This is a genomic window from Pseudoalteromonas sp. (genome assembly GCF_036960685.1).
Classification (GTDB): Bacteria; Pseudomonadota; Gammaproteobacteria; order Enterobacterales; family Alteromonadaceae; genus Pseudoalteromonas.
This window is the reverse complement of the sequence record NZ_JBALXK010000022.1, coordinates 1-84,482: the sequence shown is the minus strand read 5'-3', so window position 1 is coordinate 84,482 and position 84,482 is coordinate 1. Positions and strand designations below refer to the sequence as shown.

General features: G+C 41.0%; 67 protein-coding genes. 30 read left to right on the top strand and 37 right to left on the bottom strand.

From position 1 onward, the window contains the following. Positions 1 to 159, top strand: a 159-nt coding sequence (locus tag V7783_RS16705) for a M3 family metallopeptidase (protein ID WP_335679687.1), incomplete at its 5' end; no start/stop codon positions are given. 71 nt (positions 160 to 230) lie between these two features. Here the strand turns inward: V7783_RS16705 and V7783_RS16700 are convergent. Beyond that, the gene (locus tag V7783_RS16700) at positions 231 to 4,238 is read right to left on the bottom strand and encodes a rhombosortase-dependent M36 family metallopeptidase (RefSeq protein WP_335679684.1); all 4,008 of its coding nucleotides are present in this window, start codon (positions 4,236 to 4,238) and stop codon (positions 231 to 233) included. A gap of 123 nt (positions 4,239 to 4,361) precedes the next feature. Between V7783_RS16700 and V7783_RS16695 the strand changes: the two genes are divergently transcribed. Continuing rightward, a complete protein-coding gene (locus tag V7783_RS16695) occupies positions 4,362 to 4,862 on the top strand; it encodes a hypothetical protein (protein WP_335679683.1) in 501 nt (166 codons plus the stop codon). Here V7783_RS16695 and V7783_RS16690 read toward each other — a convergent pair whose 3' ends face one another. After that, positions 4,863 to 5,576, bottom strand: coding sequence for a M15 family metallopeptidase (locus tag V7783_RS16690; RefSeq protein WP_335679682.1), 714 nt, complete (start codon positions 5,574 to 5,576; stop codon positions 4,863 to 4,865). It abuts the gene before it with no gap. A 124-nt stretch (positions 5,577 to 5,700) separates the two neighbouring features. Further along, positions 5,701 to 7,203, bottom strand: coding sequence for a sensor domain-containing diguanylate cyclase (locus V7783_RS16685; RefSeq protein ID WP_335679681.1), 1,503 nt, complete (start codon positions 7,201 to 7,203; stop codon positions 5,701 to 5,703). Between the two features lie 339 nt (positions 7,204 to 7,542). Between V7783_RS16685 and V7783_RS16680 the strand changes: the two genes are divergently transcribed. Next, a complete protein-coding gene (locus tag V7783_RS16680) occupies positions 7,543 to 8,733 on the top strand; it encodes an acyltransferase family protein (RefSeq protein WP_335679680.1) in 1,191 nt (396 codons plus the stop codon). Next, positions 8,733 to 9,239: an NlpC/P60 family protein gene (locus V7783_RS16675; RefSeq protein WP_335679679.1), complete on the top strand. Its 507-nt coding sequence runs from the start codon at positions 8,733 to 8,735 to the stop codon at positions 9,237 to 9,239. Before V7783_RS16680 ends, V7783_RS16675 begins: the two co-directional genes overlap by 1 nt. Before the next feature lie 201 nt (positions 9,240 to 9,440). Here V7783_RS16675 and V7783_RS16670 read toward each other — a convergent pair whose 3' ends face one another. The 3 genes from V7783_RS16670 to V7783_RS16660 form a co-directional block, all read right to left on the bottom strand. Beyond that, entirely contained in the window at positions 9,441 to 11,324 is a 1,884-nt protein-coding gene (locus V7783_RS16670) for a C39 family peptidase (RefSeq protein ID WP_335679678.1), read from the bottom strand. Positions 11,325 to 11,600: 276 nt separating this feature from the next. Continuing rightward, complete coding sequence (locus V7783_RS16665) at positions 11,601 to 12,815, bottom strand: MFS transporter (protein WP_335679677.1); 1,215 nt, start codon at positions 12,813 to 12,815, stop codon at positions 11,601 to 11,603. Positions 12,816 to 12,895: 80 nt separating this feature from the next. Further along, positions 12,896 to 15,340, bottom strand: coding sequence for a TonB-dependent receptor (locus tag V7783_RS16660; RefSeq protein ID WP_335679676.1), 2,445 nt, complete (start codon positions 15,338 to 15,340; stop codon positions 12,896 to 12,898). Positions 15,341 to 15,502: 162 nt separating this feature from the next. On the opposite strand from V7783_RS16660, the gene V7783_RS16655 reads away from it, so the two are divergent. Next, positions 15,503 to 16,408 (top strand): LysR family transcriptional regulator, encoded by a 906-nt coding sequence (locus V7783_RS16655; protein WP_335679675.1) that lies wholly within the window; start codon positions 15,503 to 15,505, stop codon positions 16,406 to 16,408. Here the strand turns inward: V7783_RS16655 and V7783_RS16650 are convergent. Both V7783_RS16650 and V7783_RS16645 read right to left on the bottom strand, forming a co-directional pair. Continuing rightward, positions 16,403 to 17,191: a hypothetical protein gene (locus tag V7783_RS16650; RefSeq protein WP_335679674.1), complete on the bottom strand. Its 789-nt coding sequence runs from the start codon at positions 17,189 to 17,191 to the stop codon at positions 16,403 to 16,405. The two genes, V7783_RS16655 and V7783_RS16650, sit on opposite strands and share 6 nt — an antisense overlap. 24 nt (positions 17,192 to 17,215) lie before the next feature. Next, positions 17,216 to 20,077, bottom strand: coding sequence for an FAD-binding and (Fe-S)-binding domain-containing protein (locus tag V7783_RS16645; protein WP_335679673.1), 2,862 nt, complete (start codon positions 20,075 to 20,077; stop codon positions 17,216 to 17,218). A 366-nt stretch (positions 20,078 to 20,443) separates the two neighbouring features. On the opposite strand from V7783_RS16645, the gene V7783_RS16640 reads away from it, so the two are divergent. Genes V7783_RS16640 through V7783_RS16620 form a run of 5 tightly spaced genes read left to right on the top strand, consistent with a single transcriptional unit; the run spans position 20,444 to position 25,532 of the window. After that, complete coding sequence (locus V7783_RS16640; RefSeq protein ID WP_335679686.1) at positions 20,444 to 22,267, top strand: glycoside hydrolase family 3 protein; 1,824 nt, start codon at positions 20,444 to 20,446, stop codon at positions 22,265 to 22,267. A gap of 15 nt (positions 22,268 to 22,282) precedes the next feature. Continuing rightward, positions 22,283 to 23,080, top strand: a complete 798-nt coding sequence (locus tag V7783_RS16635; RefSeq protein ID WP_335679672.1) for a putative hydro-lyase — start codon at positions 22,283 to 22,285, stop codon at positions 23,078 to 23,080. Between the two features lie 12 nt (positions 23,081 to 23,092). Continuing rightward, positions 23,093 to 23,824, top strand: coding sequence for a 5-oxoprolinase subunit PxpA (locus V7783_RS16630; RefSeq protein ID WP_335679671.1), 732 nt, complete (start codon positions 23,093 to 23,095; stop codon positions 23,822 to 23,824). After that, positions 23,809 to 24,678: a glutamate cyclase domain-containing protein gene (locus tag V7783_RS16625; RefSeq protein ID WP_335679670.1), complete on the top strand. Its 870-nt coding sequence runs from the start codon at positions 23,809 to 23,811 to the stop codon at positions 24,676 to 24,678. The genes V7783_RS16630 and V7783_RS16625 overlap by 16 nt, the downstream gene beginning before the upstream one ends. After that, the gene (locus V7783_RS16620) at positions 24,675 to 25,532 is read left to right on the top strand and encodes an aminotransferase class IV (RefSeq protein WP_335679669.1); all 858 of its coding nucleotides are present in this window, start codon (positions 24,675 to 24,677) and stop codon (positions 25,530 to 25,532) included. Before V7783_RS16625 ends, V7783_RS16620 begins: the two co-directional genes overlap by 4 nt. A gap of 258 nt (positions 25,533 to 25,790) precedes the next feature. Here V7783_RS16620 and V7783_RS16615 read toward each other — a convergent pair whose 3' ends face one another. The 4 genes from V7783_RS16615 to V7783_RS16600 form a co-directional block, all read right to left on the bottom strand. Then, complete coding sequence (locus V7783_RS16615; RefSeq protein WP_335679668.1) at positions 25,791 to 26,363, bottom strand: NAD(P)H-dependent oxidoreductase; 573 nt, start codon at positions 26,361 to 26,363, stop codon at positions 25,791 to 25,793. 62 nt (positions 26,364 to 26,425) lie between these two features. Beyond that, a complete protein-coding gene (locus V7783_RS16610; protein ID WP_335679667.1) occupies positions 26,426 to 26,785 on the bottom strand; it encodes a MerR family DNA-binding transcriptional regulator in 360 nt (119 codons plus the stop codon). A gap of 3 nt (positions 26,786 to 26,788) precedes the next feature. Beyond that, the gene (locus tag V7783_RS16605; RefSeq protein WP_335679666.1) at positions 26,789 to 27,550 is read right to left on the bottom strand and encodes a polysaccharide deacetylase family protein; all 762 of its coding nucleotides are present in this window, start codon (positions 27,548 to 27,550) and stop codon (positions 26,789 to 26,791) included. A 23-nt stretch (positions 27,551 to 27,573) separates the two neighbouring features. Then, positions 27,574 to 27,954, bottom strand: a complete 381-nt coding sequence (locus V7783_RS16600) for a VOC family protein (protein ID WP_335679665.1) — start codon at positions 27,952 to 27,954, stop codon at positions 27,574 to 27,576. A 137-nt stretch (positions 27,955 to 28,091) separates the two neighbouring features. On the opposite strand from V7783_RS16600, the gene V7783_RS16595 reads away from it, so the two are divergent. Beyond that, positions 28,092 to 30,116 (top strand): S9 family peptidase, encoded by a 2,025-nt coding sequence (locus V7783_RS16595; RefSeq protein ID WP_335679664.1) that lies wholly within the window; start codon positions 28,092 to 28,094, stop codon positions 30,114 to 30,116. Between the two features lie 653 nt (positions 30,117 to 30,769). Here V7783_RS16595 and V7783_RS16590 read toward each other — a convergent pair. Then, positions 30,770 to 32,371, bottom strand: coding sequence for an isocitrate lyase (locus tag V7783_RS16590; protein WP_335679663.1), 1,602 nt, complete (start codon positions 32,369 to 32,371; stop codon positions 30,770 to 30,772). A gap of 259 nt (positions 32,372 to 32,630) precedes the next feature. On the opposite strand from V7783_RS16590, the gene V7783_RS16585 reads away from it, so the two are divergent. Continuing rightward, positions 32,631 to 34,808, top strand: coding sequence for a malate synthase G (locus tag V7783_RS16585; RefSeq protein ID WP_335679662.1), 2,178 nt, complete (start codon positions 32,631 to 32,633; stop codon positions 34,806 to 34,808). Positions 34,809 to 35,052: 244 nt separating this feature from the next. On the opposite strand, the gene V7783_RS16580 is transcribed toward V7783_RS16585, so the two are convergent. The 4 genes from V7783_RS16580 to V7783_RS16565 form a co-directional block, all read right to left on the bottom strand. Next, on the bottom strand, positions 35,053 to 35,778 hold the full coding sequence (locus tag V7783_RS16580) for a YebC/PmpR family DNA-binding transcriptional regulator (protein ID WP_335679661.1): 726 nt from the start codon (positions 35,776 to 35,778) through the stop codon (positions 35,053 to 35,055). Positions 35,779 to 35,956: 178 nt separating this feature from the next. Continuing rightward, positions 35,957 to 36,595, bottom strand: a complete 639-nt coding sequence (locus tag V7783_RS16575) for an HAD family hydrolase (protein WP_335679660.1) — start codon at positions 36,593 to 36,595, stop codon at positions 35,957 to 35,959. Between the two features lie 176 nt (positions 36,596 to 36,771). Further along, the gene (locus V7783_RS16570; protein ID WP_335679659.1) at positions 36,772 to 37,281 is read right to left on the bottom strand and encodes a DUF6702 family protein; all 510 of its coding nucleotides are present in this window, start codon (positions 37,279 to 37,281) and stop codon (positions 36,772 to 36,774) included. Then, positions 37,281 to 39,722, bottom strand: a complete 2,442-nt coding sequence (locus V7783_RS16565; RefSeq protein WP_335679658.1) for a M1 family metallopeptidase — start codon at positions 39,720 to 39,722, stop codon at positions 37,281 to 37,283. The genes V7783_RS16570 and V7783_RS16565 overlap by 1 nt, the downstream gene beginning before the upstream one ends. A gap of 237 nt (positions 39,723 to 39,959) precedes the next feature. Between V7783_RS16565 and V7783_RS16560 the strand changes: the two genes are divergently transcribed. From V7783_RS16560 to V7783_RS16540, 5 genes are all read left to right on the top strand, one after another. Further along, positions 39,960 to 40,214, top strand: coding sequence for a hypothetical protein (locus V7783_RS16560; protein ID WP_335679657.1), 255 nt, complete (start codon positions 39,960 to 39,962; stop codon positions 40,212 to 40,214). A gap of 128 nt (positions 40,215 to 40,342) precedes the next feature. After that, entirely contained in the window at positions 40,343 to 40,582 is a 240-nt protein-coding gene (locus tag V7783_RS16555) for a hypothetical protein (protein WP_335679656.1), read from the top strand. Between the two features lie 75 nt (positions 40,583 to 40,657). Beyond that, on the top strand, positions 40,658 to 41,899 hold the full coding sequence (locus V7783_RS16550; protein ID WP_335679655.1) for an exonuclease SbcCD subunit D: 1,242 nt from the start codon (positions 40,658 to 40,660) through the stop codon (positions 41,897 to 41,899). Next, on the top strand, positions 41,896 to 45,546 hold the full coding sequence (locus V7783_RS16545; protein ID WP_335679654.1) for an AAA family ATPase: 3,651 nt from the start codon (positions 41,896 to 41,898) through the stop codon (positions 45,544 to 45,546). Before V7783_RS16550 ends, V7783_RS16545 begins: the two co-directional genes overlap by 4 nt. Positions 45,547 to 45,557: 11 nt before the next feature. Then, complete coding sequence (locus tag V7783_RS16540) at positions 45,558 to 46,223, top strand: class I SAM-dependent methyltransferase (protein WP_335679653.1); 666 nt, start codon at positions 45,558 to 45,560, stop codon at positions 46,221 to 46,223. A gap of 52 nt (positions 46,224 to 46,275) precedes the next feature. Here the strand turns inward: V7783_RS16540 and V7783_RS16535 are convergent, their stop codons facing one another. Beyond that, positions 46,276 to 46,962 carry a DUF3313 family protein gene (locus V7783_RS16535; protein ID WP_335679652.1) on the bottom strand — a complete coding sequence of 229 codons (687 nt, stop codon included), beginning with the start codon at positions 46,960 to 46,962 and terminating at the stop codon, positions 46,276 to 46,278. Positions 46,963 to 47,184: 222 nt separating this feature from the next. Here V7783_RS16535 and V7783_RS16530 point away from each other — a divergent pair, with 222 nt between their 5' ends. Continuing rightward, entirely contained in the window at positions 47,185 to 47,709 is a 525-nt protein-coding gene (locus tag V7783_RS16530) for a hypothetical protein (RefSeq protein WP_335679651.1), read from the top strand. Between the two features lie 61 nt (positions 47,710 to 47,770). On the opposite strand, the gene V7783_RS16525 is transcribed toward V7783_RS16530, so the two are convergent. Then, a complete protein-coding gene (locus V7783_RS16525; protein WP_335679650.1) occupies positions 47,771 to 49,078 on the bottom strand; it encodes a hypothetical protein in 1,308 nt (435 codons plus the stop codon). A gap of 165 nt (positions 49,079 to 49,243) precedes the next feature. Beyond that, positions 49,244 to 50,707, bottom strand: coding sequence for a dGTPase (gene dgt / locus V7783_RS16520; protein WP_335679649.1), 1,464 nt, complete (start codon positions 50,705 to 50,707; stop codon positions 49,244 to 49,246). Positions 50,708 to 50,869: 162 nt separating this feature from the next. On the opposite strand from dgt, the gene V7783_RS16515 reads away from it, so the two are divergent. After that, the gene (locus V7783_RS16515; RefSeq protein WP_335679648.1) at positions 50,870 to 52,069 is read left to right on the top strand and encodes an alkaline phosphatase family protein; all 1,200 of its coding nucleotides are present in this window, start codon (positions 50,870 to 50,872) and stop codon (positions 52,067 to 52,069) included. A gap of 113 nt (positions 52,070 to 52,182) precedes the next feature. Here V7783_RS16515 and V7783_RS16510 read toward each other — a convergent pair whose 3' ends face one another. Together V7783_RS16510 and V7783_RS16505 are read right to left on the bottom strand one after the other, a co-directional pair. Then, complete coding sequence (locus V7783_RS16510) at positions 52,183 to 52,926, bottom strand: zinc-dependent metalloprotease family protein (RefSeq protein WP_442961388.1); 744 nt, start codon at positions 52,924 to 52,926, stop codon at positions 52,183 to 52,185. Between the two features lie 72 nt (positions 52,927 to 52,998). Further along, on the bottom strand, positions 52,999 to 53,697 hold the full coding sequence (locus tag V7783_RS16505) for a hypothetical protein (protein WP_335679647.1): 699 nt from the start codon (positions 53,695 to 53,697) through the stop codon (positions 52,999 to 53,001). 459 nt (positions 53,698 to 54,156) lie between these two features. Here V7783_RS16505 and V7783_RS16500 point away from each other — a divergent pair, with 459 nt between their 5' ends. Together V7783_RS16500 and V7783_RS16495 are read left to right on the top strand one after the other, a co-directional pair. Continuing rightward, positions 54,157 to 55,125: an ATP-grasp domain-containing protein gene (locus V7783_RS16500; RefSeq protein ID WP_335679646.1), complete on the top strand. Its 969-nt coding sequence runs from the start codon at positions 54,157 to 54,159 to the stop codon at positions 55,123 to 55,125. Positions 55,126 to 55,251: 126 nt separating this feature from the next. After that, positions 55,252 to 56,409: a benzoate/H(+) symporter BenE family transporter gene (locus tag V7783_RS16495; RefSeq protein ID WP_335679645.1), complete on the top strand. Its 1,158-nt coding sequence runs from the start codon at positions 55,252 to 55,254 to the stop codon at positions 56,407 to 56,409. Positions 56,410 to 56,471: 62 nt separating this feature from the next. Here V7783_RS16495 and V7783_RS16490 read toward each other — a convergent pair whose 3' ends face one another. The 6 genes from V7783_RS16490 to V7783_RS16465 all read right to left on the bottom strand — a co-directional run bounded on the left by V7783_RS16490 (position 56,472) and on the right by V7783_RS16465 (position 61,427). Then, positions 56,472 to 57,509, bottom strand: coding sequence for a DUF2955 domain-containing protein (locus tag V7783_RS16490; protein ID WP_335679644.1), 1,038 nt, complete (start codon positions 57,507 to 57,509; stop codon positions 56,472 to 56,474). Positions 57,510 to 57,518: 9 nt separating this feature from the next. After that, positions 57,519 to 58,580 carry an HlyD family secretion protein gene (locus V7783_RS16485; protein WP_335679643.1) on the bottom strand — a complete coding sequence of 354 codons (1,062 nt, stop codon included), beginning with the start codon at positions 58,578 to 58,580 and terminating at the stop codon, positions 57,519 to 57,521. Positions 58,581 to 58,583: 3 nt separating this feature from the next. Then, positions 58,584 to 59,060 (bottom strand): MarR family transcriptional regulator, encoded by a 477-nt coding sequence (locus tag V7783_RS16480; RefSeq protein WP_192540162.1) that lies wholly within the window; start codon positions 59,058 to 59,060, stop codon positions 58,584 to 58,586. A gap of 187 nt (positions 59,061 to 59,247) precedes the next feature. Further along, positions 59,248 to 60,132 carry a spermidine synthase gene (locus V7783_RS16475; protein WP_335679642.1) on the bottom strand — a complete coding sequence of 295 codons (885 nt, stop codon included), beginning with the start codon at positions 60,130 to 60,132 and terminating at the stop codon, positions 59,248 to 59,250. Continuing rightward, the gene (locus V7783_RS16470) at positions 60,125 to 60,745 is read right to left on the bottom strand and encodes a fused MFS/spermidine synthase (RefSeq protein WP_335679641.1); all 621 of its coding nucleotides are present in this window, start codon (positions 60,743 to 60,745) and stop codon (positions 60,125 to 60,127) included. Before V7783_RS16470 ends, V7783_RS16475 begins: the two co-directional genes overlap by 8 nt. Positions 60,746 to 60,926: 181 nt before the next feature. Beyond that, on the bottom strand, positions 60,927 to 61,427 hold the full coding sequence (locus V7783_RS16465; protein WP_335679640.1) for a lactoylglutathione lyase family protein: 501 nt from the start codon (positions 61,425 to 61,427) through the stop codon (positions 60,927 to 60,929). A 105-nt stretch (positions 61,428 to 61,532) separates the two neighbouring features. Here V7783_RS16465 and V7783_RS16460 point away from each other — a divergent pair, with 105 nt between their 5' ends. The 4 genes from V7783_RS16460 (at position 61,533) to V7783_RS16445 (ending at position 63,883) form a co-directional block, all read left to right on the top strand. Then, a complete protein-coding gene (locus V7783_RS16460; protein ID WP_335679639.1) occupies positions 61,533 to 62,405 on the top strand; it encodes a LysR family transcriptional regulator in 873 nt (290 codons plus the stop codon). Between the two features lie 86 nt (positions 62,406 to 62,491). Further along, a complete protein-coding gene (locus tag V7783_RS16455) occupies positions 62,492 to 62,944 on the top strand; it encodes a GyrI-like domain-containing protein (RefSeq protein ID WP_335679638.1) in 453 nt (150 codons plus the stop codon). A gap of 334 nt (positions 62,945 to 63,278) precedes the next feature. Continuing rightward, positions 63,279 to 63,488: a cold-shock protein gene (locus tag V7783_RS16450; RefSeq protein ID WP_149980327.1), complete on the top strand. Its 210-nt coding sequence runs from the start codon at positions 63,279 to 63,281 to the stop codon at positions 63,486 to 63,488. A gap of 185 nt (positions 63,489 to 63,673) precedes the next feature. Continuing rightward, positions 63,674 to 63,883 carry a cold-shock protein gene (locus V7783_RS16445; RefSeq protein ID WP_016706518.1) on the top strand — a complete coding sequence of 70 codons (210 nt, stop codon included), beginning with the start codon at positions 63,674 to 63,676 and terminating at the stop codon, positions 63,881 to 63,883. 80 nt (positions 63,884 to 63,963) lie between these two features. Here V7783_RS16445 and V7783_RS16440 read toward each other — a convergent pair whose 3' ends face one another. The 3 genes from V7783_RS16440 to V7783_RS16430 form a co-directional block, all read right to left on the bottom strand. Further along, the gene (locus V7783_RS16440; RefSeq protein WP_335679637.1) at positions 63,964 to 64,785 is read right to left on the bottom strand and encodes an alpha/beta hydrolase; all 822 of its coding nucleotides are present in this window, start codon (positions 64,783 to 64,785) and stop codon (positions 63,964 to 63,966) included. Positions 64,786 to 64,821: 36 nt separating this feature from the next. Further along, entirely contained in the window at positions 64,822 to 65,463 is a 642-nt protein-coding gene (locus V7783_RS16435; RefSeq protein WP_182830957.1) for a glutathione S-transferase family protein, read from the bottom strand. Between the two features lie 279 nt (positions 65,464 to 65,742). Next, positions 65,743 to 66,363: a MarC family protein gene (locus V7783_RS16430; protein ID WP_182830958.1), complete on the bottom strand. Its 621-nt coding sequence runs from the start codon at positions 66,361 to 66,363 to the stop codon at positions 65,743 to 65,745. A 412-nt stretch (positions 66,364 to 66,775) separates the two neighbouring features. Here V7783_RS16430 and katG point away from each other — a divergent pair, with 412 nt between their 5' ends. Further along, positions 66,776 to 68,953 (top strand): catalase/peroxidase HPI, encoded by a 2,178-nt coding sequence (gene katG, locus V7783_RS16425; protein WP_335679636.1) that lies wholly within the window; start codon positions 66,776 to 66,778, stop codon positions 68,951 to 68,953. Between the two features lie 95 nt (positions 68,954 to 69,048). Here the strand turns inward: katG and V7783_RS16420 are convergent, their stop codons facing one another. The 5 genes from V7783_RS16420 to V7783_RS16400 all read right to left on the bottom strand — a co-directional run bounded on the left by V7783_RS16420 (position 69,049) and on the right by V7783_RS16400 (position 77,664). Continuing rightward, entirely contained in the window at positions 69,049 to 69,822 is a 774-nt protein-coding gene (locus V7783_RS16420) for a LytR/AlgR family response regulator transcription factor (protein ID WP_335679635.1), read from the bottom strand. After that, complete coding sequence (locus V7783_RS16415; RefSeq protein WP_335679634.1) at positions 69,819 to 70,802, bottom strand: sensor histidine kinase; 984 nt, start codon at positions 70,800 to 70,802, stop codon at positions 69,819 to 69,821. Before V7783_RS16415 ends, V7783_RS16420 begins: the two co-directional genes overlap by 4 nt. A gap of 76 nt (positions 70,803 to 70,878) precedes the next feature. Next, a complete protein-coding gene (locus V7783_RS16410) occupies positions 70,879 to 72,744 on the bottom strand; it encodes a CIA30 family protein (protein ID WP_335679633.1) in 1,866 nt (621 codons plus the stop codon). Positions 72,745 to 72,990: 246 nt separating this feature from the next. Further along, on the bottom strand, positions 72,991 to 74,820 hold the full coding sequence (locus V7783_RS16405) for a metallophosphoesterase family protein (protein ID WP_335679632.1): 1,830 nt from the start codon (positions 74,818 to 74,820) through the stop codon (positions 72,991 to 72,993). Positions 74,821 to 74,895: 75 nt separating this feature from the next. Continuing rightward, positions 74,896 to 77,664: a TonB-dependent receptor gene (locus V7783_RS16400; RefSeq protein WP_335679631.1), complete on the bottom strand. Its 2,769-nt coding sequence runs from the start codon at positions 77,662 to 77,664 to the stop codon at positions 74,896 to 74,898. Between the two features lie 219 nt (positions 77,665 to 77,883). Between V7783_RS16400 and V7783_RS16395 the strand changes: the two genes are divergently transcribed. The 4 genes from V7783_RS16395 to V7783_RS16380 all read left to right on the top strand — a co-directional run bounded on the left by V7783_RS16395 (position 77,884) and on the right by V7783_RS16380 (position 83,704). Further along, positions 77,884 to 78,423, top strand: coding sequence for an RNA polymerase sigma factor (locus tag V7783_RS16395; RefSeq protein WP_335679630.1), 540 nt, complete (start codon positions 77,884 to 77,886; stop codon positions 78,421 to 78,423). Positions 78,424 to 78,483: 60 nt separating this feature from the next. Next, the gene (locus V7783_RS16390) at positions 78,484 to 79,359 is read left to right on the top strand and encodes a FecR family protein (protein ID WP_335679629.1); all 876 of its coding nucleotides are present in this window, start codon (positions 78,484 to 78,486) and stop codon (positions 79,357 to 79,359) included. A gap of 101 nt (positions 79,360 to 79,460) precedes the next feature. Then, positions 79,461 to 82,316 (top strand): TonB-dependent receptor, encoded by a 2,856-nt coding sequence (locus V7783_RS16385; RefSeq protein WP_335679628.1) that lies wholly within the window; start codon positions 79,461 to 79,463, stop codon positions 82,314 to 82,316. A gap of 203 nt (positions 82,317 to 82,519) precedes the next feature. Further along, positions 82,520 to 83,704, top strand: coding sequence for a sialidase family protein (locus tag V7783_RS16380; RefSeq protein ID WP_335679627.1), 1,185 nt, complete (start codon positions 82,520 to 82,522; stop codon positions 83,702 to 83,704). Here V7783_RS16380 and V7783_RS16375 read toward each other — a convergent pair. Beyond that, a complete protein-coding gene (locus V7783_RS16375) occupies positions 83,697 to 84,365 on the bottom strand; it encodes an FMN-dependent NADH-azoreductase (RefSeq protein WP_335679626.1) in 669 nt (222 codons plus the stop codon). The genes V7783_RS16380 and V7783_RS16375 overlap by 8 nt on opposite strands. Positions 84,366 to 84,482: the final 117 nt, after the last annotated feature.

Below are 84,482 nucleotides of genomic sequence, written 5' to 3'. Positions count from 1 at the left end.
GGTGGTTTAACCCGTGAAATGGGTGACAAATACCGTAAAGAGATTTTAGAAGTCGGTAACTCACGTGATCTAATGGAATCGTTTAAAGCGTTCCGCGGTCAAGAGCCTGACACCTCTGCGTTATTAAAACGCCGTGGTTTAAAAGCTACAGTTCAGTAGTAATCTAAATTAATAAAAAAGCCCTTGTAGCGAACTACAAGGGCTTTTTTTATCACTGTAAACTGTTTAGATTAACGCTTACGGCGACGACCTAGTAATGCAAATGGAGTTAGCAATAACATCAAGAAGCCGAAACTACCACTACTTGATTTAGACTGCGGCTGTTCAACTACAGGTTCAGCCTCGTTGCTCACAGCAACAGTTACTTGCTCAGTAACTGATGCTTGACCATCACTTACCGTAACTTCAAATACAACATCTTCGTCACTTGTTATTGTGCCAGGAGTAAAGCTCATAACAGCAGTATCTGTATTAGAGATAGTTGCTGATGTACCACTCACTTGTGTCCAAGAATAAGTAAGTTCATCTTCATTTCTATCAGTAGCAACTGCAGTTAAAGTACTCGTAGCGGATTCAGTAACACTCGTTTCACCAGTAATTGTTACAATAGGTGCTGCGTTATCACACGCAACTGAGTCTCCAGCAATTAGAGAAGAGAAAATAGGTGTTGTTACATTACTAAATGTAAGGTTGTCTATCCACCACCCAAACTCACTTACAGCGCCATCAGATGAAAGACGGAAACGTAACTTAGCTCTGTTACCATTTAATTCACTACCAAAATTAATTGTTTCGTAGTTGCCGTACACACCATTCTCGTCGATGTTATTACCAGTAAACGTATCTCGCTCTTGAATGGCTTGTGAGTCGTTCTCAATTAACGGGCCATCATAACCGCGATTAAATGTACCACCCATTTCAGTAACATCAACCCAGTTACCACCGTTAACACTAATTTCAACAACACCACCATCCCATTCATTTTCAATTAGATAAAAATGCCAGAATGACACTTCAAAGTTACCAGAGAAACCAATATCGAATGCTTTTGTTTCTAAAGCTACGTCTGATTCAAAATCATTGTTTTGTATGAACATAGTTTGCTCACCAAGACCAAAACCAAAGCTATTGAAGAAGGCAACATTATCATCAGCCGCCATACTCTGTGTGCCTTTGGCTAAATCACCGCCAGTCATTACATTTTCTTTTAGGTCAAACAGTGACGTAGTAGCAACTTCCATGTTATCCATGGTTTGAGCGCTAACAGGCTGCTTCTCTTCAAAGCCCATGTTGACCGTATAAGTAAATGTTTCGCTTTGCGCTTCAACAACTTCATCATCTGCTGATAGCTCAGGAAATGAAACTTCTATCTCTAGGCTCTCGGCTGTACCTGACTCATTTAATGTGAATTCAATTGGCGAGCTCGTTGCGGTCGCAAATGGCATTGTATCGGCAAATGTGACTAAGCCGTCATTTTCAAATGTTACATCATGATCGCTGACTACAGTCAATTGAGCTTGTGTACCCGTAAGCATTTTACTACCAGTGTTTGTAATACTCACAGTCAATGTAGCTGTTTCACCCTTATCGACGATACCGTCATTTGAACAAAAACCGAGCTCTACACCGTTGTAACTTGCATCTACAGCAACATCTTTTAGGTTAAAGCTCGCTAGTTCCATCTTGTCCGACTCTACAACTCCCGTTAAATCTTCACTAAAGCGATCTGGTGCAACCGCACCTAAGCCCATACCACGTTTCGCAAATGCGGCTAAAATTAGCTCATAGTCTTTGCTATCTACAGCGTATGCTGCTGCTAAAATAGCATCACGCGCTTCTGTATATAAAGGTGCAATTGGTGTGAGTTTATAACCTGCTACAAGGTAATTAGCCATCCGGTTTTGCGCATCTTCAAAACCATGCTCATTGATTAATGCAACATAACTTTCCCAAAGCATCGTTGCCCAAATTTCACCTGCAGCATGAGGAGATTCTACGCTTGTTGGAGAAATGCCCACATCCTCACCGGCATTTTGAGTAATATGGCGGAATGATAGCGGGTTAACCTCTTTATTTGTAGAGTAAGGAACACGACGAATACCATAGTAGAAGTCTTCTACAAAGGTACCGCTACCATATGCTTTTTGGAACTTGTCATTACCTGCAATGTTTATGTCGTCCGCTTTGGCAATAAACATAAGTGAATGGAAATCACCCCAGCCTTCACCCATAGCACGGCCTTGGAAGTTAATTAGGCCTGCAGAGTTACCCACTAAACGGTTGCTAATATAATGACCCCACTCGTGAGCAATAATACCGTTATCAAGTGTGCCATCTTTTAATTTCGCATTATTGAACATATTAACTGTAACAGTGTTACCTGCATCGATAGAGTCATACATCATATGTCCATCAACGAAGTTCAGACCCATGTTAGGAATTAACACGGCATCATCTTCTCCCCCCATAGGAGCGGGCTCGGCTGAGTCTGGATCATTATTTACGACAATAGCACCAATTGCACCCGCTTCTTGTGCATGCAAAACTTTTGCAGTGAAATTACACGAGCCACGATCAACTAAAGCAATTTTTCCAGCTAACTCTGCGCCATTCGTTGCAGGCTCACAACCATCGAAAACGCTCCCTGAATCAATATCATTACTATCAACTAGCCTTACAACTTCAGCTGCAATATCTGAAAACTGGGCTTGACCAAAGCCAGATACTTTCGAAGAATTAAGAAGGCCAATACCTTCATCAGAAGTAACTACTACGCCAAAATCAATACCAACCTTTGCATCTTTACTATTGTATAAATACATTTGCATACGCGGACTTGCGCCATCAGCTGGAGTTGACATATTTGCGTTATTTAAACCGCTATTATCTTGCGCCTGTGCCTCAATTGGATCACCTTCAACACCACCACGCTCATAGTTAGAAAGCTGAGCTACATTCGAAGTTTCATCAAAACCGTGGTCGTAAAAGAAGTCATGCAGAAAGTTGTTCATGTAGAATAAGTTAACAATTGCAGCTTTACGGTTGTCGTAGCTATTAGCTACTTGATCAACTTGATATGGGTAATCAAATGTAAAATCAGAGGTTGTTTCAGCAGTGAAGTCACCTTCAGTGAAGCCCTGTGGAGCGATGACATCTGCGTATGCAAATACGTTATTACCAGATGTAGTGGTAGCTTCATCAGCAAGCCATGGGTCCATTGTGCTTAACTTACTGTAATAAGAAAGACTAACCAAAGGAGCATCAAGAATTTCAGTTTCATCTATTTGATCTGGCCCATCGGCAGGGATCACATCCCCATGAGGTCCTTCCCACGGGTAACCATCAGCATCAGCCCAGACACGATAGTTAAAATCAGCCGCATGTGCTTTTAAGTCTTTTTTGAAATAGACTTTGCTGTTTTGAGCACCAATAACATAGCTGAAATAGTCACTTTCTAAACTGTTTTTATTAGCGACTTCAACCTCAACATAATAAGCTGATTCAAGCTTACCATTTACTTCAAAAAATACTTTTTTGGCACGAGGTTGACCTAGTACTATTTTATCACCGCTTTGATTCGTTACATTATATTTAACGTAATCGCCTTGTTCCGCTGATTTTGTAAGAGATACATTGATATCTGCAAGCTCTTTAATCGCTTGCTTAATGCTTTGCTCAGCTCCAACAAAACCAGCTAATGGTGCTAATGAGCGACTAGCATTTGAGCTGGTATTAGCGAAGTAACCAGATCCTGCAACTAAGTTATGCTCCTTATCCATGATAAGGTTATATTCGCGGTTAAATACTTCCACACCATGTACTTGTTGTTTATATTTAGCAGTTATAGAACCAAGTTTTTGTTCTGACAAGTCGGTCAATACCGCATTTGAAATACCTCTTTTAGCAGTACTAACGCCTGTTAATGCATTTAGATAATAATCTGCTGCATAAGCATTGCGTTGCTCTGGTAAAACAACTGACATATTAGGTTTTGCTTGACTTACAGCTTGCCAAAGAAAAGTAGCCTTGCCAAGCTGAGCATCAAAAATTGAACTATGTCCGGAGACTGTTCTTCGTTCTGCTAATGCTCGTTGCTGTGTCACTTGAGGATTAAACTGTACTTGAGAGCCGACACTTGGCGCATTATAAAATCGAGCTTGTTCACTCGCTTGAATTTGAGTCGAAGCCAAAATAGCAGTGACTATTGTAGCAACAGCTGTTACCTTAAATTGAGACATTATTGATTCCCTGTTGTTATATTTTTAATTTCGGTTAACAATCATAACCAAAGTTAAAGTACCGTATAGCATTAACAAAAAATACATAACAATGTAAACGAAAGTAAAGAAAAGCGAGTGAGAATGAATAATAAATATAAATTACAAATAGTTATAATTTCAATTGCGTTAATGGGGGGATGCAAAAAAAACGAACAGCCCTTAACTACTGGTGATGAAACAATCAACTCGAGCGCAACAAACAAACAGCAGCAGGCGCTTAATTCTTCAATAAAACAAAATGATTCAATTGAAAAGCAATTAATAAGCAAATCTATCAATAATAATGGAGATAAAATTAGCTATAAGGCAGATAAATTAGTTAAAGGTACTGTGGTTTATAATCATGCAACCAATGAGAAAGGAGTTGTGACAGGGACAGTTTATATCACTTTGAAAGACGATAAGATGCCATTGAAACTTAAAAATACGTACGATTTAAAAAGAGTTACAAAGCATACTTATCGTTTTATAGTCGATAAAAGTATCGACTTAGAATTAACAACGAGTGATTTAAAACAATTTACATCAATTGAAAGTGTTGAAATCGCTGTTAACTATTCACCTATAGAAGAGCAGTTTTAATCATTTAACCACAAAATCAAAGTAGGTATCCGGGTAGGCTTGTGGTTTGTAGGTAAAATGCCACCATTCCATAGAGTAAGGCGAAAACCCTGCCGCTAGCATGATATTTTTAAGTTTATATCTATTTGCTTGTTGTTCTTCGGTTACTCGCGGATCGTCGGTATTTGAAATAGTATCGAACATGTCAAATAACGAGCCCATATTTAGCGCTTGTCCTTGTGAATCGGTTAATGTTAAGTCAATCGTTGAGCCTCGGCTGTGGCCCGATTTGGCCGCGATATAATCACCTAATAACTGATCTTTTCCTAAATTAGGGTAGTACGCTGCTTTGGTTTTAGTATCGTTTTCGTCATTTACCCAGCGCACAAAGTGATCAACCGCACGTTGCGGACGATAGCAGTCATAGATTTTAAAATTATAACCAGCCTGCTGCGCTTGTTTGTGTGCCTGCTGCAAACCTTTTGCAGCGGTTTTATGGAGTAAACATTTAGCTGCTTCATAACCATCAACGGGGGCACCAACAAAGTTATTGTCTGTGTAGTAACGAATATCAAAAAATGCGGTCGGCATTAACGTTGCAACATCAACAAACTCACTATGATGACTTTGAGCTGATTCGGGGTATTCACCGTAAGATTCACTGGCAATTGCCGCATAACTAACAGTACAAGCACCCAGCAGTGAGATTAATTTAACATTGATATTTAACAACATAGTCGTGACTTTAAATATTAAAACAGGCTATCAATATTACATAATTTGAAATAGCTGCCAATAATTTATTCTAAAAGCTTTCTGTTACTTTGCAGTTTCTACGGCTAGATAAACTGAGGATCAACTATGCAGCGATTGCGACCCGTTTTTTCGCTTCATACAAAGCTTGATCAGCGTGTTTGAGTACTTCTTCAACGGTTAGTAACTGCTGTGGCCAGCCTGAAATACCTATTGATACGTTGATACAACCTACCGGCTCTATGAATGTCTCTGACACGCGCATACGCAAGCGCTCAGCCAAAACAAAGGATGTGCTTGCATTCGAGTTAGGTAAAATAACGATAAACTCTTCACCACCGATACGGGCAACAAAATCATTCTCACGGGTGACATCTACAATAATTGTAGCCAGTGACTGTAAAACGATATCCCCGATATCATGACCAAACTCATCATTAACTCGCTTAAAGAAATCAATATCGATAGCAAGTACACTAAATGGTGTGTGATGTAAGGTTAGTTTATCTATCATCAGCTCTAAGCTTCGGCGATTATGTAAGCCTGTAAGTGGATCGGTTTGTGCTTCATGCTTTAATAAACCAATCTGATTATGTAGTAAGCCGACCCCTTTTAACATCGCCAAACGTAGTTCCGAGCTTTCAAAATACCAAGAGCGAACTTGTTTTAATTGCTGTGATGTTGATGGTTTATCTAATGTTTTTGCTGTTTCTGCTAACTGCCTTAATGGCTTTGAAATTAACCGAGCTAACACCCAAATAAATACAAAGGTTGCCAACCCTACCGGCAGAGTTCGATATAAAACATTCATCATCAAGCCGTCTAACGGTGCAAATGCTGCCGTTAATGGTCGTTGTGTAACAATCCCCCAAGACGCAATTTTTAACGGCGCATAGCCTGCCAGCATGACAATATTTTGGCTGTTCTTTACCTGCCTAGTGCCACTTTCCCCTCTTAACACAGCTTCTATTACTGAGTTATTGAAAACCTGCTCGCCGATCCGAGAAACATCAGGGTGATAAAGCAAGCGTCTATTTTTATCAACAACATAGATATATGAACCGTCTTCGTGAAAATGTACTTGTAGCAAGTCATGCAAAATTCCGCTTTGCTTGAGATATAAACTGCCACCGATATAGCCGAGATATTCTTTGTTAGAGTTAAATACAGGGTGTGAAATAAAAATAATAAGATTACCCGCGGCAGACATATAAGGGTCACTGATCATCGGCTTTTTATATGCTAGCGCTTGCTTGGCACCATCACTGGCGAGCATCTGCCCTTGGAGTTTTAAACTCGATGGTGAAATCCCTAATACCACACCGTGTTTATCAACAACCACTGTTGAATTAAAGCTATCGGTCTGTAACAACAACCGTTGCGTTTCTTGGTTCAGGATATTTTCGTCAGTAAATTGTGTTGCCAGAATTTTCGCTGAGAAAGCTAACTGCTGTTGAGCTGCGAGTAAAAATCGATCCGTGGCAGAAACAAGCTTTGCGGCATAGGCTTTATGATTTTTAAAGGTTTGCTGTTGCAGTTGCTGTTTTTGTACTTGGTAGCTGGAATAAAAGCCATTTAGAAAAGTGATCACGGTCACGGAAATAGCCAAAAACAAAATTAGCTTTTTCAAATCAAGAAAGATGTTAAGGCGGCTTCGCAAAATAATTATTCTCTTTATTTTCCCTGCACTCCTTTGCCGATTTTATAATCAATTAATACTAACAGTTGACTTTTAACTGCTCTAGCGCAATTAACAATTTCTTTGATTTAGCGCAAGGTAATCGTTGATTTATGCTAGCCATTGCTTCTACAAACCAATTACAACCAAGCAATATACGGTCTCTGAATTTGCTAACGACTAACAACGGAGCAAAGCGGTTAAATAGCAGCTTGCCTTTGAGGAATATTTTATTACAATAAATCAAACTTAAATAAAATAAAAATAATTATGTTACCTACCCATTGCCAAAAAATATTACAGCAATTACCAAATCATCGACTACTCGCTCTAGACGTTCTGCGCGGGCTCACTATCACTGCGATGATCTTGGTTAATAACCCCGGTAGTTGGTCATATATGTACTGGCCACTTAAACATGCGCAGTGGCATGGTCTTACACCGACCGATTTAATTTTTCCATTTTTTATTTTTATTGTCGGAATGTCGATCACACTTTCTGTTAATGCTATGCAGGCTAAAGGCATTAGTAAACAACAAATAGTTAAATCGGGGCTGGTTCGTACTGTAAAGCTGATTGCATTAGGTTGGTTTTTAGCGCTGTTTTATTACAACTTCCGCGATCCTAACTTTAGTTGGCTTGAACAACGCTTATTTAGCATTAGGGTGATGGGTGTGTTACAGCGAATTGGCGTTGTCTATATCATTGCGTTAGCCTGTTATTTATATTTAAAGCCAAAACACATTGTATTTTCTTTGCTTGGCTTATTAGTAGGTTATGCCGCATTAATGCAATATGTACCTTATAAATTGCCATCCGGCGAATTTGCCAGTGGATTATGGTTATATGGTAATAACCTAAGCGCATGGCTTGATAACTTAATACTTGGCGCACGGCATGTTTATTATGGCAATGCTGATCCTTTGCCGTTTGACCCTGAAGGTCTACTTTCAACTTTGCCAGCCATAGCAACAGCGTTATCTGGCATATTATGTAGCTGTTATTTAAATACTGAAAAAAATTTGTACAACCAAGTTAAAGTGCTGACATGTGTTGCCATTGTAAGCATTGTTTGCGGGTACTTACTTTCATATATAACGCCAATAAATAAAGCCCTGTGGACACCCAGTTATGTAATGATAAGCTCGGGACTGGCATTACTAAGTTATGCGCTGTGTAGCTATATTCTTGATATTCGTCGGTCTCGTTTATGGAGTGCACCATTTTTAGTATTTGGCGCCAATGCGATTTTATTTTTTATGTTCGCTGGGGTTGTCGGCCGTATTTTAATTATGATCCCTGTTGACGAAACAAACTTAAAAAACGTTATTTTTAGCAAATCCCTGCAACCACTGTTAGGGAACTACGCGGGTTCATTTGCTTTTTCTGTATTGTTTTTATTACTCTCTTATGCAGTGATGTATGCTTGCTATAAACGCCGTATTTTTTGGAAAGTCTAATGAAAAAAATTTTTGCAATGATGCTATTAACAGCATCTAACTACAGCTATGCAACTAACATAATTATTGATATAGCGCTCACCTGGCAGGATAAAGGCTACCGTGTTGGTAAAGCCGAGCAATGTATGAATTGGACCCGCGAAGTCCTCGTTAGCGCCTGTGGTGAGCACTTTAAATCCTTACAAACCAAAGCTCCCTGGGATGCTCACTTATTGGGGGAAGAAGACGAGCTTGCCGTGATCCATGCTGATTCACTAGCAGGCGATGAGTTAGGTAAAAAGATTACGCAATTAAGTGATGTGCAACAAGGAGATTTGCTGTTTTTTAAAAATACCTATGGTGACTGGGCTGAGGGTGTTATTACTCATGTAGGTATTGCCCTTGATAACACCCGCTATATCCACCGAATGACCTCAAATAAAGGAATTGTCAGAGTCGAAGCCATTCCAGATAAAGAATTTGCTAATGCTCTAAGGCTAGATAAAAAACTTTGTAAACCTAATTAACTAAACGAAGCTTTTGGTCATTTAAGGTTTTTTACTTTAATCGTTTGCTGAATCAATTTGTCTGCTAAAGGTGTAATGCGAGCCTCCTTGTAGTTTTCATTATGGCGATATCAATAGCAGACTAAAAATCTTACCTTCCATCGCTTAAAAAAGGAAATACGTGGGAAAAACACTCCCACGTATTTTAGCTATAAGAGTTTATTACTCAAAAATATGTACCCATAAATCATCACCCGTGCCATTATCATTTATCGCATATTCAAATGCTGCTTTAGGATAACGCTGGCCTTTACCAGATACATTGCTGTTATAACTCCCCCACTTTTGTAGGTTCCACTGTCCAAATGGGTCATTTACTGTGTAATGCGTGCCATCGAATCCTGTAACAACCATTATGTGCCCAGGGTTAGTAAACCAACCATGTACAATCGCCACTTTACCTGAGTTTACCGCATTACGAAGTTCAGTAATGGTGCCATTCGTTTTACTGTCTGCTCGCTTACTGCTGCCAGCACGACGTGCCATCTCATTGTATCCCCACTCTAAAGCTGGCACTGTTTGCAATACCCCGCCTAACTCTTCGTAAAGGTAATCAGGAGTACGGCCATTAACAGTAGGATCAGTAAAGCCTGCCATATCGGTTACCATCGCTAAAGATGTCACTGAACATGTGCCGTATGGGTCATAGTAGTTATTAAGCTGTTTATAGTAGGGCACAGCTGCCTGCGGTGGCGTCGGTGTATCATCGTTTGGTTTATCGGCCATCCATGGAAATAAAGTATTATTACCGCTGCTGCCTTGAACGTTTGAATCATACACCGTGCGTTGCCAGTTAACTTGTTGCCAATCATTCCATACTGCTTGCGGCACAGAGCCACCTGGTACACGCCAAACTGACGCATTCGGCCCTGCGGCATTAATAAAGTTATTGATTTGGCTTGCAGTGATCACATCATATTCTGTCGATACTATATGCCAAATAGGTTTATTAGCACCTAAAGTACGATACTCATTATTACCTGCTTCAATCCAACGTTTAGGATCAGCCATATACGATGCGCCCCACACTTCTACATACGTTTGTGGCATGTGAAAATCAACGTATTGATCGATAATTCCGACACTCATACCTTGTGCAATTGGATTACTCCATGTCGTAGCGCCCAATTTAAAATTGCTATCAGCAAAGCCTGCATTAATAGCGTCGCTGCGAGCGGTCGTGAATGCTTGAAACATGCTGTGTAGCTCGCTAGTTTTATTATTAAACTCAACTTCCACATCGCTTACAAATCCGACATAACCATACTGCGCCGCGTAAAAAAGCGCATCAGCTTGGGCTGTATAGCTTCCTGGATAATTATACGACCATGCCCACGGCTCAATACCCCGAGATTTATAAGTATTAGTAGTCACTGTAGAGCAAGCATCGGCAAACAAACTACAACTTTGAGTATCGTCAGCTATTTTGATGTAAACACGTTTAACGCCCATGGCAGCAAGCTCATCAGCTAACTGTGCATGAGTTTTATTTAATCCCGACTCGTCAATATACCAAAGCCAGACGCCCAAACGATTTTCAACGGCTTGAGAGCCACTGTTATCTTCCGCTAATTTATTTTTAACGCTGAGATAAAACCCTGCACTCCAGCGATTTTTATAGCAGGCTAAGCCACCATTGAGTTCAGTACAAGCTGCAACTTCTTCGTTACTAAAATTGCCGTATACATTATTAAGTTCACCACTTAGCTCTTCAAAACAATGTCCGCCATATGAACTGGAACGCACAGAACCAATCGGACAGTCAGCACTTCCGCGAATATTGCTGGCAAATGATTGTGACCAACGTAAAACGTCGATGGAATTGCCTTCAACAGAATATTGATAAGTATTACTACAGGCACTGCCACCACCAAATTGCTGGCATTTATCGACCATAGCCTTAGTAAATGGGCCAAACACGTCATTATTAATACGACAAAAATCTAAATTTTCGTCGTAGCTTGCGCCATCGGGACATAGAGCGAGCGCATTACCAGCCATCAATAGCGAGGCACCGATTGTCAGCTTTGTTAGTTTATTGTTCATTAATATTCCTATTGGTTCGTGAAGTTTAAATCAATCCATGTTTACTACTTTCCGAACTCTATAATGAAACATTAATTTAACATTTTCATGTTAATAACCATCGTTCAAACCTATATTGGAAATATAAAAATGCGGTTATGGGGGAACATAACCGCATTACTGTAAAACGCTTTAGCAACATTAAAGCTTTTTAAATATACCGAACTTAGAATTTGTAAGTAAATGACTACCTATCGCTTATACCGATAGGTAGTCATTCAATATTTGCAGTGTAAATTATTTAAAAGGTGACTTAATAAAATGATTTTTTAACGTGTGGCTTAACAATAAACCGCTCGTAACTAATAATACGCAACTTATGTTAATCAGTAGTTCATAGCCACTTAAATTGATTATTGTTGCAGCTAATAACGGTCCAACAATCAACCCAATTTTGAATGCACTGATACTCCAAGCGCTGTAATACTTTGTATTATCAATCAAACTCAGCAACGTCATCATTAAAGGGACTATTAAGCTCCATAAAATTTGATAGACTATGGTCGTGATTGCAAATAAATACAAAGTCCATGGGCTGGCTTTTATATAATTTAACACCAATAAACAAATAACTTGTAAGAGTATGATTAGCCAAACGGTCAACCGTTGGCCCAGCAATTTATAGATTTTCAAGCTCCACAACGACCCTATTATACTCAGCGTGAAACCTAAAGATAATATGCTACCAATTTGAAGAGGGGTTAACCCTAGCGATATACCTATTGGTTCAATATAAGCCCAAACACTGCCTTGAACTACATAATATAACGCGATAGCCAAAACGACTTTTAGAAGTATCAGGCTATTTTTATAGTTACTTTTAAATGTGCCATTTTGTTTATGATTAAGGTCATCATTTCCACTAAACCCATCACAAAAAAAGCAAATTATTAGTGTCAATAATATAAAAAAATTAAAAAAGATATAAATACTAGCCAAACCTAGATACTGGCTTATACCTGCAATACAGCTAAAACCAATAGTACCGTAAGCTATTTGACAACTAATGAGAGAAGAGAAAAGCTTTACTGCATTTTGTTGCTTCGCAATTGCTACCACAGCAATAGCGTATATGATCCCCGTTTCTAAGCCAGCTAAAAAACGTATAAAAAGCAGACTGTATGTAGGGAAATTCACACTAACAAACAACATATTTATGCTATTAGTAATAAAAAGTAGCATCAACATCATAAATACTACTTTGTGGAAATTAATCAATCTAAGCCAAAGAAAACTGCTCGCACTGGTTATTAAAACCCCCAGCATTTCTAAACTTGTCATCATGCTAATTTGCGAAGGATTAAGTTGGCTATAATTCGTATAAGCACCAATCACGCTCGGCATTAGTAAGCTGCTACCAGCTCCAACAACAGCCGCAAAAAGTAACGGCAGGTAATTTAATAGCTCAGAATTTATATAAAAGTGAGGTGGGTTATGTCGATTAGTAATCATCTGCTTGTGCGTACACAATGTGGCTGCCCCTACATTGTGTACTAATCATTTGTAATTATTATAATAATTACTTTACCTCATTAATAATAACTATACGAGAAATTTAAACCAATTGTACGGGGGCGTTGGTTAATACTACGATAACCCCAAGGGCCTGCAACACGTTGATATGATGTTTGCGTAAGATCATTAGCAATATTATCAACCCATAAGGTTGCATTCCAATTATCAACCCCATAGGTTACTGATGCATCAAAAGTAGTGTAGGCTTCAAAAATGAACGGATCTTCACCACGTGTTTGACGACCACTTAACACTTCATCAGTATAACGAGCACGTAAATTAGCACCTAAATAACCGTTACCCAGTTCAGTACTATAATCTAAACTTGCATTATGACGCCATTTCGGAGCGCCGCCTAACTTATCACCTTCAAGCCAAGTGCTACACTCTTGGCCTGGCATATCGTCAGCACCTTCGTATAAACACACTGTTTTAGTTTCTGTAAACTCGGCTTCAGATGTTGCGCTGCTTAATTTAAACGAAAGCTCGTCAGTAATTGAGTAGCGTAGCTGCATTTCAAAACCTTTAGATTCTGAATCAGGTCCATTTGTAGTACCATTTAGCGGAAATATTCCACCTAAAGTTTGGTCGTAGTATGTTTGTGTATTTTGCCATTCAATTTGAAAAATATTCGCTTGCAGATAAAGGTCTTTATCTAGCATATAACCTTTATAACCAAGCTCATAGTTAGTGGTTGTGTCTGGCTCAAAACGCTGAGTTGATTCTTTAACAGATAAATCACCTTCATCACGAAAACCATTCGTCCCACCGCGACGATATCCTTCGGATGCAGTAAAGTAGACTAAGTTATCATCATTAATGTCATACGATGTATTAAATTTAAAGATACTCTCGCCATTACCTTCATCTGTTGATACATCTTCAGTTATACCAATTGCACCGGTGTAATCGCTGATATTTTTATACGCTTTATCTTCCCAGTTAAATACACGCGCACCAATCGTTACATCCCATGCATCGGTAATTTCGTAACTAAGCTCACCGAATAACGCAAGTTCCATGTAGCTTGATGAAATATCTTCAAAATAACCGATATCACCTTCTTTACGATCTGGGTATAAATCATTAGCATCAAATCCACCCCATGCATCGAACATCGCATTATCTAGGCCTCTAAAATGCTCCCAAAACTTTAAACTGCTGTCTGTGTCAGTGTAATAAACACCCACAATCCATGATAACGGACCGCTGCTATTTGAAGTTAACCGTGTTTCGTGGCTAATACCTTCATTGCTATTATCAAATGTCATATAAGCAGATTCACGAGTTTGGTCTGCCCCTAAACCATCAATCCAACCATAATAAATATAACCTTCACCGATATAATCGCCCTGACCTACACGCTCATCGGTATAATACGATGTACTGCTTGATAGCTCTGCAAAACCTAACGACCAATCCAAATCAATGGATGACATGCTAAAACCGCGATCTGAGTACTCCTCGTGAACTGATTGCACCGTATACTCATCAACTTGTAATGGTGCAGTAGCCGGTGTGTAAGTACAGTCTTCGCTACTAAGGCCTTGTGCTGCACATGCTTCATCAACATCCCAAAGGCTTGCCCCCCGTGTACCGTGAGCGAGTTGGTCCTGCTCGATATGTGAAAAATTAACTTTAAAATTGTCGCTGGGTTGCCAAAGCAATTGGATCCGAGCTGAATCTGTGCGCTCCCAGTCATCATCTTTATAAAGTTCTTGCGCGCGATCAGGGCTGCCAAAACGGGTTTCATCATCTTCGAGCCATACCGCGTTCATTTTACGATCGGTAAAGCCACGGTCATCTAAGCGTGCAACATTGACGCGCATAGCAACAGTGTCACTTACTGGTACATTTACTGTCACGTCAGTATCGTTACTTATGCTACCTTCTTTAACCTGATAAATGCTGGTATTAAAATCAAATTGAAACTCACCTAACTGCGGCTTATTAGTAATATAACGAACCGTACCGCCTAAGCTACCACCTCCATATAAAGTACCTTGCGGGCCAAGTAGCGTCTCTACGCGAGCAACGTCTTTAATACGGTAGGCAATATTAGGAAGAGGTGTGCTATCAAGATAATAAGCAAGTGTTGAAGTTGTAAAGCGCTCTAAGTTATTGGCGTTTACGTTTGCCACGTTAAGACCACGTACGGTTACTGAATCAGAAAAGCGAGAACTGTTACCCGGTGAACTGATCACAGTGCTGTCTTTAATCAATGATTTTATATCTGCAATATTTTTCCGACGTAGCTCTTCTTCACCCATTGCTGTAATATTCATGGCTGTTTTGGTCGCGATTGTGTTGCGACCCGATGATGTTACTTCAATTACTTCTAGTTTTTGCTTGTTGTTTTTAAGTGCCTCAGCTGTAGTATCTTCATCAGCTGCTGTTGCAAGATTACTTAATAAGCTTGCACCAATGATTAACGCTAAGCGATTTAGTTTAAACTTTGTCATTTGTCACCCCAGTATTTTATTGTTTTAATTTATATTTTAATTTATTTTATTTTTTTTAAAAATGTGAGATAAATTATTCCCACGCATTCTGTGTTGGCATCAGCATCTAAGATCACGTATGTTACGTAAAGTTAGAAACTATAGGTTGAGGCGATAGGAAAAGTGCAATTATCCATAGAGCAGTTAGAAGCGTTTATTTGCGCAGTAGAAGAAGGCAGCTTTTCAGCAGCCGCCAGACGATTAGGCAAAGCACAATCTTCAATAAGTGGGTTAATCAGCAATTTTGAAATTGATACCGGTTTTAGTGTGTTTGATCGAACAAGTCGTTCACCAAAGTTAACTAAACAAGGCTTAGCAATTTATAATGACATTCGTACTGTCATAAATAGTCATAAAAACCTATCAATACGTATTGCGCATATTGCTGATGATATTGAAACAGAGCTCACTCTAGCTTATGACGAATTAGCATTGCCTAAAACTACAATTTTAAAAGTACTTGAACAATTTTCGAATACATTTACTACAACTTCGCTATTATTGATTGCGGCTCCTCACAAAGGTGCATTCAAGTTAATAGACAGTGGCCAAGCCGATATTGCAGTAGCACTGAGTCAAGACGATTACCCCGAACAAGTTGCTTTTAGAGGTATTGGTCATGCGCACTACTATACTGTTGTTGCGCCAAGTCATCCGTTATCGCAGTTAGATACCGTATCAACGAATGATTTAGCACTTTATCGTCATATTCGTATTACCGATCATGGCACTGGCTTTCGCCATTTTGATAGCGAGCTATCAACTCAATGCTGGTATGTGAATGACGCTTCAATGCTCATTGAAATGGTGGAAAGTGGTTTTGGTTGGGCGCAATTACCTGCAAGTGCGATTAAATCGGCGCTACGAGATGGAGATTTAATAAAACTTAACACTCAACATCAAACGGTTACCTTTCCGCATTGTATTGATATGTTATGGCAACATCAAAGCAGCTCAGGGCCTGCATTGCAGTGGTTACTAAACGCACTTACACAAGCAGGCCAGTCAACAACTAAGCAACCTTTATAATCCGCGTCTAAAATCAGCAACTGATTTTGCCAAAATAGCTAACGAAGGCTCTAAAGCTTGTGCTGTGTTTACTGCAGTGCCATACAAGCGAATGGCTTGCTCTTGTGGCGCAAGCTCCAATAAAATGCCACCGCCAGTAGAGTGCCCTGTAATGTTTAAGGTTAAATTACCTTGATAACGGGGTTCAAACTCATAGCCTGGACGAATTCGAAACCCAGCTTTTTTTAAACTGCTAAATAGTGGGTAATCATTCAGTAAAAAATAACTGAGCTTAAACGTTTCATCACTAATAGCTCGTTCATCAAGGATAATTTGCACTCCTCCAATGTAAAGCTCCTTACCTTTATACTCTTCAGCCATAATAATATCGGCGTCAAAATGCAAAGAAATAAGGGTATCACCTTCACTTACCGCTTGTTTTAACAGTTTGTCGTAATTTTCGTAAGCTAAATTAAACTGCTCTTTTGTAGTTATTCGGCCGCTATCAATTAACTCTTCAACTTTTAAAAGTGTATAACTTAGCCCTTGTGCCTGTAATTGCTTAGCAAACACATCAGCTGCGGGGTCGATAAAGTCACGCTCACGCCCTTGCGCACCGCCACTGCTTAAATTGAGATCCTCAGGAAGTGTATGATCGGTTAAAATAACCACATCTGCTTGTTTTACTTGCTCACTTGATTGAGCAAAGCTGGGAAGTGGTTTTACAGTTTGCACATCATTTGTGTTACTGCAGGCACTCAATATCAGCATACTGGCGAGTATGCTTAAGTGTGTTTTCATCATAATTTTTCCTTGCTGATTTTATTATTATTTTTGTGTGCTATTTTGGTCTAACAAATACAACACTGATTGATAATTAACGCCGCTGTGTTGGGTTAAGCCTATTTCACAGCTACGACTATTAGAAACCCCTGTACTGCAATTTTTAGGGACTTGGCTGCGCAAGGTTTTTAATGCGTTGCTATTTAGCTCTGGTAAGTTAAAACCTTTATCACCGGCAAAACCACAACATTCAATATCCGCGGGAATAATCACTTCACTGCAACATGCTTTTGCCACAGCAACCAATTGCTGCTCGCTGCCACGGCGTTTGCTGCTACAAGTAACATGCAGCATTACCGGTTCTGATTGTGCAGTGAGTGTTAACCTAGGCAGTAAATATTGATACGCAAACTCTGCGCTTTCAAGAACCGTTAAGCCGCGCTGTTGTGCTGCGGCTGTGGTGGTTAACGCGCATGGGCTGGCGTCAAAAATGATCGGATAACGGCCATGCTCAGATAGCTGCTGTGCGATATCAAGTAGTTGTTCGGCCTTGCTAGTTGCTTGTTTTGGCAAACCTTTACTCGCAAATGGCATCCCACAACATAGTTCACTGACTTGCTCTGGCAGTAACAATTCAATCCCCGCTTTGCTCGTTAAACTATGCATTACTTGCATGATTGAACGTTTATCCGCTGCACTTTCATCAGCGGCAAAAACGCGACTGGCACAGCTTGGTAAGTACACCACTTTATCCAGTTGCGGCAACGACTGCTGTTTACGATTAATTGGCTGCTCCCCTCGCGGCCACGCGGAATAATAAAGCGGTGTGCCAAATAACTTGTTAGCGGGTTTACTTAAACTGCGTAGCATTGGTGCGCCAATAATATTACGAATAACAGCTAGACTAGTTAAGCCAAATCGTGCGGAACTTGCCAGTGCCGCAAAATGTTTTACCGCAAAATTGCCAGCATAGGGGGCGGTTTTATTATTAGCTAATTGCTTTTGCCTTAGTGACTTTATAAATTCGCCAGTATTGATCCCAACCGGACATTTCATGCCACATAACCCAGTTGCGGCGCAGCTATCGATGCCTAGGTATTGAAAGTCATTTTCAATACTTTTTAATTGCCGATTAAGCTGCTGTTTAACGCTCAGCTCTTCGGTTGTAGCTAATGTATTAACTAACTCAGTGCGACGTCGCCATAAAGTGATGCGTTGACGCGGCGTTAGTGTCAGCCCTTTTGATGGGCAAACTGTTTCGCAAAAACCACACTCTATACATTTGTCGATGATGTCGTCGCTGCTGGGCATGGATTTAAGATTTTGAATATGGCAATTTTCATCGGCGTTGATGATCACCCCTGGGTTTAAAATATGGTCTTTATCAAATAGTTGTTTAATACGCTGCATTACCGCAAAACCATCAGCCCCCCACTCTGTTGCAACAAACGGTGCCATATTGCGCCCAGTACCATGCTCGGCTTTCAATGAACCATTTAGTTCAATGGCAACTAACTGTGACACATCTTGCATAAATTGCTCATAACGCACTACTTGCGCAGGGGTGTCAAAGGCTTGAGTAAACACAAAATGTAAATTACCCGCTAAGGCATGACCAAAAATAATCGCTTCATCGTAGCCGTATTTATCAAATAATTGATGCAGTGCCTGCACACCTTGCGCTAATACGTCCAGTTCAAACGCCACGTCTTCGATGATCACTGTAGTGCCATTTTTACGTACTGCGCCCACCGCTGGGAATGTGCCTTTACGAATATTCCACAATAGCGCGTTGCGTTTTACATCCGTTGAAAACGCTATTGTCGCTAATTGGTGGGTGCTAAAGTTTGCGACTAATTGCTCAACTTGCTGTTGTAACTCAGTCAGTTTTTCGCCATTTTCAGCACGCACTTCAATAAGTAGCGCTGCACTTTCAGCTGGGTAGCTGTGCACATCTTTAGGCATAACGTCATGCTCAGCCACCGACACTAGCGAGCGTTTATCGAGTAACTCAACCGCCGCCACATCTAAGTTTGCCAATTGCTTTACTAATTCACAAACTTGGCTTATATCGTCAAAAATAATAAACGCGGTGCTTTTATGGGCATGCTCAACCACCGTATGATAGGTAATGTCGGCAATGAATCCGAGTGTGCCTTCTGAGCCAATTATTAAATGTTTAATAATTTCAATTGGGTCTGTGTAATCAAGCAACGCATTTAAACCATATCCAGTGGTATTTTTTAAACGATATTTATGCGCAATGCGCTGCGCCAGCTCTAGATTACTAGTGACCTCCTGGGCAAGCTCAGTAAGTTTTTGAATAAACTGCGGATGAGAGTGTAAAAATTCAGCACGGCTTTGTTCACAACGGGTATCAAGTACTGCGCCGTCAGCGAAGATTAAGGTCATGTCTTTTACAGTGTGATAACTGTTTTGTGCAACACCACAACACATGCCGGACGAGTTATTTGCGGCCATACCGGCAATTTTACAACTGTTGATTGAGGCCGGATCGGGGCCAATTTTACGACCAAAAGGCGCAAGTAACTGATTAACGCGAGCACCAATAATGGCAGGCTCTAAGCGAATGGCATGGCCTTGGTTTTCAATTTCATAGCCTGACCACGAGTCGGCAAGTAACACTAACACCGAATCAGTGATTGCTTGCCCTGAAAGACTGGTGCCAGCAGCGCGAAAAGTGATCGCTACTTTATACGTTGCAGCAGCTGTGATGACCTGTTGCGCTTGTTGCTGATCAGCAACCAATACTATTAACTGAGGCACTAAACGATAAAAGCTGGCATCGGTGCCAAACGCATAGCGCCTAGCGTAATCTTCAATAAACGCTGAGGCAGGCAGTTTATCACTCAATTGTTGTTGAAAAAGTGTCAGTGCTGTTGCCATTATTGTGCCCCTTGGTGATGTCGTTAACTTGATTGGCGACCCACCAATCTTTATGGAATATATTATTACTTGAAACAGAGATGAATTACTATCAATAAAAGCCTCTGTAATATTAATTTTTTTCATCTAAATAACTATTAAGACTTAATATTTATGTAATCTTAAGGCAAGCGTGTGATTCATCGGTGGTTTTTGCAGTTCAGAAATAAAACCGTTAATGTGATAGAAATATGTTGTATTTTAGTCCAAAATGGCATTAATATCAGGAATAAAATATTCACAAATAAAATAAGCAATTCAGCTTTGGAGCCTACTGTGTTAAATAAGTTTGCCATATCATCAATTCTCTTTGGACTAGGGTGTTTAATACCAATGAAATCGACCTTTGCAGCGACAAATTTAACCCTTGAGCAACAGCTTGGTCAAAAGCTAATGCTCGATTTTCGTTACTATTGTGAGCAAGACAGCGAGAACACCCCACAGCAAAAATGCCGTAACGCAGTGACCAAGCTGCCCGATGACTTAGCCAAAGTGATCACCAAGCATAATATTGGTGGCGTTATTTTATTTGCAGAGAATATTGATAGCATTTCCCAAATCGTTAAATTAAATAATGCCATGCAACAAGCTGCAGCAAAGTCGAGCTTAGGTGCACCATTGTTTATCTCAATTGACCAAGAGGGCGGTCGTGTAGCCCGTATTCCTCGTGATGTAGCGACCTCATTTACTGGCAATATGTCAATTGGCGCGAGTTATAAAGTACACGGCACTAAGTTTGCGACTGAGTCGGCGCAAGTCATTGCCGAGGAATTAAAGGCAGTGGGTGTTAATGTTAACTATGCCCCCACTGTTGATGTCAATATGAATCCTGATAACCCGGTGATCAATGTACGGTCATACGGCGAAGATCCAACATTGGTGAGTATTTTAGGCGGCGCACAAGTTGCTGGTTTTGAAGGCAATGGTGTTATTACTTCGTTAAAGCATTTTCCGGGTCACGGCGATACTAATGTTGATAGTCACACCGGTTTACCTAAAGTAATGCATGACAAAGAAACCATCTGGGAAAAAGATTTACCGCCATTTCAATCGATCATTAAAAATCAAAACCCAGGTATGATCATGACTGCGCATATTCAATACCCTGCGCTGGATAGCAGTACGTTTGTTAGTAAAGATGGCAAAACCATGATCAAACCCGCCACCATGTCGCATAAAATCATCACCGAATTATTGCGCGATGAAATGGGCTATCAAGGTGTGGTGATCACCGATGCACTCGATATGGCTGGTATCAGCCACTTTTTTGAACCTATCGAGGCAGTTGTAAATACTTTTGCTGCGGGTGTTGATATTGCATTAATGCCGATTGAAATTCGTAGCCCTAAAGATTTAGCGGTGCTTGATCAACTTATTACTCGCTTAGTCAGCGAAGTAAAAAAAGGCAATTTAAACGCCGACGAAGTCGCTACCTCGGCGCAGCGCATCATTAATTTAAAAAGTAAGTTTAAATTAACAACTGAGCTTAACGAATCCTTAGCTATGCAAAAAGCACAGCTGATTTTAGGTGATGAAAGTCATCGTAAAGTAGAAGCAGAGTTAGCACTTGCTGCCATTACTGAAGTTAAAAATGACAAAAACACTTTACCAATTAAACTCAGCGCCAATACTAAAGTACATATCATTATGCCTGATACCCGAAAGTGTATCGCGTTACAGCAGGCAATGCAGGAGCATACACAGCAACAAGTTTCATTTAGCTGCACCAGCTTGCAAGGCTTTGAACCTATTGCAACGCTAAAAGCGCTTAACGAAGCGGATGTCATCATCGCGGGTAATGCTTCACCAAATCAAAGTGCGGTTGAAGTTGGCGGTATGGATGATCTCTCAGACAACCCAAACTTCGCAATTGCTAAGGCAGATCAAGGCCCGGCACTTGAAAAACTGCTTCAGCAAGCACAGTTGGCTGATAAGAAAACAGTTTTTGTGAGCCTACGGGCACCGTATGATATTGCCACGTTTGGCCAATATGCAGATGCAATTTTAGCAACTTATGCGTATAACATAGATGTAGATAATGATGTTAAAGTAGCAGGACCGGCTTTTACAGCCCTTGCAAAAGTACTAGTTGGTGAAAAACCAGCACAAGGTACTTTACCTGTCACAGTAAATGGCATTAATAACAACTAAGTTCAAGAGGATACTATGCAACATAACGCATCACTTACAACGCCTTACGCTATTAGAAATATGATTCGTAATGAAGATTACACCGGTCATACTTCAGGATTTGTGCCTGGTTTTGTACAAGCTAATTTAGTGATTTTACCCCAGAAGTATGCGTTGGATTTTTTACAATTTTGCCAAGTAAATAAAAAGTCATGCCCGATTGTTGCAACCAGCCGCTTAGCAGGTGCTACGAGTATTCCTAATGTCGCTCATGATTTAGATATTCGTACAGATTTACCACGCTATCGTATTTTTAAAAACGGCCAATTGATTGAAGAAGTCACCAATATCAAAGAGCAATGGCGCGATGATTTAGTGACCTTTTTAATCGGTTGCTCATTTTCATTTGAAGAGCCACTAAAAGCAGCTGGAATAGAAATACGTAATATTACAGAAAACAAAAATGTGCCTATGTACATGACTAATATTCCTTGTGAAAGTGCCGGTATATTCCACTCAAATATGGTCGTGAGTATGCGACCAATGAAGCCGGCAGACGCTATTCGCGCAATCCAGATTTGCAGTCGCTTTCCTGATGTGCACGGTGCACCGGTGCATTTTGGTGATCCGGCTGCAATCGGTATTAAAGATATTTACCGCCCTAACTTTGGTGAATCTGTCACCATTAAAGAAGGTGAAGTACCCGTGTTCTGGGCATGTGGCGTCACCCCGCAAATAGCGATAGCGAATGCCGCACCTGATTTTTGCATCACCCATAGCCCTGGGCATATGTTGATCACCGATATTCAAAACGCCCATATTTCGGCTTTTTAAACGGAAACAATAATGAAGCTCAATTGTGATTTAGGTGAAAGCTTTGGCGCGTGGCAAATGGGCCTCGATAGTGAGGTAATGCCACATATCGATATGGCTAATATCGCCTGTGGTTTTCATGGTGGTGATAGCGATGTGATGGCCAACACCTTAGCACTTGCCAAACAACATAAAGTACTGATTGGTGCTCACCCAAGCTACCCTGATAAGCAAGGTTTTGGGCGTCGCTCGATGGCCTTAACAGCACAAGAGCTAACCAACTGCTTACATTATCAAATAGCCGCAATTGAAGGCATGGCAAAAGTGCAAGGTCTCAACTTAAGCTATGTAAAACCTCATGGTGCGTTATACAACGATATGATGGCTAATGAAACAATTTTACATACCGTCATGCAGGCTGTTGCTAGTTATTCCGCAGATTTGCAAATGATGATTTTAGCTACAGCACAAGCTGATCAACATAAACAACTTGCTCAGCAATATCAACTAACGCTCATTTTAGAAGCATTCGCAGATCGCCAATACACAGATGAAGGCCTGTTAGTTTCGCGCAGTCTAAGTGGCAGTGTGCATGATAAGAGCGCATTGCTGGCGCAAGTTAAACAGTTACTTGCTACAGGCTGTGTAACGACCCGCTCAGGTAAACAATTACCACTGCATGCAGATAGTATATGCGTTCACGGCGACAACGCTGCGGGCATTGCCCTTATTGAAGAGATCAAAGCACTATGCCACACCCGTTAAGTGATGTGCAATTAAGCACCACGATTGAAACCATGATGGTGGAGCAAAACCTTCGCGGCATGCAAAGTCTTTATGCTCATCAACAGACGGGCACTTACCTACGCGCTGCAAAGTCGTTATTTGATGCAAAAAACACAGTGCTCATTGGCACCGGTTTTGCGGTAAAACAAACCTTTGAAACTGATGGCCCAGTCGGTGCGATTGCTTTATACAATGCATTGCAAGCACTTGGTAAACAACCCATATTAGTATGTGGCAACCCCCTTTACAGTGCCCTTAAAAATGACTTTAATTGCTTTGAGTTGCCACTTAATAACTTTGCTGATGCGCTATCATTTAGCCAAGCAGCGTTGGCAGAGCTAAAACCGGATTGTGTATTATCAATCGAGCGCCCAGGGCTTTGCAATGGCAATAAATATTACAATATGCGTGGCATCGATATATCTGCTGATTGTGGCTGTTTTGATTTTTTTATTACACAAGCCCCCTGCCCTACCGTTGCAATTGGCGATGGCGGCAACGAAATTGGTATGGGCAACTTATCGCAATATATGACTGAGATGAGCATTATGCCAAGCCTCACTTGTTGTGATGAGTTGTTATTGGCTGATGTATCAAACTGGGCGGCCTACGGCATCATTACTTTTTTAAGCCGCTGGTGTGGCCAAGACTTGCTGGAGAATATCGATACCCTCGCAATCTTGCAATATTTGAGTGAACGCGGCAGCGTTGATGGCGTTACCCACAAAAACGAATTAACCGAAGATGGCCTACATGCAATGCATGGCCAACAACTTATCGCAAGACTACGTCAGCTTAGCGGTGTTGCCAATCAGAATGAGGATTTACAATGAGCACGGTGTATTTAAACGGCGATTATATGCGTGCTGAGCACGCAAAGATATCCCCCATGGATCGCGGTTTTTTATTTGGTGATGGTATTTACGAAGTGATCCCTGCCTACAATGGCAAAATGCTTGGCTTTGCCGCACATATAGAGCGCATGAATAACGGTTTAAATGAGCTGGAAATTAGCTTAGGTTATACAGCTGAGCAATGGCGTGAAATCTGTCAGCAATTGTGTGAGAAAAACCAAGGTGATAACTTAGGTATTTATTTACATGTTAGTCGCGGCGCTGACAGCAAACGTGCTCATGCTTATCCTAATGGCATAACACCCACTGTATTTGCGTACGCGTTCGAAATCCCTCCACAACCAGTTTGTGACATCGACAATGCTAAAACCTATACTGTGTCTGTAGAGCAAGACAAGCGCTGGCAGCGTTGCCACATCAAATCAACGGCTTTGCTTGGTAACGTTATGCACTACCAACATGGTGCCGCAGCAGGCAATAGTGAAACCATTTTATATAACCGTTTGGATGAACTCACCGAAGCAAGCTCAAGCAATGTATTTATCGTTAAAGATGGCGTTATTAGCACCCCTCCTTTAGATACCCAAATATTGCCCGGGGTCACTCGTTGGCTCATTTTAACTATTTTGCACAGCCACAGTGACTTTAAAGTGCAAGAACGCGTTATTACTAAGCAAGAGTTGTTTGCCGCAGACGAAGTGTGGATCACCAGCGCCACCAAAGAAGTGGGGCCCGTTGTAAAACTCAATGGGCAACCAGTTGCTGATGGCAAGCCTGGGAAAATATGGCAACAAGTACAGAGCTTATTTACTAAACACAAGTTTGATTATTAATAGCCCTAAGCGGTAAGCGGTAAGCGGTAAGCGGTAAGCGGTAAGCGGTAAGCGGTAAGCGGTAATTATAAAAGCCGTGTTTGTTAAGTAAACACGGCTTTTTAAATCCAATTAAATTTATACTTGCTTAGGCTGATACGAGCAAACTTCTATTACCTCATCACTTCTAGCCCCCCATCACTTCTAGTAAATCATCACTGCTTCACTAATAAACCGGTTATACAGTTAAACAGCATTTTTTGATGACATTCTATACTCTTACTTCCCCGTCATTTTGGCCATTTGCTTTAACCACTTATCTCGCTGCTCTGGCGTCGAACTGATGATTGGCCCAAGATATGTGGTTGAGATAACTTCAATGCCGCAAAAACCTAAAATAGTGTGCTTTAACTGCTTAGTGACTGGGGCACCTTGAACGAAACGATAATACCAAGCTGGCGTATCCAGCGTTAAAATAACCTCAGCTGTACGCCCTTTTAGCAGCTTATCGGGAATAGTTTTATTTGGTTGATACTGAAAGGCAAATCCAGGTAAAAACGTACGATCAATCACGCCTTTGAATTTTGCAGGCAAGCCGCCCCACCAGACGGGAATAAACAACACAATATGTGCAGCCCATTGCAACTGCGTTTGAAAATCAACTAAGTCAGCTTCTAGCGGTTGCACATTGTCATAGCCATTACTTAAATCGGGGTCAAACGTCATCGCACTAAGAGAAAGTGTACGTATTTCACACTCGCTGTTGCAGCTTTGACTATAGTTTTTGGCTAAAGCGTCGCAGAAGCTAGCTGGTTTGGGGTTTGCATCTATCACTAAAATACGTTTTTTCATACTAACTACTCCTTTAAAAGCAGTAGCATACACCCTGCCCTAAAGGGTAGAGTCAAGTACCGTTAACCTGATACTTGGTTATCCAAACACATTTTTATATCGCGGTGATAAAAATCTAGTAGCTCTTTTTGTTGTTCAAGTGCAGTAATATCTATCAATATTTGCTGCTTCTTGTCCTCGAGTAAAGCCATTACCGCAGGCCAATCCAAATCATGGCGAGTAATTTTAAGCTGTTTAAGTTGAGTTAAGCTTAACCCTAATAACTGTGCCCGTTTAATTAGGGTGACAAATTCTACATCAGCGTTTTCATAAATACGGTAACTTCCTTGTCGCTTAATGTCACTTAATAAACCAATCGCTTCATAATGCCGAATGGTTTTTACGGATACATCACAACGGGTCGCTATTTCGCCAATATACACCGCTCACTCCTTTGCCTGTTGCTGCATAATATTGATATATGAATCAACGTAATATTTTTCTTTATTTGCAGCTAAGAAAGCTAATAACTGCGCGTGAGCCGTGACTGAAATACTCAAATGATCACCACCTACACCATGAAAAAGAAGATTGATCAGCTGCGTTTTTGCGGGAACGTTTTTCACATACTCAATCAATTGCTGCCCAGTCACATCTGATGGCGCCCAAAGGACAGAACGCTCACTCTGATCAAGTCCTTTTATTGCCACAAAATGCGCTTTAAGCGGCTCTATAAAATCGTTACCAGCGGCTTGAGTATCAAAGCAAGGCGGCGTGAAAGTACGCTGCGTTTTGCCATCAAGTGCTTGTAAAAATACATTCGCAGTGAGTACTTCGCGTATCGCGCGTGCAGCGGTGTAATTATCAAGGTTTTGCTCCTCGTTAACCCACTCTCGGTTTGCTTTAGATGCGCTGCAGGGATGAAATAAACTGTGGTTACCAAGCTCATGCCCCTGACTTGCAAGTGCTTGCCAATCAGCCATACGTGATTGCACGTTCGCTGAGTTTGGCACTATATAAAACGAGGCTTTAAAGTTGTATTCATTTAGTGCGGGTACTGCGTTATCGAGTTGACTAACTAACGCATCATCATAAGACAGGCTCACCGCTATTTTATTATTGTCTGGCCATGTTGGTGCTATTTGAGCGTTAGCCGCTGGGTAACTAAGCCCTGCACACAACGCCAATAAAACAGTTATTTTAGTCATGTTTTTACCGTTAAATTGCACGATTACGCAGCCTGAATGAAACAAAATATATTCAGTTTATTACCGTCTAAATCACGGAAGTAACCAGCATAAAAGCCCGGCATTTCTCGCGGTCCAGGTGCGCCTTCATCGGTTGCGCCAAGTTCCATTGCCTTTGCATGAAAAGCATCTACTTGTGCAGGAGTCTCAGCCGCAATCGCGATCATAGTGCCATTACCCACTGTTGCAGCCTGACCGTCATACGGTTTAGTAACTGAAAAACCAGGCTGCTTAGGGTCAACACTCCAAGCGACAAACTTGTCAGTCTCTAGAAACCGTTGCGCATTAAGTAAAGAGAATAGTTCATCATAAAACGCCACGGCATCTGGCAGATTATTGGTACCTAACATTGTATAGCCAATCATAATTATTCCTTTTAATTGTGTTTAATTTAAATTATGCGTTCTAAGCTATTTTGTCCACTTCTTATCGCATTAAGGTGTATTTTTAATCACCGTTACTTTATAACAGTTATATCATTAACTAATAATAAGGAATAACAATGAAGTTGATTGCCCCTTTTGCACTATTAACGACCATCAGTTTTGCAAGCTTTGCCAGTCCATCACAGCAAACTCTACAACTTGAAAATGTTTTCGACCTTGAATATGCCAATCAAATTGAAATGACTAATGATGGGAAAACGGTGTACTTTGTGCGTAATCGCATGGATATTAAAAGCGACCGTAAAGTAAGTAATATTTGGTCTGTAGATAGTAATTCCAAACAGCTACAGCCACTTACATCAGGTGTGCATATGGACTATGCGCCAGTGCTTTCTCCGGATGAAACACGCTTAGCGTTTATTTCAACACGCGATGGCAGTAGCCAAATTTATGTTAAGTGGTTAAAAACAGGCGCGGTCGCAAAAATTAGTAACTTAACCCAAAGCCCATCTAGTTTGCAGTGGACACCTAATGGTCGCCAATTGCTGTTTAGCCAATTTGTGCCAAGCAAAGCTGCCTCTCCTGTAAGCCTGCCTGGTAAACCCGACGGTGCCAGTTGGGCTGAGCCTGCTAAGTTTATTGATGATGTATATTATCGTGCTGATGGCGGTGGCTATACAAAACCAGGCTTTCGTCACTTATTCAGTATCGACGCCAATAGTGGTAATGCTCGCCAGTTAACCTCTGGTGACTTTGATCATAGCGGACCAATCAGCTTTGCTGATGATGGAAATACCCTCTATTTTTCGGCAAATCGACATGCTGAATTTAAGCTCAAACCAACGAACTCCGAGATTTATCAGCTGACCTTAAAAGACCTACAGATCAGTGCGGTCACCGACCGCATCGGGCCTGATAACCAACCTCAAGTATCACCGAATGGCCGCTACCTCGCCTACACAGGTTATGATGATAAACTAACCAATTATGAAAATAGCCAATTATATATTCGTGATTTAAAATCGGGGGAAACCACCAGTTTAACCGCCGATTTTGACCGCAGTGTTGGTCAAATAAAGTGGGCCGATAACTCCAATGGCCTATTTTTTAGTTACGCCAGTGAAGGACAAACCGTACTTGCTTATCAACCGCGCAGTGGCAAGCGTAAAGTCATTACCGAAAAAATTGGTAGTGTGTCTTTTGGCCGCCCATACTCAGGTGGCGATTTTGATATCAGCGATGATGGTGATGTCGCAATTACCCTAGCCGACACCCAGCGCCCTGCCGATATCGCCATAGTTAAAAATGGCAAAACACTACGCCTAACCAAACTAAATGATGATGCTTTAGGTAACAAGCAGCTAGCGAAAGTAGAAGAGTTCTGGATTAAATCAAGCCATGACGATTTACCAATCCAAGGCTGGGTTGCTTACCCACCGGGCTTTGACAGCAGCAAAAAATACCCACTTATTTTAGAAATTCATGGCGGCCCTGTAGCCAACTATGGCCCGCATTTTAGTGCTGAAGTACAATTATTTGCAGCCAAAGGTAATGTGGTTTTATACATGAACCCGCGTGGCAGCGACTCCTACGGCAAACAGTTTGCACAAACGATTCATCACAATTATCCAAGTAACGATTTTGATGATTTAATGACCGGAGTTGACGCCTTAATTGCCAAAGGCTTTATTGATAAGTCTAAACTATTTGTTACTGGCGGCTCAGGCGGTGGTGTGCTCACTGCGTGGATTGTGGGTCATACTGACCGCTTTGCAGCAGCCGTGGTAGCAAAACCGGTGATCAATTGGATCAGCTTTGTACTAACTGCAGACTTCTACCCATTCTTTGCCGACTACTGGTTCCCGGGTAAACCATGGGATCATATTGAGCATTATATGAAACGCTCTCCAATAAGCTATGTCGGTAATGTTAAAACACCAACCATGCTATTAACCGGTGAAGCTGATTACCGTACGCCAATTTCAGAGACAGAGCAATTTTACCAAGCACTGAAACTGCAAGGGGTTGATACTGCGATGGTACGCATTCCAGATGCCTCCCATGGTATTACGCAGCGCCCATCAAACTTGATGGCTAAAGTAGCCTATATCCAATGGTGGTTTGACAAACATAGTAAATAGAAGTGAGTTAGCGAGCTGAGAAAGTACAGTTAGCGAGTTTAGAAAGTTAGAGCAGTTAGCCTAATTTTCCCTTGCTAACTTTACTCTCGCTAACTTTACTCTCGCTAACTTTTTGTAAACCCCCTTTACACTAATAATGTGAGTAACTCCTTACATACTTAAAAAAAGTATCGGACTTTGTCTAGCAATTGAGTTAGTAAAATTTCGGTTTATGACATTTTTAGGTCGCTGAGTTGGTAAAAAATCGGTTTGAGTCACTGTTTATGGCGTTTGAGTTGGTAAAAAAGTGGTTTATTCTCGCTTAGAGTTGGTAAAAAATCGGTTTATATTTTTAGTTTAAAGACCAATTCCAGGTATTTTGACCTGAAATTGCCCTTACCAATAGCCAAAAAAAGCATTTAAGCGTACTTTTTATTAAAAAATAGCGAGTAAAAGCTAGGCTGATTAAATACTGATCCAAACATTTAGGTAAAACTGAGCAGCTAGTTAAACTCTGATCCAAATCGGAAGTCTGAAATTATCAGCTAGTTAAATAGTGATCTGAGTTAGCGCAATTTTGTTCAAGGCGGGACTGAATGTAACTGTTGTTTATAAACTAAAAAAGGGCCTTGCGGCCCTTGTAACACTGTTGAGTTGGAATGTTGTTTTACTTTTTAAAACTGATTCATAGTATTCGCTTCACCGCCCGCTTTAAGCGCATTATCACCAGAGAAATACTCTTTATGTGTATCGCCCATGTTAGATCCCGCTAAGTCTTGGTGCTTTACAGACGCTTGCTCACGACGAATTTCTTGACGTTGTACATCACGTACATAAGCCAACATTCCTAAGTCGCCAAAATAGCCCTCTGACAAGATATCCGTGCTTAACGCAGCCGTATGATATGTTGGTAAAGTAATTAAGTGATGGAAAATACCCGCTTCTCTTGCGCCATCACGTTGGAAGTTTTGTACTAATACATCGGCAGCTTGAGCCAGCTCAGTATTATCCATTTCAGGTGCCATCAGTGCTTTATTATCATCAATGCTTGGGTAAGCTGATAAGTCTTTTCCTTCATCAAGCCACTGTTGATAAACCTGCTCACGGAATTTCAGCGTCCAGTTAAATGACGGTGAATTGTTGTACACCAACTTAGCATCAGGTACTTGTTCTTTAACGCGATTTACCAGCTCTGCAATTTGTTTTACATGTGGTTTCTCAGTTTCAATCCATAGTAAATCAGCGCCTGACTGTAAGCTGGTAATGCAATCAAGTACCACGCGGTCTTTTTCTGTACCTTCACGGAACTGATAAAGGCCGTTATCAAGACGAGTTGGTTTACACAATTGGCCGTTCAGCTTCATTGCGGTGTCGCCTTCGTTTAAATCCTCTACACCATTAATTGGGGTCGTTTCTAAAAACGCATTGTATTGGCTGGCCAAGTCGCCTGGCGTTTGTGATACCGGCACTTTTTGGGTCAAACTTGCCCCCAATGAATCCGTACGCGCTACGATAATACCGTTATCAATACCAAGCTCTAAGAATGCATAACGTACCGCGTTTATTTTTGCTAAAAAGTCTTCATGCGGCACCGTTACTTTACCTGCTTGGTGACCACATTGCTTTGCATCAGATACTTGGTTTTCAATCTGGATTGCGCAAGCACCTGCTTCAATCATCTTTTTAGCCAGTAGATAAGTTGCTTCTTCATTACCAAAACCAGCATCAATATCTGCAATAATTGGCACTACATGGCTTTCAAAGTTATTGATCTTATCAAGCACTGCTTGCACATCACCGCCATTGGCTTTTGCTGCATCAAGATCTTTAAATAAATGGTCTAATTCGCGGGCATCGGCTTGTTTTAAGAAAGTATAAATTTCTTCTATGAGTGCCGGCACTGAAGTTTTCTCATGCATACTTTGATCAGGTAGTGGGCCAAATTCAGAACGAAGTGCCGCAACCATCCAACCACTTAAGTATACGTAGCTGCGCTTAGTTGTTTTTTGATGACGCTTAATTGCCATCATCATTTGTTGCGCAGTAAAACCATGCCAGCAACCTAAAGATTGTGTGTATTGACTGGTATCAGCATCGTATGCCGCCATATCTTCACGCATAATATCTGCGGTAAATTGTGCGATATCAAGCCCAGTACGAAAGCGATTTTGCAAACGCATACGACTCGCGTACTCAGGGTTAATAGCCTGCCATTGTTTACCTTGTGCTTGACAAAGTGTTGCTAGCGAATCTGTTTCACGTTGATAAGTAGTCATAATAAAAATCCTTTGAACGGGTTAATACAAAATTAATATTTCTGATTGTGAGAGAGGCTAATGAGGGTTAGCTCGTTAGCGCTTAAAACAACATTAGGCCGATTTTTAAGATTTAGTAAATTTATAGTTGTTATGCCGGCTATATATTTTGTGAATGGACAAAAGCACACTGTTCACGCATTTTTGAGTTATGGTTACAGCACGACAATCAACAATCGTCATTTAATTAGCACCGCGACCGTTTAAAAGGATACCGATTATGACCACCTCTCACAGCCAGTTTGGGTTAACTGTAAATAGCCAATTAGCCGATTTTGTTAACCAACAACTACTACCTGGCACCGGCATTAGTGAACCGCATTTTTGGCAAGGGTTTGCTGATATTATTGATGATTTAAGCCCTATTAACCGCCAGCTGCTTATTAAGCGTGAAGACCTACAACACCAGATTGATAGCTATCATGTTGCCCACAAACACTGGGATGCAGAGCACTATCAACAGTTTTTAACTGATATCGGTTATTTGGTTGCTGAGCCAGAAAGCTTTTGTATTGAAACTGATAATGTGGAGCCTGAAATAGCACGCACGGCAGGCCCGCAGCTCGTTGTGCCAGTTAGCAATGCACGATTCGCGCTTAATGCTGCAAACGCTCGCTGGGGTTCGTTATACGACGCCTTATACGGCACTGATGTGTTAAGCGAAGAAGACGGCGCCGAAAAAGGCAGTGCCTATAACCCGGTGCGCGGTTTTAAAGTCATGGCTTATGCAAGGCAGTTTTTAGATAAAGCCATCCCCCTTGAAAATGGCTCACATATCGAAAGCACTAATTACTCAGTAGTGAATGGACAGCTTTTTATCACTTTACGAGATAGCTCGCAAACAGGGTTAAAGCAACCAGCACAACTTGTTGGTTTTCAAGGCGAAGCACAAAATCCAACGGCTATTTTGCTGATCAGCCACGGCCTGCACATTGAGCTACAAATTGACCATAACCACCCTATTGGGAGCGCCGATAAAGCAGGTTTAAAAGATGTGGTGCTTGAAGCTGCATTAACAACCATTATGGACTGTGAGGATTCTGTTGCCGCCGTTGATGGCGAAGATAAAGTACAAGTTTACCAAAATTGGCTTGGTTTAATGAAAGGCACGCTAGTTGAGTCATTCACTAAAGAAGGCAAAACTATTGAGCGTAGCTTAGCGGCCGACCGCAACTACAGTGGCGTTAATGGTCAGCCGCTTACTCTAAAAGGCCGCAGCATGATGTTCATTCGTAATGTTGGCCACTTGATGACTAACCCTGCAATACAAGATAGCCAAGGCCGCGATGTATTTGAAGGCATTATGGATGCAGTGATCACAGTTACAGCAGCGCTGCATGACTTAAAGGGTAACAGTCCTGTTAAAAACTCCAGCGCAGCCAGTATCAATATTGTTAAACCAAAAATGCATGGCCCAGAAGAAGTGGCCTTTACTAATACTTTATTTAGTCGTGTGGAGCAGTTACTACAACTTCCTGCAAACACCGTAAAAATGGGTATTATGGATGAAGAACGCCGTACCTCTGTCAATCTAAAGGCCTGTATAGCAGCAGCTAAAGAGCGTGTTGTATTTATTAATACCGGCTTTTTGGACCGCACGGGGGATGAAATTCATACTTCAATGCAAGCCGGTGTTGTACTGCCAAAGGCCGCGATTAAACAACAACCTTGGATAGCAGCATACGAAGACCGTAATGTTGATATCGGCTTGCAAACAGGCTTAAGTGGACGCGCGCAAATCGGTAAAGGTATGTGGCCCATGCCTGATAAAATGGCATTAATGATGGAGCAAAAAATTGCCCATCCGCAATCTGGCGCAAATACCGCATGGGTGCCCTCCCCTACGGCTGCGACCTTACATGCTATGCACTATCATGATGTTGATGTATTTAGCTGCCAAAAAGCGATTGCTGCACGTCAACAAGCCAGTTTAACTCAGCTACTCACGCCTCCTTTACTGGCAGATCCTAATAGCTTAACAAAAGAGGATATTCAAGCTGAGCTAGATAACAACGCACAAGGTATTTTAGGCTACGTTGTACGCTGGATTGACCAAGGCGTAGGCTGCTCTAAAGTACCTGATATTAATCATATTGGCTTAATGGAAGACAGAGCTACTTTGCGTATTTCCAGCCAACATATGGCTAACTGGTTGCATCACGGAGTGTGCACGCAAGCACAAATAGAAAACACTATGGCAAAAATGGCTAAAGTGGTCGATGGTCAAAATGAGGGCGATGCAAACTATATTGCGATGGCGGAATCTGAGCAAAGTTTAGCGCAAAGTATTGCCTATCAAGCCGCTCTAGCCCTTGTATTAGAAGGGGTGAAGCAGCCCAGTGGTTATACTGAACCATTATTGCATGCGTTTCGTATAAAGTTTAAAGCGCAACAATAGCTCCCCTTCGAGTTTGTTAGTGTCATATTGCCAGCCCTCGGGCTGGCTTTTTTTGGCAACCAAAACACGATTGGTATAACTACAATGAATGGCTAACATTCAGCACTTATCAACAGCCAACAAAAAAGCGCATTAACAGTAATGCGCTTTAGTAAAATGACAATGATGGCTTAAGATAATCACTTTAACTTAAGCCCTATTTCGCGCTAAAGCACGACCTACAGCTTATCAAGCTAACTTTACTCTAATTAACCACGGTTGCATTGTGATACACATTTTGTACATCATCACAATCTTCAAGCATCGTCATAAACTTTTCAAAATTCGCGATATCATCTGCATCGGTGATTTCCACATGGACTTGGGGTACAAAAGTAATTTCATCAACTTCAAAGTTAATATCTGAAAATGCATCTTCAAGGGCTGTTTTTGCTTTGTAATATTCAGTATGAGGAGCAAATACAGACACTTTACCATCTTCAACCTCAACGTCTGTCACATCCACATCAGCCATCATCAAGGCTTCTAGCACTACTTCATCGTCATCACCCGAAAAACCAAGTACAGCTAAGTGGTCAAACATATGGGCGACACAGCCTGGAGTACCTATTTTAGAGTCTGTTTTCGTAAACGGTAAGCGAACATCTTTAATAGTACGATTTGGGTTGTCTGTTAAACAATCCACTATCACCATACAATTACCTGGGCCATAACCTTCATAGCGTGCTGTTGAATAGTCTTCCCCTGCACCACCGGCTGCTTTTTCTATCGCTTTTTCGATTACATGCGCTGGAACTTGATCTCGCTTAGCACGTTCGATTAAACGTTTTAGAGATTGGTTTACTTCTGGATCAGGTTCACCATTTTTTGCAGCGACGTAAATTTCTTTGCCGTATTTAGAATTAACTTTGGTTTTCGCGTTGGCAGTTTTTGCCATGGCGTTTTTACGGACTTCAAATGCTCTGCCCATCTTATGCCTCTATTGGAAACTCGATATTGACGCTATTTTAACAATTCGCGCAGTTTTCAGCTAGTGATTAAATGACAGCAAAATTACAATTTTGTTCTTTAATTTTTTATGGCTTAATCTTGGTCTGGTATTAATAAAAGTAAAAGCACATGCTATTTAACATAATAATTAAAATGCACTAAATTGTAGGATGTGAAGCTAATGATTGTTGCTGTTTTTTACTTAGCTGGTTTATTAACTCAGGTAATTCAGAAAAGTGCTTTAAAATGTAATCAGCTTGATTAGCATATGCAGGTGTCTCGTCTGGTGCATATAAGCAAGCGCGCATATTCGCATTATGTGCCGCTTGTATGTCATAAAGGTAATCCCCAACATAAAGTACATACTGCTGCTCCATTTCCCATAATGTTGCAATTGCATTGAGGGCACTAGGATCTGGTTTTGCAGGTGCATCACTGCGAGTTAGTACTGTTTGAATTGGCAATGGATTATTTTTTAATTTAAGAGCTGCAGCGCGGTCATAATTACGCGTAACAATTGCCATTGGTATAGCTTGCTCTTTTAACCGTGCAATTGCCTGCGCTACGCCAGGTAACAGGGTTGCGTGTTGAGCATCCATTAGCTCGTGCTGGTGAACAATATTCATTGCTTCTTCACGCATATAAGGCGAAGGAAGTTGGGCTATAAAACTAAGTAAATCGAGCTCTGCTGGGCAACTAATTTGCGCCTTTATCAAGGTAAAATCTAATTCCGATGACATAAGCGTGCCATCTAAATCAAAAATGACCCCGGCGACCATGCTCTGATGCATATTCATATCATTCCTTGTTTATGATACCAATCGACTTAAATACTTAACACGATTGGTATGATTTCAAATTCATCCCAGTAACTTCCTATAAGATAGTTTAAGTAATTGGCTATGAAAAGAAATTTAAATAAAAAAAGCGCACAAAACTACTGTGCTCATCGGTTGGGAAGTTACTATTTAAGTTAATTACTGGTTGTTGCGACTGGCTCAAAGCGGGCTTCTAGCCAAGTATCGTCTTGAGTGAAATGCAAGGTTTTTACTTTGCCTTTACCTTCCACATTAACCATATTGACTTGTGCAGGCCATAAATCACGCAGTGCACCATGACTCATGCGAATGCCTTTAATATCTGTAGGGATAGGGGCTTCTTGGTATACCCAAAAGAACTTTCCATCTATTTGAGCGCCCACTTCCTGCAATTTTAATGGCTTACCTTCCAAAGTTTGCAGAGCAACATGTGATTCGATGTACTGCGCAAAGCGTTGTTGATCTTCTTTATTGCTTATAATATCGGCATTGCCAGGAAATAAATGCTCCACAGCATGCTCGGTATCATGTAAATAAAAACGATGCATCAACTCAATGTTGTTGGTACGTTTATTAAATAAAACCGTGGTTACGGACGCTTTTAGTTGATGCGCCATTGCAGGCGCAGCAACGAGTAAAGCAAGGGTGATGAGAAAAAAGCGCATTATTCTTGTTCCTTAGCGTCATCATTTTCTTCATCATTTTTTAATTCAGTTTTAATATCATGCATGATATCGCGGCTGACTTTCGCTTTACTCTTATCACGTTTATACACTTCAATACGTGATGGAATAATACGACGAGGGTAGTTATTGTTTTCAACATCTACATCAGCCGTTTCCCAGCGCGGATCAACAGAAACTGACACAAGCGGCTTATTGTTATCAGTGATAATTAGCTTCTGTACATGCTTATGATTACGGCGCCAAATTTCAGCCGGAATATACTGTTCTTCTTTACTGCCGTCTTCAAAAGTAAGCTCAAGTAGAATTGGCATTACTAAACCACCCAAGTTTGAAAACTCAAGTACATAGTAATTTTTATCTTCTTCAACTGCACGATCCAGTACTTTACGCTCCCACGGCTCTAAACCTTTTAAGAACTTGTTATACGAGTTACGCTCTTTATTCGTTACAGTAAAGCGGTCATTGCCGTCATAGAAATCGGTCACGTCTGGGTTTTCTTCAACCCATAACTTCTTACCTTCGGCTTTGTTACGCTCTACAAATAACGGCATTGGCTTAGCTGCTTCAATATCACGTAAGCGGTTAAAATCAATATCTGGGTTTTTGGTATCTAAACGCAATTGATAGACTTTATCTAATGAGATATCAACATGGTCTGTGGTGTAAAACCAACCACGCCAGAACCAATCTAAATCAACCCCTGACGCTTCTTCCATGGTACGGAAAAAGTCAGCTGGGGTAGGGCGCTTATATTTCCAGCGCAATGCATATTCTTTAAAGGCAAAGTCAAATAACTCTCGTCCTAAAATAACTTCACGGAGAATATTAAGTGCTGCCGCAGGTTTAGTATAGGCATTAGGCCCTAAGCGCAATACACTGTCAGACTGCGTCATAACTGGCACTTGGTTTTCAGATTTCATATACGCGACGATATCACGTGGCTCTACGCCCCATGGAATGGTTGGATCCCACTCACGTCCGGCTACGCCATCTAAAAAGCTATTTAAACCTTCATCCATCCAGGTCCATTGGCGCTCATCTGAATTTACAACCATAGGGAAATAGATGTGACCAACTTCGTGGATCACCACGCCAATCAAAAAGCGTTTTTCAGCTTGCGAGTAAGTGCGAGTGCCGTCGTCTTGTAGTTTGGTACGCGGGCCGTTAAACGTGATCATTGGATATTCCATACCACCGACCGGGCCATTCACAGACTGAGCTACAGGATAAGGGTAATCAAACGAGAAACGTGAGTAGACTTCCATGGTATGAACAATGGCTTCAGTCGAGTATTTTTTCCATAAATCACCGCCTTCTTTCGGGAAGAATGACATCGCCATGACGAAAGGCTGATCATCACCACCTTGTTGATAGCCTTTTGCATCCCACATAAATTTACGTGATGACGCCCATGCAAAGTCACGCACGTTTTCAGCTTTAAAGTGCCATGTTTTAGTTTTATCTGTGCCTTCTTTTTCGTTCTCTAAGGCTTCTTCCTCTGTAACAACAAATACAGGGCGTTTTGCTTTTTCAGCTTCTTCTAAACGATTACGTTGAGTGCGGGTTAACACGCTGCTGGCATTATCAAGCTTCCCCGTTGCTGATACGATATGATCCGCAGGCACAGTGATCTCAACATCATAATCGCCAAATTCAAGGGTAAATTCACCACTGCCTAAAAACGCTTTGTTAGTCCAAGCTTCATAGTCCGTATATGCAGCTAAACGCGGGAACCACTGCGCAAGTAAAAAGATGTCATTACCATCTTCTTCAAAATGCTCATAACCTGAACGAGCGCCAACGGCATCTTCTTCAACAATGTTGAAAGCAAAGTCCATGCTGAACTCCACATCTTTACCCGGTTTTAGAGGCTCGTTTAAATCAATACGCATTAACGTATCAACCACAGTTACTTTTAGCTCTTTACCGCTATCATCTTTAACATTAGCGACCGTAAAACCTAACTCATTATCGCTCATAAATTGCTGACGACGAAGTTGCCCTAAGCTTAACTTTGCCGGTTTGTCGTCTGGACGACCTTGTAATTTATCAGCGTTAAAGGTTGCAGTACGTTCTGCGATTGAATCACTTTTAAAGATATTTTGGTCGAGTTGCAACCATAAATACTTCAACGTATGTGGTGAGTTATTTTTATATTCAATCGTTTGGCTTGCCGTTAAACGACGTGCTTTTTCATCTAACTTAACGTCAATATCATAATTAACTTGTTGCTGCCAATATTTCTCACCGGGTTCACCGGCTGCACTGCGGTATACATTCGGCGTAGGGAGCGCTTCATCAAGTTGACGAAACTTATCCACATAGCTGCCTTTTGTTTGCTCAACTGAAGAAGCCAAAACAGAACTTGAGAGCGCAAGTGGTAAAAACAAAGCACCTAAAGTTATTACTGCTTTTTTCATAATTAACCCTGTTAAATTTCCGTTAGCTTACTTTGTCAAAATGGTCACAATTATTCAATAAAATAGCGACAAACCACCGCTTTTATAGGGTAGAAAATGAGATATACGAAAACCGTCATAAATCTTAAAAATAAAAGTAATGTAAAGGGGGTTTACAGCAGCCATTGCATAAAGTTCAGGCGCAATTCATGCGCATGTTTTACAGTTAAGTTAATGGATGTTTACTAAAGGTTGCTGATGAAATTTTACATTGTAAAAAAAGATGATCGGGTAGCCGCTATTCCAGCTCAAACTAAACAGCTGAATGAATACAAAAATAGAGGCTTTCAGTTTGTTGAAGTAATAGCCGCATACGATAAAAATGATGCCCTTAAGCGCTTTCCAAAACAAAATAAAAAATACAAAAACTGGCGTGTTTTATGCAGCATATTGATGGTTATTACCGTAACTTTGAGCCTAATTTCGGCTATTTTTAGTTTAATTACTAAATAGTGAATTCTTTAGTTGACCTTTGTAGTCATTTGTATTTAAAATCGCCCACTTTTTTAATTTGAGGGGTTTAAAAGCATGGCTTTGCCTTTCAAATATGTTTCAACAATCAAGTAAAATGCGGTGGGCATATGGATTTTTATATCCTAAAAAAACAACAAGAATTGATTGCAATTCCAGCAGATGAACAAAGTTGTAAACAGTATCTAGATTCAGGCTACTTTTATATCGATAAGGTGGCTGCCTGTAACGAATCTAATGCGTTAAAAGTGTTACAAGCAAAACAGACCAAAGCATTAAAAGTCCCTTTAGTGATGGCTTTATTGGCATTACCGATTGTAATTTTTGCTTGGTATAACCTCAGCGCTTAAAGATTGAGACTATGCCCTTGCATCTTAATTTAGCTTGGGTATATTGACGCTCTTAACTGATTTTAAGAGCGTGACATGAAAGTCTTACATACCTCCGATTGGCACCTTGGCCAACAATTTTATGAGCATCACCGTACAGATGAACACCAGCAGTTTTTTAGCTGGCTGATTGACACGCTCGTCAATGAAGAAATCGATTTACTGTTAGTTGCAGGTGATATTTATCACACAGCGACTCCGCCTGCGAGCAGTGAAAATCAACTTTATCAATTCATCAAAAATGTAAAAAAACGCTGCCCAGTATTACAGATAGTGATTATTGCTGGTAACCATGACTCCGCAAATCGCATCATGACCGCAAAACCTTTGCTGGCACAGTTTGATACGCACGTAGTAGGGCGCTTTGATGTAAATAATCCTGATGATGTTGTGATCCGTATAAATACAGACCGTATAAGCGCTCATATCGTCGCTATGCCCTTTTTACGCGCTAGTGACGTTACAACCTTAAGTAATACTGAAAACGGGCAGGATTACGCTCAGGGCATTGCTAAGGCCTATCAACTCAGTAGCGATTGTGCACTCAAAGATAAACCTGCCGCTACGCCGTTGCTCATCATGGGCCACTTACATGCAAAAGGTGGCGATATTTCCAGTGATTCAGAGCGCAATTTAATAATTGGTAGTGAAGAATCAGTCACCGCACAAATCTTTAGTGATCAGGCAAATTACGTGGCGCTTGGACATTTACATAAAGCGCAGAAGGTCGCCAAGTCTGACACTATTCGTTATAGCGGCACACCGATGCCTATGTCGTTCTCTGAGCGTAATTATAAACACCAAGTATCCGTTGTTAAGTTCACAACCAAAAACAAGCAACTCGAAGTGATTGTAAACCCCCTTTACATTCCACGTGCAGCTGAGGTCATTCTGCTTCCTGAAGGCGAGTGTGTTCCCGTTGAACAATTATGCGAGCAAATAGCTGCATTGGATCTCAGCAGTTACAGTCAAGCCCCTTATTTAAGGGTCAAGCTCAGTGCCTCAGATACCGATACCACTTTTAGAGAACAAATAGAAAAAGCGCTAGAAAATAAAGCAGTCAATTTTTGTGGTATTGAACGTGTACGGCAAGTAAATAAGCAGCAACAAAGCGCTGTGTTTGAAGATTTAAGCCAAGTTGAGATGCTCAACCCACAAACCTTATTAGAGCAAGCATTCGCAAATAATAAAGATATGGTTGGGCAAAGCGTACCAGCTGAATTAAAAACGCTTTTAAACGAAGTGATCAGTGAACTGGCGGAGCAAGAGCAACTATGAAAATAACCGCGGTTCGGATCCATAATTTAGCCTCAATTGTTGATGCTGAAATAGACTTTACCAAAGCGCCCTTAAAAGATGCCGGGTTGTTCGCTATTACCGGCGATACAGGAGCAGGAAAAAGTACTTTTTTAGATGCAATTTGCTTAGCCCTTTATACTAAAACAGCCAGACTAAAAGGCGATAAAGGTAACTTAATAGATTTTAATGGCGACAGCATTAAGCTTAATGACCCTCGTAATTTACTACGCAGAGGTACATCAACAGGCTATGCCGAGGTGGACTTTGTAGGTCAAGATAAATGCCAATATAGAGCAAGATACACAATACAACGAGCTCATAAAAAGGTAACTGGAAAATTAAAAACCGCCGAACATAGCCTATTTAGCTTACCTGACGAAGCGCTTATTGCCGATAAAAGTAACACCATCAAGCACATTGAAAGTAAAATAGGGCTTAGCTTTGAGCAGTTCTCTCGTGCGGTTTTATTAGCACAACATGAGTTTGCTGCATTTTTAAAAGCCACCGGCGATGAACGCGCACACCTTCTAGAGTGTTTAACTGGCACAGATAAATTTAGCCTCATAGGCAAGCGAATTTTTGAGCGCCATAAAGAGCAAAAAGATAACTTAGAGTTATTAAAAGCAAGCCTGGCAAGTTATACCTTACTCACAGATGAAGAGTTAACGGCTAAAAAGGCACAACTAGCAGAATTAGAGCTACAACTAAAACAAGCAAAGCAACGAGTACTCAACGCAGAGCAGGGCGTTAATTGGTATCAACAAGCCAACAAATTAGCACAGGCTTTGCAGCAAGCTCAACAAAACCAACAACAAGCCAGCGCTGCCCTTGCTGCGATAGCAAAACAAAGTGAGCAAGCGAAACAAGCACAAAGTGCGCTGGAAATTAAAGACAACCGCATTCGTTTTAAAAGCTTAACCACACAAAATTATGAGCTGAACGCTAAACTTAGTGACTTAAAAAATATTGATCATAAGACACTGATTGCCAGCCTTGCTAGTACTGTTGAACAACACAGTCAAGCCTTGCAAACAGCTAAGCAGCAGCAGAAAAACGCAGAGCCACTGCTCAGCAAGGCTCGAAAGCTTGATAATCAATTGGCAATCGATGCACAAAATATAACAAGCCTCTGCCTGCAAGCAGATAAAGAACAATCACAATTAACAAAATTGCAGCAGCAACTTAAACACAATCAAACAGAGCACGCCGCAGCAGAAAAACGTAATACTGAGCAGCTACAATGGTTAGAGCAGCATAAGCAACTTAAGCCATTAGCAAGCGATTGGGCTTACTATCAGCACAGTTTTAAGCAATATATCAATGCCACCGAGCAGCTAAACACGACCACGGTACAAAATAAACAGCTAAGCGCTGAGCAGTCTAATCACCATGAGCAACTGACCGCGCAAAATAACCAAGTTGCAGCAAGTGAGCAAGCGTTAGTGCTTGAACAAACTGCACTCCAGCAGCTCAATCAGCAGCAAAATCAATTTAATATTGAGCAGTGTGACGCCCAACTAAAAAGTATTGACTACCTAAAAGAGCAGCGTGAACGCTATAAGCAGTTTAGCCAAGAGTTAAAACACAGTGCGCAGCAACAGGGCGAACTGACTAACAAATTGACTCACAGCGAACAGCAACAAGCAACATTGCAGCAAAATTTATTAACCTGTGAGCAAACCCTAAAACACAGCGAATATACGCTTAATCAAGCACGGCTGCGTGCCAGTGAAAATGTTGAACACCTTCGCGCTCAACTTGCTCCTAACGAACCATGTATTGTTTGTGGCGCTACAGAGCACCCATTTGTGACTGCTCAAAACCAGCAATTAGAGAATTTAATCACCGACTTTGAAAGTGACTATGGCCACGCTAAACAGCGTTATGAACAAGCACAAACACAACTACATCAGCAGCAAACTCAACATGCTGTGTTAGTCGCTGAGCATGCACAATTAGGACAGACGATACAGACTGTGCAAGCCAAACAGCTAGACATTAAAAACACCATGCAAAGTACCCGCAGTGAACTGAATGACTTAACGGCTGAACAGCTAGACTCGCATTACCAGCAACTGAATGAGCAAAAAGCACAGTACTTTGCAGTGCAAAAACGCCAGCATGAGCTGCAAGAAAAAGTAAACCAACTGCAAAACAAGCTCAAAGCAGAACAACAAATTCAACAACAGTTGCACAACCAACATGTTGATTTAAGCCATCAACTTAATCAGTTAAGCAACAAACACAATGAACTAAATTCGCAAATAAATGAATTAACGCAAACCCTGGACGCACAGTTTTCGCAAAGTGAATTTTGGCAGCAACTGCAAAACAATACACTTGATCTCAATCAGCTTGCCCAGCAGATAGAGCAATACCAACACACTCAAACCTTGCTTGAGGGCACTCAAAAACAGCTTGATAGTAGCGAACAAAAAACTCAGCAACTCCACCCGTTGATCAGCGAAAGCGAACAAGCGCTAAACGCGTTAAGTGGCGAGCTAGCAAAAGCACAGCAGCAGCATAGCAACACCCAAAGTGAACGATTGGCACTATTTAATAATGAGCAAATTAGCGTAGACGATTACCAAGCAAGGCTCGCGACGCAGCATGAGCAATGTCAAACACAACTAGCACAAAGCCAGCAAGCCCATGACCTGGCAATCAAGCAACGTGACGAACAGGTGATTGCAATTAATAATCATCAACAACGCATAGCGGAGAACAGCCAAGAACTAAGTTCGTTAACAGCCCGCTACGAGCAATGGTTTTGTGAATTTGCAAGCCAATATACCGATATTAGCCATGAACAGATCGCTATTTTACTAACTCTAAGCAATGATGATATTAAAGCGAAATTACAGCAACATGAGCAATTAACACAAGCCGTTGTTGATGCAAATGCGGCATTAAAACAACAACAAAGCGCTCATGAACAACACCAAAGTAGCGATAAACCAGAGCAAACCACAGACGAACTTACAGCACAGTTAAATGCATTAACCGAGCAGCAGAACGCACTGCAAAAATCACAACTTGAGACCAATACAGCACTTGAGCAACACAACCAAAACAGCCAGGCTTTGCAAGGTAAACAACAGGAACTCGCGGCCTCGCAACTGCAAGTTGAGCAGTGGCATTTGCTCAATAAAGTGCTCGGCGATGCTACAGGTAAAACCATGCGTAACTTAGCGCAAACTCAAACCTTAAAAATATTGCTACATTATGCCAATAGCCATTTGCGAACACTTAATAAGCGCTACGAATTAACAGCCATAGAGCAGAGCTTAGATATTGCGATTATTGATAAAGATATGGCCGACGAACAGCGCTCAGTGAATACGCTCTCTGGCGGTGAATCATTTTTAGTGTCACTGGCGCTGGCGCTAGGGCTTGCTTCGCTATCATCAAACAAAGTAAGCATTAATTCTTTGTTTATTGATGAAGGCTTTGGTACGTTAGACAGTGAAACACTTAGTATTGCCATGGATGCACTTGACTCGTTACAAGCGCAAGGGCGTAAAGTCGGAGTAATTTCCCATGTATCACAAATGACCGAACGGGTTGCAACGCAGGTTCATGTTGCTAAAAAGCCCGGTGGTTATTCAACTATCTCTATAATTTAAAGGATTGATTGATGCCAACATTTACCCATGAAGAAGCCAAAGAGTACGATTCACGCATTACTCGTTTAGTGCCAGGTTATGATTTATTACATTCCACAACAGCAGCACAGCTAAAAGCAACATTGCCCGATAATGCCCATATTCTCGTAGTTGGCTCAGGCACCGGCAAAGATATTGCTGCACTTGCCGCGCTTAATCCAAGCTGGCATTTCACTGCACAAGATATTTCAACTGATATGCTCAATATTGGCCAAAAACGCTTTGCTGATTTAGGTATTAGTGATCGAGTAACTATCCATGTTGGCGATATCGAACAATTAACAGCTACTTTTGATGCCGCACTATGTTTGTTGGTACTTCACTTTATTGCTGATAATGGCGATAAAAAATCATTACTTCGTGCCGTAGCCAAGCAGTTAAAGCCATCAGCACAACTGTATTTAGCTGACTTAATGCGCCCAGAAACAGGTTTTGAGCGCGATGCACAATTTACTCTTTGCCAACAATTAGGACTAACTGATATTGGCGTAGAACGCATGAAACATAATTTTGAGCATGAGTTTTACCCATTAGACCGATTACGTCTTTCGGAGCTACTCGATAATTCAGGCTTCAGTACACCTAAATTGTATTTTAAAGCGCTCAGCTTTAGCGGTTATGTAATTCAAAAACGTTAAACGGCAGGATAAGCTCAACCCGCTACAGCTTCGGTTGAGCTTATTAATAAACTTAATTAGCGGCTGCTCGGGTTTGCATCAACGCATTTTTAAAATCATTAGCCCAATTACGATAAACGGTTTTTACGTCTCCCATATTAAATACTTGTGTATTTTGTTGCCATTGATCCATAGCTTGGCTTCGGTCGGCAGCTTTTGCTATAACCGTATTATCTTTACCGTCTTTTATCTGCGCAAGCAGTACCATAGAGCCACTATTTTGGGTGTATGTTGCACCGCCACTTTGAAAACTACGGCGACTCGACTCAATAGGCGCAGCTAATCGGATGTCTGTCACATACGCTTCAACAATAAGCGTATTAGCATCGGGGGCTGAGACTAATTGATAGGGTTGTTCATCATTAAAAACTGAGCTTACTGTTTGATTAAAGGCCTCAGCAAGCTTGCTCAGCGCGTTAGCATCTAAATCATAAGTTGCATCAAAGCCTTCTGTACGGCGGTCAATACGTGGTGCTTTGTAGCCTTCAGGATGCTCATTGGTGACAATAACAGGGGCAAAGTAAACTTTCGTGAAACGGCTCCAATCTGTGCCTGCCTTTACATAGGCCATATTCATTTTTGCGTTTTCGATTTTAGATAAACCGTCTTTCGTTTGTTCAGTTGTATCAACACTCAACGGTGAAGAAGAGCACGCACCTAGCAACATAGTTAAACTTACTACCAACAATGACTTTTTCATTCTAATTATCCTTTTAAGCGCAGTGTATTTGAGTAGAACCTTAATGGGGTAGCTCTAATATCCACAGTGCAAATTTTTGTAAAGTTAATGCTGTTAAAATTTAGCATACAATGATTATTAAGCAATCAGAACAGTCATCTGCCAAGTACCCATAACGCAAACCTTGGCTTCAATTGAAAATACTGGTAGTCTGTACACTCATCTTTTACAGGACGTAAACTAATGAGAAAATGGATTTTTATCTTAGTGACACTGGGCTTGTCGCCCTTATGCATAGCAACAACAGTAAATACTGCACCGCAATCATTAGCACATAATGACGCGCCTACAGCAGGTTTAACACTCGAGTCATATTTTTATCACCGTTATAAAAAACAACCTTCAGGGTATGACGTTTATCAACCGCAACAACGCTGCAAGGTTCAAGTAAACAGTGAAAGTAGAACTGTTAAGTGTAGTAAAGGCAAAGTAGCGGCTCAGTCACTGCAGCAATCAGGGGGTACCTCAAAACCTGCAGAAGCTCACCCGGATGATCAAGTCTTTGAAATCACTTTACCAGCACACCAACCACAAGCAGGTGAGTTTTTAGGCCAACAGATAAGTCACCAGACACCAAGAAGTTTGTTACAGCAAGTGTCGCCTTTAATAGAGATTGCATTCAGCTGTTTATTAATTGTTATGACTGTTTCACTTTTTCACTGGCGGGAAATAAAAAAATCATCGACTAACAAAGCTCGAAAACAATAACGTTTTTACACGCTTTAACTAATAGGTTTAGCTAATAAGTTTAATTAAAGCGTGATGACTGTTATTCGTCTGTTTTTAATTGTTTTGCACGCTCTTGCGCAGCAATTAGTTTGGCTGATTTAGGAGTTGTTTTTTTCGGCGCTATGGTCGGCTTTTCAGTTGAATTAGGATCCCAGCTTGGATCTAAAGATAAGTTCGCAAATGGATTCGCTTTTTGCTCACTTGTTTGTGAATCATGTTGCTCTGTAAGCTCTTCATACTCATCACTTTCTAGTTCTGGGGCTTGCTCTTGCGCACTCTGCTCTTCATGAAGCGCAGCCAGTGCTTTTGCAACTTCATCATCGCTATCACTCATCGCGCTCTGCTCTGCGGCTGTACTTTGCTTTAATGGCTCATCGAGAGGTTCAGCTTCTACAGGGCGACTAATTACTTGCTCAACGTTATCGTCATCAACTTCAGGCTCTGTTGATTTGGCCTGCTTTACATTAACTATTTCATTGTTTGATTGTACTTCAGGCGAAGCACTCGGTTTTTGCCCCGGTAGTGGCGCATCAGGGTCAAAAGTACGAACTTCTGGCTCTTTGAAGTCGTGATCATTACTAAAAATGCGCTGCGTCAGTTGCTCTTGGCTAAGCTCATCTTCATCTTCGTCCGTAATCTGTGGCTCGGCGCTTGCTAGCTGTTCAGTAGTTAGCTGTTGTGCAATGGGCTGCTGGGCTGCAGTCAATTTATTTTCATCATCCACAACCGATGCAGTGGGTTTAATTGGCTTTTCGTCAGCTGTACGGCTCAGCACAGCCGCTATGTCAGCGTTATTTTCGATTGATTCAGGCGCTGAACTTTTCTTAGCACGTAAACGTAGCAACAATAATCCAGCTAATAACAGCACAGCTAATAACAATAAACTAGGCATTAATAATGACCCTGTATCAGCATCATTATCTGGATTAATAGGCGTAGCTGTCGGTAGGGCACTCACAGGGGCTATATTTGGCTGTTCAACTTGCTCTTTAACCGGCTCACCGCTTAACTCTGTAGCCGTCGTTGATGCCTCTTCTCGCGGTTCTATCACAGTAATTGGCACAGCTATTTCGCTTGCTGTTATTTCATTTAACTGAACTGGCGCAGTGTTTTCCTCTATATTATTGTCAAGGGGGTTTACAGCCGCACTCGGTTGCACAGTCGGTTGATCGTCTTCTGCTTTTGCATTAACAGGTTCAGGCTCTGTGTTATTTAGTTTTGTGACCGGTGCTTGCGTCTTTTTGACTGGCGGCGGATTACTGCAATTTTTATCGTAATCTCTCGCCGCATTACGATAACTTCGGCTACTGGTGTTATCACTGTATTGCTGCATCTGTTGTTTATACAAAATGCACATAGCTTCGCTGTATTTCGCAAAGCTATTAAAACTGCAAGTAAGTAAAATAAAAAGGCTAAGCCGTGATAAATAAGTGAGCATAATTCTATTAAGCAAAAATAACACAATAGACTCAGTTTAATAGTTGTGGGTCAATTTATCTAGCTGTTAACTTTACTAATCAATGACCATTAAAGTCCGATATTCATCGTAAGCAAACTGGTCTGTCATACCGCTGATATAATCTTGAATAAAGCGACAGCGATAATAAAACTCGTAGGCGATTACATGATCCGGTTCAGCCTGCATCGCATCGATAGCATGCAAGTAGGTATTTAAATGTTTTTTTGATAACTTTTGCAGTAAACGGGTTTCAATCAAAAAGCGACTATCTCCCTTGAGCACTCGTTTAAAATTATCGTGACTGAGCTGGAGTAGGGGCTTATAGCAATCCAGTAACCCCGTAATAATTCGATATCCTTGCAACTCTAATTTCCCCACTTCTTTGTGAGAGAATACATACTCATATGCCACCTGTTTTAACGTACTAGTAATGGCGTGTAGGTGGCTGCGATCTTCTAATAATGCTTGATTAAAGTCGCCATGATAAACTGCTTCAATGTTATCTATAAACCGCTTTGCAGCATAATTAACTAACGGGTGGAGTAGACTTACCCGTAAATAAATAAAAAACTCACTGTTAAAGTTATACGGCTGTAACTTGGCTTTTTCTAAAGCATAATTAACAGCTTTATCAACCACATGCTGATGTTCAACTTCATCAATAGTAAAATTAGTGAGTACTTTTTTATAATGTAGTTTGAGTTTATCGCAAAGTAGCTCAACACTAATGATGCCTTTTTCTACCGCATCTTCAATATCCGCTAAACAGTAGGAAATATCATCCGCAGCTTCCATTATGTAGCTTGCAGGGTGGCGACATTGTGGATCTATTTCGAGCTCTTTTTGTAAACGCTCTACAAAGTTTTTTTCGCTGTAATAAAAACCCACTTTTTTCATCAGATAGTTTTTATCACGCGGTATATCTTCTTTGGCCATACTAGCCGGGCGCGTATATTTTAAAATAGCCGCGCTTTGACTGTAAGTTAAATTCAGCGATAGTAACGAATGAATAATACGAATACCTTGCGCATTTCCTTCAAAATTACTGATATCTTGTGCTAAATGCTTAAAGATCACCCCAATTCCTGTATGTGGATCACTACAACGAGCAGGAGTTAGTGCCGCCAAATTTGCATTAAACCACTGATTAATTGCCGCTTCACCAAAGTGACCAAATGGCGGGTTACCAATATCGTGCATCAAGCAAGCCATTTCAACGAGGCTTTCCAATGGCCGCTCTAAACCAGTTAAGCCATATTCCGCCTGCTGTTTGGTGGTCAAATTGGCAAAAATACGCTGCACAATAAAACGCCCCACTTGCTGCACTTCAAGTGAGTGGGTAAGTCGTGAACGCACAGCGGCATTGCGCTCGAGTGGGAATACTTGCGTTTTTTGTTGCAAGCGACGAATTGCCGCACTATTGATAATACGACCACGATCGCTTTCAAGCGCAGTTTGTAAGTTAGGGGTCGAACGTTGCTCACGTGCTGAGGTGATTTTTTTACTAAAGTCGATCATCGTCACTCCTTTATGAATAACTTTAATCTAACAGCTTGGAGAATAAATGAGAATGGATAATTAACTTTTAAAATAAAGCCTTATGCATGTCACAATTGCATATTACACTGCACTCTCTCACTTTTTTAACTCAACATTTACTTTAGCCAAGGTGGTTTTCAAATGAAGTTTTTGGTTTTTTCAGCTCTATTTCTTTACTTTGCCAGCCATGCACATGCAGTACAAAATCCGGCTAACACAGTCGTGCTTATTTCATTAGATGGATTTCGCTGGGATTATATTGAAAAGCACCATGCACCTCATTTAGCCGCAATCGCTAAATCAGGGGTTCGAGCGAATAAAATGCAACCTGTGTATCCAACTAAAACCTTTCCTAATCATTTATCTATCATTACCGGTTTATTACCTATAAATCACGGAGTGGTCGATAATCGCTTTTGCGACACCAAGCGCAACGACTGCTATAGCATGGGCAAAGGGAAGGACGATAGCACCTGGTTTAATGGTATTCCGCTATGGAATTTAGCCAGCATGCAGGGGTTAAAATCTGCGACCTATTTTTGGCCAGAATCAGATGCTCGCTTTAATGGCATGACACCTGACTACTACTACCATTATTCACAACACAGTGATTACCAAAACCGCATAGAACAAATTGTTCAATGGCTAAAACTCCCCGCACCACAGCGCCCACAATTAGTTATCAGTTATTTTTCATTAGTTGATAGCATGGGGCATAAATACGGGCCAGATGCTGAGCAGACAAAACAAGCGGTACAACAAGTCGATGCGTTAATGGGGCAACTACAGCAGCGTCTTGATGAGCTGGAACAAGACGTAAACTTGGTTATTGTTTCTGATCATGGCATGAGCGCCGTTGCACCAGAGCAGAGCATTGCCATCAGTAGCTTACCCAGCGATGATAAATTTATGGTTAAAAACACCGGTCCGCGGGTGCTAATTTATGCCAATGAGAACACCACAGCAGCAGATATAAGCACGTATAAAGAGCGCTTAAACAAAGCCGCAAAAGGTCGCTACACGGTGTTAACTGATAGCCAGCGAGCGCAGTATCATTATCAAAATAATGGTCGTACCGGCGATATTATTTTACAAACCATCGCGCCAAGAAGTTTCGCAGATAGCGGTGAAGTTAACTATTTGGGCACCCACGGCTACGCGTACACCGATGATATGGCGGCAACTTTTATTGCAAATGGCCCAGCATTTAAACAAGGAGTGACCCTTGATAAAGTCAATAACCTCGATATTTACCCACTGATAGCTAAAGTGTTAGGCATTGAGCTTTTAAGCAAGATTGACAGTGATGGGGCTACACTTTGGCCAGCTTTAAAAAACTAAGCCTAGCAATCACTAGTGACAGTTCATCTTTAGTTTAGTTGAACTGTCACTAGCTTAAATAAAAAGAGCGCAAATGCGCTCAAAAGGGAAAAACAATGTACTAAAAATGACGCTTATTTAAAGTTAGCAATGCTGTTTTTAGTTTCATTAACTGTACGCCAAGCAAACGACTCGCCAGTTACACCATAAGGGAGACCGTTCACGCTCCAACTTGGATTAGAAAAGTAATCGTATTGTGTAGCGCTACCAAAAACATGCGGGTACGCCATAATACTTGCAAATTGATTTTGAACTCCATGGCCCATACCATCTACATAAACACCACCTGAGGTGTCACCTTGCTTACGTGAATGCAATAACCCTTGGTTATGGCCTAACTCATGCACAAACGTTGTAGCTCCGCAATCAACAGCTGTAATGCTATACATGCTATTACTTGCTGAGCTGTATAAAGTACCATTGCTGCCATTACCAACCCAGGCAATACCACAGGAAATTAAGTTACTGCCTGCACTTTGGCCCGTACCAAGGACTGCAACCATATCGGCCCCCCAGCTATTACGTAAACCTTGAATGTAACTACTTTTAGTTACCGAGTTTAACCAGCTGCTCGAAGGGGTAATCGCATGATCGCCTAAGTTTTCGCTGCCGACTAAACGCAGCGTAATATCAACACCATTTTGACTGTAGACCTGGTTACTAAAGGCAATATATTGATTAATCTTAGTGTTAATGTTGGTTGTCGCCGCTGCAGCTTGATCAGTATATAAAATCGCAATGTCAATGGTTGCCGCTTGGCTAGTAGCTGTCATCCCTAATGCACAAAATACAGCTAAGGTAGTGAATCGTGTGTTCATCTTATTTCCTTGTTAGTTATGTTTTATTGTCTATTGAATTCAAGCCTTATAAAAATTACTTGTGATGAATTTTTATAAGTTATTAGTTGCTGCTTTTGGAGCAAAAGGATCATCCCCATCACTGGGCTGAGCAGAGGGTTGGTTAGTGACTTGGTGTTCTATATGATTCTTATAAAGATCGCGCTTAGCTGCTAACCAGCCATATTGACCTTTACTTTCAAATACGTAATTACCACTGGGAGCAGTAAATTGGCCATATATGGCGTCTTTTCCGATAGTCATTACAGTGGTATGAAACTGTCCATCGGCGCCAATCACGCGGCCAAATACACTTTTATCGCCATTACTGGCGGCAATCACATTAGTGACTTCAGCACTGAAGGTTTCAGCTGTCTGCGGGATCGCTAAATCAAAATTGTCACCTTGTTTGAGCTTTTTCAGCGCAGCTAAGTCAAATTCGATATAGGCTTCATTTTTTAAATCAGTCGGTAATACACCAGACGCTTTAAGTACCTGCTTGGCTTTATCTGATAAACGGTTAATGGCATCAAAATCACTATCACCTTGCAGCGTAGTTTCAACAAGTGGAACGATTACATTAGGCAATGATTCGCTAGGTAAAGATTTAGCTATCGGTGCAGCAACTACAGCAACATTTTTTTCATTCACTGGTGCTAATACTGGCGCTTTCACCTGTTCATGAATAGCGTATTCATAAATAAAAAATACACTAAGTGGAACAATGATAATTAATGCAATAGCTGTCTTCATCTGTTTCTTTTCCAGATCCAAAAGTTAATTTCGTGTTAACCTTAAATCGAAACAAAAAAAATCGCAAGCATAAAAATGTTACCGATAATAAAAACATAAAAATAAATATCTTCATACTAATCTTAGTGTTAATAATAAGTTCAGTAATGATAGAGGAAAAAACAATTTGAACTGTCTAAATAATACGGGATAAAATTAACAACAAATTATCACCTTTACCTTTTATAGGTCGATTTCTCTATTTGCATTAATGCACCATTTATAATGGGGTAAATACAGCCTCATTGAAAAAATAAATTATCGTGACGATAAAATTTATTTGTTTTACTACTGATCCGACGAGCTTCATACTCCGCGTCTTTTGCCGCAGACTCTGAGCCATCACGAGCGCCGGTGAATATCTATCGCGTAGTGAGCCATTTTTCTGTGAGCTGCGAACTAAACTCAAGAGGAATTACCATGCGTGGTTGGATCATTTATAAGGACAGTGCAGGACTACTTAAACAAGAAACTTATGAAGTAGAACGGCTATTAACAGCTGCTCAGGAAGAGGGCATTGATTTACAAGTTTTCTCACCGGATCAATTTGATTTGACCATCACTCGTGAAGACGGTAAAAGCATTTTAATAGATGGCGTAACCACCACTTTACCTGATTTTGTAATTCCACGAATGGGTGCCAGCACGACCTATTTTGCACTAGCAATTATTCGCCATCTTGAACGATTAGGTGTGTATTGCGTTAACAGCTCACAATCAATTGAAACAGTAAAAGACAAATTATTCGCGCAACAAATTTTAGCTGAACGTAACTTACCAACACCGAACACGATGCTGGTAAAATTTCCTGTCAATATTGACTTAGTCGACAGACAAATTGGTTTTCCAGTGGTGATAAAAACGCTTTCTGGCTCGCAGGGCAGTGGTGTATTTTTATCTAAATCGAAAAGTGAATTTGACGACTTAATGCAGTTGATAGAAGCCGCAAACCCACAAGCCAATATCATTTTACAGCAGTTTGTTAAATCAAGTCACGGTCGTGATTTGCGAGTACTCACTATCGGCGGTCGCGCCGTTGCCTGTATGGAGCGAAACTCAGGTGGCAAAAACTTTAAAGCGAATGTAAGCGCCGGAGGCACTGGCAAACCGCACCCAATCACACCAGAAATCGAATGGTTAGCGACTCAAACTGCTAATGTATTAAACCTTGATGTGGCAGGCATTGACTTATTATTTGATGGTAATCACTTTAAAATCTGTGAGGCAAATTCAAGCCCAGGTTTTGAAGGTTTAGAAGCGGCATTAGGAATTAACGTAGCCCGTGAAATTTTGCATTTCATTCGTATTCGTTTAGGTATCTTTGACCGTCCAGAAAATCTCGACCTCACATTTATTGACGAAACATTATCAGTGGTAGAGCCTGTGTAGGCTTTGCTGTTGATGGCTGCTTCAATATTTTAGTGTAGACCTTAGTCAAAAATAGCTTACTGCGACTGGCATCACGGTCATATTTATGTATAACTAGAGCGATAAATTTATTGCTTTAGGAACTGCATGCAACTCTCAAATCAGCTATTAAATCGCCTAACCGCAGGCTTAGTTGCAGTGATCATTGGTTTTACCAGCTCAATCGCACTCATTTATCAGGTCGTCATAGTTTTAGGTGGGACAGCTGAATTAGTTGCCAGCTGGGTACTGATGCTAGGCCTCGCAATGGGTGTAACATCAATTGGTCTATCGTATTATTATAAAATTCCTATCTTAATTGCATGGTCAACAACTGGCGCCGCTTTATTGATCACCAGTGCCCAAGGATATAGTTTAAATCAAGCGGTGGGCGCATTTATGTTCAGCGCCTTATTAATGTTTATTTCTGGTATTACTGGCTGGTTTGCAAAAATAATGGAGCGTATCCCCAGCCAAATTGCCTGCGCGATGCTTGCCGGTGTACTGGTAACGTTTGGCATTGATGTATTTAACTTTATGAGCGAAACACCGTTACTTATAGGGATTATGGTGTTGGTCTATTTGCTCTGTAAACGACTTATACCTCGTTTTACTATGCTCATGGTGCTCATTGCAGGCTTTGTGATGGCAGGCGTAACAGGACAAATTGACACCAGTAGCTGGCAATGGAAAATGAGCGAATTTGCGTTTATTAGCCCTGAATTTAATTTACAAGCGATGATAAGCGTGGGTATCCCGCTCTATATTGTCACTATGACCTCACAGAATTTACCCGGTATTGCGGTGCTAAAAGCCCATAATTACCCTGCACCGGTTTCTGCATCGCTCAATGTGACCGGTCTAACTAATATTTTGATTGCCCCATTTGGAGGTTATGCCATTAATTTAGCCGCCATTACCGCTGCAATTTGCATGAGTGAAGACGCTGACAGCGATCCTAACAAACGCTACTGGGCAAGTATTGCCGGCGGTGGTTTTTATATCTTGATGGCCATAGGCGCAGCGACACTAGTAGGGTTAGTCGCCAGTCTTCCACAAGCACTCATTTTAGCTCTGGCTGGTATCGCCTTATTTACCACCATTGCATCAAGCTTACAGCAAGCGTTGTCAGACAGTTATTATACTGAAGCTGCGATGATCACCTTTTTAGTAACAGCCTCTGATCTCACTTTGTTCTCTGTTGGCTCTGCATTTTGGGGCATACTAGCAGGCGGTTTGACACTATGGCTTATTCCGCGAAAGTAGCATTAAAGCAACCCATAAGTATTTATAAATATATAAGCCTTAACATTTGTTAAGGCTTCTTTTTAATCAAAAGTATGGTGTCGTGTCGCACTAAAGCGGTTAAGAATATGATGCATAATATACACCGCACATAAGCTGACAATAATAGCCACAGAAACTGATGAAAAGCGATACAGCGCGCTGTAAACCAGATCTTGTCCTGGGCCTAAAGACTGACCAAATAAAATTCCAAAGGTGGTGATAATACCAAAGCCAACACCTGGGATCCCGCCACCGATAATATGATAACGACTAAAAATAAAGGTCAAAATCCACAATATTAGCGCCGGAAAAAGCAAAATGTCCGTGTGGTTATATAAAAATAACTGCGACACCAGCGCCAAGTTACAGCCAATTAAAGTACCGATTGCTCGTTGCCAGCCAGCCATTCCCGCGGCTTTCCAACACAGCGGAAACAAAATTAAAATCGAGGCTGCTTGCGCTGAAATTGAATCTTGCAAATCAAACACCTGAAACAGTACAAATGACAGCGTCGCTACCGTTGCACATAAGAGTACTTCATGGCGAATGCTCTCTTTTGCTTTAGTTGGCATTACGCGACCTTGACGAGGGGCAACATCAGGAAACATATAGTGCATTAATACCGCGGTCAGTACAGTGACTAAAACCGCTAAGCCATTACTTATAATGAGCGGATAGATACTGGTGCCATTACCAACGTAACTGGCAAAGTGGAGCTGAATAGATAAACTCACGACCCCCAAAGCGCCGAACAAAAAGTTAGCACCGCGGCTCATTTGATAAAACAAAAACGCAAATGCTAAAAAGCTCAGCATGGTCATCACTACAGGTAAATGCGAAAACAACCCTTGTACAATCAGCACAAATAAAGCACTAAATACGGCACTGGCAAAAAACTGACGAATTATATGTGCATTTAAAATCGGCACTAAACCAAGTAACAACATAGGATAAACGGTAAAGAAAATCCCATTAGGCCAGTTCATTAACTTACATAGGCTAAAGCCCAGCGCGCTACCGCCAGCAATGCGCAGAGCTTGCCTTAGGCCATTTTTATCAAGGGTATATGGTGCTGACATGTTGCCCCCTTAATAAATAAAATGCAGTAAGCTAATCATACGGATCTGTGCACTTGCACACCATTGGCCTATTGTTGATTCTGGTAATAATTGCACTGTAGCCCGTGCCCCACTGGGTAACTTACTCAGTAATTGCGGCTGCTCTAAATTTATATGAATACGTTGACGCTGCGCATCCCGCACCCAGCGATTGCTGTTTTCGGTGCTACTAAGTAAGCCATTCGCACTGATTTGACCATCACTCACACCGGCTTCAAATGAGCTGACATTAGCGTCAAAAACTTGCCCAGGTAGCGCATCAAATGTCACTTTAGCACGGCTACCTAAGGCAAAATTTGCCAATGATTTTTCACGAAAATCAGCCACTAAATCAGCTTTATTTGCCACAATGGCTAACATTGGCTGGCCTTTATTAGCAAAGGTTCCGGTGCTCACTTGCAAATTTGCCACTTTACCATCGGTATCCGCACTCACAGTGCTGTACGATAAATTAAGCTCTGCCTGGGCTAATTGATTCTGCGCATGACGTAACGCAAGGTTGTCACTACCTAATTGACCGCGTGCTAATTTTGCCTCAGTTAATTGCGCCTCAATTGCCGCGACATTAGCTTTACTTGATTGAAAGTTCGCACTGATGGTTTCATATTCTTGCTCTGAAATAGAGCGTTTTTTCAATAAGGATTCACTGCGATCAAATAACAACTTTTGCTCATGCAATTTGGCATTACCCGCAGCCAACTGAGCCTCAATTGCTTTAACGCTGCTGTCTAAGCGCTGGTTTTGTAACTGCGCATCGGCAAAAGCTAATTGCGCTTGTTCAACCGCTAATTGAAAAGGTGCCGCTTCAATTAAAAATAATGGCTCGCCTTTTTTTACCGCTTGATTATTGTTTACTAATACTTGATTAACACGGCCACTAACTTGCGGGGTAACTTGTACTACAGGATGATATACCCGCGCTTGTGGCGTCACCGGTAAATACATATCAGCCACGACAAAATAGGCGAATAATAGGATAAACCCAACTAATGAGATTTTTACATAACGGGCAAATTTTTGATCAGGTGTCATTCTTTATTTCTCTTGGCTTAAAAGTTTTAAACAACGGCGCGCATTCTCTTCCATTTGTACTAGTCCATAAGCCATCGTATCTAATTGTTCAGTCGTCAGCCCTGCATATAGTTGCTGCTTAACATCGACGATCAACACTTTAAGTGTACTCAGCAATTGCTGACCTTGCTCAGTAAAATAAATTTTTCTACTGCGTTTATCGTCTTCATCAACGCGTCGAATAATTAACTGTTGCTGCTCTAGTTGCTTAACAGTTCGAGTTAACGAAGGCATTTCAATCCCTAAGCTGTGAGCTAACTGTTGTTGCGTAGCCCCCTCTGACAGGTGGTTTATGTGGATCATCGCAATCCAACGCGACTGTGTTAAACCTAATGGCTCGACTGCTGCAGTGATCGCTTCTCGACACAAACGATGTACGCGGCCCATATTGCCGCATAGGGTTAAATCTAACGTTTCATGAAAAGGAATTGGTGAAGTCATATCATACTCCATTTATTTAGCATGCTAACTAGTTTACAGTAGTTAGCATGCTAAGTAAATATTGTGCTTATGTACTTATTTGTAAAAAGGGCAGTTCTGTGTAGTTATATAATATGTAATATTTTTATTTAAAACATGGAATTAGTGGAGTTTTAATGGCCAACACGTTGACCATTAAAGATAGAATTTAAAAATTTAGTAGATTAGCAGGTGAATATTGATCGGTCAGAACTTTAGTGTCAGTTGGCCAGTCTTGATTATTTTTGGTGGACTGCATACCTTTACTAATGGCTTTAATATCCACATCGTAAGGAGACAATAACGGAGCTAATTTTTTTACACGCTCTGTAATATTTTGCTCGGTTGGCATGTTATCAAAGCCCGCCAAAATAATACGGTTACTGTTTTTCTCAGTGATAACATTGATAAAGTCACCAAATACAGCATGATAAGTTGCTGATTCATGTTCATACAGTTTACTTGATGAAAAAGTATTGGCGGCCACAATGCCATTTGGCGAGAGCACGCTTTTTACTTCCTCAAAAAACTCTTTTGTCAGTAAGTGCTCAGGGATGTAATCACCATTAAAAGCATCGAGAATAATCCAATCGTACTGCTGCTTTTTAAGTGCGGCGCGTTTTACAAAAATACGCCCATCTTGCACCTTTGAAGTTACTTTATCCGTTTCTTTAAAATCAAAAAAATCACGCGCAACCTTAATAACTGCGGGGTCTATTTCAACATTTTCAATACTGGCAGTAGGGTATAGCTCATGAATAACATTAGATAATGTTCCACCGCCAAGGCCAATAATAAGCACATTTTGTGGGTTATCTATCATCAATAAACTAGCAAAAGTGAGCTTAGTATAGTTAAACACTAATTTTTGAGGATTACTTTTATACATGCAACTTTGACTGCTTTTACGGGTTTTTTCGTCAAACTTTAAACAGCGTAAATCACCGCTTTCTTCCACTAAAATATTACGATAAAGCGAACGCTCTTGGTGAATAACATCAGCGTAAGCACTAGAAGCCGTTAACAATAAAGCAGCTATAAAATACTTAAACATGCTTAGTCTCCTTATTAGTTAATTGATTAACAGCAATTGCTAGTAAACCTAATAACCCCAAGGTGGTCGCAAAACCTAAAATAATAGTATTTACATCAAACGCGAGCACCATATAAAACGAAGTGATAATAGTGCCAAGCGCACTGCCCAAGGTGCTGACAAAGTATAAACCACCTGCAACTTGGCCGCTATGCTCGCTATCAGTCACTAATAAACGCACAGAATAAGGTGAGATCATACCTAAGATAATCGTTGGCACAAAAAACAATGCAGTAGAGGCAAGTAATGAACCATAGCGGCTATCTTCAATATGAGTAAAAATAAACTCCATTATCGGCTCTGCAAACAATGCAATGGGCACCACCATAATACTGGCTAATAAGAATATTAAGCCGTATTTAGTTAACGAAGGGCGCTTTATTGATAACTTACCGCCAAGCAAATAGCCAAACGATAAGCTAAGCATAAACACAGTAATAATACTGCCCCAGATATGCACACTACTGCCAAAAAATGGCGCTAAAATTCGCCCACCTAATAGCTCAATTCCCATGATACTAAAGCCGCTACTAAAGGCTAAAAAATAAATTAATGCGTTGGTTTTATTTAACATTCAGTTTGTTCTTATTATTTTACAGTGAACTCATCTTATCGTGATGAATAAAAACTGGCCAGCTTTTATACTGTAAAGGGCGTTTACAAATTGATTGTGTTAAACAATTTAAATCAAGCAACTGCAGCTTTGTATCAATAAAATAAGGATGCAGCCATACAGACTGCATAATAAACTCATTTTAATAAGCGCCTTCACTATAAATAAGCTCATAGCTGTGGCTGTATATCTCTAGGATATTACCAAACGGGTCTTCCATATAAATCATGCGGTAAGGCTTTTCGCCAGGGTAATAATAACGCGGCTCTGCCATACGCTTTTTACCGCCGGCTGCAACAATACGCTCAGCTAGCTCTTCTAGATGAGGGTCTTGCACACAGAAATGGAACACACCGGTTTTCCAATATTCAAAGTTATCGTCTGGGTTTTGTTGGTTTTTGAATTCAAATAGTTCAACACCAATACGATCGCCTGTTGATAAATGCGCGATCCGAAATTTCTCCCAGTTGGCACCAAATACATCAGTACACATTTGCCCAATTGCGCTATCGTCTTCCACTATTTCTGTTGGTTTCATAATTACATACCAACCTAAAACTTGAGAATAAAATTCAACAGCTTTTTCAAGATCGGGCACTGAAATACCAATGTGCGAAAAGTTACGAGGGTAAACATTACTCATAGTGTTAATCCTATAATGGTTAATCTTTAGTTAGTAAAGTCAGTTTACGAACCTCAAACCATCAAGTAAAATTATCATTAATCATGATTATGAGTACATTTTGTAATGATAAACCCTATTTGGCTAAATACCTTTTGCACGCTTGTTGAAGTAAATCACTTTACTCGCACCAGCGAGCGTTTATTTATGACCCAATCGGGTGTAAGTCAGCATATTAAAAAGCTTGAGCAGCAACTTGATTGCCAATTGTTAGAGCGCCATGGTAAACAATTTACGCTAACAGCCCAAGGGCAAAGCTTGTATCAAAAAGGCTGTAAATTACTAAAAGAGTGGCAGTTTTTAGAGCAAGAGCTACACAACGATTCTCCTTATAGTGGCGAGATTAAAGTGCAATCTCCGGGAAGTTGTGGACTTAAATTTTATAATCAGTTACTGAACTTACAAACACAGCACCAAGCACTCACTATAGATTATCGCTTTGCACCCAATGAGAGTGTTGAGCAAGCTGTTGCCAACCACAATGCTGATATAGGTTTTTTAACACAAGCTCCCACCTTGAGCGAAGTCACTAGCCACAAAATTGGCCAAGAAGCACTATTATTAATAACACCCGCAGGTTATGACTCCCCATCATGGCAAACCTTGTGCAAGCTAGGGTTTATTGCTCATCCAGATGCTAAATACCACGCACAGCTATTACTTAGCGAGAATTACCCTGAATTTGAGCATATTGGCCAAATTAAACGTACGGGGTTTTCAAATCAGATTAGCTTGATCTTAGAACCTGTCAGCCTTGGATTTGGTTTTACAGTAATGCCAGCGCATGCGGTAGGAGCCTTCAATAAACCTGAATTAATTAAAATTCATCACTTAGCAAAGCCGATCAGTGAAGCAATTTATGTCTGTCATCATCGTAACCGCCCACAGGCTAAACGTATGCATACGGTGATCGACGCGATCAAGACCGGCTTAAAGTGACTGCCTGCGAGTAAATGAGCGTTAATCTAAATATTCCAACGTATTTCTGTTAAGCTGATAGAGAGTTTTTACGCTAAAGGATAGTGATGATGGAAGTAAAACAGCTAGCAAGTAAGACTTTAACCGGTTTAAAAGTTAGAACCTGCAATGCCAATGAAATGAATACTGGCACAGCAAAAATCGCAGATCTTTGGCAACGGTTTGCTGATAAATACACCGCAGAGCTCACTAAGAACAGCCATGTATATGGCGTATATACCAATTATGAAAGCGATGTAACAGGTGATTTTGATGTGATTGCCTGTAGTGATGCTCAATCAATTCATCCTCGTGATGCAGTCAAGGTTACAACAACGGCTGGACGCTACTTAGTTTTTACTGGTGAGGGTGAAATGCCCGATGCCATAATTGATTTATGGGGCGAAATTTGGCAATACTTCAGCTCAGATGATTGTCGTTACACACGAACTTATACCAGCGATTTTGAGTACTATAAAAATGCTAATGAGGTAGAAATAGCCATCGCGATTGCTGAGTAAACATACCGCGTTTATTACGAGGCTCGTAGCCTTTGAACTAAGCTATGAGCCTTGCATTGTCGCAGCACTTCAAGATCGCCCTTCTAATTTTAGCCATACTTTTATCTACACTCAGAAGTGCTTATGTAAAAAAGAAAAATAAATAAAGCTTGTTATGTAGTTTCAGTTGCTGTTATCCTGCTCGGCATCGGGTTGATAGAAAGCCCTGTTTATTTGTACGTACCACGTTGTTATTAGTAATAATCCTTCGCGTTATCCTCAGTTAAATACTTGTTTTCTTCCTGCTAAATTGCCTATTTAAAGGCGAACTTTTATTAATTCTTAGGATTCTATTATGTCTACTACAACAACTGGTTCAGTAAAATGGTTTAACGAAGCTAAAGGTTTTGGTTTTATTGAACAAGAGTCTGGTCCTGACGTTTTTGCTCATTTCAGCGCAATCTCAAGCGATGGCTTTAAAACTCTAGCTGAAGGCCAACGTGTACAGTTTACTGTTACTCAAGGTCAAAAAGGCCCGCAAGCTGAAAATATCGTTTGCATCTAATTTTTAATTAATGGGTTAGTGATAACCCGTTAATGCACTATAAGTTTGAAAGAAATTCTGTTTATTTGTACGTACCACGTTGTTATTAGTAATAATTCATCGCGTTATCCTCAGTTAAATACTTGTTTTTTCAGCTAAACCGCCTGATTTTAGGCACACTTTTATTAATATCTAGGATATCTATTATGTCTACTACTACAACTGGTACAGTTAAATTTTTCAACGAAGCTAAAGGTTTTGGTTTTATCGAGCAAGAGTCAGGTCCTGACGTTTTCGCTCATTTCAGCGCTATCAGCGGTGACGGCTTCAAAACTCTAGCTGAAGGCCAACGTGTACAGTTTACTGTTACTCAAGGTCAAAAAGGCCCACAAGCTGAAAACATCGTTTGTATCTAAACGATTGTTTTAGTTAATACGTTTTAACGTATTAAAAGCCCACTGATATTAATCTATCATTGGGCTTTTTAATGTCTGCGCTATTTTGCATAAAGCCAATCTAAACCTTGGATCAGCGTGGTTGGAAATGCCGTCGCATGCTTTGCGCCATCAATTATAGAAAACTCCAACTGCACCTGCTGATCATTACTTTGCCGTATTTTGTCAGCAAGCTTGTTCGCACCCGTTACCATATCTTGCCCTTCGCCAAATTCAGGGGTTTCTTTACTACCTACTGATAAGTAAACCCTAACGCCTTGCTTAGCTTTAGTAATCGGCTGAGATAGTATGATCTCATTATCAAACCACACCGACGGGCTACCGATAATGTAACTTTCAAACATATTAGGCTGAGTAAAAAGCACATAAGCGGCAAATAAACCGCCAAGAGAATTTCCCACTAAAGTACGTTGCTTTGGGTTTATTCGGTAGTTAGCTTTCATATGTTCAAACACCACATCAGCTATAAAATCGATATGTTGCGCGGCTTTACCTGTCTCTAACTGCCAATCTTTGGCTTTACTTGGGGTGAAATCACGTATTCGGCTTGATGAGCCTTTAGAGCCTTGCGAATAACCAATGGCAACGAGTATTGCTTCATCCATTTTACCGCTGTTCATAGGAAAACGCGTCGCTCCCGATGCCACTTGAAACGCATACGAGCCATCGAGTAAGTAAACCACTGGGTATGTTTTATCTTTATCACGACTGTAACTTCGCGGGAGCTTTATAAATACTGGATAGCTCAGCTTGCTTTGCTGATCGATAAGTTTAACCACCGAGCTTCTGGGTATTTCAAATGCCTGCTCGGCCGCGCTACTAAAAGTGATAAGTAGCATCGCAGCTAATAATAAATATTTCACTATAATCCTTGTTTAGTTAAAAGCGTTAAAACAAAATTAAAAGTCTTCACGCCCTTGGAGCTCAGTAAAATCACTCATAATCCATTTTTGATAGCCAGCTCTGGTTTTTAGTAATTCAAACCACTGAGTCACTCGCTCCGGCAATGTTATTGCTAACCCCTGAGATGTTAGGCGATGTAAAATGGCTCCCACACAAATATCAGCCAGGGTCATTTTACCACCGGCAAGATAGGGGGCATGACTTAGCTGTTGTTCAATTATCTGTAAGCATTGCTCGCACTCTTGTATGTTCCGTGTGATTTGCTCCATACAACGGTTTTTTTGCGTTTTACGGTAATAGCCCCAAAATGTGGCCATAAAAGCAGGTTGAAAAATCACCTGTGACCAATCCATCCAGCGCTCATATAACGAACGCTGATAGGGCGATGCATAATACCAATCTGTAGTGCCATAACTTGCCGCCAAATAGCGTAGTACACTGTGCGACTCCCAAATAACATTATCGCCATCCACAAGTACCGGCACTTTTTGCAACGGGTTCAATGCTAAAAAGTCATCACTATCAAGGCCGCCAAAACGACCACCCACTTCAATATGCTGATAACTCATGCCCAGCTCATCCAGAAACCAGAGTACTTTTTGCACGTTAAACGAGGTTGTTCTTCCATAAACTTTCATTGTACTTCCTATTATTGATAATCAACCAAACTGAGATTTTCTTTTTTACACACGTTAATAATCGACTCTCGCTTAGCTAAGCGACGTAAATACTTGTTCAGGTACTCAAAAGAAAGCGGTGGCTGTTTTATGAATCTCGCTTTTTCTGTCTACGAAAATTAATTCAAAATCGATTTGCAGTTCTTCAAAAATAAAGTGCGGCGCCATACTGGCGTTGAGCGGGTAATAAAATAGTTTGTACACAATAAGTCCATGTTACACTTTAATATCAACCATACATTAAACTACCACCGATTTATAATACTCTGTAAACCCTGTGAGTATATTTGTTGTAGCAATTGCCGATAAAATTAGCCCCATCACACGGCTAATAACGCTGGCGCCACTACTGCCAATCACTTTACTGATATAGCCCGATAACAGCATTAATATATAAACCACAATCAAAACAGATAGCATAACTAACGCTGTTTGCAGTTGTTCCCAAATACTAAAAATAGCGTTTTCTGTTAACAATACAGCCGTTAAAATAGCGCCAGGACTGGCAATCGAGGGAACAGCAATCGGATAAATAGCGGTTTCTTTATCCGATTTAACAAGCAGCTTGAGCTCTTCTTCGGGTTTGCTATCACCAAATATCATACTCAATGCAAATAAAAATAAAACAATTCCCCCTGAAATTTGAAACGCAGGTAAGGGAATAGATAAGGCTTTTAAGATTATTTCGCCAATCACGACAAAAAATATCAGCACTGCGGCCGAAGCCAATGTAGCCATTAGTGCAATGCGCCGTTTCGTTTTTGCATCGTACTTTTCGGTCACGGCAACAAATACTGGCACCGTGCCTATGGGGTCAATAACAGCAAAAAAAGTAATAAAAACAGCAATAAAGTCAATCATGCATTTTCCACCCTATTTTAACAGCTGTATAGAAAGTAACATTTTAATTTAAACAATTGGATTAATTTTAAATATTTATAAGCAAACTGCCACTGTTGATTAGCGCTATATTTATAGCTTAACTACTGATGTTAATTTTCAAAAGGGCCCATCACGAAAAAGGGTTTTGCATGGCTGTAGCTAACTTACTTTAGGCAACTGCATCTAATTTATAGATGGCTGCAATCGTTTTAAAGTATTGATCTAGATCTAGTTTTTTATCGTTAATATTCTATATTGGTACAAGGGATGAACTTCAACAAGGTTTATCAATCAAAGTATTACATTCAGTAGCAAGTTAATTGTTATGAACTAAGCTTTTCAACATAGCGATTTATAGACCGAGTTTTATATTCCGATAAAGGAGCTAAAAATGAGCAATTCAGGTGCGGGCAAATGCCCAGTTATGCACGGTAGCAACACACAAACGTCTAATTCCAATACTGATTGGTGGCCCAATGCGTTAAATTTCGACATTCTTCATCAACACGATAGCAAACCTAGCCCCTACGGCGATGACTTTAATTACGCCGAAGAATTTAAAAAATTAGATCTTGAAGCAGTAAAAACAGATTTAAAAAACCTAATGACTCAAAGCCAAGCGTGGTGGCCAGCAGATTGGGGCCATTATGGTGGGTTAATGATCCGCATGGCGTGGCACTCAGCAGGCTCGTACCGTTTAGCCGATGGACGTGGCGGTGGCGGTACAGGTAACCAACGTTTTGCGCCGTTAAATTCATGGCCAGATAACGCCAATCTCGATAAAGCACGCCGCTTACTTTGGCCTATCAAGAAAAAATACGGCAATAAATTATCGTGGGCTGACTTAATTATTTTAGCCGGTAACATGGCGTATGAATCGATGGGCTTAAAAACCTTTGGTTTTGCCGGCGGACGCGAAGATATCTGGCATCCAGAAAAAGACGTTTATTGGGGCGCTGAAAAAGAATGGCTTGCCCCAAGTGATGAACGCTATGACAACGTAGCAAAACCAGACACCATGGAAAACCCATTAGCAGCGGTGCAAATGGGCTTAATTTACGTAAATCCTGAAGGGGTCAATGGAGAGCCTAATCCGCTGAAAACGGCAGAGCAAGTGCGCGAAACCTTTGCCCGTATGGCAATGGATGACGAAGAAACTGCAGCACTCACAGTTGGCGGTCACACTGTGGGGAAAACCCACGGCAATGGCAGCGAAGAGAACGTTGGCCCAGAGCCAGAAGCGGCTGATGTATTTGAGCAAGGCCTTGGCTGGAATAACCACAACTCACGCGGTATCGGCCGCGATACTATGACCTCAGGCATTGAAGGTGCGTGGACAACCCACCCAACTAAGTGGGATAACGGCTATTGCTACCTACTGTTAAACTACGAGTGGCAGCTTACTAAAAGCCCAGCGGGTGCTAACCAGTGGGAACCTATCAACATCAAAGAAGAAGATAGACCTGTTGATGTTGAAGATCCGTCAATTCGTTTAAACCCGATTATGACCGATGCCGATATGGCAATGAAAATGGACCCAAGCTATCGCAAAATTATTGAACGTTTTTATAATGATTTTGACTATTTCACCGATGTGTTTGCACGTGCTTGGTTTAAACTCACTCACCGTGACTTAGGCCCTAAATCTCGCTACCTTGGCGCAGATGTACCAAGCGAAGATCTGATCTGGCAAGATCCAATCCCAAGCGTAGATTACACCTTATCTGATACTGAAATTAGTGAGCTAAAAGCTAAGCTATTGAATTGTGGCGTCAGCGCCAGTGATTTGATCAGCACCGCATGGGACAGCGCGCGTACTTATCGTGGTTCAGATCACCGTGGTGGTGCCAATGGCGCACGCATTCGTCTAGCCCCACAAAAAGATTGGCAAGGTAACGAGCCTGAGCGCTTGGCAAAAGCATTAAGCGCACTTGAAACAGTTCAAGCAGGCTTAAGCAAACCAGTTAGTTTAGCCGATTTAATCGTCCTTGGTGGTACTGCAGCCGTTGAGCAGGCTGCAAAAGTGGCAGGCGTTGATATAACAGTTCCATTTGCACCAGGGCGCGGTGATGCAACGGACGAAATGACCGATGCAGAGTCGTTCGATGTACTTGAACCAATTCATGACGGTTTTAGAAATTGGCAAAAGCAAGACTATGTTGTATCAGCCGAAGAGTTACTTTTAGAGCGCAGCCAATTAATGGGCTTAACTGCACCCGAAGTTACCGTACTGCTTGGCGGCATGCGTGTGCTAGGCACCAATCATGCGGGTAGCCAACATGGTGTGTTCACCGACAATGTAGGTGCTTTAACAAATGACTTTTTTGTTAACCTTACGGATATGAATTATCGCTGGGAACCGGCAAGCAAAAGTACCTACAATATAGTTGAACGCAGCTCTGGCAATACTAAATGGACCGCAACCCGCGTAGATTTAGTATTTGGCTCAAACTCTATTTTACGAGCCCTTGCCGAGTTTTACGCCCAAGACGATAACAAACAGCGCTTTGTAAAAGACTTTGTTAAAGCATGGGTTAAAGTAATGAACGCAGACCGCTTTGATATTTAAGTAAAGCACTAAGCTAGTTTAAGAACTGCCCGAGAGTTAACACTCTCGCGCTTTTTTATATTTAACCGCCCATATCTGATCCGGAAACTATTGTGCTAAATCTTTAGCAGTTGTTTTAGTTTATCTGCACCTGCGCGGCTGGTACTGAGTTCTGATTTTTCACCATCATTCATAATCACCATCAGCTTGCCATTAAACCAACGTTGAATTTCTTTTATGTGATCTATATTTACTAGGTAACTACGGTGAATACGCACAAAGTTTTGGGCGGATAAGTTGTGCTCTAGCTGATCTAAAGTATCACTTAAGTGATGTAATGTTACACCATCGTGGGCAAGGCTATTTCCTTGTTCTGATTTAATAAACTTAATATCTGATGGCGATAATAAAAAAATTCGTTCGCCACTTTTACTAATGAGTTTATTAAGCTTATTTTCGCCTAATCCATACTGAATTTTACTAGGCTCATCATTAGCACGCACAACAGCCATTTGCTGCAAAATCTGCTCCTGTGCTTTCGCCAGTGCTTTTTTTAACCGCGCAATGGGGAAGGGCTTTAATAAATAGTCAATTGAGGCATGTTCAAATGCTTGAACTGCAAATTGATCATATGCAGTTGTGTAGATGATCAAAGGTTGATGGTTGAGTATATCAACAAGCTCTAAGCCATTAATTTCAGGCATTTGAATATCTAAAAGCGCAACGTCAGGTTTGAGTTCATTGATCAAGGAAATAGCTTCTTTACCATTGGTTGCAATGCCAACAACGTCAATATTATCCATTAAACTAAGCTGATGAGTGAGTTTTTCACGCGCCGGCAACTCATCATCAGCAAATACTAAGCGAAGTTTACTCACCGACTCACTCATACCACTAACTCCAAACATACAACCGCGCCGTTATTATTACTCAGTGTAATTTTACTATTACCTAATTGACTAACTCGTTGCTGTATATTCTTCATGCCAACACCAGTGCCATAACCATGCTTTAACACATGCTCATTAAACCCAATACCGTTATCGCTGACTTTCACTCGAATTAGGCTATCAATAACAGTAAGTTCTATATTTACAGTTAAGCTGTTTTGCTGAGCATTATGCTTTATCGCATTTTCAATAATAGGCTGAATAATGAGCGGCGGAATATGAATACTTTTTAGCTGCTCAGGCAGGGTGTAATTTACCTGTAGTTTTTCACCAAAGCGGGCTTTTTCAATATTTAAATATTTCTCGATAATAGCAAGTTCTTGCTCAAGCGGGATCAGTGTTTGTTCTGCTGTATCTAGTGAATACCTAAGTATATCAGCAAGTTCATGCAACACTTCGTCTGCTAAATCAGGGTTAGTATGAATATAAGCCGAAATGGTATTGAGGCTATTAAACATAAAATGTGGATTTAGCTGATAACGTAACGTGGCAAGTTGTGCTTTTTTGCGCGAATGCTCCTCAATTGCGACCTTTTTTTTGCTCTCAATATAAATACAAATGCAGTAAATACATGAGCCCCAAATTAAACCATTAAAAATAACAAAAACACCGAGTGGTCGGTAATCATCATATAAGCTAACGAGTACGTGATCGGTTACTACATTACCAGTGGCCATAAATACCACCGCGATTAACCACTCTAGCGCAATTTTTTTATTACCATTTTTTCGCAGCTGAAAAATCAATGCCGCCGCCGCCCATACAGGGATCCAGTAAAAAGTAGCAAACCATACTAGTGAAGCTATAACAGTATCAATAGAGATAGGTGCTGAGTTAGTAATAACAATGGCTAGCGCATAGGCAATATCTACAATGAGTAGTAAACAAAAACTGTATTTATAAAAAGGGTGTTTAAGCATAATTAGGATTCTTTTTTAAAAACCATAGCAAATAAACAAGGCCAAAACCAAACTTATTGATTATGGCCTTAGCTGTTTAATAGTAACTAAATTCTTTAATTTCTACTGTATTGCTTAATACGCCCTCTGCTGCGCCAGGCATTTTGCGCCACATTACATTAAACCCTGTAATTTTTTGTGCTGACCAAGTCACGGTATTACCAAAGCCAAATTGCTTAAACTCTGTAAAAGGGATGTCTATTGTTCGCCATTGTTCACTCGGTTTGGCTAAAACACTAAAGTTGTCCCAGTCTTTTACGTCACTGTGATAGATTGCCAAAGCAAATGGCACCGTAGACCCTTTATAAGTAATTCGTACACCACTAAAGGCTGATGCATCGACTGGCTGTGCGTATTTTATTTCAGCACCCGCCCAAGCACCAAAGTTTGTCGGTTTAGCCACTGTCGTATTAATCGTAAGGCTGTGCTTATTTGACGTTAATTCAACGCTGGATTGGCCACCCATTACCGCACCAGTTAGTCCCTGCCAAGGTGATTGACCATTAAAGTCATCAATACTTTGTTGTGCCTTTGTACTTTGCGCAGTTTGATTACATGCAGGGCCTTGTGGTTCGATTTTAGCATTTTCGCTTAGTAGTTTTTCACGGTTAACTTGCTCACCTGATTTATAAACCTGTGAAATAGAGTGAATAGCATTTATATCTTCAATTGGGTTTTGCTCAAGCAAGATAAAGCTTGCTTCAAAACCTATCGCTAGTTGACCTATATTATTGCTTTGATTTATTGCATGCGCGCCATTAATTGTTGCTGCGTCGATAATTTGGGCATTCGTTAATCCCGCAGTTTTAAGAGCATCTATTTCATTATGTAAGCCTAAACCATGCAATGTATAAGGGTTTCCCGCATCAGAGCCAGTGCCAATCACAACACCCGCTTGCTGTAATTGCTGGATATTAGCGTACGCGATACTGCGTGTTTGCCAGCTATGCTCTTTCCATTTTGATGGCTCGGGGACTTTTTCAAATAAGCAACCTTGTAGCTTGTTTGGCACGGGTTTTAATAGCTCTGTTTGCGAACTCAAGGCGTGATTATGTTTTTCATCACTGTGGTTATAATAAACCGCCAATGTTGGAATATAGGTCACCTTATTTTGCTTCATTAAGGCAATAAACTCATCATCAATCGCTTCGCTATTAATACCGTGAGCAAGTGCAGTAGCGCCTGCTTTTATGGCTCGTTTACCATCAGCTAACGTAGATACGTGAATAAAATAAGGTAAACCAGCCGCTTTTGAGCGCTTACCAAGCTCTGCTAACTGGCTGTCTGTAAGTGAGTTGCCTTTACCCCCAAATGTTTCAATAACCGCTTTGGTAAGATGCGGGCTGGTTGCCATATGCTTTTGCCATAATGCATCAATATCGCTGTCATTACTGATTTCATACACGCTACCACCAAATTGAGTACCATGACCACCGGGGTTGGTAAATAAGGTGCCAGCATAAAATAAGTTAGGTGTAGTCTGCGTCGCTTTTAATTTTGCAGCTTCATCAAGGGTTTGTTGAAATGAAAACAAATCAACAATATTGGTCACCCCCAAATACAAATTAGCATTGAAATGCGACTTGACTGGTAAATATTGAAATTCTGTAAAGTTGCTCCCTGAAGAGCCCAAATGCACGTGCAAATCAATCAGCCCCGGCAATGCAAATTGATTATTCGCATTAAAGGTTTTATCAGCCTGCTGTTTTGCACTCGGCCCTTTAGTAATGTTTACTATTTTACCGTCATCAATATACAGACTACTAGGCGCTGAAAAACCTTGCGAGTCATGTTGGTATAAACGTACGTTATCAACTCGTAAGTCCATGGCGTATGCATTGAACTGACCAACTAAACATAATCCGATGAGTGTTTTTGTTACAGTTCTTGTTATAGCTTTCATTTTAAATTCCTTATCAACATAATTTCAGAGCTGTTAATATGAAATTTAGCGCTTTAAATTGCCTCATTCAGTAATGTTTGGTTGAACCGACACGATTCATACTTGAATCGACACACACCTCAATTAATAACTTTACCTTTTATCTTGAACCTTGAATCCTGAACCTTAAACCTTGAATCTTGAACCTTGAATCTTTTACCTCAGCTGTAAACCCCCATTACATAATACAAATTATTAACGCCTAAGTTATTGTGATGCAGTATCCGTGGCACAATTTTGTAACGACTTATTTTCTGACATATCAATAATCAAGCATCTATCAGGTAGCGCATGATTAAGGTTGTCGTAAATACTGAATGCTTGAGTCAGGGCTGATTTTAGCTGGCAAATGTTTTTACCTTTATTGTCACTGCTAACAACGCACCTTGTGTTGTTATTTAATAAGTTTGCCATTGTTTGATAAGTTTGCTGAGTTGCTTGGCTAATATCAGCAAACGCAAGCGTTCCAGCGTTACGCACTAAGTAAAAGTCAGCGATAAAATCGAGCACTGTTTTAGCCTGTAAGCCTTGGCGTTGTACTTTAGATAGCTGGCTATCATTGTTAAACAGAGCCGTGATCTCTAATAATGACATATTCAATACTTGCTCACGAAAGTCTTGTGGCCACTCACGAGGAATAAACCGCCATTGTGCCAAAGCTTGTAAATGCATTTTACTGTAACTGTGGTAGCTTTTGGCTGTCAAAATACGGTTATTCCACAGCTGCTCTGGGGCATTTTTGTTTAGATAGTCATACTCTTTTTGATAGGCGCTAAACAGTTGGTCAAACTGGGCAACGTTATCAATCGTAATCGTATCCACCTTTGCTAACTGTTTATTAAGTGTGACTAACTTATAAGCAGGGCGGTATGCCGCGATAGAAGGTGCTTGAATATTAAATAGGGTGTTATGCTCGCTCTCAATGACCGATGTGTCGTTCATGTGCATGTGCCCGCCAATGTGCAGTTTCAAACCAGTTTCGGCGAGTAATTTTCGAGTATCAAGACTAGGCTCTCTGGCTAACTGAAAAGCCGTATCACCAAACAGTGATTTAATCGACTGCGTTTGGCCATCGTAAAATTCCCCCATCGGAAAATGGCTAAACGCAACTAAGGTTTTACCTTGTGCTTTTGCCCTTTGCACTACTTGTGTGATCCACTTTAATAAATAAGGCTTTTCAGTGAGTACTTTGTTATAGCCTGCATTACCCGAGCCTTGAAAGATCAAATGGCCATTTTCCAGTTTTGGGATATACACGTTCGCATCAATAGCCAATAACCAAAGTCCTGCAACAGGTTCAACTAAATAGCTGGTATCGGGTACTTGCTTACAACGTGATTGGTCATTCTGCGCGCATTGGGTATAACTGCGTTCAGTGAGCAACGCCTGCTTGCCAAATGGTGTTTCCCACAGCAAATCGCGGTTATCTGGCTGCAAACCAAATGGCGCCATTATATCTACAATTTCTTGATAACCAGCATGAGCGATTTTATCGCTGCATACTAACGCATCATTATCTTTAGCATCCTCTTTACAACGTGGATGATCGGTTGAATAAATCCCCACTTGTTGCCCGTCAGAGCCCAAAAAGTCCGCCTTTCCGCCAGCACTTTTAAATGGCCTAACCGGATCATGATTACCGGGGATAGCAAAAAATCGCATGTCATATTTTTTAGCGTAATCCGCTAAAATAACTTTTAAACCATTTAAATGAACGCCCTGACCGTCATCCGTAAAATCACCGGGTAGAGCAACTAACTTTACTCCTTTGGCGGCAATATCATCTAAAGTGGCTATTAATGCAAAATAGTTTTCATTAAATAATCGCGTGGAGTGAATTTGCGCCTGCATGCTACGAATACTAACGGGCTTAGCCCCTTTATTAAGCTCAATACCGTTAAATCCTTCAGCTGAAAAATCGCCATAAATATCATGGAAATGAATATCGGGGACAAAGGCAATTTGCGTATTACTTAGTGGAGCAGCATGTAATGTTGTACTAAATATACACAGTATTAAAGGTAGAAATAACTTCATAGAAATGCCCTGTTATCACATTTAAAACAAAAAAACCGAAAGCATTAAGCTTCCGGTTTTTATACATTGAACCCGTTAAAAAATAGCTCTTAAACCTAGCGATACTCGACGTCCTGAAAACTCATACATAGTCGGGAATGCAGGATCTAAGGTATAGCCTTTGGTTTCTTCGCCAGTGATATTAATGCCCTCAAGCGTCACTTTTACTGAATCATTAATATTGTAGCCCAGTGATACATCTGTTTGGCCGTAGGCATCACGGTAAACTGGATACATATCACGCTCAATGTACTCTACGTATTTATCTTTGTAGTTATATGAAATACGCGCATCAAAGCTTTCATTCTCATAATAAAAAGTCAGATTGTAAGTTTCATCGGCAAGACCTTCTGGCGGCGTTGGAATGCCTAAATCAGAAGCTCCAGTTAATGAGTTATCTAACGTAGTGTAGTTAGCGTTAACACCAAAACCTTCTAACATACTACTAAAACGAACAAATGGGATTTGCGCAATAAATTCAATACCGCTAACATCATACGACCCTTCAGCATTCACTTTTTGATAAACATCAAAGTCGTACACACCATCCACAGTGCCGTTATCGTTGTATTTTGTTACGCCTTCCACAACGCCAGTAAGTGACTCACGTACTACGCCTTCAATTTCTTTTTCAAAGTAAGAAACCGCCAATAAACCGCCTTCTTCTAAATACCACTCTAGGCCCACTTCCCATTGATCAGCATAAGTTGGTTTTAAGTCTGGATTACCATCGCGGTATTTAAACTCGTTTAAGCTCACTGTGCGTTTATAAGCAATATCGGTAAGGGCAGGGCGCATTAATGTTTCTGAAGCCGCAGCACGCAGTACTAAGTCATCGTTAAGCTCAAGGGTAAAGTTAACACTAGGTAATACATCCGAGTAGTTACCACTTTTTGATACTGGCGCTGAGGTGTAATCCGTTGAACCATCATCATTTTGTACTTGGTGATAGCCCGATGAATTTACGTCCGTCTCGATGTAGCGTACACCGGTATTCAAGGTTGCTGGCATATCACCGATATCAAACGCAAAATCAGCCATAGCGTAAATGGCCGTGGTTTTTTCTTCTACTTGGTAGTATTGATCAGGTTCAAAATCAACGGCAAAACCTGTGTATCTCAGTTGGTCGCGGGCATAGCTATTTGAAATTTGACTCCAATCTTGCTTAGAAGACACCTCAGACAAGTACTCACCACCATTAACAAGATCTGAAATACTGCTAAGCTGGCTGTCAGCAAGGGTACGCGTGCCGACCCAAGACGAGTCGCCCGCTGATGGGCCCGTTACGCGGTTTGTACCGTAGTCGCGTTGTTTTGACTTATCTGTATAACGAGCACCAAACTGTACTTTACTTAACGCAGGGAAAAACTCTAAATTTAACTGACGTGAAAAATCCAATTGCGCTGCGTATTTATCATCAGAAATAGCCTCAAGGTTTACTTCGTTATAATCAAATAAATAAGCCTCTGGTGAGTTATACATATCAAAGGTATCTGGGTTATCACTTGGGATAGTTTCTGCGCCGGTACTGGTGAAACGAGAACGTGTTGCACGATAAGCCGTGTGCTTTAAGTTGGTCGTCTCGGTTGTTTTATCTGCGCCACTGTAGCCAATTAAACCATACACATCCCACTCACCCACTAACCAGTCCATCGCAATGCTAAATTGCTGATAGTCAGTATCACTGCTGTTTTCTTTACTTAAAAATTCATGCTGTGTAGCCGCATAATCAACGTCAGTTAATACAGTGATGCCGTAATCGCTAAGGGTTGAACTGTCGTATTGATTAACACGCTCTAATGAACTAATACTTGATGCTGTATAAGCCGCCGCATCGTATTCATCTTCGTGATCATCAAAGTTACCTAATAAACCATCAAACGTTAAACTAAACTCACTGCTTGGTTTATATTGCAATGATAACGTTGCTCCCCACTTTTCTTGCTCGGTAAGATAAGCACGGTCGCCCACTTTATCTATAAACACTACGCGGCTAGTTTCATCGCTATCCAAACGATCATTAATGCTAATACCTGTATCACGCTCTAAAACGTCTGCCGCTTGATCGGCTTGCCATTGTGATGAGCCTGACTTTTCTAACCAACGAGAAAGCGGACGAAAGTTAATGCCAGAATTACTATCGGTGCGGTTAGTGCGCTGCGAATAAGCAAAAGAGGCAAGTGCGCCCCAATCACCAAATGTGTCACTGGCTAAAAACGCTAATTTAGGATCAGTCTGCTCAGAAATATCATTATAAGCACCTTCAACTGATGCGACTAACTTACGTCCTTCATAATCAAATGGTCGTGCTGTGGTAATCGCAACCGAGCCTGCAATACCGCCTTCTTCATCCGCAGCAGTGGGGGATTTTTTTACCGTAACACTTTGAATAATTTCCGACGCAAAAATATCAAATTCAACATCACGACCGCCACTACCGGATGCCGTAGCAAGGTTGTTAATCGACACAAAAGTAAACTCACTCGGCAAACTACGTACATTCACCTTTTGACCTAAGCCTTTATTTCGCTCAATCGTCACACCTGGCATACGCTGTAGTGCTTCTGCAAGGTTTTGCTCTGGAAAATCAGCGATGTCTGAAGCGACAATCGAATCTGAAAAACCAATGTTTGTCCGCTTTAGGTCAATCGCTTTTTCTAAACTTTTAATATAACTACCCGTTACGACGATTTGCTCCATCGCTTGATCTTCATTTTCAGCGTCTTGCGCGTAACTTGGCGCGACAAATAACGCACTTAGTGCCAATGCTAAAGGTGATAGGGTAAAAATTCGCTTAGTCATCATGTTGTTCCTGTTGTATGTATTACGACTTTAAATTGATTTCGCTCCTAATGACGCTGCAAAAAATTAATAGGGGACGTATTTATTCGATGAAGTTTTTGTGTCGGTTTTGCGACACTGCAATCATAAAAGTGTCATTAAATCATCATAAAAAAGGTGTCACCTTTGCTCTAGTATGAGCGTCTATTAAAAATGTAATGTTATAGATAACGATGAGAACTGATGCCTCAAACTCAAACGCCGCCATCGCTAATAAACGCACAAGGTCAACAAAATAGACCCCTCGTTAAGTGCTTTATTGCCAACCAAGATGCACTAAAAAGCTTTTTTCGTCGGGCAGTCGGTGAGCAGGCCGATGCCGATGATTTATTTCAAAAACTGCTGATGAAAGCATTAAAAATTGAATGTTCGGAGCATATTGATAACCCGTTAGCGTATGGCTATCGCATGGCAAAACATTTAGTGATTGATCATCATCGAGAGCAAAATAAATCTCCCGAGAGCTTAGAGCACGAACCTGAAAGTAATGCGCTGTCACTGGAGAGTTTACTTGAGCATGAACAACGCTTGCGCTTATACCAGCAAGTGCTCACGCAAATGTCAGCACTGCGTCGTGATGTGTTTATTCGTCGCCGCTTACATGGTGAAAGCCGTCAACAAATAGCGCAAAGCTTAGGGTTATCAGAAGAGGCGGTAAAAAAGCATATTTCCCGCGCGATGGATATGCTCAAAGACGCAATCAGCGAATTTATTGCCGACTAAATGTCCCCTTAATGAACGTTAAGTCGTTATATTAATAATAGAGATAGATAGAGAAATAACATGGTCACCTCATCCAAACATGACGATGAAAATAAAGATCCACTCAAGCAAGCGATTTGGCAAGATGCAGCACTTACCGAAGCACTTAAAATGCTAGATACGTCCACCAAAATTGCAGCGCCAACACACATAAAAGCCAACACCCATACTAACTTTTGGCTCTGGGGCAGCGCGCTTGCGGCGAGTATAATCATGGCGGTAGTCGGGGTGGCAACATTAAGTCCTGAGGTTAGCCCAACAACAGCAACTTTCATTGCCACACAGCAATTTACAGCGACCAAAGCGACCGATATTACCTTGTCGGACGGCTCTGAAGTTGCTCTAAATACGCAAACTAACCTGCAATTTCATGAAAATGATAAAACCAGACAAGCCACCTTAAGCAAAGGAGAGGCCTACTTTGCAGTTAAGCGCGATGAGCAACGCCCATTTACCATTGATACCGGTAACGCAACAGTTAGCGTGCTAGGCACCGCGTTTAATATTGACAAAACCCTAAGTGGAACAACGATTGATGTATTTCATGGCAAAGTGGCGGTAACCACCCGCGATAACTCACAACGAGTAGAATTAGTAAAAGGACAGCGCGCCCGCGTTGATGCCAAGCAAATTATTGTAACGACTTTTAAAGCACAGCAACCAGATTGGCAATTAGGCTGGCTTGATTTAGAAAATGTGACCATTAACGATGCTATTTTTCAACTTAATCGCTATACCGACAAACCACTAGTTCTGAGTAATGTGGATGCGGACCTGCGCGTCAGCGGTCGCTTTAAAACGGCAGATGTATTAGGGGCAGCCTCTTTAATAGCACAGTTGAATCAACTTGAGGTTAATCAATTTGACGACAGTATTGTATTGTCAGCAACGCAATAAAGGTTGATTGGTTTTATTTATAACTTACAGGGCAATGTCATAAAGTGTTCATCTAAATTCTTCACACTAAGGGTTTAATGAAATTGGAAGGCTGTTCATAGATGTTACGTATAAGCTGTTTTTTATGTGTAGCGTTACTCGGTCTTTCTTTTACTGCTAATGCCACAACCACAAGTTTAATAGAGCAACTAACACGTCTATCTGAGCAGTTTTCTACGGCTTTAATTTATGACAACGCGCTATTAGAAGGGCTCGAGGTAGAGCCAGTACAGGCTACATCATTGCAAAGCACCTTGAATAAATGGTTAACCCCGCATCAGTTAAGCTGGCAAAAAACAGCGGCTGGCATCGTTATCTTTAAAACCATCACACCTGTAATATCAATATCTAAAACTAACAACACTTCGCTGCTTGAAGAGGTGACTGTAACCGAGCAACTCCCCACATCATCCAACGGTGATGCCTATAACAGCAATTACCAACAAGCGGTAAATTATGCGCAGCAAGTAAAAAGTGATTACGCAGGAGAGAGCGAAGTTGCGCTAGGTGCGATGCTCACGCAACTACCGGCTGAAAACTTAGCTGAAGCTCTGCAAGCAGTACCCGGTTTGAGTATTACGCGCGATCGCGGTGAAGCCCTAAATATTAATGCGATGGGATTGGGGGCTGAGTATCAATTAACGCTATTTAATGGTCATCGCCTTGCAAACACCGAGAACGTGCGAAATTCAAATCAGTATGGGCAACAACACCGTTTTGATATATTTAGCGCTGGGTTATTTTCAAATATCGCGGTTTATAAAACTTCAAATTCAAGCCTTCCTAGTGGTGCCGTGGGTGCTACCGTTAACTTGCTTAGCGATGATCCACTTGCTTATCAAGACAATAACTTACAAGTTATGCTCACTGGTGCAGCGCTTGAAGGTGAGCGGAATTTTCAGCCAAGCTTTGGCCTAACGGCAAATGCTAAAAGCGCAGACGGTGATTTAGGAGTCATTTTTAAAATGAACTATGAGAACCGTCTACAACGTCAGTTTCAGTTTGAAAGCTGGCACTGGGGAGAAAATAACGGCGCACCAAAGCCTTACCAGTGGCCTGATATTAACGAAAACACCTTAGTACCTACAGATGGCTTAGCACTAACCATAGAAAACGAAGACCGTACCCGCGCAACGTATTACGGTGATCTAAGCTGGCAAGCCACTGAGCGTTTAAAAATTAACTCTTTGTGGTTTAGATCAGATACTGACTTTTCGTTTGATGAGCATCGTATATCGATTAACCCACAAAGTCAGTCGGCTCAAGCACATATTAACACTGAAAATAATAGCCTCAACCAATTCATGTTTAACGCTGTAAATGCCAAAACGAGCCGCGAAGAATCCAACTTATATTATGCCAACCAAACCATACAAGTTGATGCCAACTGGCAACCCAGTGTGCATTTACCTTTAACGCTTTCGCCGTTTTACAGTAGCAGTAAAGCAAACAGTAAAACTAAAGAGCCTATCACTCGCGTTCATGTTGCGACTTCACCTATGCAAGCAGACGTAGCTTTACAAAACACATCGGTTGATAACTTTAATTTTACAGGTAACTTGGGGTTAGTAAGTAGCTACTCACATATTAGCCAAATGAGTAAACGCACTATCAATGTGCTTAATGAAATACAAGAGTGGGGCATAGATAGTCATTTCAGTGCTGAAAATAGTTGGGGCCTGCAAGCGCTGGATATCGGCTTTTTACATTCAACACAAAGCTATCACTACGCCCGCAAAGATATCAGTTTATCGCCCTCGGCTTTAGAGCAACTACCTAATTTAGATGGCCGTTGGCTTGAGCCAATTGCCAATCAGTTTTCAGCAGGATTTATGAACGCTGAAGTACAACCTTGGTTAATCCCAAAAAGTGACCTGTTGCAACTTTATGATATTGATTTGCCGTTCGCAGAAATGAGTGAGAGTGACCGATTAAATAGTTACAAAGTAAGCTTTGCATCAAAAGAAGGTTATATCTCTTCACAGTGGCAATTTGAGCAAGTAACGCTAAGCACTGGCTTACGATACAGTAATACATTAAGTGAAACACAAGGATCGCAACTAACAAAAACTGGGGGGGTGGCGCCTATCAATAGCAGCAATAATGATAGCGCGTGGTTACCGTCAGTTAATTTAAAATGGCAGCCTTCGCAATATTGGCAATGGCGGGCGGGCTTTAACCGCGCTTTAAATCGGCCAAATTACTCAGATTTAAACCCAAAACTGCATGTAAACTCAGGAGGCCTACCATATGCAGAACTTGGTAACCCCAATTTGCAACCGGTTATAGCCAACACCAGTACGCTCTCTGTTAACTGGCAACAACAAAGCGTAAGCGCACAATTGCTGGGCTTTAATCACCACATGAATAACTTTATTGTTGAGCAAGCAGCAAGCTTTAATTATCAAGGCCAGCATTACAACTCTTTGCAACGTACTAACGATGGCCAAGCTCAAGTCAATGGCTTACAAGCAAGTAGCCAGTGGCAATTACCGCAATATAGCCAGTGGTTCTTACAAAGCCAATTATCAGCAAGCATCACCCATATCAACAAAGCAGATGTAAGCACCTCAGCTGGTAATCACTTTAAAGTAGAAGGAGTCTCTGACTGGACAGGTAACCTGCGCTTTTTAGTCAGTGATAAAAAATGGCAAGCTGCATTTAATATTAATTACCGTAGTGACTTTTTGGAGCAACGCGACATTAGTAATAATGCCAGTAGTTATGTTGAAGACTACACCAGCACAGATTTAAGCTTTAGCTGGTTTTACTCAGCAAATGCCAGCCTTCGCTTAGATCTATTTAATGCCACCAACGAAACCCTGACCCGTACAGCAAAAACTGACGACGCCAGTTCATTACTCAAAGCAGAAGAATTCGGCCGCCGCGTGGTTGTTAGCTTATCATTAAAAATATAAATTTTTGCATTTGCAACACGCAAGCTAAACTCACTTTTGTAAACCCCCATTACGTTTTGAATAAAAACAATACAACCGACTAATGTCTAAACTCTGTTTATGCAAACCCAGTAGCCGCGCAGTTGAGGACTTGCTAGTATAAAAATAATACAAAACGATAATTACCTCATAATAACGATAACTTAGCCTTTAGGTACTTTGATATGACTCCCTATTTTGTAAAGTGTACAGCCGTATTGATACTAAGCGGTTTGTCGCACTCAGTGATAGCAACCGATAATTCAACGGCTCCCGCCTTTAAAATGGAAGAGGGATTAATCGATATCACTAAGCCCTCTACGCTGGGACTTTCAAAAGCTAACAATACTGAGCACTTTGAGGTATTTAAAGCCATAAAAGGCAAGGCTCAGTACAACCATGGCGCAGTGCTATTTGCATTTAAAGGGCGCTTATATTGCCAATGGCAATCCTCAAAAAAAGACGAAGATGGCCCAAATACTCATGTTTTATATAGCCAAAGTGAAGATGGCCAAGCTTGGCAAACAGCTCAATTACTCGCACCAACACGAGAAAGCGCAATAGTCACTAGTGGCGGGTGGTGGAGTGATTCAAAAACCTTAGTCGCCTTTATCAATGTTTGGCCTAAAAATGCCAACCCAAAAGCAGGTTATGTTGAATACGCTTTAAGCCAAGATGGTATTAATTGGAGTGACTTTAAACCGGTTTTAAATAAAGCAGGCACACCGCTAAAAGGCGTTATTGAACAAGATTTAAAAGCCTTACCCAGCGGCCGAGTTATCACAGCGGTTCACCATCAACCAGGATTGGTGGCAAGCCCTTTTTATACTGATGATCCATTGGCGATTTCGGGTTGGCAAGCAGGTAAGTTTAACAACCGACCTTTTAGTAAACACGTTAGCGATGAGCTAGAGCCTAGCTGGTTTGTTAATAAAGCAAACGATGTGGTTATGACCTTTCGAGATCAAGGCGGCAGTTATAAAATTTTAGCCGCCAGTAGCCATGACCAAGGAGCCACGTGGACAGATGCAATCACCACCAATATACCAGACTCAAGAGCAAAACAAAGTGCAGGTAATTTGCCAAATGGCATGGCCTATATAGTTAATAATCCAACCGGTAATAAAACCCGCCTACCGTTAGTTGTAAGCTTAAGCCAAGACGGCTACACCTTTGACCACGCTTATATATTACGAGACCAACACACTCTACCGGCCATGCAATACCAAGGCAAATACAAACGTATTGGTTACAGCTACCCAAAAAGTTATATTTGGCAAAACAGCTTATGGACAAGCTACGCAGTTAATAAAGAAGACATAGCCGTAACAAAGTTAGATTTAGCGCAGTTTCAGGGAGCCGTTAAGTAACAGAGCTAAGGTGCTCAGCAAGCTCTGCTGCTTGCCTATAAGCATTTTCCAGTGATTGTTGATGGCGAGCATCGGCAAACTCTTGATACTCCGAGGCAATTTCATAAATTGTACTCACACCTAAATATTTGCTCAACGTACGCAAGTGCGGCACTAAGTGACTCATATGCTCACGTATGCCGCCTTGCTCAAAACCAAACTCTCCGGTTGAGGTGATCACAACCAAGGTTTTACCGCCAAGTAGAGGTTGTAGCGGAAAGTCACCACGGGAAAGATCAAAATCAAAGGTTTTATTGATCCTCACAACTTGATCAAACCACGCTTTCAGCTGCGCTGGCATACCGTAGTTATACATGGGCGATGAAATCACAATAATATCAGCGGCTGCAATTTCAGCGATTAATGTGTCTGACAACGCTAACAATTGCTTTTGCTCTGCGGTTTTTTTATTCTCTGGAGTAAATACCGCACCTATCCAATATTGGGTAATAAAAGGCGGCGGATTCATGCCTACATCGCGATAGATATACTCATCTATAGCTTGGTGCTGTGCAAAGCTATCAATAAATTGCTTAGCAATATTTTTAGAGATTGAATCATGGGCTGGGTTGTCGTTTTTAATAGCTCTTACGCTTGCATCAACGTGAAGTAGAGTAGTCATACTGTTTATCCTGTTAGTAAATGTAGTTGAATCATCTAACTAACAGGCACATTTCACAAACGAGTAAACCTCAGCTATAAATAAGTTATACTCATCTATAATTGTTCTTATTAGTTG

Coding starts and splice junctions, on each gene's coding strand:
- V7783_RS16450 (WP_149980327.1), top strand. CDS start 63,279: ATGTCTACTACAACAACTGGTTCAGTAAAATGGTTTAACGAAGCTAAA.
- V7783_RS16590 (WP_335679663.1), bottom strand. CDS start 32,371: ATGACTACTTATCAACGTGAAACAGATTCGCTAGCAACACTTTGTCAA.
- V7783_RS16445 (WP_016706518.1), top strand. CDS start 63,674: ATGTCTACTACTACAACTGGTACAGTTAAATTTTTCAACGAAGCTAAA.
- dgt (WP_335679649.1), bottom strand. CDS start 50,707: ATGATCGACTTTAGTAAAAAAATCACCTCAGCACGTGAGCAACGTTCG.
- V7783_RS16430 (WP_182830958.1), bottom strand. CDS start 66,363: ATGATTGACTTTATTGCTGTTTTTATTACTTTTTTTGCTGTTATTGAC.
- V7783_RS16515 (WP_335679648.1), top strand. CDS start 50,870: ATGAAGTTTTTGGTTTTTTCAGCTCTATTTCTTTACTTTGCCAGCCAT.
- V7783_RS16690 (WP_335679682.1), bottom strand. CDS start 5,576: ATGTTGTTAAATATCAATGTTAAATTAATCTCACTGCTGGGTGCTTGT.
- V7783_RS16435 (WP_182830957.1), bottom strand. CDS start 65,463: ATGAAAGTTTATGGAAGAACAACCTCGTTTAACGTGCAAAAAGTACTC.
- V7783_RS16410 (WP_335679633.1), bottom strand. CDS start 72,744: ATGAAAGCTATAACAAGAACTGTAACAAAAACACTCATCGGATTATGT.
- V7783_RS16390 (WP_335679629.1), top strand. CDS start 78,484: ATGGTCACCTCATCCAAACATGACGATGAAAATAAAGATCCACTCAAG.
- V7783_RS16630 (WP_335679671.1), top strand. CDS start 23,093: ATGAAGCTCAATTGTGATTTAGGTGAAAGCTTTGGCGCGTGGCAAATG.
- V7783_RS16600 (WP_335679665.1), bottom strand. CDS start 27,954: ATGATTGGCTATACAATGTTAGGTACCAATAATCTGCCAGATGCCGTG.
- V7783_RS16465 (WP_335679640.1), bottom strand. CDS start 61,427: ATGAGTAATGTTTACCCTCGTAACTTTTCGCACATTGGTATTTCAGTG.
- V7783_RS16560 (WP_335679657.1), top strand. CDS start 39,960: ATGAAATTTTACATTGTAAAAAAAGATGATCGGGTAGCCGCTATTCCA.
- V7783_RS16615 (WP_335679668.1), bottom strand. CDS start 26,363: ATGAAAAAACGTATTTTAGTGATAGATGCAAACCCCAAACCAGCTAGC.
- V7783_RS16570 (WP_335679659.1), bottom strand. CDS start 37,281: ATGCGCTTTTTTCTCATCACCCTTGCTTTACTCGTTGCTGCGCCTGCA.
- V7783_RS16485 (WP_335679643.1), bottom strand. CDS start 58,580: ATGACACCTGATCAAAAATTTGCCCGTTATGTAAAAATCTCATTAGTT.
- V7783_RS16380 (WP_335679627.1), top strand. CDS start 82,520: ATGACTCCCTATTTTGTAAAGTGTACAGCCGTATTGATACTAAGCGGT.
- V7783_RS16675 (WP_335679679.1), top strand. CDS start 8,733: ATGAAAAAAATTTTTGCAATGATGCTATTAACAGCATCTAACTACAGC.
- V7783_RS16480 (WP_192540162.1), bottom strand. CDS start 59,060: ATGACTTCACCAATTCCTTTTCATGAAACGTTAGATTTAACCCTATGC.
- V7783_RS16545 (WP_335679654.1), top strand. CDS start 41,896: ATGAAAATAACCGCGGTTCGGATCCATAATTTAGCCTCAATTGTTGAT.
- V7783_RS16415 (WP_335679634.1), bottom strand. CDS start 70,802: ATGCTTAAACACCCTTTTTATAAATACAGTTTTTGTTTACTACTCATT.
- V7783_RS16595 (WP_335679664.1), top strand. CDS start 28,092: ATGAAGTTGATTGCCCCTTTTGCACTATTAACGACCATCAGTTTTGCA.
- V7783_RS16475 (WP_335679642.1), bottom strand. CDS start 60,132: ATGTTTAAGTATTTTATAGCTGCTTTATTGTTAACGGCTTCTAGTGCT.
- V7783_RS16580 (WP_335679661.1), bottom strand. CDS start 35,778: ATGGGCAGAGCATTTGAAGTCCGTAAAAACGCCATGGCAAAAACTGCC.
- V7783_RS16420 (WP_335679635.1), bottom strand. CDS start 69,822: ATGAGTGAGTCGGTGAGTAAACTTCGCTTAGTATTTGCTGATGATGAG.
- V7783_RS16550 (WP_335679655.1), top strand. CDS start 40,658: ATGAAAGTCTTACATACCTCCGATTGGCACCTTGGCCAACAATTTTAT.
- V7783_RS16490 (WP_335679644.1), bottom strand. CDS start 57,509: ATGTCAGCACCATATACCCTTGATAAAAATGGCCTAAGGCAAGCTCTG.
- V7783_RS16455 (WP_335679638.1), top strand. CDS start 62,492: ATGATGGAAGTAAAACAGCTAGCAAGTAAGACTTTAACCGGTTTAAAA.
- V7783_RS16540 (WP_335679653.1), top strand. CDS start 45,558: ATGCCAACATTTACCCATGAAGAAGCCAAAGAGTACGATTCACGCATT.
- V7783_RS16505 (WP_335679647.1), bottom strand. CDS start 53,697: ATGAAGACAGCTATTGCATTAATTATCATTGTTCCACTTAGTGTATTT.
- V7783_RS16400 (WP_335679631.1), bottom strand. CDS start 77,664: ATGATGACTAAGCGAATTTTTACCCTATCACCTTTAGCATTGGCACTA.
- V7783_RS16585 (WP_335679662.1), top strand. CDS start 32,631: ATGACCACCTCTCACAGCCAGTTTGGGTTAACTGTAAATAGCCAATTA.
- V7783_RS16385 (WP_335679628.1), top strand. CDS start 79,461: ATGTTACGTATAAGCTGTTTTTTATGTGTAGCGTTACTCGGTCTTTCT.
- V7783_RS16635 (WP_335679672.1), top strand. CDS start 22,283: ATGCAACATAACGCATCACTTACAACGCCTTACGCTATTAGAAATATG.
- V7783_RS16460 (WP_335679639.1), top strand. CDS start 61,533: ATGATAAACCCTATTTGGCTAAATACCTTTTGCACGCTTGTTGAAGTA.
- V7783_RS16620 (WP_335679669.1), top strand. CDS start 24,675: ATGAGCACGGTGTATTTAAACGGCGATTATATGCGTGCTGAGCACGCA.
- V7783_RS16405 (WP_335679632.1), bottom strand. CDS start 74,820: ATGAAGTTATTTCTACCTTTAATACTGTGTATATTTAGTACAACATTA.
- V7783_RS16680 (WP_335679680.1), top strand. CDS start 7,543: ATGTTACCTACCCATTGCCAAAAAATATTACAGCAATTACCAAATCAT.
- V7783_RS16650 (WP_335679674.1), bottom strand. CDS start 17,191: ATGATGAAAACACACTTAAGCATACTCGCCAGTATGCTGATATTGAGT.
- V7783_RS16670 (WP_335679678.1), bottom strand. CDS start 11,324: ATGAACAATAAACTAACAAAGCTGACAATCGGTGCCTCGCTATTGATG.
- V7783_RS16645 (WP_335679673.1), bottom strand. CDS start 20,077: ATGGCAACAGCACTGACACTTTTTCAACAACAATTGAGTGATAAACTG.
- V7783_RS16500 (WP_335679646.1), top strand. CDS start 54,157: ATGCGTGGTTGGATCATTTATAAGGACAGTGCAGGACTACTTAAACAA.
- V7783_RS16565 (WP_335679658.1), bottom strand. CDS start 39,722: ATGAAAAAAGCAGTAATAACTTTAGGTGCTTTGTTTTTACCACTTGCG.
- V7783_RS16375 (WP_335679626.1), bottom strand. CDS start 84,365: ATGACTACTCTACTTCACGTTGATGCAAGCGTAAGAGCTATTAAAAAC.
- V7783_RS16535 (WP_335679652.1), bottom strand. CDS start 46,962: ATGAAAAAGTCATTGTTGGTAGTAAGTTTAACTATGTTGCTAGGTGCG.
- V7783_RS16555 (WP_335679656.1), top strand. CDS start 40,343: ATGGATTTTTATATCCTAAAAAAACAACAAGAATTGATTGCAATTCCA.
- V7783_RS16700 (WP_335679684.1), bottom strand. CDS start 4,238: ATGTCTCAATTTAAGGTAACAGCTGTTGCTACAATAGTCACTGCTATT.
- V7783_RS16470 (WP_335679641.1), bottom strand. CDS start 60,745: ATGTTAAATAAAACCAACGCATTAATTTATTTTTTAGCCTTTAGTAGC.
- V7783_RS16665 (WP_335679677.1), bottom strand. CDS start 12,815: ATGATTACTAATCGACATAACCCACCTCACTTTTATATAAATTCTGAG.
- katG (WP_335679636.1), top strand. CDS start 66,776: ATGAGCAATTCAGGTGCGGGCAAATGCCCAGTTATGCACGGTAGCAAC.
- V7783_RS16395 (WP_335679630.1), top strand. CDS start 77,884: ATGCCTCAAACTCAAACGCCGCCATCGCTAATAAACGCACAAGGTCAA.
- V7783_RS16660 (WP_335679676.1), bottom strand. CDS start 15,340: ATGACAAAGTTTAAACTAAATCGCTTAGCGTTAATCATTGGTGCAAGC.
- V7783_RS16625 (WP_335679670.1), top strand. CDS start 23,809: ATGCCACACCCGTTAAGTGATGTGCAATTAAGCACCACGATTGAAACC.
- V7783_RS16495 (WP_335679645.1), top strand. CDS start 55,252: ATGCAACTCTCAAATCAGCTATTAAATCGCCTAACCGCAGGCTTAGTT.
- V7783_RS16510 (WP_442961388.1), bottom strand. CDS start 52,926: ATGAACACACGATTCACTACCTTAGCTGTATTTTGTGCATTAGGGATG.
- V7783_RS16605 (WP_335679666.1), bottom strand. CDS start 27,550: ATGACTAAAATAACTGTTTTATTGGCGTTGTGTGCAGGGCTTAGTTAC.
- V7783_RS16695 (WP_335679683.1), top strand. CDS start 4,362: ATGAATAATAAATATAAATTACAAATAGTTATAATTTCAATTGCGTTA.
- V7783_RS16575 (WP_335679660.1), bottom strand. CDS start 36,595: ATGAATATGCATCAGAGCATGGTCGCCGGGGTCATTTTTGATTTAGAT.
- V7783_RS16530 (WP_335679651.1), top strand. CDS start 47,185: ATGAGAAAATGGATTTTTATCTTAGTGACACTGGGCTTGTCGCCCTTA.